This window comes from Granulicella sp. dw_53, assembly GCF_018449545.1.
GTDB lineage: Bacteria > Acidobacteriota > Terriglobia > Terriglobales > Acidobacteriaceae > Edaphobacter.
Window position 1 is genome coordinate 1 of record NZ_JAAVUR010000007.1, and the last position, 115,343, is coordinate 115,343.

The window sequence follows — 115,343 nt, forward strand, 5'->3', positions numbered from 1 at the left end:
GGGGTGCGCCGCCGGAGAGGGGGGTGGGGCTGATCCGGGGGGTTGCGGGGCGCGGGTCGTCGGTGATGGGGGGGAGGGGGGGGGGGGCGGAGGGGTGTTGGAGTTTGTGGAGGGCGACGGTGGGGATGTTGTTGCCGAGGATGACGAGTTGGGGGGCGAACCAGAGGTCGGCGACGTGGTCGGTGGAGAGGGTGAGGGGGTTGGGGAGGGGAGCCTGCGCGGCAGGGAGGAGGGTGCGTATCCAGACGCCGGTGACGGCGACGTAGCTCTCCATGTCCATGCCGTAGGAGCGGTCGTAGGGGCCGGAGATGTTGCGGAGGGTGGGGGAGTAGAAGTCGGCGATGTCGGTCCAGAGGGCGGACTCCATGCGGGAGGCGAGGGTGCGGAGGCGGGGGGTGGAGGCGTAGTCGCGGAGGAGGGCGAGGCCGTAGAGGTCGACTCCGTAGTAGGTGGGGGAGTTGTACTCGTTGAAGGCGTCGTGGAGCTGGAAGAGCTGGTAGACGGACTCGTTCCATTGGGCGGAGCGGGATTGCCAGTCGGGATGCTGGGTGGGGTTGTGTTGGGCGGCGAAGTCCCAGAGGGCTCCGTACATGAGGGCGATGTTGGAGTAGGAGGGGGCGAGGCGGTGGTGGTGGAGCTCGCCGAGGAGGGCGGTGTCGATGGACTGGTAGAGGCGGTCGGCGAGGGGTGCGGGGATGCGGTCGGGGTACTCGATGAGGATGATCTGGAAGATGGTGCCGATGAAGACGCGCCAGTTGGGGTCGAACTCGGACCAGGGGGTGCCGTGGGCAGGGATGGGCTCTTCGGGGGAGCGTTTGAAGGTGCCGTACCAGGTGGGGTCTTCCTGGGGGGCGAGGGAGGTGTATTGCCGCTTGAGGACGGCGTCGAGGATGGTGGCGGCGGTCTTTCTGTCGTCTGCGTGGTCGCGGAGGAGGAGGCCGAGGGCGTACCAGCTCGACTCGCGGACCATGTAGAGTCCGCCTTCGTGGGAGTCTCCGGGGCGGTGGAGGAGTTGGGTGGCGGGGTCGAAGGAGGCGTCGGCTAGGCGCATGGAGTCGTTGAAGAGTTGGCGGGCGTTGGGGGAGAGGGTGTTAAGGGTGACGTGGCGGGGGGGGGGGGCTGCTTGGGTGGCAGTGGTCAGGGTGATGAGGGAGGCGAGGACGGTGAGGCGGAGGACGGTATTTCGCATGGGTCTCCTGAAGGGACCGTGATAGCAGATTGGTGGGAGGTTATCAAATGGGTGGGGTTTCTTGCCGGTGCGGGCGGTTGTGGTTCCCACCCTTCGCGAGAGACAGAGGCGCGAAGGATGGGACACCCGGCTATGGTTCCTAGGATAGGAGGGCGGTCGGGCTTTGCCCGATACCCCACCCTATTTGCGATGAGACTGCAAAAAGGATGGGGCACCCGAGTTGTGCTGGTTCGTTGGGGGTGCGGCTACACTTGTCTTACTTATGGCTACGCGTGTGCTTTCTTACTCGAAGATCAACCTGGGGCTGGCGATTGGGCCGGTGCGGGAGGATGGGTTTCATGGTCTGGTGACGCTGTACCAGACGCTGGCGCTGCATGATGTGGTGACGGTGAAGGCGAGGCGGGCGGCGGAGACGCGGATTGTGATTACGACGAATCATCCGTATGTGCCGACGACTGAGCGGAACACCGCCTGGAAGATGGTGGAGAAGGCGCTGGGGCGGTTGGGGGTGACGGCGGAGGTGGAGATTCACCTGGAGAAGAATCTGCCGGTGCAGGGGGGGATGGGGGCGGGGAGCGCGAATGCGGCGGCGGCGCTGATTGGACTGGAGAAGGAGTTAGGGGTGGCGTTGGGCGAGGCGGAGCGTCTGGAGGTGGCGGCGGAGGTGGGGTCGGATGTGCCGCTGTTTTTGCTGGGCGGGGCAGTGCTGGGGACGGGGCGTGGTGAGGTGGTGGAGGCTATGCCGGATCTGCCGGCGACGGTTTGCCTGGTGGCGGTTCCTGCGGTGGGGGTTTCGACGCCGGCAGCTTTTCGGGAGTGGGATAAGAGGCAGGGGTTAGGGGTTAGGGATCAGGGGTTAGTGAGCCTGGGTGTGGGGATTGGGGAGCAGGTGGGGGAGGCTGAGGTTGGGGCGGTTGTTTTGGGAGCAGCGGGGTTGGAGGCGTCAGGGCTGGGTTCTGGGGGGCTGGTTTCTGTTGGGCCTGGGGTGGAGGAGGCTGGGTCGGTGATTGGCGTAGGTTTGACTTCCGCGTCGCTTCCCGATACGCTTAGAAAGTTGAGTCACGCTTATGCGTCCGTGTTCGGGCGAAGAGAGCCTGGCACTTCCGGTATCGTTCCCAGCGATAGTCCTGAGAAAAAACAGGGTGGTTCTGGTTCTGATGTAATTCAGGACCGGACGGGTCTGGAGAATGATCTCGCGGAGAATACCCTTCTCTCGCTTGTCCGCACCGGGGTTGAAAACGACTTTGAAGAGGTCGTCTTTTCTGAATATCCCTCCCTGCGTGAGATCAAGCGTTTACTGATGGGTGTTGATACGGGAGCTCCTGCGTTGTATGCGGCGCTCTCGGGGTCGGGCTCGGCACTGTTTGGACTGTACGGGTCCATTTCGGATGCAGAGGCCGCTCAACAACGAGTCCGGACTGCCGGTTTGGAGTTTGGGGTCAAGACGTTCCTGACGGAGACCTTGCCCCGGCCGGAGTACTGGGCGAGAATGTTCGCAGGGTAGGCGAAGTTTGTTGTTGCTGCGAAGAGATGGAAGCGATGTAGATTGTTTCGTTTCGCGGCATGACAGATGACGTTACTGGGCGATCGACTAATGGTAGGTCAAGTGCCTTTGAAGCACTTTGTCTAGGTTCGAATCCTAGTCGCCCAACCAAAATGTCGACGCCATACAGGCGATGCAGCAAAGATTTAGGGTTTCCTGAGCGGCACAATCGCCGCCAGAGATTGAGATTCGAGAGCCGCAGGCCGCGGAAGCACAAAGCAGGATTCGGCCGCGGGGGTAGAAGAAGTTTGAAGTTTTGAAGTTGAAGTTGGCGACAAACGGTTTCCGATTTGATTCAAGGTTCAGGTTTCGTATTGAAAGCACCAGTGGTCTTATTTTTCTGAGATTCGAACGAGATTTTTTTGCAAGGTTCTAAACAGGATTTGTAGAGAAGGTTTCAAGGATTGTAGAGAAGTACGAAGCCGCAACAAGGCTTCGGCAGACAAAAGCAGCAGGAACTACCAAGGTCAACCAACCTGGAGGGTTTCAACGTGAGTGAACAAGACACGACTGCGGTTCTTTCCCCTATTTCGGGGCGGGCTGAGGAGAATGAACCAGACTCCCAGTCTGCACCAGCAAACAGCGCTTCGGGTGGCTCAAGCCTACCTAGCGTGCAAGCTAAAGCCTCTCTCATCACCCCGGAGCGGAAACGACCGGGGAAGCTGAGTGAGGCAAAACGTTTCAAGATCTTTTGCGGATCTGCCAATCCCGCGTTGAGCGAAGAGATCTGCAAGTTCGTCGGTGTGCCGCTGGGCGAGACCCGGTTGCAGAGATTCTCCGACGGCGAGGTGCACTTTCAGTTGCTGGAGAATGTTCGCGGAGCGGATGTTTTTCTGGTGCAGCCTACGTGCTTTCCGGTGGATCAGCATCTTGTTGAGTTGCTGATCATGATGGACGCGCTGAAGCGCGCCTCGGCTGGAAGGATCACGGTTGTGATTCCGTACTACGGCTATGCGAGGCAGGATCGAAAAGACCGGCCGCGTGTGGCGATTACATCGAAGCTGGTCGCTGATTTGTTGACCACCGCGGGCGCGAACCGAGCGCTGCTGGTCGATCTTCATGCGGCGCAGATTCAGGGCTTCTTCAATATTCCGGTCGACCATCTGTTTGCCAGCCCGGTGCTGGTGGGGTACTTCCGGGATTTGAACCTGCCGAACCTTACGGTGGTTTCACCGGATGCGGGAGGCGTGGAGCGGGCGAGATTCTTCGCCAAGAAATTGGAAGTTCCTTTGGCCATCGTTGATAAGCGGCGAACCGATATCAACGTGACCGAGGTGATGAATGTGATCGGGGATGTGAAGGGCCGGACGTGCCTGATCCTCGACGACATTATCGATACTGCCGGGACGTTGGTAAAGACGGCAGAGGCGCTGCTGGAGCAGGGCGCGGAAAAGGTTTATGCGTGCGCTTCGCATGCGGTGCTGTCGGGCCCCGCGGTGGAGCGGATTGCAAGTTCACGGCTGGAGCAGGTGGTCGTGACGAATACGATTCCGTTGCGTGAAGATGCGCAGCGGGTGAAGAAGATCAAGGTGCTCTCGATTGCGGGCCTGCTGGGCCGGGCGATCGAGAGTATTCATATGGAGACCAGCGTAAGTACGCTGTTCAACTAAAGGCAGGGGCTAGGGATTAGGGACTAGCGAGCCAAGGCGAAGGATCAACAGCGGCTTATGTCGCAAAGGGAGCGGATAGACTCCGTGCCCGAAAGGAAGATGGAATAATGGCTTCAACGACTTTTGACGCAGTAGTAGCGACACCTCGTACGGGCAAGTTCAACAAGAACCATGCACGGCGCGTTCGCGTGGCTGGCAAGATTCCCGCTGTGGTGTATGGCGCGGGGCAGGACGCGGTTGCCGTGACGGTTGACCCGAAGGTGATCACGAAGATTCTGCACTCGGACTCCGGGCACAATACGATTTTTGATTTGAACGTTGAAGGCGCTTCGCTGGTGAAGGCGATGATCGTGGACTGGCAGAACGAGCCGATCAAGGGCCATCTGCTGCACATCGACCTGAAGCGGATTGCGATGGACAAGATGATGCGCGTGTCGGTGCCGATCCAACTGGTTGGCGTACCGGTGGGCGTGAAGGCGCAGGGCGGAATCCTGGAGCATGTGCTGCGTGAGGTCGAGATCGAGTGCTTGCCGAACGACATTCCGAGCCACCTTGATGTCGATGTTTCCAATTTGGAGTTGAACAGCGCGATCCACGTCTCGGACCTGCCGCACTCGGGCAGCATCAAGTTCCTGGGCGAAGAGGGCGCGACGGTTGCGCACGTCACTTCCGTGAAGGAAGAGGCTCCTGCCGAGGTGGTTGCCGCCGCGGTTGAACCAGAGGTCGCGAAGAAGGGCAAGACGGACGCACCTGCTGCAGCACCTGCGGCCGATGCCAAGGATGCCAAGAAGAAGTAATTTTGCGTGGCCTGCGGATGTCCTGATGGATGTCCGCAGGCTGCGTCAGTTTGTGGAGTGGTTTGCAGGATGTTGGTTGGGAAGGAAAGAGCGGCGTGAAGCTGATTGTCGGGCTCGGTAACCCCGGTATCGAATATCAGTTCACCCCACACAACGCCGGGTTTCTGGCGTTGGACCGGATCGCGGAGGAGTGCGGTGTGGTGCTTACCAATCGACGGGGCCGGGCATTGACGGCGAGGGCGAGGCTGGCGGGAGAAGATGTTCTGCTGGCGAAGCCGGAGACGTTTATGAATTTGAGCGGGCTTTCGGTAGCCGCGCTGATTCAAGAGTTTGAGATCGCCGATGCGTCGCGGGACATGATTGTTCTGTATGACGAGCTGGCGATTCCGCTGGGCACGATTCGGATACGCGAGCGTGGATCGGCGGGCGGGCATAACGGGGTGAAGTCGATCTCGGGAACGCTTGGTACAGAGGAGTGGATTCGAGTCCGCATTGGCGTTGGGAAGCCGGCGCTGGCGGATGGAAGAGAAGTGAAGGCGGGTGGCAAGGATTATCTGCTGTCGCCGATGCGCAAGCAGGAGCTTGCGGTGCTGGATGAGGTGCTCGACCGGGCGCGAAGTGCGGTCGAGGTGGTGCTGACGAAGGGTGTCGGCGCTGCGATGAACGAGTTCAACCGTCTTGTAAAAGACGGGGATAGTAAAGATGACGCAGTTTGAGCGGTAGTTTTATCAACGGATTTTTCCAAACCGGACTGACATAAGACACGTCAGGACGGTGCGAAGCAGAACTTCGCAGAAAGAAGTAAACGAATGAATCGTACCTACGAAATCATGTTCATCGTCCGCCCGGATGTTGAAGAAGCAGACCTCGACAAGCTGATTGAAGGCTTCTCCGCGCACGTCGTCACCGGTGGTGGCGAGGTGAAGAATGTTGAGAAGATGGGCCGCCGCCGGCTCGCGTACACCGTGCGGAAGTTCAATGACGGCTTCTACGTGCTACTAAATGTCGCTCTGCCGGGCTCGCAGATCGCCGAGATCGAGCGCCGTCTGCGCGTCTCCGAGCCGGTCATCAAGTTCATCACGGTTCGCATGGACGAAGAAGAGAAGCGTCTGGCGAAGGTGAAGGCTCTGCGCGACTCGAAGGTAAAGCGTAGCGCACAGCCGAGCGCCGCTCCTGTGCAGCAAGCTGCACCGGCTGCTGCTTCTGTCGCCGAAGCTGCTGCTGAGTCGCCGGTTGCCGAGACGTCCGATGCCGCTGAAGCTTCTGAGCCGGTTGCGACGGAAGCGCCTGCCGAGACTGTCTCCGCAGCGGTCTAACTTTCGACCTGCTAAAGATTGCGATGGCGGGGTTGATATCCGTATCGCGTAACGCACGATGAATTGCCGCAACCTGCTTCCGATTGGCTGTAAGTTTGGCCGGTCGTTTCAGAGACACCAGAGCGTGTCTGGAGCAGGGGAAGGCGTAACGCATTCGAAAGGAAATTGAACATGGCTGATGAAACGAATAGCACTTCTTCTGAGCAGCAGGCTCCTCCCGCGCACACCCCCCGTCCGGCGTATGCCGGTCCTGGCGGCGGTGGCGCACGTCCTCCGCGTCCCGCGGGCCCTGGTGGTCCTGGCGGCCGCAAGTTCTTCCGACGCAAGAAGGTCTGCAAGTTCTGCACGGAGAAGATCGACGCGATCTCGTACCGCGACGTTCGCCTGCTGCAGGGCTTTGTGGCGGAGCGCGGCAAGATCGTTCCTCGCCGTCTGTCGGGCGTATGCACACGGCACCAGCGCAGGCTGAGCCTGGCGATCAAGCAGTCGCGCAATATCGCGCTGCTGGCGTTCGCTGCACGCTTCTAACTTTGGCGGAGCACGGCGCTGAAGCAGCGCCGTACTCTTGCCCACGAGATTGGTAAGAACGGCCCGCGAAGGGCGCGATTCGGAAATCTGGAGAAACTGCAATGGAAGTCATCCTGAAAGAAGATGTAAACAAGCTTGGACATCGTGGCGATGTCGTGAAGGTCGCCGACGGTTACGGGCGCAACTATCTGCTGCCAGGTAAGCTGGCGATTGAAGCGACTACGGCGAACAAGGCCGTGATCGAGCAGATGAAGGCCTCCGCTGTACGCAAGACGGCGAAGGAGAAGACTGCCGCCGAGGCTCTGGCGACGCAGTTGAACGAGGTTGAGCTGGTATTCGAGCGCAAGGTCGGCGAGAACGAGCATCTGTTCGGCTCGGTGACTTCGGGCGATATCGCACAGCAGCTCGAGGCGAAGGGCTTCACGATCGACCGGCGGAAGATCTCGCTGGAAGAGCCGTTGAAGACCATCGGCGAGTACCATGTTCCGGTGAAGCTGCATCGCGAGGTCACCAGCCACGTCAAGGTGACGGTGAAGGGCGATCAGCCGGAGGAGGCTGCTCCGGCCGCTTAGTTTTTGGTTTTTGTTGGATGAAGACGCGTTGCCCTGCCTGGGGTTTTTGGGTGGGGTGGCGCGTTTTTGTTTCGGCCGAGCTATGAGGTTGTTTTGCTGCAACTCAATCTCAGGGAAGCGGATGAAATTTTAGATCTGGGAGCGGAAAGTCCTTACGGTTGTCGGTCATTAATGTCAATTCATGTTCGAGGGCTGTCGCTGCCACGATCATGTCCGCCAAGGAGAGAGTTTGACCCTTCCGAGCCCATGCGTTCTTGAGGGAGCCTGCCCGGCGCGCAATCTTTGCGGTTATGGGATAACAATCGAGGCTGGACAGGAAGGCCTCGGTTTTTGTTTCTTCAGCTGGACGCATACCTGCATAGACCTCTGCGATGTTGATCGTCGCCGTCGCCAGGGTATGGCCACCTGAAATCAATTCTGTTAGCAATGGACGCCGATTTTGGCGTGCGCGAAGTGCGTCGATCAGAACGTTAGTATCCAACAAAAGAATCATCTTGCCTATTTTTTCGACGTTGCTTGAGGGGTGCGTACTTCGCTTTCAGCTCGAATGCTCTTTACCCATGCCTTGGTCCCGGCCACTAGTTCAGGATGGTCCCGTTCGTTCCAAGCAGGCTGATCGTCCTGCAAAAATGAGAGCAGTCGGCGGCGTCGCAGCTCGGCCCGCGCCGTTTCTACCAAAAAAGCGCTACGGCCACGAGGACCGACGGCTTGATCGATTTCTTCGACCAGATCCTGAGGTAAAACGATATGTGCTCTTTGTGATCCCATAGAAAAGTCCCATACCTAGTGTGCCATAGATCAACGCTCTCGGAAAACGGTCGGGCTTTGCCCGATACCCCACCCTATTTGCGATGAAGCTGCAAAAAGGATGGGGCACCCGGATTTGTGGTTAGTCCATTAGTTTGCGGGTTAGGTAGGTGAATTGGGTGGCGAAGGTGTTTGCGGTTTGTTTGAGGTCGGCTCCGGCGCCGTGGCCACCTTCGATGATTTCCTGGTAGAAGAAGGGCTTGTGGAGCTCTTCGAGGCGGGCGGCGAATTTTCGGGCGTGGACGGGGCCGACGCGGTCGTCCTTGGTGGTGGTGAAGATGAGGGGCTCGGGGTAGTGGGCGTCAGGTTTGAGCTGGTGGTAGGGGGAGATGGAGGCGAGGAAGGTGCGTTCGTCGGGGTTGGAGACGGAGCCGTATTCGCCGACCCAGGAGGCACCGGCGGCGATGTGTTCGAAGCGGAGCATGTCCAGCAGGGGGACTTGGATGACGATGGCGTTGTAGAGCTCGGGGTGCTGGGTCATCTGGACGCCCATGAGGAGTCCGCCGTTGGAGCCGCCGACGATGCCGAGACGGCGGGGCGAGGTGATCTTACGGGTGATGAGGTCCTGGGAGACGGCGGTGAAGTCGTCGTAGATGCGCTGGCGGTGGGTCTTGAGGCCGGCCTCGTGCCAGGCGGGGCCGAACTCGCCGCCGCCGCGGATGTTGGCGAGGACGTAGACGCCGCCGCGCTCGAGCCAGAGCTTGCCGGTGGTGCCGGAGTAGGTTGGGGTTCGGGAGACCTGGAAGCCGCCGTATGCGGAGATGAGGGTGGGGTTGGAGCCGTCGTAGACGATGTTCTTGCGGTGGACGACGAAGTAGGGAACCCGGGTGCCGTCCTTGGAGGTGGCGAAGAGCTGTTCGACGATGTCTTTGGAGGCGTCGAACTGGGGTGGGGTGGACTTGGCTTCTTTGAGGGACTGGGTGGCGGCGTCGCCGAGAAGGAGCGAGGAGGGCGTGAGGAAGCTGGTGACGCCGAGGAAGAACTGGTCGTTGACGGTGTCGGTGGAGACGATGCCGACGGTCTGGTTGTCGGGGACTGTGAGCTTGTGAGGCGACCAGGATCCGTCGGCGGCGCGGCTGTAGGTGTAGGCGCGGCCCTGGACGTTTTCGAGGGTGACGAGGAGGAGATGGTTGCGGGTGACTCCGACCTCCTGGACGAACTCGGTGGGAGTGGGGGTGAAGATGGTGGTGGGCTTGAGGTGTTGAGGGTCTTTGGTTACGGCGGCGAGGTCGAGGGAGACGACGGCGCCCTGAGCGAAGGTGGTGGTGTGGCCTTCGGGTGTCCAGGCCTCATTCAGGGAGACGATGAGGTGACCGTGGAGGAGGCCCTCGATGTCGGATTTGCCGGGGAGAGCCAGTTGGACGGGGCCGGTGGGGGTGAGGAGGGAGAGCTCGCTATTGAAGAAGTCGAGGCCGCGGCTGAGGATGGTGGCGGTGTGGCCCTGGGCGTCGTGGAGGGTCTGGATACGGACGCTGACGTCGTTCTCGGTGCCGCGATAGATCTCCTTGGCGGAGTCGAGGGGCTGGCCGCGTTTGAGGAGCTTGACGATGAAGGGGTAGCCGGACTTGGTCATTGAGCCGGCGCCCCAGTCACGGGCTACGAGGAGGGTGTCCTGGTCGAGCCAGTCGACGTTCTGTTTGGAGCGGGGGAGGTTGAAGCCGTTGGGGACGAAGGCGCCGGTCTTGAGGTCGAACTCGCGGAGTGTGTCGGCGTCTTCGCCTCCGGCGGAGAGGGAGACGAGGCAGAGGCGGTCGTAGGGATAGAGGCAGGTGAGTCCGTGCTGGACCCAGCTCTGGTTGTCGGCTTTGGCGAGGGCGTCGTAGTCGAGGACGGTGTGCCATTTGGGGGTGGGCGTGAGGTAGTCGGAGAGCGTGGTGCGGCGGAGGATGCCGCGGACGTGGTGGGCGTCCTGCCAGGAGTTGTAAACGAGGCCCTCATGGAGGTCGGGCGAGGGGAGACGGTCGGGGGATTCTAGGACTTTGAGGGCGCTGGCGGCGAGGGAGGCGAAGCGGGGGTCGGCTTCGAGGATCTTGGCGGAGCGCTCGTTTTCGGACCTGACCCAAGCCATGGAGCGCTCGCCGGAGACGTCTTCGAGCCATTGATATTTATCTGCCGGGATGGGGGCGGCATGAGCGGAGGTTTGCTGCGAGGACATGAGAACTCCTGTGGTTCCTAGGCTTGAGGAGAGGAATAGGACGACGGTGCTCAGGTGAAGAGGACGCATGGTGGGTCTCCTATAGGGTGAGAACCGCTGCATGGGAGCGAGCTACTCGTATTTGAGGGTCTGCACGGGATCGAAACGGGCGGCGCGGTTTGCGGGGATGGTGCCGAAGACGACTCCAACAACGACGGCAGTTCCGAGCGCGATGACCGCGGACCAATAATCGATTGGGATTGCAAAGGGGGTAAAGATGCGGATGGAGAGGGGAATGGCGAGGCCAAGGATCGTTCCAACGAGGCCTCCGCTCAGGGAGAGGAAGACGGCTTCGGTGAGGAACTGGAGGCGAATCTCGAGGGTGGTGGCGCCGAGGGCCTTGCGAATGCCGATCTCGCGGGTGCGGGACTGGACGTTGGCGAGCATGGAGTTCATGATGCCGACGCCGGAGACGATGAGGGTGATGAAGGCGGCGAGGATGAGGACGAGGGTAAGCATGTCGGCGATGCGGGCCATGACGCTCAAGATCCCGGACATGATGAAGGCGTTGTAGACGGAGGTGGGGTGGTGGCGGCTCTTAATCAGAGCGAGAATCCTCTTGGAGGCGGGGAGGACATCCTTGGCGTCCTTGGTGGAGAAGAAGATCTCTTTGACGGTGTCGGTGCCGGTGAAGTAGCGTGCGACGGAGTAGGGGATAAGGATGGTCTGGTCGCTTAGCTCGGATTGACCGAAGGTATCGATGCGCATCTCGGCGACGCCGATGATCTCGAAGGGAATGCCTTTGACGCTGATGGTGTGGCCTATGGCGGCGGCGGGAGTGCCGAAGATGACCTTGGCGAAGGGAGTCACGATGACTCCTACCTTCGCGTGGGAGGAGGCGTCCTGGTCATCGAAGAAGCGGCCGGCGACGACCTTTAGGTTACGAATGTCTTTGTATTCGGGGGAGACGCCGAGCAGCATGGTGTCTTTGGTGACGCCGTTGGGGATGCTGATGCTGTCGTGGGTCTCGAGCATGGGCGAGGAGGCGGTGATGCTGGGAACCTGCTCCAGGACGGCTGTCATGTCCTCGCGGGTCATGTAGTCGGGGCTGGTGGTGTTGTCGGGCCCGGCGACGCTGCCGCCGGAGAACTGCATCTCGATCATGTTCGGTGCGATGGAGGAGAGCAGATCCAAGGCAAACTGCTTGCCGGTGAGACCGACGGTGACGACGAGAACGATGGAGGCGGAGCCGATGACCATGCCGAGCATGGTAAGAAGAAAGCGGACCTTGCTGGCGCGGAAGCTGTCGATGGCAAGCTTGACGACCTCGCTGTAGACCATGGTGGAGCGAGCACTGGCGAGGGTGCGATCGAAGGAGGTGGCTTTCGCGTCTTTCTGGAGTTCGGTAACAGCCATAACTTGTTAGATTAGACGCCTTTTCCGCGCGGAATGGTGCGATTTTTGCCGCCAGCGGCTCCTAAAGGGCGGTGGGGAGGCTTTTGGTGTCTTTATGCCTTCTTTATTCCGTGGGTGGCAGGCTAAGTGTATGAGAAGTAAGAGAAGGCAGATAGCGACCTGGGGTGCGGATCAGGGCGACCGCATCGAGGGGGATGCGGTGGCGTCGCCGGAGGGCGGGAGCTCGTTCGTCGCGGGACTGCTTTATGCTTTGCTCTTTCCGGTGCTAGTGGGGGCGCTGATTGTGGGCTGTCTGGTTCCGCAGCGAGGCGGGTCTTCAATTACGGGCAGGTTTGGGTTGCCGGAGGTGGTTCTGGCTGCTCTTGCGGTGGGAGCCGTGGTGGTGCTGGTTGGGGTTCTGGTGATGATTGTGGTCTTTCATCTTCGATCCGGCGAGAAGGCGGAGGCTACGTGCGGTTGTGGCGATCGTGATTCGGTGGAGAGCCAATGAGGGAGCGTGGAGGTCAGCAGGCGAGCCGGTTGGGGAGGGGCAAGAGGTTCTTCTTGCTGTTCGTTGGGAAGAGGCTGCCGCCGTCACATGCCGCGATGCCGGAGAAGAGCGAGCCGGAGGCGGAGACGTTTCTGCTTGCGGTGATGGGTGCTACGGTTTTGGTTTTGGTGGTGGTCTTGTATGCGTGGTTGCGGGGAAGAGTCTAGGCAGCTTGCTTGAGGCGGATTTTTTAGACCTGGGCGAGGCCGCCGTCGATGGCGATGTCGGAGCCGGACATGTAGCTGCTGTCGTCGGAGGCTAGAAAGACTACGGCCTTGGCGATCTCTTCCGAGGTGCCCAGGCGGTGCATCGGCATGGTGGTAGCGAGCCTCTTGTTTACCTGCTCGATCTGCTCGTCGGTGAGGTTGTGGGTCTTGAGGATTGGCGTATCGATGTACCCGCCGCTGACGACGTTGACACGGATTCCGCGATCGGAGAGTTCGGTTGTCCATGTGCGCGCGAAGGAGCGGACCGCGGCTTTGCTCGCGGCGTTCACGGTCATTCCGGAAACGCCTTTGACCGCGGCGACCGAGGAATTCAATATGATCGAACTCCCTGGACCCATGAGGGGAAGGGCTTTCTGGACGGTGAAGAGGACTCCGCGCACGTTGGTGTCGAAGGCCAGATCGTAGTTCTGCTCGGTGAGCTTGTCGAGAGTTGCGTGCTGATTGGTGATGCCCGCGTTGGCGAAGAGAATGTCGATGCGCCCTTTCTCTGCGGAGATCTGCGCGTAGAGACGATCCAAGTTGGCTAAGTTGGTTACGTCTCCCTGTACTGCTGTTACGTTTTTTCCGATCAGCGCTACCGCCGCATCGAGCTCTCTCTGCCGGCGTCCGGTGATGTAGACGTAGGCCCCTTCGGCGACGAAGTATGCGGCTGTTGTAAGCCCGATGCCGCTGTTGCCGCCGGTGATGACTGCTATTTTTCCTGCCAGTTTGCTCAAGCGACTCTCCTCACAGTTTTGGAAGATGAGCTTTCATAGCAAACATGATTGCTATCATGTTTGCCATATGCCAAGCATGATCTATAACATGAATAATGTCAAGGACTGAGAGAACGGAGGAAGATCATGCGATATCCAGCGTCAGAGACTGCTGAAAAACACACACGCATTTTGCAGGAGGCGTCGCGGCTGTTCCGTGAGCGGGGCTTCTCGGGTGTCAGCCTGAGCGAGATTATGAAGGCAACGGGATTGACGCATGGGCCGTTCTACAATCACTTCTCTTCCAAAGAGGCTCTGATGGCAGAGAGCACCGAGTACGCTATGCGCGTGTCGCTCGAAGGCCTAGAGAAGGTTGGTAACTCTCCTGAGATAGATGCCGTTCATTTGGATCGGTATCTCAGTACGTATCACCGTGACAATCCGGGCAAGGGTTGCAGCATGGCGGCACTAGCCGCTGAGATTTGCAGGGAGCCTGCGGTTCAGGGCCCGTTCACGACACAGGTGAAGGCCGTGATCGAAAAGATGGCGACCTATCTTCCCTGGCGCTCCAAGCGGACGGCGCGCGCGGATTCGATTCGGCGGCTCTCTGCGGTTGTGGGTGCGGTGATTTTGTCCCGGGCGGTGAATGATGATGCACTGTCCGATGAGATTCTGCGAGAGGTGCGGAAGGGGTTTGTGTAGAGGTTTTGTTATTGATTGAGGTGTTGTTCGGTGAGCGCTTCCAGCCCTTCTATGGCTGGAAGCGGTAGCCTACGTAGTTTTCGGTGAGGAGATAGCGGGGGGTTGCGGGGTCGGCTTCTAGCTTGCGGCGGAGTTGGCTGATGTAGGTTCGCAGGTACTCGCGTTCGTCGCCGTACTCGGCTCCCCAGATGGTGGAGAGGAGACGATGGTGGGTGAGGGGCTTGCCAGCGTTCTGCATGAGTAGATGGAGGAGACCGAACTCCTTGGGGGTGAGGTGGATGTCCTTCGAGTGCTTCATGACGCGATATCCGACGGGGTCGAGAGTGATCTCTCCTACCTGCAGGGTGCGGTCGGCATCCTCGTTGAGGACGCGGGTTCTGCGAAGCGCGGCTCGGATGCGGGCGGCGAGCTCGGATAGCTGGAAGGGCTTGGTGACGTAGTCGTCGGCGCCTGCGTCCAAGGCGGCTACCTTATCTTCTTCGCTGTCGCGAACGGTGAGCACGATGATGGGAAGCGAGGGGTGGGCTTCGCGAATCTTTCTGCAGGCGGCCATGCCGCCCATACCGGGCATGTTGAGATCGAGGAGAACGACGTCGTAGTGGCCGTTGCGAAGTTCGGCGATGCCGTACTCGCCGGTAGAGGCCTCCTGGATGGTGAGGCCGACGGCTTGAAGGGTGCTGCGCAGACTGTGACGGAGGGCGGAGTCGTCCTCGATGATGAGTACTGAGCCTGGAGTCTGAGTCATGGAGTATCTCCTGTGAGGGGAAGTGCGATGTGGAAGGTGGTGCCGGTTGCGGGATCGCTTTCGGCCCAGATACGGCCGCCATGGGCTTCTACGGCGCGCAGGGAGGCGGAGAGTCCTACGCCGGTGCCGGAGGCGCGGTGTTCGACGGCGCGGCTGCGGTAGAAGCGACGAAAGATCAGCTCGCGCTCTTCGGCTGGGATGTATGAGCCTTGGTTGTGAATGGAGACGGTGACGGTCTCCGGAGTGAAGGCGGTGGAGACCAGCACCTCGGTGCTGGATGGGCTGTATTTCAGTGCGTTTTCGAGGACCTGCAAGAATGCCATGCTGAGGAGCTCGGGGTCGGCTTGGATGCGTTGGCTTTGGTGGGTGAGGTTGGTGCGAAGGCGCGTGGGATCGAGTTCGGGGCCTATCTCGCTGGATGTGGTGTTCAAAAGTTCGGTGAGGTTGATGGGAGCGCGGTGGAGTTTTAGCTCGTGGAGTTCGAGGCGGTTGGTGCGGAGCAGTTTGTCGGTGAGGGCGGAGAGGCGGGAGGTTTGGCCGTCGATGAGGTCGACGAGCTCGCGCTGGATGGGGGTGAGGCCGCCGATCTCGATGAGGCCAGCGCTGGAGATGGCGATGGTGGTGAGAGGTGTCTTGGCGGCGTGGGCCAGGCCGTCGAGTACGGCAGAGCGTAGCTGCTCGGAGAACTTGTCGGACTCTGCGAGGACTTCGGCTTTGAGGGCGCGGGCGCGTTCCAATGTGGAGGCTACCAGGTTGGCGATGGCGCTGACGGCGAGGGGATCGAGTTGGTGACCGCATAGAACGATCGCGCCGATGGGGCGGGCGGCGAAGTGGAGGATGCGGACGGAGTCGGGTCTGTGGTCGAGATCGAAGTTGCTTCGGGCCATGAAGGCGGCGCGCAGGGTCTCCCGGGTGTCTCCTGCGTTGCCGCTGAAGGAGAAGGTTTCGGTGGATGCGTTCCAGATGCCGACTCCACTGAGGTGGAAGGCCTGTTCGACGAGCATGCAGAGTGGGAGGCCGATTGGGGCTCGCCAGTCGAGGAGATGGGCGTCGCAGGAGAGTTGATAGAGCAGGCGTTGTTGCTGCTCTTGCTGTTTGAGGGCGCGGCCGGTGCGCTGGACCTTATTGGAGAGGTGGCTGGCGAGGAGCGAGACGCAGGCGAAGCTGGAGAGCGCGGTGATGTCCTGCATGGAGGTGACGCGCAGAGCGTACATGGGCTCGGTGCAGAAGAAGTCCAGGCATACGGTTGCGCAGAGGGAGGCTATGACGGCAGCGGCAAATCCGAGGCGCCATGCGACGACGAGCGCACAGAGAAGGTAGATGGGGATAGTCGTCGCGAGGCCGAGGGGGTGATGGATGCCGGTTGCGCCAAAGGCGATCATCGCCGCACAGGCGAGGGCGGTTCCGAGGACGGATTTGGTTCGGGAGTAGATCGCGTTCCCTCTTGGCTCTGAGGTCAGGATAGAGGGCGCGACATAAAGAAACTGTAATGATGCGTAGGCCAGGAGTACTACGATCTTTAGGCCTTCTTGAGGGGTTTCATCGTGAAATCGAAGTTACCGGCCAGCCCGGAATGGAGATAGTATGAACACCTTTGGAGGGTTTTTCCCAGTAGATGCCTGTAGGAGAAGCAAGGGGTCGTTGCAACGGCTCGTTGGACATCTTCTCTATGGATTTTGTTTTGTCCTGTTGGCGCATGCTTGCTTTGCGCAGTCCACCTTTGGAACGGTTCGAGGCACTGTACAGGATTCGAGTGGAGCCGCGATTCCAGGCGCCACGGTGACCGTGCACTCGATCACCGAGAGCACAGACCGCTCGGTTACGACGGACGATGCGGGGCAGTTCGATGTCGAGAATCTGAAGCCAGGCAGCTACAGTGTCATGGTGCAGCGGGATGGATTCGGCAAGGCACTGGTTCCGTCGGTTTTGCTTGCGGCTCGGCAGGAGCTGCGTCTCCCGATGACGCTTAAAGTAGCGACGGATAACACCACGGTCGAGGTGGTGGCGCAGTCGACAGGGATCAACACAGAGAATGGCGTGATCGCCGATGAGAAGAGCAATATACAGATCACGCAGTTGCCGCTGAATAATCGCGCGACGACGACTAGTCCGCTGGGTGCGCTGACGCTTTCGCCGAATGTGCAGCAGGATAGCCAAGGCAATCTTTCTATAGGCGGCGCGAGCTCCTCGATGGTGAACTTCTCGGTGGATGGTATATCCACTGCAAACGTGAGGCAGAATGGAGCGCTGCAGGATGCCTATCCTTCACAGGAGGGAATCTCAGCGGTCAAGGTCACGGCGTTCAACAACAGCGCAGAGTTTTCGCAGGTTGGCGATGTGACGTTTGTTACGAAGGGCGGAGGGAATCAGTTTCACGGGAGCGTATTTGAGTATCTGCAGAACGATGCTCTGGATGCTTCGCCGTATGGATTTAGCGGCAAGGCTCCGAAGCGCTTCAACACGTTTGGCGGTTCGCTGGGTGGTCCTGTGGTGTTGCCGAAGTTATATAACGGCCACGACCATACTTTCTTCTTTGCTACTTATGAGGCGAACCGGCGCACCACGTCCGTGGCACAGCAGTTTCTGGTGCCGACGGTGGCGGAGCGCAATGGCGATCTGACTGCATTGGGTGGAGGGATTATTCCTGCTTCGCAGATCAATCCTACGGCGAAGGCGCTGCTGGCGTTCTATCCGCTGCCTAACGTGGCGGGGCAATCGAATATCAACTATGAGAACTTCCAGAGCACGCCAGCCTCGACGGATGGTGCGGATGTGCGCATCGACCAAACGGTCAATGCCAAGCAATCGGTATATGCGCGTTTCAGCAGGAAGAACATTACGTCGGATGTGGCGAATCCCTTTCTGCCTAACGATGAAGATAGCATTCACAATCGCAGCTTTCTGGTCTCTTATACGTACAGCATTACCCCGAGGCTGTTGAATGAGTTTCGTTTCGGCTTCACGAATGTGATCACCAATGTGAACTTCCCGATCGAAGGCGCGGATGCACTTACGCAGCTCGGATTGACCGGGGTGGATATTAGTCAGCACCCGACCACCCATGCCTTCCCCACGTTCAACTTCAGCAGTGGTACGGGCTTTACGCCGATCGGGCGGGACAAGACGGGAGTTACAAAGTCCAAGACACTACAGCTCACCGACAATGTTACGTTTTCGTGGGGCAAGCACACGATCAAAGGTGGAATTGATGTGCGTCGGGTTAGGTACCAGGATACTGAACTGTTCCTGCCGTCGGATGACTTCGGTCAGTTTACGTTTGGGCCTACTGTGACGGGCAATACGTTTGGCGACTTTTTGAACGGTACTCCGACGACGTTGTTCTTTGCTGTATCGAGCCCTGATGTTGCCGGGACCGCGTGGCAGTACAGCTTGTTTGCTCAGGATGAGTACCAGGTTAGCCGCAGGCTGACGTTGAGCTACGGGCTGCGCTGGCAGGTGTTGCCGGGCTTTACGGGTGACGGAGGAAACTTCGCGAACTTCGATCAGCGGACGAACTCGATCGTGGTTCCGGATGCGTTGTCGGGCTATCTGCAGCAGAATAATCTGCAGGGTTCGAACCTGGCGTTTCAGCAGTCCTTCAATGCCTGCAATCTGGGGAATAACTCGCTGCCATGCACGAACTATGTGACGGCCAGCCAGGATAAACTTCCACAGTCTTTGCGTAAGACTTATAAAGGTAATTTCCAGCCGCGTGTGTCGCTGGCGTACCGTCCGTTCAGCGATACGAAGACAGTGGTGCGGGCGGGCTTCGGTATATTCACGATGACCAACCTGGGGCCGTTGTCGTTCAACAATAGCGGCAACCCTACTTCGAATCTGCATACGTATACGAACTGCACTCCGGGCGCTCAAGGATGCACGCAACCACTGATCCAGTTTCCGAATACTGCGCCGGCTAGTACGACGACGCAGATTGGAGGTGGCAGCCTGGATCAGGGAGTGGATCCAAACTATCGCGATCCTCAGTCGAACCAGTGGAATCTGACGGTTGAGCGGCAGCTTACGAGGAACGATACGTTCCGCGCGAGTTACGTCGGAATGCATACTTACAGGCTGAATATTACGGAGGATCTGAATCAGATTCCTGCGAGCACGACGCCGTTCCAGACGACTGCGGCTAGTCCTTTTGTTGATCCGCGGGCGCCGTATCCGAACTGGTTTGAGTTATTCAGCACCTTCAATGCGGGCACGCAGAACTATAGTGCGCTCGAGCTTGAAGTTACGCATGCGCCTTCGCATGGGCTCTACTTTGACGCGGCTTATACGCTGGCGAAGAATTTGGCGGACAACCAGGGAGATACACCGACGGTCTTTGCCGGTGAGGTGAACTATGGTGTGCCAATTACGGACCGCTTCAATGTTTCGCGGAACTATGGCAATGTCTCGGGGACGCGTCACAATCGCGCATTGATCTCAGGGGCCTATCAGCTACCGTTCGGACCGGGGAGGCACTATCTGACGTCGGGATGGATGAGCCAGGTGTTGGGAGGATGGGAGTTGAATACTGTCTCGCTGCTGGAGACCGGACCTTGGCTGACTCCGAGTATCAGCCCGGGCGGCAGCCATATCGATACGCCCGGTGGACCCGCCATTGCGAACGACCAATCGAACACTAACGTCACGAATCGTGGTGCTACGTTGCGGCCGGATGTCGTCTCGCAGAATTTTTCCAAAGGGCAGACACGAGATCATTTCTTCAACCTGGCGGCGTTTACTCCGACTCCGCAAGGGGCGGGGAGGTTCGGCAATGCGGGGGTCGGTATCCTGCAAGGGCCGGGAACGGTTGCGGTGAGCCTAGGTACGGCGAAGGTCTTTCGCGTGAATGAGCGGGTTCGAGTGCGATTCGAGTCCAGCTTCTCGAACGTGTTGAATCATACGAACTTTGCACCGCCTCCCACGCAGATCGACAGTCCTACGACGTTCGGTGTTTTGAGCGCTCCGCAGACTGCTGAAAATGCAGGGAATCGAACGGGGCAAGCTGCACTGCGGGTAGATTTCTAGGCTTCGCAGGCTACATGTATTCCTTGAACAACATCTAAGCGGGCGGGGCTTCGGCTCCGCCCTCTCTTTTTCGAACTCGTTATAGGTTCTTTACTACTTACTTATACGGCGGAGAATAGGCTCTCGATTGGCGCATTGCGGTTTGGAATTGAACTGCAGTTCGTTACGGAGAATCTATGAAACGAATCAATTACAACTTACTTAATCCACTTACCTTTGTCGCAATCTTCTTACTATTGAGTTCTCTGGCCTACAGCCAGTCGCAAGATATTCCTTCCGAGCAGATCTCCGCGACTGTAAATACTCCCTACCTTTTTGGTACTTCGACGTTTCGTTCTTCTGCTCTGCCAGTCGATCCAATACAGAGACAGGGAGCTGGCGCTCCTTCCGAGCAGCCTACGCCTGATCTTCAGGGTGGCAACTTCTTTCAGAGACTGGGCCGCTTTTATGGGCAGGACTGGAAGGGAACTTTGCCATCTGCCCCTACCCCTGTACGCCGCAGCCTGGAAGCTCCATTAGATTCTCCTCCGTTTCCTAATGCGGACTGGGGCTATGGCGGATCGCCTGCGATCGGTACTCCGGATGGCAATGTTTATCCGCTGATGACCGCGCTGAAGCTGCAGAATCATCGGACGAAGATCTATGGCTGGATCGCTCCTAGCTTCAATGTAAGCACCTCGGATAAGAACAATTTTCCGGTGTCTTATGACATCTTTCCTAATAGCGTTGTTCTGAACCAGGCGGTGGTGTATCTAGAGCGGCTCCCGGATACGGTGCAGAAGAGCCACTTCGATTTTGGATATCATCTGACTGCGTTTTATGGGAATGACTATCGCTTTACGACGGCGAAGGACTACTTTAGCCAGCAACTGCTGCAGAAGAATCGCCGCTATGGGTTCGATCCTGTGCTGGAGTATGTAGACTTCTATTTCCCGGTGAAAGAAGGCCTGAATATTAGGGTTGGACGCTTTCTTTCCGTGCCGGGAATTGAGGCGCAGCTCGCTCCGAATAACTACAATATGACTCACTCATTGCTTTATACGATTGATCCATTTACAGATACGGGAGTTATCGGAACGCTGAAGCTCAGCAAGCAGTGGATCGTGCAATTAGGACTATCCGCCGGGCATGATGTGGCGCCGTGGTCGGATGATCGCAAGCCTTCACTTATTGCTTGCCTGAGCTATTCGACGAAGAGCAACCACGATAACTTCTATGCGTGCGCGAATGGCATCAACGACGGTAAGTACGCCTATAACAATCTGCAGCACTACGATGGGACTTGGTATCACAAGTTCAATTCGAAGTGGCACATGGCGACCGAGGCCTGGTACATGTACGAGCGAGAGGTTCCGAACGTGGCGGGCAATGTTGCGAATCCGATCGCTACAGAGACGGGTGCGAATGGAGCCTTTTGCAAGGCGGGAGTTCAGACCTGCACGGCACCGGAGTATGCGATTGTGAACTACATCAATCGAGAGGTGAACTCGAAGTTTGCTGTGGGTTTTCGTTCGGACTTTCTGGATGATAAGAAAGGACAACGGACGGGCATCGCGACGAAGTATACGGAGAACACCTTGTATGCGACGAAGTACTTCGGCAGCACAGTGATTCTGCGGCCGGAGATTCGCTTCGACCACTCGTGGGATCAACGGGCGTACAACAACGGGAAGGCCAGGAATCAGTTCTTTGCAGGGATGGATCTGATCTATAAGTTTTAGCCGTCTGTAGGAGGCTATTTTGTAAATTATTCAATGCCTGCGCTTTAGAACTCGTGTCGCCGCATCGTACAATGGTGGAACCACATGAGTTCGCAGGCGCGGAGGGATGTGTGAGTGGTTGAAACAGGCGGTCTTGAAAACCGCTTTACCCTAGCGGGTAACGGGGGTTCGAATCCCTCTCCCTCCGCCATTGATTGAAAGCCCTGCCCTGGAACAAATCAATATTTCCCAAATCCCAGAACCTGTTAGAGATTTTGGCCTGCGCCGAGGTGAGCTGCCAACCTTTGGTTGGTCATAGGGATCCCTCATATTTGTCTCAGCGATAAGATGTCCGGTTGAATCGGCTCGAGGCTACTTAGGGCGAATCGATGCGAGGCTTTCATGGCCGTGTTCTATACTGCCCGGCATGGATACCCGTCTACTTATCGTTCCTGCAACAGAAGGCTACAGAGTTCATGTCTTGGCTCCTGGTAAACCAACCCGCAGTTGGTTGAAGGTCTACCGGACTAAGTCGTTTTGTATATGTGAGCTACTATGCGCTGAACTGATCAGCGCCGAGGAGTCCGAGGAGGCGTTATCGGAGGACTTCGATTGCAACTGCTCCATGCTGGTCTTTCAGAAGGATGTTCCCCTCGACGTATTGAGAGCGATCGGATTTGTGGAGCAGAAGATATACCTAGTGAACTAAGGCGTCTTTTCCGGGACGCCGCTATCGATTTCTTTCCTTGTTTGACTGCAATCTTATGCAGCTGTTTGAAGAGCTATTCTGAAACCATTGTGAGAGTATGTAATCGTTACGATGGCGACGAAATTAGCTGCGAAGTCCGGACGAAACAGAACTTTTCATCGTGATCAGCCACGGGTGGCGTTGATTGTCGAGACCTCAACGTCCTTTGGGCGAACTTTGCTTTCTGGAGTCGCGCAATACGTGCGCGAAAATGGACCCTGGTCGATGTTCTTTACCGATCGAGCCGTTAATGAACTACCGCCTTCATGGCTGAATAGCTGGACCGGACACGGCATGATATCGAGGGTTCCATCGCCTGAGATTCGGAACATCGTTGCAGCCAAGCATATTCCGGTGGTCGATCTGAATGAACAGACAGGCGACATGGGGGTGCCTCTGATCTCAAATGACCATGCGGCCATCGGGCGGATGGCTGCAGAGCACCTGATCGATCGGGGATTTCGGCAGTTTGCGTTTCTCGGACATACCGGTCATCGATGGTCGGATCGGAGGGGCGAGACGTTTGCTAAGACTGTACGAAGTGCGGGGTACGACTGCGAGATCTACGCCGGTCAGGTTAACAGGGGCTCCGACCTGCGTGAAGGTGCGTGGAATGTGGAGTTGGATCAACTTGCTCTCTGGGCGGCCTCTCTTCCAAAGCCCGTTGGAATGATGGCTTGTACCGACTTTCGGGCGTTGCAGTTGTTGACCGCCTGCCAGATGGCAGGAGTTGCTGTACCTGAACAAGCGGCGGTACTTGGAGTAGGTGCCGACGATGTGGCTTGCGCTTTATCGGATCCGCCGCTTTCAAGTATCGTGTTGAACGCCTGGCGCATGGGCTACGAGGCGGCTGCTCTTCTGGATCGGATGATGAAGGGCGAGAAGGTGCCGCGTGGATTCGAGATGCCGATGCCTCCCCTTGAGGTCTCGGTGCGTCAATCGACCGATGTGGTTGCGATATCCGATCCGATGGTAGCGAATGCGGTCCGCTTCATTCGCAAGAATGCGGATAAAGGCATCAACGTTGAAGATGTCCTTCGACAGTTGGGGGTTTCACGCACCACCTTGCAGGAACATTTCCGCAACGCTCTCGGTAGTTCTATTCACGATCTTATCGTTTCGACGCGTCTTAGCCGTGTGAAGCAACTGCTTTCGGAGACCGACCTTACTTTGGCGGAGGTCTCGATGCGCTGCGGATTTCGCCATGTGGAGTATATGAGCGGCCTTATGCGGCAGCACACCGGCTCAACGCCAGGTCAATTTCGGCGGGAACACGGGCTCGCCAACAGACCTCAACGACGTTCCTGATTCGACCGCCATCTATTCGTGCTCGTTTGACAGGGGATCCGTTGCGCGAAAAGTTTGTCCAATCTGCATCCGTTGAAAATCATATTCTCGTCGTCTAAATTCTTATTCTCATTCCAGTGGCTGGTTTCGATGAGAGTCATAATTGCCAATGAATATTGATTATGAGCGAAGACTCTGGGACCGCTAGAAGCAGAAATTTGTCTTGCGAAATTCGTAAAAAATAACCTCGTGTTCATCAAGTTGCGCGGTCCGGAGAGATAGTCTGCGCCTATACCAAGTGCCCATCGTAGTGACACTTCGCCGATGAGACGCTGCCCGTCTGTGCGGTTTTCGTGTCGTTCCGGGCTACAACTTCATACCTTCACTCCGATTAGGCTGCACAGGACCATGGCCGACATTCGCCTTCGAAGGCGATAGCAAAGACCGTAAACGATCTCACAAGAATGAGGACCGATCTCAATGAAGCAACGTTCGAAAGCACTATTGTGGCTCTTTCTCCTAGGTGTGTCTGTTGTCACTCGTTTATATGCGCAGGTGGAAGGAGGCATTATCACCGGCAATGTCTCTGACAGCAGCGGTGCGGCCATCTCGAAGGCATCGGTCGATATTGTGAATGTTGCGAGTGGGGAGCATATTCCGACGACCGCGAACAGACGTGGAGATTTTACGAGTGCGACCCTGCGTCCTGGTACTTACAGCGTTACGGTAACTGCGCCGGGATTCAAGACGGTGATACAGGATGGGTTGGTGTTGCAGGTCGGAAGCAAGTCTGCCGTCAATGTCGTTCTGCCGGTCGGTGATGCGGGCGAGACGGTGGAAGTAACTGCGCAGGCACCCGCGATGGAGACGACGCAGGGCACTGTCGGTACGGTCGTCGAAGCGCAGCCGGTTCAGGAACTGCCATTGAACGGACGCAACGCATTGGCGCTTACTTTGGAGACGCCCGCCGTGCGATCGAACTCAGCGACTAATCCTCAAGGTTTTGCGGATCGAGGAACATCGCTCGCGGCCATCGTCATCAACAATGGACCTACGGCGATGAACGCAAATTTATTGGATGGTGCTAACAATCTTAATAATTTTTCAGGAGAGCTCGCGATCAATCCCGCGGTCGATTCTGTTCAGGAGTTCAAGGTGCAGACCGGATATATGTCGGCGGAGTATGGGCTGACAGGCGGCGGTGTCATCACACTGGCTTCGAAGTCAGGTTCCAACGGGTATCACGGGGATGTGTATGAGTTCTTTCGGAACGACTACCTCGATGCGCGGGATTGGTTTCTCGACCCGACCTCGAAGAAACCTCCGCTACGTTACAACCAGTTCGGCGGGGCAGTTGGCGGGCCGGTGATGCGCGATAAGCTTTTCTTCTTTGCCAACTTTGAAGAGTTTCGTTATGTTACCAGCGCTGTATATACCGCCACAGTACCGACGCTGCGGCAGCGAACAGGAGACTTCTCCGACCTTCAGACATGCTCGCTTGATGCGAATAAGAACACCGTGGTGAAACTGGTAAAGATCTATGATCCGGCGACAACCAAGGCTTCGGGAACTACATTTTCGCGAGCCCAGTTTCCGGGCAACAAGATCAATCGTGCGCTGGATCCAGTGGCGCTCAACATACAGAACGCCATTTATCCAACGCCTAATAGAACCTCTTCGGATGCATGCGAGGCTCTTTCCAGTACAAACAATTTTCAGAGTGTAAAGCCGAATGTCCGGTCCATGTATCAGTCGCTTGGACGTCTCGACTACCGCATTTCGAGTAAGCAGAGCATGTTTGCGCGGTATGCCTACTATGTGAATAACACCGATAACGGAAGCACGAATGGTTCCTACCTGCCATCTCCCATCGTGGCTAAACGCTATGACAGCTTCGGCAGTCAAAGCGCCGTTGTGGAGCATACCTACGTCTTTTCCCCTTCGACGATCAATGAACTTCGTCTTGCAGTTACGCGCACTACCTTTCCCTTTGTGGTGGCGAACTACAACCAGGACTGGCCTTCTAAATTAGGATTTCCAACCAACGTTCCACCGTTTGTCTTTCCGACGATCACGGGCACCGGTCTGCCTGCAGTGAATGGCCAGGTGGGTCAGCGTAATACCGCCAATCCGCAGATAATCGATACCGTTACTGTGAACCATGGGCGCCACAACGTCCGTTTCGGTTTTGTTGCCGCGCATAGTCAGTCGAATAATAGCCAATTGACGACGCCTTCGGGCAATTTCAGCTTCTCCAGCGCTCTCACGAACCTACCGAGCAGTACAGCCGGCACGGGCAGCGCGTATGCTAGTTTTCTTCTTGGATCAGTTCAGAGCGCGACTCTGACGGTATATCGTGAGCCGGGTTACTGGAATTTTCTAGCATCCGGTTTTATTCAAGACGACTTCAAGGTATCGCCACGATTCACGATCAATGCCGGACTGCGATATGACTTTCAGGAGACTCCTCATGAACACCATGACGGTCTGAGTAACTTTGATCCTAACGGTGTGAGCCCCAGTGTTGGCCAGCGAGGCACGACTGCCTACGCGCAGCATGGCGGATACGGCCGCACCTTTACGGGAAACGACTATAAAGACTATGGGCCGCGGCTGGGCTTTGCCTGGGATGTCTTTGGCGATGGCAAGACCTCACTTCGCGGCGGCGCAGGTATTTATTACGTCAGTCTCAACAATCAGCTCTTCAATCAGCCTACCGCGGGATTCTCTTCTACGACGACGTCGTACACCTCGACGAACTCCGGGATCACTCCTGCCCTTCAACTCTCCAATGGATTTTCGTCGCCGCCTCTACAGCCCCTGGGCGCAGATGGTGGACCAGACTTTCTCCTTGGCCAGGCAATTGCTTATGTACAACCGAAGAGCAGTACCCCCATGTCACAGCAGTGGAATCTAAATATTCAACATGAGTTGCCGGGTCGCTTTGTTACGGAGATCGGATATTTAGGAAATTACGGCGTACATATGATCGCCGGAGACTACAACATGAATGTGCTGCCGAACCAATATCTTTCACTGGGTACGGCGCTCACACAAAACGTTCCTAATCCCTATGCCGGCAAAGTGCCGGGTTCCCTTGGCGCGGCTACGATTACAAGGAAGCAGAGCCTGCTGCCGTTCCCTTACTACGGAGCTATCACTGTTACGAGTCCAAGGGATGGGAACTTTCATGGGGATGCGATGTTCGTTGCTGTTCAGAGACACGGCAATCACGGACTTACCTTGCTTAGCAGCTACACTTTTAGCAAGCTGCTCGACAATGGCATCCAAGACGCTCTCGACGGATACATCGGCGTTTCAACCGCCGGTGGCGCCGTCACACCTCAGGACCCCAATAACCGACAAGCCGAGTACAGCCTTGATCCGACGGATATTAAGCATCGCTTTGTCGGAAGCGCGCTTTACGAGCTTCCCTTCGGACATGGGAAAAAGTTCTTCGCGAACGGTGGCGGCGTCGTAGATCGCCTTATTCGTGGGTGGCAGTTCAACACTATCGTTACAGCACAAAGTGGTCTGCCAATTCGAATCAGCGGAGCAAATAACAGTGCGGCCTCCCGTCCCAACTTCGTTGCAGGTAAAACGGCAGCGAATGTGAACAAGTCTGATCGAAGTGTGAAGTCGTGGTTCGATACGACTGTCTTTCAGAATCCCGATCCTTACACCTTCGGCAATGTGCCGCGCGTTCTGCCAAACTCGCGCGGGCCGAAGTATATTGACGTCGATGCATCTGTCTTCAAGACCACGAACATCGCCGAGAACGTCGATCTTCAGTTGCGTCTCGAATCCTTCAACATGTTCAATCATCCGAACTTTGGACTGCCAAGCGGAGCGTTTGTGCCAGCCTCAGGTAACAACGGGCTGAATACCAGTTCGAGCTTCGGTCAGATCACGACTGACTTTCAGCCACGAAATGTTCAGCTTGCTGTCAAAGTGATTTTCTAGCTTCTACTTCGCGCTATCAAACTCGCTTGCCATTACTGTTCTTGGATGGAGTTGATTCGCCAGCCATTCTGTAATGCCGCCGAGGAATACTGATTTATGTTGTGCCTCCTTATCCGGATAGTGCACGACATCGATGGTCCTTGGTGCGGCGCCGGCGATCTTTTCCTTTGCTGCCGATGGCGTGACGGGATCGTCTGTGACCTGTTGGATGCGGATCGACTTTCCCTCCAGTTGAGGAAGGTAGTTCACTGGGTCGAGGTTCGCGACCTTTTGCAGGAACTCCGGTTTGAGGTATGCGGCGCGCTCCTCTTCCGGGATCTGCTTCGAACCCTTCAGCCATTCAGGCCAATCGCCCCATGGGTCTGTCACGTCGATTGCGCTGATCCGCGAATCGGCCGCGGCGGCGAGAATCGCGATGGCCCCTCCTGAGCCTTGTCCGTACATGCCCACATGCTTCATGTCGAGATCCTTGCGTGTCTCCAGGTAGTTCAACACCATTTGCACATCGTGGGCTGATGTCGAGAGCGCTTCCTGCAGTTCGCTCACAAACCATTCCCTCATCGGTCGTGGAGTGTGGAAGCGCTGCCAGGAGAGTGCTGATCCAAAGCCGACGATCGCGAGTCCGTTCTGCTTGGACTGGCTGCACCAGTAGTCGGTTCGAAAGATGTTGGTGTCGAAGGTGTAGTTGAGAAGAAACAATCCGACCGGGGGATTTTCGACTCCAGTAGGCCGTATTACGTAGAGGTCGATGGGATCGGCTTGACGCCACTCTAGGCGAAGTAGCTCGCGCGTGCAACCCTCGGGCAATTCGCTTTTGCTCATGGGCACGCCGGCCACGGATTGTGTCGGAAGCCCACTCTTTGCGAGCGAGATCGTCGTCCAATTTTCCTTGGGTGGTTCAACTGCGGCGGACTTTGCAGCTTCCTCGAATACGAGCGGTTTCTCTGGTGTCGCCGACTGAGGAGATTGGGGGGTCGGAGTTGTAGTCTGGGCTTGTAGGCTGGGGATCGTCAGCGTGAGGAGGGTGAACGCGACGGCGAGCTTGTGACACATGGTGAAATCTCCTTGATCGAAGCCGAATGAGTCCAAGGTGCTGCAAGCTGAGCTGAAAGACTCGCTGAGGTGGCGAGTCCATCCACGATGCCGTTGGACGGACTCTGTGAAGATTATTTCCTGCCTCTACTTTGATTGACGGTATGGAGTGGTAATTCTCAACGGCTGGGCTCGGGATTTTGCGAAAACGTAATATCCGACGGTCAGAGAGGGACTCTATTCGGTTCTGGACGTTCTTTGGAGCGGGGGTTATGGAATGTTGCCCAAAAAGTGGCAGGCCCGCTGAGTTGAGCGGGCCTGCTGTTGTTGCGATCGATGTAGAGTGGTTGATGTTTAGCGGCGTGAGCCGATGGTACCGGTCTTCATGCCCGTGGGTTGGCTCCGGCAGGTGGTGGAGTCTGCGCCGAGGGTAAGTACGACACCGCCTACGTCACCGCCAACCTCTGGATTGGTGCAGTTGCTGGTGGGGACGTTTCCTACATGGCCGTTAGCAATTGCGGTGGGTTGACCGGCTGGGGCGGGCGGGAGGAAGTGCGAACGGACGACCGAGATGTTCGTTGCAGTGATGAAGTCAGGACGAGATGTGTTGGTGTTGAAGTTGACAAAGTGCTGGGCTGCGGTTGCCAAGGTCTGTGCACTCGCGGTTCCAGTGGTATCGCTGGAGAGAGTGACGAACCGAAGCAGCGACCAGATGGGGTAGTTCACGCTGGCGTTGTTGATGTTTGCCAGGGTGACGTTCGCCATATCACTGGTTCCGGAGAGCGGAATGATGCCGGTATGGCCAGCAGAGGCGGTGATCAGCGGATCGACGCCATCGACGGTCAAATACCGGGCGTTGGGGGCGGCGGCGCTGGTGAAGCCGGCGAAGTTAGCGACGCTCCAGAAGCCGTAGCCGATAACGTCGTTGTTGGCGGCAGCGATGACCTGGGAGAGCTCCTGCCCAGTGCCGATCGCCCGCTTGCGGGAGCCGGTGAGTGGGTTGACGATGGGGCAGTTTCCGGCCTCTTGCGAGGTCTGGAATCCCGAGGCGGTTCTGTTCGGTACGTTGTACTCCATGGTGTTGAAGGTTCCAGAGAGCGGCTCACGGATGAGAGTCGTTACTGGGTTTCCCGAGTCCACACCGTTGACCTGGCCGGTCAGGGTGAAGGTTCCATTGAGGAACTTCGCCAGGTTGGCGCTGGAGATGTTGGTGAACGTGCGGGTACCGAAGCCAGAGGTAGAGTTCTGACCGTTGACGACGACCAGGATCGGGGTGGCTCCAACCGGCGTCACGGCGTAGCCGCTGGGCAGGGTAAAGTCGATGACGTGGAATACAGAGGAGCTGAAGGAGCTGGTGATGTTATCGCCGTTGTTGTAGCCGAGTCCCAGATACTGGGAGCCAGTGGCGACGGGCGAACCGCAAGCAACCATCGCACGCTTGGTAGCGAACCAGGCGTCCTCGGGACGGATGTCCGTTCCGGCGGCGTTCACGGTCGCAGCGTTGAGCGCGTTCGCGATCGCGAGAGGAAGCGCAGTCTCGGACCGAGTTGCGTCGTTGGTGGGGTAGAGGAGCCCGGCTGAGGTGGGAACGCCGGTCGGGTAGGTGATGCCGCACTTGGAGGGAGAGAGGTGGGCGTTGAAGAGGCAGCGGTCGCCGACGACCGAGTCCGTCTGCAGATAGGCATAGATCGTGGTGGGGGAGGTGCTGGTGATGGCGGTGCAGCTTCCAGCTACTGGCGTCCACGCCACCCAGGCATTGCCGGTGTCAGCTAACGGTCCAACAGGGGCGCTGGTGTCGGTTGCCGAGACGACGTTGGAGAGGGCGGCAGTGTTGTTGCCGGTCCAGACGCAGGAAGCACCAATAGGCGAGGTGCCCGAGGTGTTCGATGCGGCGAGGCCAGACTCGAGAAAGAGAGCGGAGGATCCAATTCCATTGATCGCAACAGTCGGAGCTTGCGCGTTTGCCTGAACGGCCAGCGTGCAGAGAGCCGTAGCAACCGCGAACGGTAAAGTTCTGAGCAACTTCTTCATGGTGCTTCTCCTTGGTATTCCCTTGAAGCTTGTTAAAGTTGAAGACAATAGCCACGCTCGAGTGGCAGCGAGCCCACTTCCAGCGAAGGCGGTTTCTCAGCCTGAACTCAGACCAACGACGGAGAGAGACATGCCGAGTACTTCCGAACAAGATGCAGACCCGAGAATCCCGGGGAACAAAAGACTGTGCCGATTGGTTCGGAGGTGCTAGTTATTTTTGCCCTCTACTGATGATGACGACGGAGCTCAGGCTTTCCCAACGACTCAGGTCGCCGATTCATCGAATTACAACTTTCGCGTGGGAAGTAAGAACGTGGTCCGCGCAGTAAAGCTGATGCGAAGTACAGGCGCACGATGGATGGTTGCCTCTCGATGAGAGCAGCTCCGATGAATTCACATCGATGTAATACAAAGGCGGAAATCGTCTGATAAAACTTTAGTTACTCCTGCACCTCTTGTGTGCTTAGCGCGTCATCGCGCTTGAGCGAATGTGTGTTCTTCCATCTCGCCCGCACCTAGATTCCACTAGAAAATAATTCGAAATATTTTTGGATTTGCCGTTGAGAACTGACCTGCTCAAAAGTCATTTCTATTAGACGGTCTTTTAATTTTTCAACTTCTCGCTGCCGCGCTTCCTGTTTGTGCGTATCGAACGTTCATACGCTGGTTGGGAACCGCTGGGGCAAGCAGTATTTTCCAGGAGAGTTCATGCAAGTTCTGCGACGGATCGTGAGCCGGCAGGTTGTGTTGGCCATGACGCTGGTGGGTGTTTTAACGATGGTTGGATGCTCTGGCGACAGTTCGTCTTCGGGGCCAAATGTAACCGCGACACCTACGTTCAATCCTGGTGCGGGAAGCTATAACACCTCACAGACTGTAACGATCTCCGACTCGACCCCTGGAGCAGTGCTGTACTGCACTACGGATGGGACGACGCCGACGACCTCTTCTCCGCAGTGCAGCCAGCCGACCACGGTTTTTAAAACAGAGTTCCTGCAGGCGATTGCGGCCGCTCCCGGCAAGACTTCCAGCACGGTCGCATCCGCGGGCTACACCATCAACCTGAACGCCGCGGCCACGCCCACCTTCTCTCCCGCGGGTGGCAGCTATACCTCGGCGCAGACCGTGACAATTAGCGACGCCACGGCTGGCGCAAATATCTACTTCACCACTGATGGAAGCGTGCCTACGGCTACTTCGACGCTGTATACGGCTCCGCTGACTATTTCCAAGAGCATGACGTTGAGCGCGATCGCGATCGCTTCAGGCTTTGCCAACAGCGGGATCGCTAGTGCTTCGTATCTTGTCGGTACAGGGACGGCGGCGCCGGTGATCTCGCCTGCGGGTGGAACGTTTGGGGCGGCGCAGAACGTGACCATTACGGATGCGACTTCGGGCGCGAACATCTATTACACGGTCGACGGCAGTGTGCCTACGTCTTCGTCGACTCCCTACTCGGGTCCGATCAATGTCTCCGCCAACCAGACCATTAGCACGATCGCCATCGCCTCGGGCACAGCCAGCGTGGTGACCACTGCGAGCTTTACGATCACCATTCCCGCCGCCGCACCGCCGACGTTCTCTCCTGCCGGGGGCACTTATTCGACGGCGCAGAATGTCATCCTCAGCGATACGACTCCCGGTGCAACGATCTATTACGCGGTCGACGGCAGCACCCCCACTACCTCTTCGACGAAGTACGACAACACCTCCATCGCGGTCGGCGGGAGCGAGACCATCAAGGCCATCGCGACGGCCACCGGCTTCGGTAGTAGTGCGGTGGCGAGCGCGACCTATACGCTCAATCTCTCCGTCGCGACGCCGACGTTCTCTCCTGCGGCCGGTACCTTCAGCGCGGCGCAGACGGTCACGATCAACGATGCGACCGCCGGAGCGACGATCTACTACACGATCGACGGCAGCGCTCCGAGCACATCCTCGACCAAGTACACCGGTACCGCCATTGCGGTCGCGTCGACTGAGACTCTCAATGCAGTTGCGGCGGTGGGCAATACTCTCAGCTCCGTGGCCACGGCTACTTACACGATCAATATTCCATCCACCTTCAGCGGAAACGTCTTAAGCGGCACGCTGCCGGTGAACGGAGCGCAGGTGGTGCTGTATGCCGCCGGGCAGAGCGACTATGCCTCCAGCGCGGACACGCTGAGCACGACCGCCGTAACCACCGACGCCAGCGGCGCGTTTGCCTTCTCGTACAACTGCCCGGCGTCTCCGGGAGACCTGGTGTACGTGGTGGCGACGGGAGGCAGCACGGGCAGTGGAGGAGCCAACCCCAGCCTGGCGCTGATGGCGGCGCTCGGTCCTTGCGGGAGCATCCCGCCGACCACCAAGGTGGTCGTCAATGAGGTTACGACGGTGGCTTCGGCGTACGCGTTATCGCAGTTCATGACCGGTGCGGCCAATGTAGGCGCGGCCGCTACCACGGCCAGCTATCACGGACTGGCCAATGCCTTCAAGACGGTGCGAAACCTGGTGGATCTCACCACCGGGCAGGCGCTCGACCATACGCCCGCGTATCCGACGAATCTGACGGGAGATCCGAATATCCTCAACAACAGCACCGTTCCCCAGTCCCGCATCAACACATTGGCGAATACGCTGAACTCTTGCGCAACGGCTGGGGGGGCCTGCTCCACTCTCTTCCAGGCGGCGACGCCATCCTCCGGCTCTGCGCCTGCGGATACGTTGCAGGCTATCCTGAACATCGCTCAACATCCCGGCAACCAGGCAGGGATGGTCTTCAACGTCGCAGCGGGCAGCGGTCCCTTCACTCCGGCGTTGACGGCTGCACCCAATGACTGGACCCTTGCCCTTACCTATACGGGTGGTGGACTTGGGTTTGCGCCAGGCATCCAGATTCCCTTCGCGACAGGCCGAAATACTTCAGGTCAATTTCTAAATACGGCCATGGCGATCGACGCTACGGGGAACATATGGGTCACTGGATTTAATAATAATAGCGTCAACTCGACGATCGATCCCGATCAGTTCAGCGGCATGATCGCAGAGTTCAGCAATCAAGGCACCCCCTTGACGCAGCCTTCGCAGTTCGCCTCGGGTACGCCTTCGGCAGCAACCTTTGGCGGGTACATTCCGATAAAACAATTCACTGGCAACGGAATAAATAATGGAGGGACTCAGGTTCCGCAATCTATCGCCTTAGACCCGTCAGGAAATGCATGGGTTCTTGGCGGTAGCGGATCAGCTGGAGGCGGTAGCGCGACCACCTCCTCCGGTGGAGCTTTAACGGAGATCGGCCCTGGCTTGTCCGTTGTGCTTCCCTATGTGAACCTCGGCTCCGCGTCTGCATATTCTAGTATTGCGATCGACGGTGGCAGCAATGTGTGGGCCTTCGGTTCCAACGGTCTTCAAGAATTTGACAGCAGCGGAAAGCTGGCTCTTGGTCCCGATTCCGGTGTCAACAACCCTGCAAGCCCTTTTGGGTATGGAGCTCTCCCGGCACTCATCTTCGATTCCAATGGGACTAGTCTTTGGGCCTCCGATAATAGTTGCTGTGGAGATCTTTATCAGATCAATCCCAAGAACGATACGGCCATAGTCGACTATTTCGCCAATGCGCCCGGTACATACACTCCTCTAGTCGCAGGGAGCGCTGACGCGGCTACTGGCAACCCTGGCAATATCTATGGCTGTGGAGATGCAAACACAACCGGTCCGATACTTGACGTCTTCAATATCAGCAATCCAACCTCTCCCGTCGCGGCCTACCCGATCTCCGCACGAGGTTGTGGAAATCAGATGGTGATGGATGGGGCAGGCCATATCTTTACAGTCACTGGCAGCCCTGATACGACGGCTATTACTCCCGGCATTGTCGATGAGTTTGCCGTAAGCAGTTCCGGCGTGACCCAGATCTCTCCTTCCACGGGCTATACCGGCACTGGTACCGGAGAGTCGCCGACCATCAATCCCGATCGAAATGCGTCACTTATTTTGCAGAACGGTTTGTCTGTACCAGCTGCGGGTGTGACGGGAGCGGCTATCGATGGCTCGGGGAATCTGTGGGTTCTCAATGTCGATACTGGATCGACGGCCTCACCTGGCAATGCGCTGGTGGAGTTTGTCGGAATCGCCGCACCGGTTGTTACCCCGACATCGCTTGCCCTTCAGTTTGGGCAGGTTGGTGTGCGTCCCTGATGAGCTGTGAAATTATCCGAAATAAATCCGAGAAATAACTTGCGCGTCGCAGCTCCTTTCCATACTTGGTGCGCAATCTCAACTTCGCCCTCTCCTGATCTCTCCGCATCCGCGCCTTGTGTGACGGGTGCGGAGAGGCTAAGGAAACCGTCGGGGAAGGCAGGAGGCAGAGAAGGCAGAAATGGAGCGTCGAAGATGGGGCCCTATCAAGATTCGGAGCCAGCAATCGAAGAGCAGTTCGGCCTGGATGTTGTGCAGGTACAGGTTTTTGGACCAGAAGATGAAGTCGATCGAACGTTGCATTTGCTGAGGAAGGAGGGCCTTGCGGAGAAAGAAGGAGAGGAGGTTAAGCAACTGGATGGCCTGGCCGATCCACACCAGAAGATTCTCGGCCTTTACGACGAATTCCGGCCTCGTTTGCTTCGCTACATCCACAGCATGTACTTGAAGCGGGACGTAGCGGAGGAAGTGATTCAGGAGACCTTTCTACGGCTGACGACGGAGTTCATCCAGGGAAACGATATTGCGAATGTGCAGGGATGGATCGTACGGGTCGCTCACAATCTGGTAGTCGATGTCATTAAGAATAAAGAGAGAGATGCGGCTCGTACAGCCGAAATTAGTTCGATTCCGTTTGAGACTTTTGTCGATCCCAAGGAAGGACCGGAAGAAGCGTACCAAAGAAAAGAACAGATCAACCGAATGGAGAGTGCACTTTTGACCCTCAGTCTTCAGCAGCGGCAGTGCTTCAACCTGAGAGTCCAAGGGTTTCGTTACAGGGATATCGCCGATGCGCTCGGGATCAGTGAGCAGCGGGCAGCAATTGTCGTCAAGCAGGTCGCCGTGCGATTGGCGGCTCTATGTGGATGGGAGGAACAAAGGTAGAGTGATCAATCAATTTCTGCAACACCTCATCCCGAGCCTCGATGACCATCTCTCCGATGATCGAATGGCGAGCTTGTTCTGCAACGAACTGCCGCTCGGCGAACGATGGATCGCCAAACAACATCTTGCGACGTGTTGGCAGTGCCGCGTTCGGCAAGGAGACCTGGAAGGCTATCGCTCGGAATCAGTTATAGATTTTTATCGTGACGCCCTTAGTCATGAGGATTTGAAGTTGTCGCCGAAGCCGCGTGCTGAGTTTGCGCAGCGGCTGGAGCTTCATATCGAACGCTTACCCCGGCGGAGATGGTGGGCGATTCGCTTACCAAATATTTCTCTAGTTTTTTTACCTCCTATGAACCCTTCGCTCGCGATCTTTGGACTGTTTGCTTTTGCCACCGCCGTTTCCTTTCTGTTCTGGTGGCAGCAGCGCGTCCCCGATATCACCTCGAACTCACTCCTGGTACGTGCCGCGAGGTGGGACTCGCCCAATCTGGGGTCTAGTATGGGCGTTGTCTATCAAACGGTTCGAATTACAGCACCGAAGTTGACGATGGAGCGCTCCATCTATCGGGATCTTGAAGGCAAGCGTCCGTTGAAGCCGGTGAGGTTAGTCGCAACACAAGAAGAGCTCAAGGGAGACTTGGCGCGCGCCGGAGTTAATTGGGATGAGCCAATTTCCGCTTCGGACTATCAGACGTGGCATGACCATCAGCACAGCCGTGCGGACAAGGTTACTCGTACAGGAGCGCATCTCCTGAGATTGACCACAACTGTAACCGACAGCTTAGTAACAACTCAATCGCTTACGGTGCGCGACACGGATTTTCATCCGGTGCGGCGGACGGTCGCACTTCGTGACATCGGGACGGTTGAGATCGCAGAACTCGATTTTAAGATCCTGCCGTGGTCTGCTGTCGACGCGGACGTCTTTGAGACGATAGGCGGTATTTCGTCTCGAACGGTAGCAGGCCGCGCACGGGTCTTGCAGTTTCCGAAGATGCCGCAGATCGTGACGCAAGAACAACTCGATGAAGCGGAGTTGGCCGCGAGGCTCATCTTGAACTTGCTCCGCGCGGATAACGGTGAGCAGGTTGAAATTCGGCGCGGCCAGCGAGAAGTAAATGTCGAAGGAATCGTCGAAACGGATGAACGCAAGCGGCAACTGCAAATGCAACTCAGGATGGTCCCACATGTAACGGTTTCTATATTAAGCGTGGCGGATCTGAAGAGTCTCCCCGGAGACAGTAGTGCGCTAAGCGTCCAGACGGCCACTATGCCAGATCAGCCCTCGCCGCTTGAGACTCTATTGTTGGCCAAGGGCCGTAGTGTGAATGACACGAATGTCCTTGCGCAACGGCTCTTTAACGCAGCGTTGTCGATCAGCCAGGAGAGCCACGCGATTATCGACTTGCAGACGCGTTTTGCACCAGATGCACAGAGGGCAGTTGTTGCAACGGCTACGTTATCCGAACTGATCTATAGCCATCGGGAACGTCTTGAAGCGTCACTGAAGAGCGAACGCTCCTTAGTCGCGGATGTACACGATCCCATTGCCTTGACCGGGTCTTTCGGAGCAAAAAGCCCTTCGCTTATGGTCTCAGCCGACAGGAACCTGGCGCTCTCGAAAGAACTTATGCAAACCAATAACCCCGCTACGCGAAGCGCAGAGCAGATTCTCGCTGAGATGCTGGTTTCGATCGAAGAACTGACGATCGCCGCAAACGAAGTGTATGGGAAGTCTCAGAGAACATCCACTCTGAGCGGAAAGAATTAGGACACGTCCGGCCATGCAGTCAATTTTCTGTTCTCGAATTTTATTATCAAAGTCTGCTCTCCGATGGCTCATTACATCCGCTGCTGCGATGGGTTTCTTGATTGCGGGTTGTGGGAAGGGATCCACCCCCGGAGCGAAGGCTGGTCCGATCTTGATTGCGAATCCGAGTGGGGTGTCAGCACAGGCCAGCGCGCTGACAATTGGCTCTACGCTCAAGCTCAGCATGATGCCTTCAGGAGACACCATCAATGCAGGTGTCGACTGGGCCGTGACCTGTGGTGGCAATCCCATTAGCGGCAGCATCACAAATGGAGCATGCGGTACACTCGCTCCGGCACATACCGCGGATGGCGCGACGGTGTCATTTACCGCTCCGTCCGTGGCTCCGATTGGCACCACCGTCACAATTACAGCGACGGTAACAAGTAATCCATCCCAAAGCAGCAATGTTAGTCTGACGGTACTTTCCACGCCGATAGCTATCTCGTTCTTGACTCCTCCATCGACTTCAATGGAGATCAATACCATCACATCACTCACGGCCTCGGTGACGAATGATCCAAGCAACGGGGGCGTAATCTGGACGGCAACCTGCGGATCGACAGCATGCGGATCCTTCAACCCGGTGATTGCTCCATTTGGCTCTGGCACGACGTACACGTCCCCTTCCGCCGTCCCGCCTGGAGCAACGGTCACGATCACTGCAACTTCGCTGACCGATACCACTAAGTCTGTCAGTACGAAGATGACCATCACAGGTCCTCCCCCTCCACCTCCGCCGCCATTGCCAATTGCCATCACCGTCTTGCCGGCAAATGTCTACACTCAGAGAACCGGTGCGGGCCGCTCCGCCAATCTCACGGCCCTGGTTTCCAATGACTCTGCTGCCAGTGGCGTCGACTGGACGTTGAGCTGCAGTACATCGAATTGCGGGAGCATCTCAAACCATACAGCGAGTGGTTTTGCAGCTGCTTTTATCAACACCTCCAATGTTCCCATCGGAGGCACGATCACGATTACCGCGAAGTCTACTGCCGATCCGACGAAGTCGGCGTCTGCAACCGCGAATGTGGTCACTGCCGCACCGATTGTGGTGGCCATGTCTACTACATCTCCACTTCCTGCGACTCTGAAGGCTGGCTCGCAGGCGACGCTCGCGGCAACAGCCGCACCCAATACCGGCAATGCCGGGATCAACTGGACGGCTACCTGCGGCGTTGCTGGTGGGTGTGGGACGTTCAATCTATCGCCGGCACATACGGCGAGCAGCGGTCAGATTATTTATAGCGCGCCGGCGACTGTACCGACGGGCAGTGTTGTAACGATCACGGCCTCCTCTGGAGCAACGACGCCTTCGAATTCGGCCATCGCCACAACCACAATCGTTGCAACTCCCCCACCTCCTCCGTCGCTCTCGTTTACACAAACACCGCCTACATCGCTGGTGAGCGCAACGCAGACTCCTATCGGAGTCGCGGTCGCGAATGATATCGCGCCGGGAGGCGTCATCTGGACGGTTCAATGCGGTAATACAGCTCCTGGAGGGTGCGGCTGGTTCGCACCCGCTCAGACGACAAGCGGTATGACGAGTGTGTATACGGCTCCCCCTGTTATGGCTTCTCCCGTTACGGCTCCCGCAACTTCCGTAACGCTCACCGCGACGTCGATCGCTGACCCAACTGTGAGTATTAGCTCCGACCCTATAGCAATCAATCCTGACACAACGCTAAAAGTCAGCTTCGTTCCATCGCTGCCATCGCAGATGCAGATTAATACGAAAGTTAATCTCAATGCGGCGGTTGCAAATGATGCATCGCATGCCGGTGTGGATTGGCAGGTCTGCGCAAGCGGTTGTGGTTTCTTCACTATTAAGCCTGAGATCCCCGCAATTCTGGAAACACCAACAACGCCTTATATGCCAACTGTTCCTGCGATCACTGCAACAACAGTCTCTGCATGGCCCAATGGCTTGCCGATTCCCTATACCGCTCCTCTCCAGGTGCCCTCTACCGGACCTGTAGCTGTCATTGCTTCGGCACATGCGGATACGTCAAAGGCTAATTCGAGCACGATCACAATCAGTCCAGCACCGACTGGCCCGGGATTGAACGGTGTCGTGCAAGCAGGGTCAGAGCCGGTTGTTGGGGCCGCGGTCTCTTTGTATGCCGCTGGCATCAGTGGCTATGGATCGTTGGCCACGCTAGTTGCTTCTGCGCCTATTACCGATAGCAAAGGTGGTTTTACGATCGCCGGCAACTACACCTGTCCGAGTCCGGAAAGCCAGATGTATTTGGTGGCAACTGGCGGCAAAGTTGGGTCGAACGATGCAAACTCAAACCTCGCCCTGATGACTGCCCTTGGAAGCTGCGGCAATCTTAATTCGAGTTTGGTCGTGTTGAACGAGGTCACGACAGTCGCATCCGCATTCGCGACTGCGCCTTTTGCTTCCGATGATGCGCTTACAGGAAACAGCAGCTATCTCTATCTAGGAACGAGCAGCAGTAATTCCGTTGGTTTAGCCAGTGCCTTCTCGGCGGTCAATAACCTGGTCGACATTTCTACCGGCCAGGTAAGGTTTCTGGTCCCCGCAGAGAACGCAGCAGTCCCGTATGTGGAGATCAATACTCTGGCCGACATCTTGAACGGCTGTGCGTCGACGTCGGGTGGTGTGAAAGGTGACGGAGGCGGATGCAGTACGTTGTTTACGGCGACAGATCTGTTGGGTACTGGAACCTATGCCGCTTCGATTACGCCCGCTGACACGTTGCAGGCCATCTTCAATATCGCGCAGCATCCAGTGACAAATTACGGATATAGCTTAGATGCAGCTAATCTGATGATTGGGCTGGCGTCCTCCGCTTCCCCCTTTCAGCCGATTCTGACAACGCAGCCTAGCGACTGGTCGATCTCACTCAACTACACAAGTGGAGGAGGCCTCTCCGCCGCGAGCGCAGTGGACTCCTTAGCGGTAGACGCCGCCGGCAATCTCTGGATTACAGATGTAAAGTCGCACAGTGTTATCGAGTGGAATCCTTTCGGCGCAGCGCTCTCTCCTTCCACTGGTTTCCCCGCGGGCGGTGGTCCCATCGCTATCGATGCGACTGGCAATGTGTGGATCTCCGGAGAGGGCGGTCTCAACGAGCTGACCAGTCTAGGTGCTCCTCTACCGTGGAGCCCCTTCGGCGGGGTATCTGGCGGTGGAGGCGATATCGCAATCGATGCCCTGGACAATCTCTGGATCACCAATTCGAGCGGTGTCAATGAGTTCAACAACCTTGGATTGCAGCTCTCGCCGGTCGCGGGCTATACCACAGATGGCATATCGAACGTTGCTGCTGTAGGTATTGATAGCTTCAATAATGTATGGCTCGGGACAGGTTCCGATGACCAACATAGTACCGGCCAATTGATTGAGCTGACGAATCCGGGTGGTCAACTCATCATCAGCGGAGGACCCGGTTCTCCCAAGCCGCAAATGGCGGCGGACAACGCGGGCGATATTTGGTACGTCAGTGGCAGTGCAGTTTGCGAGGCCACCCCATACCTGGGCACGGGCAGCACGCTCGTACCAACTTGTTACCCACAAGGGCCAAATTCAACCTCTAGCCCCCCAGGTATCGATGTACTGAATGCAAGAGGAATCGCGTTGGACGGTGCAGGTACCGTATGGGTTGCTGGTCAAGGCGGCGGCACTCAGCCAGCAGTCCTGCCTGGAGTCCTTCCCATCAAAGCGGGTTTCTCGCCTGCAAGTACAAAACCTTATGTGTCCCCTAGCCTCGAAGCCGGACCTCTGAGCGTTGCTGTCGATGGCTCCGGGAACGTTTGGGTTCTGTTGAAAGACAACACAGTCACCGAGTACGTCGGCGCCGCAGTACCGGTGGTGACGCCAATCGCGCTGGCGGTGAAGACAAAGCGGCTGGCGGCCAAGCCGTGAGAAGCGCCATATTCTCTGCTAACTCATATCGATGCTGTGAAGAAAAGGAAGCAATGAGGATCCCAATCTGTATGTTTCTGTCTATGAGGAATCGCGTTTCAAGCACTTTCCGCTCCGCGGGTTCCGCATTACTTGTGTTGTTGACGATAGGAGTGTTCTCCGTATCTGGATGTTCGTCGGGAAGTACGTCTTCGAAGCCGCAGTTGGACCCCATCACATTCACAGATGCGAACGGCACTTCCCTGTCCCAGAAAGACTCTCCTACTTCGCTTACAGTCGGTCAAAGTGCGCACGTCGATGTAACGTTGACGAACGACTCTCAGTTGCTTGGTGCAGACTGGAATGTTGTGTGTGGTAGTGCGCTTCCCCCGGGTACGCCGCTACCTCCCGGGCTGACCCAAGATCAGTCGTGCGGCACCTTTACCCCTGCTCACACCATGAGCGGTCCAATTCCGCCTTACCTGGTAAATGGCACAGGATACGTTGCGCTTTATACTGCGCCAGCTGCCCCTCCGAAACAAGGTGTCGTCACACTTTATGCCTCCGCAACCAGCGACCATAGCCGCTTTACAACTGTGACGCTCACCATCGTAGGAAACGCGATCTCCGTTGGATTTGCACCCGTTCCGCCATCCGCGGTGGGAACCAATGGAAGTGTTCAGCTCAGGGCGGCGCTGAACAACGATGTCACAAACGCCGGAGTCAATTGGAGCGTGGTCTGCGGATCGAGTAATTGCGGATACTTCGGCCCTACACAGACGGTAAGCGGAGTGGCGACGACCTACACAGCGCCCGGTGGTGTGCCGACTGGCGGTTCTGTGCAAGTGACCGCGACTTCAATTGCAGATCCAACCAAAGCAGCCACCGCTACGATTCAGATCGCACCGGTTAGCGTCAGTGTGACTCCAACAACCCTGTCGGTGCCAACAGCCGGTACGGGCTCACTCACAGCGACGGTTGCAAACGATGGAGGGGGCAAGGGGGTGGACTGGAGCGTGACGTGTGCTAACACTTTGAGCCCAGGGAAGTGTGGTTCCATCACCTCTCATACCGCCAGCGGAGTTGCAGCCACTTATACCGCGCCGAGTGTCGCAGACATCGCGGTCGGTTCTACGGTTGTCATCACTGCGACATCTACTGCCGATCCAGCGCAGAGCGTAGCTGCCACAGTCACGGCAGTCAAAGGTGATCTTGTGGCAGGAAACGTGCGAGCAGCCCAGCAACCGGTGAGCAACGCTCAGGTAACTCTTTACGCAGCGGAGACCACTGACACAGCATTAAACAGCGCTACAAATTCGAACAATGCATCTGCGATTGTCACAGCGTTTACGGACCGGCAGGGCAGCTTCTTCATTCCCTATGGATACGAGTGTCCTAGACCGGATACACAGATGTATCTCATCGCGACCGGTGGAAATGCCGGGGGTGGCACAAACCCAAATCTCGCTCTCATTTCGGCGCTTGGCTCTTGTTCCAATCTTGATGCTTCACGCATTGTGATCAACGAAGCCACAACAGTAGCAGCAACTTATGCTTTGAGCAGCTTTATGGCCGACGCGCAGCATATCGGCTCGAACAACACATCGCCTTCCGGAGTAGCTAGCGCCTTTGCTACGGCAAGGGATCTCGTCGATGTCGCGACGGGTCTGGCTCGCATATATACGGTATCCGGCAAAGGGTCAGTTCCACAGACGAAGATCAATACGTTGGCGAATCTCTTGAACTCCTGCGCGCGGACTGCGGGTTCTGTTCAAGGCGATGGAAGCACTTGCGATCAATTGTTCCGCGCTACAACCTCCGAAAAAACCCCGGCCCCGCAGGTGACTGATACTGCACAGGCATTGCTTCAACTTGTCCGCAACGCGACGAGTCTTTCAAATCGTCCGGATTCTCTTGACAAACTTTACCAACTGGCTGAGTCGAGTAGTTCTTTTGGGCCAACTGTCAGCGCAGAGCCGAATGACTGGACGCTTGCCGTTCAGTTTCTTGACGGCCAGATAAGCTCTGATGTCGTTTTGGCAAAGATTCTATCAGCAGACGAGACCAAGCAGACTGTGGATTCGGCAGGGAATGTGTGGGTTATGGGGAGCGGCAATATCTCAACGGAGTTTATTGGTGGAGCCTCTTATGGAATGTCTCCGAACATACCGATCCCGATTGAGATCAGTGGCGGAGACGCTCCGTGAGCGTTTTGAGCGACCAACAGAGAACTTATTCATTCATTGCGACGACTCAAGACCGAAGGAGAAGACTGATGCAGATTTTCAGAAAGACAGTAGCCGTAGCGCTTCTGGCAACATGCGTGAGCATGCAGGCTCAGAGTGGTACGAACCAGCAAACACCGAAGGCCGCACGACCCAGGTCTAGCAAGGTGAAGCCTAAGAGCCAAGAGGAGATTCTTCTAGAACAGCTCAATGAGAAGTTCCAGAAGCTCGATCAACTCAACCAGAAGTATGACGATCTGCAACAGAAGTTCAATGCTCTCGAAAAGCGACTGGCTACGCGTGATATGGATCTGGAGCAGGCTCGCAAGGACGCAACTGCTGCGAAGGTGACTGCTGATGACGCGACGCAGAAATTAGAAGTAACACAGCAAGCTATCGGTCCTGAAGGTTCCGTTGTAACTAAATTGCAGACTGAGGTCTCAGACCTGAAGACAACTTCAACCTCGCTATCAACAAGGGTTGAGACTACGCAGCAAGAGACCAAGAAGCTGGAGCATCCGGAGACGATTCACTTCAAGGGAATAGAGCTAACTCCTGGAGGATTCCTCGCTGCCGAAACGGTTAACCGTCAACGAGCTATTGGTGGCGACGTAAATACGCAGTTCAATGGAATTCCATTTGCCGGCCAGACGGCGGGAGTGCTGTCGGAGTTCAACGCCAGCGGTCGCCAGTCACGTATCTCGCTCCTGGCGGAAGGGAAACTCCCATCGGCTACACTGCGAGGCTACTTCGAATCGGATTTTCTATCTGCAGGAACGACCTCGAACGATAACCAAAGTAATAGCTATACACTGCGCTTGCGCCAGGCGTGGGCCCAGGCTGAACTGAACAGCGGATGGACACTGACTGGCGGACAGATGTGGTCGCTTGCAACGGAGTACAGGCGTGGTCTGTCGAACCTCTCCGAAGCTATCCCGATGACGATCGACGCGCAATACAACGTCGGCTTTACCTGGGAGCGGCAGTATGGCTTCCGTGTCGTCAAGCGGATTGGCAATCGGTTCTGGCTTGGGGGCTCGGTCGAAGAGGCGCAGACGCTTAACATTGGGGGCCGAAACCTCCCCACTATCGCCTATCAACAAGTTGGGAATGCTGCCGGTCTCTACAGCCCAACTTCAAACTACAGCATGAACTATGCTCCCGACCTAATTGCCAAAGCCGCCTATGAGACCAACTGGGGGCACTTCGAACTCTTTGGTATCGGCCGCTTCTTCCGCGATCGCGTATTTCCGAACGGTTCTGTACCTCCAGGAGCGACTCCGCCGCCGACCACTTCCGCCCTTGGGGCTTTTACATCGAAGACCGAAGGCGGTGGTGTGGGCGTCAATGGGCGCGTATCGCTCTTTGCGAAGAAGTTGGATGTCGGCGCACATATCCTCGTTGGAAATGGGTTAGGACGCTATGGAACCAGCTCCCTGCCGGATGCGACCTCTCATCCCGATGGCTCGCTGGAGTTGCTCACGGGGGGCTCAGGTCTTGGATCGGTTGAATGGCATGCGACGCCGCGTCTCGATCTTTATGGTTACTACGGTGGGGAGTATGCCAAACGCGCCTGGTACGCAACCAAATTTGTGAATACGGTGGCCGGACCTACACAGGGTCAGCCGATTCTTGCCGGCTATGGTGCTCCGACCAATATCGTTTTTGGCTGCTATACAGAGGTGCTGCCGGTCAGTTCGCCGAACGGCGGAGGCAATGTGACAGGGACTGCGTCGAACTGTAACGCCGACACACGCAATATTCAGGAAGGCACGTTCGGGTATTGGTTCCGCTTCTACAGGGGTGTTCATGGCACGCTGCAACAGGGCCTTCAGTACTCCTATGCCGTACGCCACACATGGCAAGGGATCGGGGATCCGAATAATAATCTGCCGGGTTCGCCGAAGGGAATCGACAACATGTGGTTTACCTCGTTCCGCTACTACCTCCCGCAGTAGAGAGCAGATAGAGAGAAATGCAAATCGAAAACCAAACAAAGAGTCAGGACGTAAGGCTGAGCATGTTTCGATCCTTCTTCCAGTTATTGTGTGTCGCAGTTCTTATGATTGCGTCCGGTGGTCTGCCAGCCTTCTCACAGATGGCGATGGGCCGCTTTTCGGGTGTGGTCGCTGATTCAGATGGAGGCGCCATTCCTGGCGCCTCTGTTCAGATCGTCAACCAGGAGACCTTGGTCAAACGCACTGCGAAGACGGATGGGGTAGGGGCGTATATCGTTCCCTCTCTGCCTGCTGGACGGTATCAGATCATCGTTGAGGCGGATGGCTTCAGCCGGAGACAGAGTGGAGTCGTCACTCTTGCCCAAGGACAGGTCTTCGTCTACAACGCAACGATGTCGATTGGTGGAATACAGCAACAGATTGAGGTCACTGGAGGGGCAGGAGCTACGACGGTCGAGACTGACAATGCGTCGATCTCGACATCGCTGGGACAGCAGGAGATTGCGGGCTACGGACTTAACGGCCGTAACTTTTCGCAACTCATCACCATGGCACCTGGCGTCAGCAACCAGACCGGACAAGACGAGGCGAAGGTTGGTGTCGCTGGCAGTGCAAAGTTCAGCGTGAACGGCGGCCGAGTGGAGTACAACACCTTCGCTGTCGATGGTAGCGATGTGCTCAATACCAGCATCAACGCCAGTCGCGGGCAAGGTCTGCCGTTGATGGTATATCCCAGCATCGACGCGATCCAGGATATGAAGGTTCTTACCGCCGATTACAGCGCCCTCTATGGTAAGAGCGCCTCGGGCAGCGTGTTGGTTACGACAAAATCTGGCACAAATAAGTTCCATGGCAACGCCTATGGATTCATCCGCAATGAGATGTTCAATGCGCGAAATTATTTCGACCAACCAAATCCAGTTTCTCTCGGTTTTACCGGGAAGCCGACCTACCGGACACCGCTTTATCGAAGACTTGATTTTGGCGCGACCATCGGCGGACCGCTCTTTATTCCGCATGTCTATAACACGAACCAGTCGAAGACATTTTTCTTCTTCTCCGAAGAGATACGGCGCGAGAAGACGCCAGTGGACTACAACCAGGCGGTACCGACCGTGGCAGAGCGGGCGGGCAATTTCTCGGATGTTTGCCCCATAAACTTGCCGGGATCCCCCAATACATTCGATCCATCCGCTTACCCGGATTGTCCGCAGGGGCCGATCCAGGACGCGAACCCCATCATTGGTAGAACGGTTGCGGTGAATCAAACGAGCGCAGCGCTTCTGAGCTCCGGTCTCATCCCGCTGCCCAATTCGTCTACCGGTTGCAATTCGACCAATCCATCGCCGTTGCCGCACTGTTACGTCAGCTCAGTTTCGCCTCCGACACATTGGCGGGAAGAGCTCTTCCGTATTGACCACAATCTTACGGACCATGAGCGATTGTCCTTCCGTTATATTCACGACTCCTGGGACACCGTGACACTCGTCCCGCAATGGGGTGTTGTGCAAAACAGCTTTCCTACGGTCCAGAATCGGCTTAACGGTCCCGGATTAAATATGTTAGTTAGTCTCGCACAGACCCTGCCGGCCGGTTTTAGCAATCTGATTACTGCCAGCTATGAGGTGGAACACATCTCTCTCGCTCCACAGCCTGGGCCGGGCGTGACATCGCTCGACAGGACGATCCTCGACGATCCGGCTGCGGTGGGCGGAACACCGATGGGTTATATCTTCAACAACGGCTTCGGCGGAAATAAACTGCCCGGCCTCGTCTTTCAGGGTAACAACGGAGCCTATGGCGGGCATGGCTTTGCCGCTGATACCGGCTATGCCCCATGGACTCAGTCCAATCCGACCTTCAATCTACGAGACGATGCCAGCAAAACGATCGGCAAACATACGCTGCAGTTCGGGTTTGAAGGAACGTTCACGCAGCAGAACGAGTTGAGTGCTGTGAGCGGCGCGAACTCCGGCGATTTGCAGGGGTTGATCACCTTCAGTAATCAACAATCCACCCACACAGTCGGGAATGCCTTTGCGGACTTTCTTACCGGTGGAGCCATCAAGAGCTACACACAAGATAGCGGCCAGAGCAGGTACTATAACCGCAACAAGATCGCCGAATTCTATCTCGAGGACGACTGGCGCGCACTTCCGCGGCTCACGATCAACGCCGGTTTTCGTGCGAGTCTCTTTGGCGCTTGGTACAACCCAAAAAACACAGCCTACAACTGGAGGAGTGAGTCATTTAGCCAGTCTGTGGGTGCGTCCATCTATATCGACCCTAACAACGGTTACCTTGTGCAGAAGAGCGGAGCTACGCCCGTCCAACTCAGCACTACCATGCCGTACACCCTTGGTTCACTTGGCCCGATCATTACCAATGGATTGGTGCAGTGTGGAACGAATGGCGTACCCGATAGCTGCATGAAAAATTCGCTCTTTTATCCCTCGCCACGTCTGGGATTATCGTGGGACCCACGGGGTAACGGCAAGACCGCCATCCGTGCCGGGTATGGACTCTTCTGGGAGCATGGCACGGGCAATGAAGCCAATGTCGGATCTCTGATCGGCAGCGCGCCTTCGGTGCTGAGCGAGACACAGTCAAATATTGCGGCAAACACAAATATTGCAGGAAACAGCGCCTACAACCAAATCGGCTTCTCCTCTTTGAAAGCGACTTTTCCTCTGAACGTAACCTCGGTTCCAACAAAGACGACCTACTCCTACACACAGCAATGGAGTCTGAGTGTACAGCATGAAGTCCGTAAGGCCATGGTGGCGCAACTCGCCTACGTCGGCACCAAAGGCACGCATCTCACCGCGGTCCGCGATCTCAACCAGCTACAGCCGTTAGGAAATAATCTAAACCCCTTTGGTCCCGGGCAGCCTATTACCGCAAACGTCTGCCAAAGTGGAGCGAACAACGGCGGGTTCTTCGTGGCCGGGCTGAACAGTGGGGCAAACGGCGCACCGATCACGGTTCCCAATTCTCCGGTTATTGGACCTGCGGATCCGGGATACATCAATATGTTCATCGCCTGCACCGGCAATCCAGGGTTTGCGAGAATTCACATCGATAAACCGCAGAAGCTCGGGGTAAGCGCAGATGCGGTACGCGCTTATCCGGGGTTCAGTAACATCATCTCCGTCGAAAATGTAGCTGACTCGGCGTATAACGCGCTTCAAGCGACCGTTCGCCAGACAACAGGCCCGCTGACCATCGGGGTTGCCTACACCTATAGTCATTCGTTCGACGATTCTTCGGACCGTTCTTCGGCCAACTTCGCCAACTCGCTCGATATTCATTCAAACCGTGCCAGCTCGGACTTCGATCAACGTCACATGCTGAACGTCAACTACATCTACGATCTTCCCTTGTTGCGAATGCTTGCGGGATTCGACCATCTGGTCGGAAGCGGCAGCGATCCTGCCGATGATGACGCTCCATCTCCAAGCGATAAGACACCATGGCAGCCAGGAGCAGTCTTGAGGACTCTGCTTGGTGGATGGCAGCTTAGCGGCATCACTACGTACCAGACTGGAGCTCCTTTCAGTGTGATCAACGGCGGTGGCTCCAATGGAACCGGCGCGGCAGATAATGCAGGCGTTGGAGACGGACTCGGCATCGGTTCCTATGCAGATGTGATCGGCAGTGCGAAGGTCGGTAAACCTTATGTGGCACCAGGTGGGAACAATGTGGGTCCCCTGCTCCTCAATCCCGATGCCTTCGCCGCGCCGCGCGGCCTGACCTTCGGAAATTCCGGACGCAACTACTTGAACAATCCTTCCCGGATCAATTTCAACATGTCGCTTCTCAAACATTTCAAGCCGTTCACTGAGCGTCTGGATATCGAGTTCCGCGCCGAAGCATACAACGTCTTCAACCACACACAGTTTCGTATTACCGATCCTGCGAATCCGGGTAACACTGGCAATAATGTCATCAACTGCTATGGCACACAGACCGAGCTCTACTCCGCGGGAGGCTCGGGTTGTCTCGCGGGCAACTCTTTCCTGCATCCCGTGGATGCACATGACCCACGCATTCTGCAGCTTGGCCTGAAGGGGAGTTTCTGATGAGCGAGAGGTTTATGCAGTACCTACGACCGCGTAAGAAAATCGTGGGAAGCACCTGTTTCGGTATGAGCCTGCTGCTCTTCAGTGCTATCGGGTGTAGCACGGGTAGCGCCTCAGACCCAACACCTTCCACGCCGCAGCCGGGTCCTCAGACCTATTTTTCTCCCTATGTTGCTGGCACGACTAATGGGGGTACTCCACTCACGGGCGCAAAGATCTACGCGATCGACGACTCTGCGACTAAATTTTCGCAGTCCACGTTCCAGCTTCAGTTGCCGCAACAACAGGGGCCGCAAGTTATTAATACCGGAGGCTTCAACTCTGGGCAGCGTGGTCTGCTCAGTCTGGACATAACGACGAACTATATAGCCAACAGCAGCACCGGTGTCTTTGATGCCGTTCCTCGAGACTCAAAGACGGGAAGCTTTGCGATGGAGCTTGCGGGCCAAGCCGGAGGTTTGGTACAGCTTGTGGGACAGCCTGTTTCCCCACTGGTTGCCGCCGTCCAATGCCCCAGTTTGAAGACAGCGCAGCCCTATCTGTTCATGACGATTCCGGCCGGATTGACCAACTCCCCCTCCCCTCCAGGAAAATTGGCAGCTGCCTGGAATCCGAAGACCGATACAGCCTACGGAAGTGTGGACATTAGTACTGACGGAAGCAAGGTCACCTTCGACAACATCCACCAGTACACTCTGCCTTCGGCTTCTGGTGGACAAGCGGGAGTACCAAGTCAGCAACCCTCATCTCCTGCGGCTGGAGCATGTGGACCGACAGTCTTTGGAAATACGATCACAGTGGGCCAGTTAGCAGTCTCAAACCCAAACCCAGGCTCCGGCGACTCGACGCCTCCGCAAGCCTCGGTGGGGATTGGACCGACTGGCCTGCTCGTGGAATATAACGGAGCAGGGAGCGCGTCTGTCCCGTTCCCCGGGACACCGCAAAGTCTCCCAAGTCTTTTTTATGACAATACTCTTGGCGCTGGTGTAGGGGCTATAGGCCTGCCGAAGCCGTCGAGCGCGCTCGATTCCAGTGGTCTCGTCGGCTCACAGTATCTTGGCTTTGTTTATGGCGCGGGGGTCTATTCTGGAAATCCTAGTGTTCCGCCTACTGGCTGGTCCTCTCATCTTGCGTCCTTCGGCTTCTCCGGCACACCATCTAGCTGCGCCTCGGTCACTACCGCCACTAGCACGTTGATCTACGGTGGGGACTTTTCGAACGACGATCCTACGACCTCGTCGAACGGATTTGGCAACTGCGACCTCGCCATTGATCTGGGACCGCAAGATCCTTCGAACAACGGTCTGTTTCCCAAAGCGAAGGTCTGGCTTGGAACTGGTTATTCAGCGAACACGACAAAAGATACCGATTGCTTTCATGCGGTGGCCATCGCCGGACAGCTCAAAGGAAAATACGTCATCTTTCTTCTCGGGGTCGACACTACGCAGCCATGGGCGATCTATCTAATGCAATCGAATTGAGGTAGAGCGTGTTCTGGAAAGGGCTCCTCTTCGCATTGGGCTTCATCGCGGGTTGTCTTGTCTTCTCCTTCCTGTTGCTGGCGGTCGCTGTCGTGCTGGAGACCTCTCTCCGTCTTTTTCGGAAGAAGAAGCAAACGGATGAGACCATTGATATTCGGCAGTGGCAGCAACGACGCTCTATAAGAAAATCTATTCCCTCCGGATTTCGCCCTGCGAGTTAGGCAGTATTGGTACCAAATTCGTTGCATTTCAAACTGTGTTCGAGAGGGAGATCCATCGAATCGGGAGGGCCACACGCGCTCTTCGACGGACACAATCAGGCATTCTCAATGCCCGAAATGCCGCGTGATGCTATCGCAGTTGACCTGATATCGCATCGCCCAGAGAGATGTTGTTCTTTTCGAGGAGATTGCCGAGAGCACGGTCGAGGGCGATTCTTGCCTTCATCCAGTCAGATCGGGCAGCCACTTCGGTGGAGCGGGCCTGTGCGAGAAAGGCCTGGTCCTGAATGATGAGGAAGTTCGTGCTGGCACCGACGGCGAACTTATCCATTTCGGCTTGGAGGAGTTGTTGCTGGTAGTTGCGGCTTTCAACCGCGGCGGCGTATGCCTGGTGGGCGGTGTCGAGAGCGATTGACGCGTTTTCGATCTGCTGACGGATCTCGTTCTCGAGTTGGACTGTGCGGCTTTGGGTCTGACGGAGTTGAATGGCGTCGCGTGCGGAGTCGGCTTGAGCGATGCGGTTGCGAAGGGGCATGTTGAGTTGCACTCCTCCCTGGTAGACAGTGGATAGGCGAATGCCGCCCTGGGTGAGGGCGGGAGGTTGCATGACCTCTCCCGTGCCGGGCGATCCGAGGGTCTCATATGGAACGATTGCAGAGCCGCGGGTCTGGACGTTTGCATATAGGTTGAGCATCGGCTTGACGTTGTTACGGGAGGCCTTCACTGAGATCTCGCCAGCTTGCACCTGCAGGGCCGCCTGAGCAAGGTCGGGCCGGTTGGTCAGAGCGTCCTGAGTAAGAGCTGGGATGTCGAGGTCGGGTGGAGTATCAGGGATGATGATGCGGTCCGTGGGGATGATGGAGATGAGATTGGCGCTGGGATCGCCGAGTTTGCGGAGGAGTTGCTGGCGGAGAATGACCTCCTGTTGGCGATACTCCCCGCGAGCCTGGATGAGATCAAGACGGCTCGAAGATAGCAGGGCTTGAGCGCGGGTGAGTTCGATGGGAGCGAGGGTGCCTTCGGTGACCTGATCGCGGTCGTCGCGAAAGAGCTGATCAGCGGAGGCAAGCGCTTGCTCTTTTACGCCGATGTTTTCCCCGAGGGAGACGAGGTCGTAGTAGAGGCGGGAGATGCCGTAGATGGTTTCGAGCAACTGCTGCTCGAAGACGAGACGGGATGCCTTCTGGTCGAGACGAGCGATGCGGATGAAGCGGAGGTTGACCTCTCGTCCGCGGCCGCGCAGGAGCGGCTGGGTGAAGGTGACGGAGGTGCTCGGAGCGTGACCCGGATTGTATTGAGAGGAGTTGGCGTAGGTGACCTGAGAGGCGTTGTTGGCATAGGCTTCGAGTTGCGCGCCAGTGGAGAAGCCCTGCTGATAGTCGATACCGGCACTGACGAAGGCGAGGGGAGCTGTGGTCGTTCCGGAGCTGGTGGATCCTGTGCCTCCGGTATCGATGAGAGATGTCTGGTCGGAGCGGCGAAGGTAGCCCGCCTGGGCGATGATGGTCGGATCGTAAAGGGGAAGGGATGGCCCGGCCGAGTAGGGAGCGATTCCGCTGAAGGAGAGGTTTTGTTGGGTGCCGGTACCGCTTTGGGTTACTTGCGAGAGATCCGTTATGGAGATGTTCGTTGGAGAGGCGGTGCCATTGGTGGCGGTGTTGAGCAGGGGGCTGGTGATGGACCCGATGCCGGGAGGTGGTTGCAGGACGGTGAAGTCTACGCCACGGAGGTTGCCTCCGCCTTGAGCGCGGGTGACATCGGTGTTGGAGAGCAGGAGGTTATAGCGGCTGACTTCAACGTCGAGGTTGTTTTCAATGGCGAGCGCGATAGCGTCGTTCAACGAGAGATAAAGTTTGCCATCACGAACGAGGTTCCCGAGACGCGGGCTAGAGGCGAGGGGAAGCTCGGGGACGCGGGGGGATCGATAAGGACCGATGAGACCGTAAGGACGGGTATCCAATGCGGAAGGTGATTCCGTTTTGGGTAGCGTCGTGGTGTTGGCGATGCGTTGAGTATCTCCGGAAGGCTGGGGAACAGAGGACGGTTGGGTGCTGAGAGGTTTGAGGTCTCGCAGATCAACGGTAGTCTGATCGGGTTGGGGGAGAGGAGCGTCGGGTGCAATGTTTGGCCGCTGTTGGGTGGGAAGCGTCTCCTGACCCGGCGCTTGGGTTGCGTTGGGCATGGGCGGTTGCGGCGCTGTGAAGGGTGGGGGCTGCTGTCCTTGCTGAGCCGCCACTAGCGCGGGGGCAAATAATAAGGCCACCGAGATAGAGATCGTGTGGAACTTGAGAGCACGGGTAGGAGCGATCCGGTGGGGGGAGCTCAATGTCCGCCTCCCTTCTTGTCAGTGCTGTCTCCATTGCCCTGCTTTTTCTGCTGACCAGACTGACCACCCGATTGGCCCGGCTTGCCGCGTTGATTGGTGCTTTCGGTACTGGAGTTGACGACAGACTGATCCCCGTATTGGTTGGGACCGGAGTCAGGAGATTTATCGGTTTGGGCTCCGCCCTGACCGGTTGCATCTTGCCCTGCTTCCTGACTTTGCTTGGGACGTACTTTTATCCCTTGCTGAACCGAGTCGGTGACGGTTGTTACGACCCAGTCTCCCTCGTTGAGGCCGTTGAGAATTTCCACGGAGGGGCCGTAGTCGCGGCCGATCTCTACAGGCACCAACTTAATCTTTTGATCGCGAACGATGGCTACGCTCGTGCGGTCCTGGCGAACGACGACAGCGTCTCCTGGAATGGTGAGGGGCGGCGTTCCGCGGACCTGCACGAAGCTTACGACGGCATACATGCCGGGAACGAGAGGCTGGTTGCGGTTGTCGATGTCTACTTCGACGAGCATGGTGCGCGAGTTCTGATCGATGGAGCCGGCGAGACGAGTGACGGTTCCTATGATTGGTTTGTTGGCGCGCTCCTGCACGAAGACACGCGCTCCCATACCGGGCACGATGCTGCTGACGTACCCCTCGGGGACTGAGACCAGGATGCGAAGCTTTTCGGTCTGGGCCATGCCGAAGAGGGCTCCACCCTGGGCCTGTCCGGTAGAGGGCGTGGCTGACTGGTTCGGATTGCCGGACATGCCGCTGGTGTTCGTGCTGGCAGTGCTGACGGTTCCGCTGGTAGGTGTCTGGGGAGAAGGCATCGGTGGCGCAGAGGCCGCACCGGCTGCACCTACAAGGGCGCCGACGTCGGTGTTGCGCTGGGTGATGATGCCGTCGAAGGGTGCAGTGACACGCTCGTAGCTTTGCAGCGCGATGACGTGGCCGAGATTTGCACGAAAGCTCTCAACGTTGCGTTGAGCTGAGGCGACGATGGCGACCTGGGTCTGGAAGTCGGCCTCGCGCTGGTCGCCATCCTGGCGCGAAAATACGCCCTTCGCGACGAGGATTCGCCAGCGCTCCCAGGTGACACGGTTCAACCTTAGTTGGGCCTCCTGCTGTACTTGTTGGGCTTCGGCCTGACGAAGCTGCTCGCGGGCCTGGTCGACCTGTTGATCGAGGTCGGGGGCGTCGATGATTGCCAGGAGTTGGCCTTGTTTAACGTGGTCGCCGATGTCAACAAAGCGGCGACGAAGATACCCGTTGGCACGGGCGTAGATGTAGGCCTCTGTGAGTGCCGCTGTGGTTCCAGGCACAGTGAGTTCACCAGGCTTGCTGGAGCGCTTGACCTGAATGACCTCTACTTCGGGTTCTTCCTGCTCGCGTTGCTTTGCGAGTGCAGCGGCTCTCTTCTCGCGCGAATGGCGGGGAAGATAGCCGAGCACGAAGATGAGAAGCAGGACGAGCAGGCCACCGCCGACCCAAAGGAAGATCTTCTTCCAGTTGCGATGCTGGCTGCGATGCTTCTTGTCGTATTCCTGCTGGACCTCGCGGTCGTGTTGAACCTGCTGGTGACGCTGGTGCGCGGCCTGACGGGCGAGAGACTCTTCGTGCTCCCATTGGGCACGGGTCATGCGACGGTCGGGGTCTTCGGCTATCTCGCGAAGCCGTTCGTCCTCGGGGTAGGTCCTCTGCGATAACTCTTCCGGCTTGTGGTCTTGCGGTTCGTCGCTCATGTTTTTTCGTTTAAGCCGGTTGCGGCTCTCCCCCCTGCGGGTTTTGGGTCTGGTTCTCGCCCTCGTGGTACGCCTTGTCAATCTCTTCGTCGAAGTTGCGTGGCGCGTCGATGCGGAGCCACGAGTACATGATGGGGACGACAAAGAGCGTGCCGAGGGTAGCTAACAGAAGTCCGCCGATGACAGCGCGGCCGAGAGGAGCGTTTTGCTCGCCGCCTTCTCCCAGCGCGAGAGCCATGGGGAGCATACCAATGATCATGGCGAGCGCTGTCATGCAGACGGGCCGTAGGCGTGTGTAGCCGGCGTTGATGGCTGCCTCGATACTGTCCTTGCCGGTTGCACGTTCATCGTTGGCGAAGACGATCATGAGGATACTGTTAGCGGTGGCTACACCGATAGTCATGATGGCGCCCATGAGCGATGGCACGTTGAAGGTCGTACCGGTCAGGAAGAGCATCCACAGGACTCCGGCAAAGGCTACGGGAAGCGCCATGAGGATGAGGAGGGGATCGAGCCAGCTCTGGAAGTTGACGGCCATGAGGAGGTAGACAAGGATGATGGCGAAGACGATGCCGATACCGAGCCGCTGGAAGGAGTCACTCATAGTTTTAACTTCACCGCGGAGTGCGAGCGTGGTGCCGACGGGGAGGTTCGGTTGAGTGTCCTTCATGATCTTGCGGATTTCGCTGGCGACGCCGCCGAGGTCGCGTTGGTCGGTGTCCGCGTAGATGTCGTAGACCGGCTGGATGTTGTAGTGGTCGATGACGACGGGTGTGACGTCGCGTTCGAAGTTGGCGACGTTGCCCAGTAACTGGCTGGCGTTGCCGGCGGGCGAGGTGACAGGAGTGCGGCCGAGGGCTTGCAGGGAATCAACGCGGTATTGCGGGGTTTGGACGACGACCTGATAGTTGACCCCGTTCTGGAGGTTTAGCCACTCATTGGGCGCGGTCTGGCCAGTGCCGGTGAGGGAGATGAGCATACTCTGAGCGACGTCCTGTTGGGTGAGACCGATCTGACGCGATTTGAGACGGTCAACGTTGACGTTGATGGTCGGCAGAGCGATCTGCTGGTGAATGTGGGCGTCTGCAGCGCCGGGTATAGCTTTTACCTGCTTCAAAAGCTGTTGGGCGAGCTGGTAGTTATTCTTGCCGCGGCCTGTGACCTGAAGGTCGATCGGGGCGGGTAGTCCGAAGTCGAGGATCTGGTTGGTGATGTTTGCGGGGGTGAAAAAGAACTCTGCGTCGGGAAACTTAGCGTGAAGATTGGTGCGGAGTTGACGCATATACATCTGGGTATGACGTTTGCCGGGTTCAAGCGAGATGAGGATGTCTCCATCGGAGTCCGAGATGACAGAGCTATCCGAGAAGGCGAGATTAATGCCGCCGTTGGGCAGACCAATGTTGTCAAGGATGAGCTTGATCTCTTCCACGGGTATGGTGCGGCGAATCTCCTTTTCAATGGCGGCGAAGAACTGCTCGGCGTCTTCGGGCCTCATCCCTTGAGGCGGGTAGACGTGGAGACGCATCTGGCCGGAGTCGACGTAAGGAAAGAAGTCCTCGCCGATCATGAGAACGAGTGGAAGCGAGAGGAGAATAAAGAGCCCGAAGACCGCGAGGGTGAGACCGCGGTTGTCGAGAGTCCATTCCAGCGCGTGTTTGTAGTTTTCACGGCGGCGCTCGAACCATTCGTCAAATCTGGTGTGCAAGCGCCAGATCCAATTTTCCTCTTCTTCCTTTTTCGCTGCCTCGGGGTCCTGATAGAGCGCGATCTCGCTGTCCAGCAGGAAGTGCATCATGGTGGGCACGAGAGTTCGGGAGAGAAAGTAAGAGGCCATCATGGCGAAGACGACGGCCATGGCGAGAGGCGTGAAGAGGTAGCGGGCAGGGCCGCTTAGCAATACGACCGGAGTGAAGACGAGGCAGATGGATAGGGTTGAGACGAAGGCTGGTGCCGCGACCTGTTGGGCGCTATCGAGAATGGCGCGGACGAGCGGCTTCTTCTCGCTCATATTGCGGTGGGTGTTCTCAATTTCGACCGTAGCGTCGTCCACGAGAATTCCAACGGCAAGGGCGAGGCCCCCGAGTGTCATCACGTTGATGGTCTGTTGCAAGGCGTACAGGATGACGAGCGAGGTAGCGATGGAGAGAGGGATCGAGACGCAGACGATAAGGGTCGAGCGCCAGGAGCCGAGGAAGAGAAGAATCATCAGAGCGGTGAGAGCGGCGGCGATGGTTGCCTCACGGACGACCTCGCTGATGGACTCCGAGACGAAGATAGACTGGTCGAAGAGAGGTGTAATTTGCAGGGCAGGAGGTAAGCCCGCTTTGACCTGGGGCAACATTGCCTTTACATTTTTGACGATATCAAGAGTAGAGGTCTGACCGTTCTTGAGGACGGTGAGTAGGGCGGATCGCTTGCCATCCTGGCGGACGATATTGACCTGTGGAGCATAGCCGAGACGTACTTGAGCAACGTCTTTGACCAGAACAACAGCCCCATTGGCGGCGCGGATGGGCAGGTCGTTGAGGGCGGAGACTACCGTGGGAGACGAGTTAAGCTTGACGACGAACTCACGGTCGCCCATGCGGGCTACGCCTGCTGGAAGGATCAAGTTCTGTTGATTGAATGCGGTAGAGACGTCGGTCGCCGAGAGATGCTTGGCGTAGAGCAGGTTGGGATCGACGTCCACTTGAACCTGACGAACTTTGCCCCCGTAGGGGAGAGGAACGGAGGCTCCCTCAACATTGGCGAGACGGGGACGAACGAAGGACAGGCCTAGATCGTACAGATCTTCTTCGGTTAACCCTTGGCCGGAGAGGGCAAGTTGAACGATGGGTACGCTGGAGGCGTCGTATTTGATGATGTTTGGGGGAAAGGTGCCGGGCGGAAGAATTCGCAGGATGGTCTGGACGACAGCCGTGATCTGCGCCATGGCTAACTCAACCTTTACCGTGGGCTGAAAGAAGACGCGAATGACTGCGACACCTTGATAGCTTTCGGACTGGGTGTGCTCGATGTCGTTGACGGTGGTAGTCAGGGCGCGTTCGCAGACGGTGACGATGCGGCCTTCCATATCCTGCGTCGGCAAGCCGCTGTAGGTCCAGACGATAGTGACGACCGGGATGTTGATGTAGGGATAGATATCTTTGGGCGCTTCTATGCAGGTACCGATGCCGAGCAGCAGCATAAGTAGCGAGACCACAACAAAGGTATAGGGACGCCGAAGCGCCAACCTGACTATCCACATCGGTTCATGTTCTCCCAGGTCCGTAAAGTTACGATGCAGAAATTCGTAAAAGATTTGTTTGAAGGTTTGAAGCAAGGGTTTCTTGATCCCGTGAAGTGCGCCGATGGAATGATCGAGTAGAACGAGTGTTATTTATCCGCGAGTGGGTGATGGCCGATAAGGTGGAGCGTCACCAGATGAACAGAAGCCTCTGGTAGCACGTCTCAACCCTGGCCTATAGCGCTTCCAATGAGGCTGTTTGCCGTGAGTTACGCCGGTAAAACTAGGCTGAATGGGGGCTAAGTGTGTGGTTACAAACGAATGACATTTTGGAGACAGGCTGCTGACACTCCGCTCTGTGCCGACTGTTAGCTTCGAAAGTCAGAAGAGTCAGCCAACTATGCGATCCAATTTCATTCGAAAGTTCGGGTACAGATCCAACGTAACGGGAACCAGCGACGGCTATTGGATGGAAAGCGTAAGTCTCGGGCAAATTACGGACGTTGCCATACAGCGACAGCGGAAGAACGATACCCGCGAATTGTCGGGACAGTAGTACGTCACATGCGAGTGCGGGCCTCTCTGAGCGCGATATCTTACGCTTCCTTGCTTTTTAGCCATTCCGTACTCACTTTCCTTCAACCAGGCCTTTTGGCCTTCGACTTTGGGAGAAATGCTACTTATGAAATCTAAGGTTTTCGCGGTAGTGACTTTTGTTGCCCTCCTTGTGGGTATCTTTGCAGTCCATTCTTCGCGTGCTCAACAGGCCCCAGCTCCGGCTCGGATCGAGATTACTGCTCAGCGTTTTACCTACTCGCCGTCGGAGATTACGGCGAAAAAGGGTGTTCCCGTAACAATCGCGTTGATCAGTAAAGATGTCCCTCACGGCCTGAAATTTTCCGAGTTCAATTTCTCAATGACTGCGAAGAAAGACAAGGTCACCGAGGCTACGTTCACCCCAGACCAGGTCGGGACTTTTACAGGTCAGTGCTCTGTGTTCTGCGGGCCGGGGCATGGCTCTATGAAGCTAACGTTGCATGTGACGGAGTGAGGAATGCGAGTCAAGGCCCATTTGCTCGCCGCCATCTTGCTACTGCCGCTGAGCGGTTGTAAGGTGACCTCCCCCAGCGTACTCGAGACGCGTATGGTCGATGGCGCTAAGTTACACGTCACGGTGGGAAACAGGGGGGAGAAGAATCCACTGCCCGCCAGTGCGGCGAATGTTGCGGCAGGAAAGGAAGCCTTCGGTCACTACTGCGTTGCATGCCACGGGCTTGATGGACAGAACACGGGAGTTCCATTTGCAGACCGTATGTCTCCCCCGATTCCGTCGTTGGCCTCTGCAGAGGTACAGGCTTACTCGGATGGGCAGTTGAAGTGGATCATCGACAACGGCATCGCTCCCTCGGGAATGCCTGCATCGAAGGGCACGTTGAACGATGAAGAGATCTGGTCTATCGTCCAGTTTCTCCGACACCTGCCGCCTGCTGGCAGTGTCGGCGAGCCTGAGATGTATAGCCATTAGCCAAAGGACAAGATGGTGAGGATATCGCAATGAGATGGAGCACACGGGCGGAGAGAGGGGTGGTCGAAGCAGTTGTCGCGGCCTTAAGCGACTCGCCCGAGCAGGCCCAGGAGCACCTCTCCGCATTGCGATATCCAGAGTGGTCTAGAAGCTATCAGTGGCTTGATGCGAGCGGGCTGGCGTTGTACTTTCTCGATCGACTGCAGGAGATGGGGATTGAGGGAGCATTACCTGCCGCAACGCTGGGACGGCTACGACAGAATCTCACCGATAACCGCGGGCGCAGTTCGTCTATGTTTAACGAGTTCTGCACTATCAATCGAGCGTTTCTGCAGGCGAACGTTTCGTTCAGTAACCTGAAGGGTTTTACGCTGTCGCCTGACTCCTGTCCGAATCCGGCTTTGCGCAGCCAGCTTGACTTTGACTTCCTCATCGATGGCGAGCACCTGGAGCGATGCCAGGACATTCTAGTAAAGATGGGATATGTACGAAATGCCGCGAACCGAACTGTATGGGAGTTTAAGGCGGGTTCGTCGGAGTTGGCTCGTATCGAAGATCACTACAAGGCAAGACCTCAGAGATCTGTGGAGTTGCATTTTTCGTGCGCCGCGATTGCGCCGCATGCGCCGACGCGGGATGAGAGACTCGATCGGACTTCTCTTCGAAAATGGGGCGATGATTCTTACCCGGTGCTCGCAGCGGCGGATCAGTTTGTTGCGCAAGCGCTTCATCTCTTTAGCCATCTCAGGAGTGCATATACGCGGGTCTCGTGGCTGCTCGAGTTTCGGCAACATCTGACCGCTCACTACGACGATCGTCCTTTTTGGGATGAGGTAAGAGAGCGTTCCCAGTGCCAACCCGATGCGTCTGTGGCCATTGGGCTTTCGACTCTGCTTTCGACACGGTTGTTTGGTGGAAGGGCGCCAGCCCAGTTAGCTCACTGGACGCTGGATCGCTTGCCGGCTCCGATACGTTTGTGGTCGGAACGATACGGAAGAGAGGCGGTGCTGGCGAACTTCCCAGGAACAAAACTTTATTTGTTGTTGGAGGACGAACTGGCACAGAGCGATCCCGACTGGAAGAAGAGACGGCGCAGTAGTCTCCTGCCGAGGCGTCGTGCGCCTCGTATCTCCTTTCCCTCTCAGAAGGAGAGTTTGCTCGTCCGACTCCGCAGAGAGTACTACGAGCTTCGCTTTCTGTTATTTCGACTCCACTTCCATGTCGTCGAGGGTCTGCGTTATCTCGTGGAGGCTCGTCGTTGGAAGCGGCAGATATCTTCACAAAGAATTCTTACGCCCTGTGCGGTGACTGACGTCCCGCGCCGGAGCAGAGGTTGAGGTCCATGTCTACGCTATTCCGAGTTCGCCGCGTGATGAGCAGACGGTCCTTGATCATCGCCTTGTTTTTCGTGGCTTTATGCTGTGATCTGCATTCACAACAGATACCTTCTTCCTCTTCTTCCGCCGCTTCTGACGGAGGAGATGTAAATTCCTCTACTTCTACTTCGAGCCCTTCAATTGGATCCAGTTCGAGTGCACTGGGCGCCACTTCACGTTCGTCATTGAGTGCCGCGCAGATCGACCGCATCCTGGAACAAAAGCCCGAAGTCATGATCGAGCTTAAGTCCATGGTGGCCGATCAACTGACTCAGCAAGGAGTAAATACACAAGCTGATTCAATCAGCGATGAGATGTTGTATCACCTGATCGCTACAAACGCAGACCTCCGGGCGAACATCACATTGTGGCTTCGTTCTCGTGGATTTGTAACAGAAGAAGACATTCGGCGTTCGACGACGGAAATCGATAGTCGGTCTGAGGACAACGAAAGTCAGTCTACTTCGGCCTCCCCCTTCGACAGGTTGAGGGATGCATCTGATGCCGGCTTAGCGCTTGATGGGTCTTCTTCCTTGATTCCTCCGTCCTCCGATGCTGCATCCGGGGCGCTAGCCGGCAATACGCCCCAACCTGGGGGGGCTCAGAATGGTAGTCCCAATACTCCCTCCAACAGAAGGCAGCGCAATATCACGGACGAGCCCGATGTTTTGCGAGTTCCCACGCCGTACAACCTACGCTCATTGCGAGATCTTTATACGCAGATTCCGCAGGAGGGAGCTCCACTCAGACGGTTTGGTTCGGATGTATTCCTCAACCGCAACGGTGGACTCTCTGCAGGAGGTGGCTCTGGCTCGCACACGATGTCGATCGATCTGCCCGTAGGGCCGGACTACGTGCTCGGCTCTGGAGACGGACTCACGATCAATCTCTCGGGTGGCGTCTCGCAAAATCTAACTCGCGTCATCGACCGCGAGGGCAAAGTTGCGCTGCCAGAGGCAGGGACGCTGGTCGTGGCAGGTCTCACCCTTCAGCATGCGCAGGGCGTCATCGAAAGCGCCCTTAAAGGGCAGTATCGCAATGTACGGGTCGACGTGACCGTTGCGCGATTCCGAACAGTACGTGTCTATGTCGTAGGAGATGTGCAGAGACCAGGAGGATATGACCTCAGCTCGCTTTCTACCCCGCTCAATGGCCTCTACGCCGCGGGTGGCCCAACAAGCGTCGGCTCTCTTCGGATCGTGCGCCACTATCGCGGAAAAGAGTTGATTCGTGAGATCGACCTCTACGATTTTCTGCTGCATGGCGTTCGGCTGGATGACGACCGCCTGCAGTCCGGCGACACATTGCTCATACCTCCGGCTGGCCCTCAGGTCGCAGTGTCCGGAATGGTGAAGCGCCCGGCGATCTACGAACTGAAAGGGGAATCGTCGCTTACAGAGGTGCTGGATGACGCGGGTGGAACGACTGTTGCGGCTGCACTTCAACACATCACAGTCGAGCGGATTCAGCCCAACCAACAGCGTGAGTCAGTGAGTGTGGAGCTGCCCGCAGCTGCTACAGCTCAATCGACGCTTGCTGCAATCGCCGCCTTTAAGGTCAAGGATGGCGACCGCGTCCATGTCGCTCCTATTCTTCCTTACAGCGATCGCGTGGTTTATGTCGAAGGCCATGTGGTGCGTCCGGGGAGGTACCCTTACCGCGAAGGAATGCAGGTCAGCGACATCCTTCATTCGTACCAGGACCTATTGCCGGAACCAGCGGCCAGAGGCAATATCGTGCGGCTGGTGCCTCCCGATCTTCATCCCGAGACGATTCCGTTTGATGTTCCGGATATGTTGATTGGAAATGGCAACCTCGCACTTCAACCTTTCGATACGATACGCATCCTGGGTCGGTACGAGACAGATTCTCCGCAGGTTTCGATCCGCGGGGAGGTGTTGAAGCCAGGGAAGTATTCGTTGTCTCAAGGCATGACTGCGTCACAACTGGTGAAGATGGCGGGCGGGTTTAAACGCGATGCGTTGGTAGAGAGCGCAGACCTTACAAGCTATACGATTCAAGACAAAAAGAAGGTTGTTAGTGAGCGGGCGTCGATCAACATCGCGGACGCCATGAAGGGCCGCCTAGACTCTGACGTGCAGCTGAAAGCTGGTGACGTGCTAACGATCCATCAGATTTCGGGCTGGAAGGACATTGGCGCCTCGGTCGTTCTTGACGGCGAGGTGACATACCCAGGAAGCTATGGCCTGCAAGAAGGAGAGCGGCTAAGTTCGGTGTTGCGGAGGGCTGGAGGTTTTCGCACTACGGCGTATCCTGCCGGCGCCGTTCTGGTGCGTGTCCAGGTAAGAGAGTTGGAGGAAAAGAGCCGGTCGGAGCTCATCAACCAGATTGAGACGGCCTCTGCGTCGGCACGACTTTCACCTAACCTTACGGGACAGAGTCAGTCAGGAACACTGCAAGCAGTAAGTCAGCAACGCAACGAAGTGCTGCAACGTTTGAAGAGTCAGCCAGCCAGCGGGCGCTTGGTAATTCGTGTCAGTGCGGATATTGAAAGTTGGGAGAACACCGCGGCCGACATCGAAATGCGGAGTGGTGATGTGTTGACTGTGCCGAAGCGTCCTGGGTTCGTCCTGGTCAGTGGCCAGGTCTATAACCCATCCGCGATCACGTACGTCCCAGGCAAGGATGCCGCATGGTATCTGCGCCGCGCTGGTGGAACCAACGATATTGCTAATCGAAAGGAAATCTTTATTGTTCGAGCCAACGGCCTGGTCGTAGGCAGGAGATCTGGCGAATGGTATGGAGGCGGCGTGCTTTCGACCAAACTCGATCCGGGAGACGTAATCGTCATTCCGCAAAAGATCATTGGGGACTCACTGTTCTGGAGAAATCTACTTACAGTAGCCCAAATAACTTCTTCTATCGCAATTACGGCAGCCGTAGCCGGGATTATCTAACTTCACGATGTGCAGGTACATGATGGTTTTTCTCTCACTCTTCGGATTGCTGCAAGGCCAGGCGCAGACGCGCGCAAGCCAATCCGCGTCGGAGAGGAGCGATCCAGTTCCAGCGAACATGGCATCGACTTATGTACCGATTGAGAGTTGGGTATATGCGGCGATCGAACGTCTGGTTCTGGCCGGGTATGTGCAGACGGCGTTTGAAAGTCTGCGGCCGTGGACCCGCATGGATTGCGCACGTCTGATTGAAGAGGCCAAAGAGCAGGGAATGGACACCGATGTGACCGAAACCACTCTTCAATTGCTGAAAGCGTTGGAGATGGAGTTTGCTCCTGAGCTTCGGCGGCTAGATGGTGAACACAACCGGGAGTTTAAGATTCAATCGCTCGATGTTCGTAGCACTACGATTGCCGGTGCTCCTTTGACTGACGGGTATCACGGCGCACAGACGATTACGAATGACTATGGACGTCCCTATGGCAGGGGCGAAAATGTGTACACCGGAGTCTCGTTGCGAGCGACTGCAGGCCCGTTCTCAGCGTTTTTGCGCACCGAACTGCAGCGGGCAGCTTCCGCCCCGACGGCTCCAGCGTCCGTAGATGCGAGTATTGCAGCCGCAGATTTCACGCCGACTGCAGCGGCAGGGCCGGCTTCGGGGTTCAGTCGAGGTCGCATCGTCGAGGGGTATGTGTCGTTTGCCTTTCATGACAATCAGTTCTCGTTTGGAAAGCAAAGCTTATGGTGGGGACCAGGACGTGGTGGTCCGCTGTTGTTCAGCACTAACGCGGAACCTATAACCATGTTTCGTTACGATCGGATACGGCCATTCGAATTACCTGGAATTGGACGTTGGCTTGGTCCTATCCGTCTCCAGGCGTTTGCCGGGCGGCTCTCAGGACAGCAGTTTGTCCGTGTTGGCGACCGAGTGATCGGACAATCGGGCGTCGCGCTCCGGGATCAACCGTTTATCCATGGCCAGAAGCTCTCGCTCAAGCCCACTCCTAATTTTGAATTCAGCGTCTCGCGCACGGTGATCTTTGCTGGCGCCGGGGCGCCCCTTACTACACATAGCGTACTTCGCAGTCTCTTTTCCCCCGGCAACACGGACACTACCGCTGATCCGGGAGATCGTCGCTCCGCCGTAGATATTCAGTACCGTCTACCGAAGCTGCGGAACTGGCTCACCGCCTATGTCGATACGTTTACAGATGACGAACCATTTCCGTTGAACTATCCGACGGAGAGCGCCTGGTCGCCAGGATTGTATCTTTCGCATGTGCCGAAACTTCCGAACGTAGACCTTCGGGTAGAAGGATTTTTGACCCCGCATCGCGATCTATTTCCAGGTTTCTACTACTTTAATGTGCATTACCTAAGTGGTTACACCAACCAGCGTCAGTTAATAGGGAGCTGGATCGGTCGTGAAGCGAATGGGGTGCAGGCGTGGGGAACGTGGTGGCTTTCGCCGCGTTCGTCATTGCAAGCCAGCTTCCGCCATGTCAGTTCGAGCGCGGAGTTTCTTCAAGGCGGAAGCCTTCAGGATGTAAGCCTCACGGCAGATGTTGCATTACGGCCAGAGTGGCAAATGCATGTCGTTGTGCAGGACGAACGTTGGCGCTACCCACTATTTTCTGGAAGTTCGCAACAGAACTTTACAACCACCTTTCAACTTTCATACCGGCCCCGAGGAAACGCTAGTGTCCAGCCTTGAAAACATTCCGATGGTACGGAATATGCGGCCTATAACCCAAGATAACTGGGTGACAAATGCTGGGCTTTTATGGCAGCGTCGCCGGATACTGTTCCGTGTAACAGCAGCGTGCATGGTAGTAAGCGCGTTAGTGGCTTTTACCATTCCCAAGCAGTATGAGTCGACGGCCAGAATCATGCCGCCGGAGCAACCTCTCTCCGGCACTGCGATGTTGGCTGCTTTGGCGAGTCGATCTTTGGGTGGAACGAGTGGGGGAAGTGGAGCCAGTGCATTAGGCGGGTTAGGCAGTCTCGCGGGCAGTCTACTTGGAGGAAGGACCTCGGGCGCGTTGTTTATCGACCTGCTGCACAGCCGGACCGTCAACGATCACGTCATCGATCGGTTCAATCTGCAGCGGCTCTATCATAAGCGGTACCGCATCGACACTGTGAAGTATATGGTCCACCACACCAAGATTGTGGAGGACAAAAAAAGTGGTGTGATCAGTATCACCTTCACGGATACCAACGCGGAGCGCGCTCGCGCTATTACTCAGGGTTATCTCGATGAACTAAACAGCGCCTCCTTGCGTTCCAGTGTCTCCTCGGCACGACGGGAGCGAGAGTTTATAGAGAAGCGATTGGTGGACGTTCAAGCGGAACTGCAAGAAGCGGAACTGGCGTTGAGTCAGTTCTCGAGCGTGAATACGACACTTGATATCAAGGAACAGACACATGCGATGGTCGATGCAGCAGCAAGACTGCAGGCAGAGCTCATCGTCGGTCACTCTGAGGTCGACTCTCTGACACAGATCTACGGAGAGGAGAACGTGCGTGTACGAGCAGCCCGTGCTCGCATCGCTTCTCTGCAAAGTGAGCTGGCTAAATTAAGCGGCAGTAGTGCTGCACCTTCTGAGGATGCTAACAGTGGCATCTCCGACGATAAACGCCTGTATCCATCTCTCCGTCAGATTCCTCGGCTTGCGGTTCCGTATGCGAACCTCTATCGAAAGGTACGCATAGAAGAAACAGTATTTGAGCTCCTCTCTCAACAGTATGAGATAGCGAGACTGGAAGAGGCGAAGGATACTCCTGTTGTGAGCGTGGTTGATCCACCATTGGTGGCTGAGAAAAAATCATTTCCGCCACGATTGCTGGTTATGTTAATCCTGACCGCATTTTCCTTTGCAGCTACCTCAACTTACATTCTGTTGTGCCACCGGTTGAGCTTGATTGCACTGGACGATCCCCGCAGGTTGCTTGCGGAAGAAGTTGGTGCCGGCTTGCGGATGCAATTGCAGAAGGTTCTGCCTGCGAGAGCGAGAAAGAGTGTGTTATGAAGGCACATCTCTCCAATGCGGCTTATGGCGTACTCGACTACGTCGCTTACCCGCTGGGCATGTTGGTAGCGGCTCCAATACTTCTAAGGCATCTTGGATCAGCTCAGTACGGTATTTGGATTGTCGCGACAGCGATGGTGAGTATGGGAGGTATCATTGCCTCCGGCTTTGGCGACGCCAATATCCAATATGTCGCCACCGCTCGAGGTAGAGAGGACCAAAAAGTTCTGCTCGGTGCGGTTCGAAGCATGCTTGGTATCAACCTGGGGCTCGGAACATTAGTGGGCTTGATTTCATGGCTCCTCTCCCACTCGATAGCACGTCATGTGATTCCAGTGGAAAGCGATCTAAGTGCGGCATGCCTCTGGGCCCTGCGAATTGCTTGTTTGATGATGTTTGTGCGCGCAGTGGAGAGCGTCTGCATCAGCACGCAGAGAGCGTTTGAACGTTATGGCACGGCAGTAAGAATTAGCATTCTTGCACGGTTGCTGTCGCTGGTCGTAGGAGTGGCACTTACCTATCGAGGCTTTGGTGTCGTAAGCATCATGTGTGCGACCGGCGTTTTGATGTTGCTCGGAACCCTTGGGCAATTGGTACGACTTGCCCAACAGCTTAGCGTCACAGTCTTGCTTCCGAAGATCGACCGACAATCGATTCGCGCACTATGGGGATTCGGTGCTTTTAGCTGGCTGCAGGCGGTCTCGGGCGTGATCTTTAGTCAGGCTGACCGTCTCGTGCTGGGTATCTCACTAGGCGCAACGGTAGTGGCTGCCTATGCACTCTGCGTACAGATGGCGCAGCCGATCTATGGGATCATCTCTTCAGGCTTGCACTTCATGTTTCCATACCTCTCGGCTCGACACGCGACGATGACGTCTGTTGAACTTCGAGGTGTCATCCTCAAAGTATTCACCCTCAACCTGGTCGTCGTCTTAGTGGCCACCGTAGCTGTGCTCTTATTAGGCCCGTATTTTCTGCGTGCCTGGATGGGTGAAGTTATTGCAAAAAGCGCCACCGCAGTGCTTTCACCGATTGTTTGGAGCTTCTCCCTCTTGGGCCTTAGTGTGACCGGGTATTACGCGATGCTTGCATTGGGTCGAGTCCAAGTTGTCACCTTGCTGAATATCGCTGGAGGTGCGGCGATGTTGCTCTTGATGGGATTACTTCTACCTTTTATTGGGATTCGCGGAGTCGCCGCCGCACGTCTGATTTACGGAGCGATCACCCTGCTGATGTATGTTCCACTTTTCCGTCTGCTTCGTGGCAGCACGGTCCGAATGCTGGCGGTTACGGGCATCGAGCCAGTCTGTGAGGATGCATGAATACCTACGCGGACACGAGGAACACCCATAGTGAGTTAGCCAACAGGACCGCATCTCTGGGCTTATTGTCCATGATCGTGGCGTGGAGACGAAAGGCAAGAAAAGGTGGCTCCTCGTCATTTTCATTATGGGTAATCGTACCAATCAATCCAATGCTGCGATATGGAGCAGTCGGCGAAGAGGCACACGCATGACTCTATTGCAACGTAGCGCGGTAGTACACGATCATTCCCTCACTACTAACTATGAAGGTCAAGATCGATCTCACCTCAGGGTGGTGGTGGCGATTGTAAGTTCATCGGAGTTCCTCTCGGGAGTTTCGCGCCATGCTGTCAATATGGTTCGCTGTCTCCTTACGCGGACCGAGGTAATCGAAATTCATTTGATCGCCGCGGAATGGCAGTATCAATCTCTGCGAAATGCATTGCCACAGCCAGACCGCAGACTCCATTTGCACATTGTGTCTCTCGGTCGAAGTGCATTGAGCCGCAATCTCTGGTACTACCAGAAGTTGCCAATTCTCGCTGAGCAATTGAAGGCAGACGTGGTGCATCTTGCCTACCCATCACCTTTGAACAAGCACGCCTTCCGCTGCCCTACGATTGTTACGTTGCACGATCTTTACCCCTACGACATTCCGGAGAACTTTGGTTTTCCAAAGGTATTCTTCAACCGTGCCGTGCTTAGGCAATGTCTAGGCGCTGCCGACGCCATCGCCTGTGTCTCTGAAAGCACTTTGCGGCGTCTGGACATTTACTCCCCACAGCACGCCCTGGAAAAAGCTGTGACGATCTACAACTGTGTAGAAGCTGGACCCCCGATAGCGGCTGAAAGTCCATTGCCCAATTGGAATGGGGAGCGCTTTTTGCTGTGCGTGGCGCAACACCGGCGCAACAAGAACATCCCCTTAGTAATTGAGGTCTTTCGACGGCTATTGGCGAAGGGGGATATTGGGCCAACCACGCTGTTGGCAATCATTGGAATTGAGGGGCCAGAGACGGCCCGCATCCACCAAGCGATCGACGATGCGGGTCTGGCGCGGCAGGTCATGCTTTTGCATGGAGTCTCCGATGCGGAACTGCAGTGGTGTTACAGGCACTGCGAACTGCTGCTGTCGGCTTCTGTAACGGAGGGGTTTGGACTTCCAATCGTCGAAGCAATGCTGCAGCACTGTCGTGTGGTGTGCTCCGATATTCCTGCGTTCCGAGAGGTTGGGGGTTCCTATTGCCACTATGTGCCGCTCCACCGTGCGGCAGAGGATGGCTTCGTCGAGGCGATACGGGTCGCGCTCCGAAGCATTAAATTTCGCGCATCGACTACAGAGCGTTTTTCTGCACCCCAAATCGCAGAAGCATATCTGCAGCTTTATTCCGAACTTCGCCTGGCGCCCTTGCGGCCAGTCTTCGCCGCCGTTGCTAGCTGGTCAGGTCTATGGAAAAGGAAAGAGAACAATCATGAGCACATGTAAAGATCATCCGCGGGCGAACGTGCTTGGCATCGGTGTCGATGCCGTTGATATGGAACAAGCTCTTGTAAGAATCGAAGAAGAGCTACAACTGAAGCGTAAGGGTTATGTCTGCCTCGTTGGAGTGCATGGCGTGATGGAGGCACAACGCGATGCCGCTATAGCCAATATCTTCAGGAACGCGGCGCTTGCGTTACCGGATGGAATGCCTACCGTCTGGGTGGGTCGTCATCAAGGACATGTCAACATGGAGCGGGTCGCTGGACCGGACTTAATGCTCGAGGTGATGCGGGGAGAGAGATTCCGTAATGCTACGCATTTCCTCTGCGGAGGTAAGGACGGAGTTGCGGAAGAACTTCGAGAGCAGCTCATGAGCCGGTATCCATTTCTAAAGATCGTTGGTACATACACTCCCCCATTTGGTCCTATGTCTCTCAAGCAAGAAAAAGAGTTCGTCACCATGATTGGCAATGCTCGGCCGAGTATTGTCTGGGTCGGGATCAGCACGCCGAAGCAGGATCGATTTATGAATCATTATCTTCCTCTCCTGGATACGACCCTGATGTTTGGTGTTGGTGCGGCATTCGACTTCCATACCGGCCGCATCTCCGATTGCCCGGAGTGGATCAAGCAGGCTGGATTGCAATGGTTTGATCGACTCCTCCAGGATCCACGACACCTCTGGAAACGCTATCTCCGCAACAATCCCGCATTTCTTTTTTACAGTCTTCTACAACTCACTGGACTAAGGTCGTATCCTCTGCAATCGGAGACGGAACGTCGTGCCATGGCGCAGCCTGCAGGATTACTACGCTAATGATCGGGGCCGCATCTCGAAGGACATTTCTGGAGAGCACGATCTTTTTGATGCTGTGCGCCTTTCTGCTCGGATACACTCTCCCTCGGGCCTGGAGAACTTTAAATACGGATTTTCCAAACTACTATCTCGCAGCAAGTATTGCGCGCGAAGGGACTGATCCTTCTCGGGCTTACGAGTGGATCTGGCTGCAACGTGAGAAGGACCACCGCGAGATCGACCAACGCATCGTAGGGCTCGTTCCGATTACTCCGTTTTCTACATTGGTCATGTGGCCTATCGCGTCCCTGAGACCTCTTGCCGCGAAGCATATATGGACTATCTTTAATCTCCTGCTCCTCCCTTTAATTGCGCTGTTATTGCGACGAATAACTCCTCTATCTTTATTGCAGATAGGAATATTGATTCTGGTGAGTTTCTCGCTGCACCGCAATCTACTTTACGGGCAGTATTACATCCTCTTACTTGCTATCTTGACCGCGGCATGTTGGGCGGCACAGCGTGGATATTCTTGGATTGCGGGTGCCCTTGTCGGTCTGGGTGCTGCTGTAAAAATTTTCCCAGTTCTTTTTGTTCTCTACTTCCTGCGGAAAAAAGACTGGAAATCACTGTGTGCCTGCCTTTTGGCGATTGTTGCTTCCTTGGTGATCTCAATTTCCGTCTTTGGGTGGAACTTACACCGCACCTACTTACTTCAGGTCCTTCCCTGGACTCTGCGCGGCGATTGTCTGGATCCTTACAACCTCGCCAGTTCTTCGATCTCAAGCTTGTTTCATCGCCTCTTCATCTATGAGCCGCAATGGAATCCACATCCGGCGATCCATGCGCCGATACTCTTTGCGATTCTGTATCCCTTAGCGCAACTGTTGATACTGGTTCCCATCTTTTGGTGCCTTGACCGCAACGACCGGTCGCCTGCGCGGATCTCGTTGGAGTGGTCCGCCCTCTTGGTCGCATCGTTGACGATCTCCCCGCTGCCAGCGTCGTACCACTTCACGGTATTCATTTTGCCCATAGCCGTTCTTTTCGGCAAGCTGCTGCAGGAGAAAAGGTCTGTTGCCGCGATGGCTGTAGCCCTGTTATATCTGGCAATCGGCTATCCCGGGTGGAACACAGCATCGAGCGATGGATGGTCTGCGCTATTACATGTTCCAAGACTTTATGTGCTAATTCTGATGACGTCTGCTTATTTCTATCTGCTAAAAGGCACACAACATGCTGCAGAGAAACGTAAATACTGGTTAGTCGGAGGCGCTGCCGTGTATGCACTCAGCGCCCTAATCGGAGTGCGTCATCAGCGCGGTCTCTTCGACGACTACGCCTATCGATTGCCGATGTCACAACAGACTCTTCTTGTGGCGCAGCCTGTAACAGAGGAAGGATCGATCCGATTCATTACCCTCTCCTCTGATGGATACCACGTAGCGAAGTTAAGCGATGTAGGGCTTCGCGGCATAGAGAGATCCAAAGATCTATCCACCGATCAACTCGCTTTTGCAGTAGGCCCTGCCGAAACCTGGACTGAGACAGTTTCGAAGAGATCCGTACTACAGTCTTCCATCGGCGGTGCCAAGGCCATCGAAGACGCAGAGTCTCCCGCAGTGACGCATGATGGCCTCACGATCGCATTTTTGCGAACGGTAGATGGACGGAAACAACTCTTTCTTCGGGACATGAAAGATGGAAACCGACCCGATCGACAGATGACTCGTTCGTCCTTTGGAAATCTTCATGAGGTGGCCTTTCATCCCAATGGGTCAATATTTTTTTCGGCAACCCCGAACCATGGACGGCCAGGGATATACACAATGGGGGACGATGGACAAATCCATCCTCTCTCTCTCGGGGAGGCCCGGTATCCTGCAATCTCCCCAGACGGCCACTGGCTCGCTTACAGTAGCTTTCAATCTGGCAATTGGAATCTTTCTCTGCAAGATCTAAGTAACGGTGCGACTCATCGCATTAGCAAGGTCCCTTGCAATCAGATCCAGCCCGGATGGGAGGCCGATTCAAAGACACTTCTCTACGGGAGCGATTGTGGTCGGGCTCTTTGGTTTACTGCAATCTCCAGGCGCCGGGTAGTGCAATAGAGATGGAATATCAAACATGACGAAACACGGACACTTCGGTGACAACCTGAAAGAGCGGCCCTACCTACACTTGGCATTGACGGGGCACTCTAGCATTTGCAACCGGGCGGGTCGTGATGTCGTCAAGATCGATGTCGTGCGAGCACTAGATGGTCAGTTTGTTCTCCTGGTGAAGAGACCGTTCTCGACAGATAGGAAAGAGAGACGCCAATGACTGACGTTTTTCAGCGCGATTCAAATGCGGGTGCTGTTAAGGAATCGATCGGCAACGTATCAATCCGACATAGCGATGACGATCCCATTTTGAGCAGGGTGGCGCTGCCACTTAGCGCAGTCTTCTATCCTTTGGGATTTGCTGTGGAGATCAGCACGAACACCCAAGTCGTCCTCGATGCAGCAGCGATGAATTGGGGCTCTCTGAGACGCATATATCCAAAGGAAATGCTTAAACTGAAAATCGTTATCGCACCGGGCGGTTCGGAGGTCTGTCCGCCCGCGCCTGTTATACGGGGGCAACGGCACTTACTTTCGATTGTCGCGGATGCCCATAACCAGGCTATCTGCGACCTTCAGGCGGGAGTCGCCTATATGTGGTTGAACGATTCCGCGCTGCACCACCTCGACTATCTCCAACATCACTTTCTTGAAGCTGCCACCCTTGTTCTTATCTCCGGACTTTATGCGACCCCCCTCCACGCAGCTTGTGTGAGCCTCAACGGTCATGGAATGCTTCTATGCGGAGAGTCCGGTGCCGGTAAATCGTCGTTGGCCTATGCCTGCGCGCGAACAGGATGGACCTTTACCTCGGATGACGCGAGCTATCTCTTGCGTAATGGTCTTCGGCCGAAGGCGATCGGAAACTCGCGCCAGGTACGTTTTCGTCCTTCTGCGAAAGATTTGTTTCCTGAGCTTCAGGGACGCGGCATTACGCCCCGCCTCGAAGGAAAGCCATCGATTGAAGTCCCGACCGCTGAATTGCCCCCACTTGTCACAGCGGATGAAGCTACGATCCATTCCATCATCTTCCTCAATCGGCAACAATTTGCCGATGCCGAGTTAATCCCGCTCGACAGAAACACCATCTCAGAGCGCTTTCGGAAAGATCTTTATCCAACGGACTATATCCAGACCCTGCAGGTCGAAGCGCTAGAACAGCTAGCCTCTGCGGCGGCGTTTGAACTCCGTTATTGTGTCCTTGAGGATGCGGTCGAATGTCTTCAAACGTTGGTCAGGAGTACGAGTGACTCCGCCTATATTACTGCAAGCAATGCTACTTAGTGTGAGGGTAGAACTTCGTTAACAGATAAGGTAGTAGCCGAACAAAGAGCCAAATGTTATGCAGAACACGTCCTCCGACGAAATCGGGAGTTTTATTTCGATAGGATTCTCCCGATCCCCCTCTATCCGATCCAGATAGGGAGTTGTCACTTGTTTGTCATTTTGGGGCTTCGGTTGAAAACAGGCTCCATCCTGAGAGAAACTAGAAGGGACGAAGTCCCCTGGGAAGATTTCCCATAACCGTACCCTCGCTGGAGAGATGTCCATGAGCCTGATTCTTGTTATTGAAGATGACCCACGCATCCAGCGTGCGTTACGCCGACAGTTCACCGCAGAAGGCTACGACGTTCATATTGAGGGTGCAGGACCATCAGGTCTTGCCGCCTGCAAGAGTATGCGGCCCGCTGCAACCGTGTTGGATCTTATGTTGCCTGGTCTCTCGGGCCGGAGTGTGTGCAAAGAGATCAAGAGCTGGTGCGCCGATGCTCCGGTAATCGTCTTAAGTGCCGTGACTGAAGTTGCAGACAAGGTGCTGCTTCTTGAGACCGGAGCCGACGATTACATGACGAAGCCCTTCAGTCCGCGGGAGCTTCTCGCGCGCGTGCAGGCTGCGATTCGTCGTACTCGTAAGAAGGTCGGAGATATTCCGCTCGGCTTCGGGGATGTCGCTGTCGACTTCCTTAAAATGGAAATCCATAAAGGTGGCGAGCTAGTGCCCCTTACTGCCCACGAATTCAAACTGCTGCGTTTCTTTTTGGACAATCCGGGGCGCGCCATCGCTCGCGAAGAGTTGCTCAATGACGTATGGGGATTGAACTTTCATCTGACGACGCGTACGGTGGACAATCAGATCTTGAAGCTCCGCCAGAAGCTGGAAGCCGATCCGGCAAATCCGGTGCACTTCCGTACGATCCACGGAGTGGGCTATAAGTTCGTGCCGCAGGTTTGAGGGGCAGGACCCTCCGGAAGAGATTGTGAAGCAATGAAACATTGGCGCGTGCGTACGACCTTAATGGTCTCGCTTCTGGTGGCATCGCTCGGGCTCACAGCCACCTGCCTGTTGATCATTCGTGTGAGTGTCCAGCAGGCGATTCAGACAGATCTTAATTCTGACCTCGAGCATTCGTTAGACACATTTCGAAATATCGCTCGCCAGCGCAACCAGATGTTGGCGCGCGAGGCGGCCTTGCTCGCCGATCTGCCCAGTCTTAAGGCGCTGATGGCAACACAGGACGCGCAGACGATCGAGGACGGAAGCCGGGAGTTCTGGAAGACCAGCGGAAGCGACGTGTTTGCCTTGGTAAGTGCCTCTGGCAAGCTCATGACCTATTCCAATCGAGGGGCAATTCTCGACGATGTTCAGGTGACCCGTGGTCTTCAGGACTGCATGATTGAGCCCGAAACGTCATGCATGGTCGCCTTCGGACGAAGTCTCTATGAGATCTCCATCCAGCCGCTGTACTTCGGCCCTCCGGCGAACGGCACCAGGCTGGGTTATGTCGTCATTGGCTACGCGATCGACCATCAGGTTGCACTCCAAGTGAGTGAAGCGGCTGCCGCCGACGTATCCTTCTTGGTCGATGGCGATGTGTCTGCTTCTACCCTCACTGCAGACCGGTTTGCTGCGTTGAAGGAGCAAAGTCAGTCCCTCGACGCGACGACTGCAGCGCCCCGCAAGATTCAGCTCAATGGAGAGGTCTACATTGCGGCGGCCTCCTCGCTGCCGCCAGCAGGCCAGGGAACGACGAAGCTCGTAGTGCTCAAATCTTACGATCAAGCCAGCGAATATTTGCGTCGCGTGAACCGTTGGGTCGTGGCATTAGGGATCGCCGCGTTGCTCATAGGGCTGTTACTAGCCGCCGCGCTCTCTCGCGCTGTAACACGCCCGTTGGAGATGCTCGTCGCGGGTGCACGGGCGTTGGGCCAAGGGGACTTCAACTATCGCCTGAATATTGAGGGCGCTGCGGAGGTTCGAGAGCTGGCACTGGCCTTCGACCGCATGCGAGGCGAGTTGAAGCGAACGCAGAAAGAGCTCCTTGAGTCCGACCGCCTCGCCACGATCGGCAGAATGGCCAGCTCGGTATCCCACGACCTTCGGCATCACCTCTCCGCGATCTACGCGAACGCCGAGTTCATGAGTCTCGCTCAGACCGGCAAGGATGAACGCGTAGAGCTTCATCTCGAGATTAAGGAAGCTGTACAGAGCATGACGGACCTGATCGAGTCCCTGCTTCTCTTCAGCCAGACCGGTCAGGTACTCAACTTACGTTTCGAGTCGGTCCGGCAGCTTCTGGAACGGGGAATTCATAGCGTCTCTCAACATCCTGATTGTAGGGATGTTGAGATTCAAGCTCCATATCTGGAGTCTGTCGATGCATGGATTGACGGAAAAAAATTAGGTCGCGCTTTCTACAATCTGCTGTTGAACGCTTGCCAGGCAGCCAAGAGTGGAACGGAGCCGCCGAGTGTCACCGTCACCCTCTCCGAGGATGAAGACAAGGTGAGGATCAGCATTCGAGACTCTGGACCAGGAGTTCCGAACTCGATTCGCCGTACCTTATTTCAACCCTTTGTGAGCGCGGGCAAGGAGAACGGTGTCGGGCTAGGGCTGACGCTGGCTCAGCATGTGGCTCAGGAGCATGGCGGTGAGGTAAAGCTGGAAGAGTCGATTCCGGGCCGAACGGTATTCACCATTTTGTTGTATAAACAGGCCTTACAGACATTCGGTGCCCGCCAGGCATCGGCGATCAATGTTATTCAAGAGCAGATAGGCGCTGCCGGCGTTACCGGATATGATCAGCTATGAGCGAATTGGCAGATGGCAACCCATTCCATTTGACGAAATTCACTAGCAGACTTCCTTTTATCCTCAACGTTGCAAGACCCCTTTTAGTTCTGCTCAGCTTTACCACATTGCAGCTTCGACACTGCCTCGCGCAGGCGCCGGTTGATCCTTCCAGCGGAAGCCTCGTGAAGCCGGCGAACGCTGACGACGGACGCGCCGCTGATATCGAGAACCGTCTCAACGCCGTTACCAATACCTTGAATCAAACCCAACAGTTACTGGAACAGTCGATGCAGGAGATCCGGAGACTGCGAGGCGAGCTTGAGACATTGCGTTCGCAGGCGTCGACCAAACCTTCGTTCTCCGGAGTCGCGAACCCGGGGACGCTGGGCGCTGAGCCTGCTTCCGCAGCCAGTAGCAGCGTGTCGACCAAGGAAGACATGGAAGCACTCCATGAAGAGCAGGACGCGCTCCAAGCCGAAATTAAACAGCACGAACAGACGAAGGTAGAGACCACCTCGAAGTACCCTGTCCGCATCAGTGGGCTTGTGTTATTCAATGCCTTCTCCAATGCGGGGGTGGTGGACGATGCGGAACTACCGGTTCTCGCCTTGCCGCGGAATCCTGGCTCTTCCCACGGAAGTTCGGGCGCCAGCTTGCGACAGACTTTACTGGCTTTAGAAGCGACCGGTCCAAGGATCGGTGGGGCCCGGAGTGCAGCGGAGGTAAGCATCGATTTCTTTGGCGGAGTTTCGTCCAATACCTATGGCTACAGCAACTCCCAGGGTTCGGTGCGTATGCGTCAGTCGAAGGTCAGTTTGGATTGGGACAAGACCACCGCGGAGGCAGGCTACACCGTCCCTCTCTTCTCTCCGTTGTCGCCGACTTCCTACACTACAGTGGCGCAACCTGCACTCAGCGGCTCCGGAAATCTGTGGATGTGGTCTCCACAGATCCGGGTGGAACAGCGTATTCCGTTGTCCGACAGGAGCAGGGTTGGACTTGAGGCCGGATTGATCTCACCTCCGTCGCCAAACTACGTCTCGACTCAACTGGATACCCCAGTTGAAGCTTCGCGTCGTCCCGGTTACGAGGGACGAGTCTCTTATCGTGTAGACAGTAAGGCAGGCACAGTATCCAGGCCGTTTGTCTTGGGCATTGGAGCTTACTCAGCCAGCCAGTTTTACCATAGCTCCACGCAGATTCACTCGTGGGCCGTTACTGCCGATTGGCAGATACCTCTTAGCCAACACCTGGAGCTTAGCGGCGAAGCCTATCGCGGACGCGCTCTCGGCGGCTTCGGAGGCAGCACCTACAAAGACGTCTTAACTGGGACCGATCCAGTGAGCGGAGCTAACCGTACTGTAGGGCTCGACAGTGTAGGAGGTTGGAGCCAACTAAAGGTGCGTTTCACCCCGAGCCTGGAAGCCAACGGAATGTTCGGAATGGATAACGCCTTCGCCAGCAACTTCGACAGTCTGGTTTTATCGACGACCGACAATCCATTACAGCTTTATGCAAGAAACCAATCTGTGGTTGGTAACCTTATTTTTCGTCCCAAGACTTATCTGATCTTTTCGCCCGAGTATCGACGGATCAAGAGTTGGCGCTACACTGGCCCAGCCAATGTAGCCGACATCTTCAGTCTCTCCGCGGGCTTTCAGTTTTGATTCGGGCCGAACTTTCGCCGTTGAGCGCTCAACGAAGAGCGCGCCGAAGGGAATGATGAAGCTAGTTAGAAACAGTATCGGCTTTGGGCTTATCGCTTTGGCGATGACTGCTCCGGCTTGGTCGCAGACGGTTGACGTTACTGCCCAGGTCGAGATCAACGGTCAATCGAATCATGCCTCTGCGAAGTCCGCTGCAGCCGGAGACGTCGTCATCTGGCTGACTCCGACCAAAAGAAATGTCGCTGCAGTGGCCGTCAAGAGTAGCCAGGGATATACCTTGGTCCAAAAGAATAAGATGTTTACACCTCATCTGCTGGTCGTTCCGACTGGCAGCAGCATAGACTTCCCCAACCTCGATCCTTTCTTCCACAATGTTTTCTCTCTCTTCAATGGAAAGAGATTTGATCTAGGTCTCTACGAGGCCCATAGCCATCGGGCCGTCGAGTTCGACCGGGACGGCATCTCGTATATCTTCTGCAACATTCATCCCGAGATGGGTGCAGTCGTCATTACGTTGAGCACGCCTTACTACGGAGTCTCCAAGGCCGACGGGGCTGTGGTGATCCATAACGTTCCCGCCGGCAACTATCAGCTGAATGTGTGGGCGGAGAACGCGTCGAACGATACGCTCAACGCGCTTGGCCGATCGATTGACATTGGCCCACAAAATACTCAGCTTGGAGTCCTTTACGTAAAGACGACTCGCGATCTGATGAAGCAACATAAAAACAAGTTTGGCGAGGAGTATCCGCCAACCGCCAAAGATCCTTACTAGGCTTTCAAGAGTCTGACCTATTTTGCCTCCAGGGGTTTTCTGGCGAAGTAGTAGAGGCTATAGGCCAATAGGGCGAACATGACGATGCTGATCCAGTCGTGATGGAAGGGGTTGTGATCGCTGAAGCGGGGAAAGTCTCTTTCGGTGGCGGCTTCGTAGAGCTTGATGCAGACACCAAGGAGCCCGACGATTCCTCCAGCGGCGATGAGGCCGGAGGCGTAGAGGCTTCCCGGAGAGATCTCTTCCGATTCGAGGGCCAGGACTTCCTCGGGCCGTGTTTCGCCCTCGGGCAAGAGCTGTAAATCTCTCGCTTCACTTAGGGCTATGGCTTCTTTGGCGCGTTGGTGAAGCATGGCGCGGTCGACCATCCAGCGCATCACTCCGCCGACGAAGATGGCCAGGGTGGTGGCGATGGAGAGGTAGGCCCCTACGGCGAAGGTGAGGGAGCGTACGCCGAGGAGCTCGACGACGATGACCAACGCGACTCCAAGAAGAACCAGGGCCCAGGGAAGCTTCTGGGTGAGGATGCCATTGATGACGGTAGCCATGAGCTTGCCCTGGGGTGCGGCGGCCTTCTCGGAGCCGATGCCCTGAATCCATTGAATCTCGATCTTGCCGGTAGCGGGGTTGAGGAGGTACTTGCCGTCAGGAAGCGTAGTGGAGCCGATAGCGTTGAGCAGGGTGTAGTCGTGGCCGTTGGTGATCTGTTCTTTGCTGGTACTGGCTTCTGTGGATCCCACCCTTGCCGGTAGCGCTGGCAAGGATGGGGCACCCGGGCTTTGGCTGTTTGTATTTTCGGTGGGTAGGTTTTTTGAGGTGAGGGCGAAGTGGTCGCGGGAGAAGGGGCCTTTGTTCTGGACGCCGTCGGCGTAGATGTTGGAGGAGATGGCGATGGGGGTGGGGAGACGCTCGAAGGATTCGAGGCCGCTGTTCATGGCGTTGAGGGTGGCTCCGATGGAGAAGACAGAGATGATGACTCCGGCCATGACTGCGGCTTGCTGCTTCCAGGGAGTGGCTCCAATGATGTAGCCGGTCTTGAGGTCTTGCGAGGTGTCTCCGGCGTTGGAGGCGGCGATGCAGACGATACCGCCGACGGTGATGGCGAGGGCTCCGAAGGCGGGTGCGGTCCAGCCGCGGACGAGGAAGATGGCGGCGGTGGCCATGAGGGTGGCGATGGTCATTCCGGAGACGGGGCTGGCAGAGCTGCCGACGATGCCGACGATGCGTGCGGAGACGGTGACGAAGAGGAATCCGAAGACGACGACGAGAAGCGCGGCGGCGATATTGGCGAACAGGCCGACCTGAGCTCCGGGGACGGGGTGGAACTGGAGGAAGGCGACCATCAGCACGACGAGGAGGACGGAGCCGCCAGCGACTACGGACATGGGAAGGTCGTGGGCGGTGCGAAGGACACCGGTCTCCGCGATGGCGGCTTTGGATTTCTTGCCCATCTGCTTGAAGCCCTGGGTGAGGGCTCCGACGATGGTGGGGGCGGTGCGGAGGAGGGTGATGAGGCCGCTGCAGGCGACGGCTCCGGCTCCCATGGGGCGGACGTAAGTCTTCCAGAGGTCGGAGGGGCTCATGTTGGCGATGAGGGTGGTGCCAGGGTAGAGCGGGGCGGAGAGGTGCGATCCAAAGAAGTAGATGGCGGGCATGAGGACCAGCCAGGAGAAGACTCCGCCGGCGAACATGATGGCGGCGACGCGGACGCCGATGATGTAGCCGACGCCGAGGTACTCAGGGGTGCAGTCGGCGCGGACGGCTCCGCCTTTGAGGAGGTGCTGGGCTCCGATGGAGGGTTGCCAGTTGGGGGTGGAGGGCCAGAGGCCGAAGATGTTGTCGTTCTGGAAGAGGGTGTAGAGGCCGCCGAGTCCGAGGCCGAGGAAGACGCGGGAGGCGAAGGAGCCGCCGCGCTCGCCAGCTTCTAGGACGTCGGCGCAGGCGGTGCCTTCGGGGTAGATGAGGGTGCCGTGCTCCTCGACGATGAGCTGGCGGCGAAGGGGGATCATGAAGAGGACGCCGATCCAGCCGCCGAAGAGTGCGAGAGCGAAGATGCGGGTGGACTCGAGATCGAAGCCGAGGAAGATGAGCGCCGGAAGGGTGAAGATGACTCCGGCAGCGACGGACTGGCCGGCGTTGCCGACGGTCTGGACGATGTTGTTCTCGAGGATGGAGGCTTTGCCGAAGGCCCGGAGGATGGATATGGAGAGGACGGAGATGGGAATGGAGGCAGCGACGGTGAGTCCGGCGCGGAGGCCGACGTAGACGGTGACGGCTCCGAAGAGGACGGCGAAGAGGCCGCCGAGGATGAGGGCGCGAAGGGTGAATTCGGGGCGGGAGTCGGAGGCGGGAACGAAGGGGGTGAAGTGGGCTGGGGCTGGCATGTCTTGGCGCGTCTCCGCTGGTTCTCTGGTGGTGTAGGTGATGCGGCTGTACTGAGCTTGGGGGGAAGTGTAACAGCGGATGTGGAGTTAGAGGCGCCGCGTGCGTTGGATGTTGGTTCTGTGGCTGGGTAGGGGCTCGGCGCAGCTACGTTTTGTAACACTCTATTCATAATCTGTAATACTCTGGGTCTGTCCCCCGGCGACCTCCTGGGGTGGTACCCCCCTGGGGGTATTTGGGCGTAAGCGGTTTGGAATGAGCGGCTTGAAGGGCGTGACTCCTTGCAAGCGAAAGATTCTAAAACACTTGTGTCCAAATATGTCAGCCAGCGTGACTTACGAGTTTCGAGTTTTTTTGACTCCTTTCGGGCTTTTCGCCATGAAAAACCCCTTGCCGCATAGGCAAAGGGCTTTTGTTTCGATCTCTACTTCCATTCTAGGGAATTGGCAAAAACTAAAGTGCCACTTGTATGTTGTTGATTTGATTTTAGTTGGTTGATTTTGGGGCTTGACATGCGATTTTGCTGAGGTTTTTGCGGATTTTTTTAACGTCCCCTCGATCCTGCGCCGTGTCGATGGAAGTAGGTCGTAGATGCGTTTGGTTCGGAGTGAGATAACGGGTCGCGGTTCGGGGGATGCTGCCGGCGTGGGGCGGCGGCGCGATTTGGTGGACCTTGGTGTGGGGTATGGACTGATTCTGGGGATGGTATGGACTCCTCATCCGTGGCAGGAGATCTTGTACTTTACGGCGCTGGCGTGGGTCGTGGCATCGACGTGGGTCTCGTTTGCGGGCTGGAAGGTGCTGGGGCTGGGGAGCTCTGGGCGGGTGGGTTCGGAGGGGCTGCGTTCGCTCTGGGTGATTGGTGGGGCGCTAGTGGTGGCGCTGGGTGCTGTGTTGGTGGCCGCGCGGATGGATACTTTGAACCGGCCGCATGGGACCTGGCTGTTTGTGAAGACCTTCTGGGGCTATACGGTGTGGTCTTTTCTGCAGCAATTTTTGTTGCAGGATTTTGTGCTGCTGCGTCTGCTACGTCTGCTGCCGAGCAAGCGGATGGCGGTGCTGGTGGCGGCGGGGATGTTCGCGATGGCGCATCTGCCGAGTCCTATCCTGACGGCGTTGACGCTGGTGTGGGGCGGGGTAGCTTGCTGGCTCTTTCTGCGGCAGCGGAATGTGTATGCGTTGGGAATGGCGCATGCAATTCTAGGGGTTTGTCTGGCTATGGTGGTGCCGGGGCATGTCGATCGGGATATGAGGGTTGGGTTGGGGTATCTGCGGTCTTATCCGGGAGGGCAGGGGCCTTTGATTCGGAGTGCTCCGGCGGATGTTTGGGTGATGGCGGATGAGCCGCTGGGGCGGCGTTGAGGGGGCGAAAATCGCTCATCCGTTGCCAAATGGCTACTTTCTCGGTACGGAGATATCGTCTACTACTCTGTATCCGGGACTTTAGGCCGAACTGAGGGCCAGCGATGGATTCGATCGAGGAGTTGGCAGATGACTTCGTGACGAGCGATCCTTTGCTACCTTAACTTCCTGCATGGGGAACAGCATTTGCAGCTTCGTTTGGGGCTGGATTGGGTTTTTTCGTCCCACCCTTCGCGAGAGACAGAGGCGCGAAGGATGGGGCACCCGAGCCTTTGTTCCTTGGGGAGGAAGGCGGTCGGGCTTTGCCCGATACCCCACCCTCTTTGCGATGAGACTGCAAAAAGGATGGGGCACCCGCTTTTGTGCTGCTTCGTTTGGTGCTGGGGAGGGTATGGGAGAGAAGGTCTGTTCAGGCTTTCTATTTGACCCGTTGAAGCATTGTGACGGGGATGGAGCCGTCTGGCCTTGCGGTCACTTTCCAACTCAGTTCGTCGCCTTCCAACTTATAAGGGCGTACCTGCGTGGTTTCGTCCAAGTTGGGAAAGGAGGCGCGGTCGACGTGGAAGATGATGGTTCCTTTGGCAGGGTCGACCGTATAGCGGCCGAAGTGGACGCTCATGCTCAGTGAGGCTTCTCTGTATTCTTCCGGAGTTCCTTTGGCCCTGTCGCCAGAGGCGAAGGGGTGGCGATCTGCGCGGTAGATTTCTACTATGTAGTGGCCGTCGGCGGTGAAGACGGCGAGTCCGTGGGGGCTGACGCCGTAATCGGGTACACGGGTGCCGTTGGGGAGGATCTTGTCGGCAGCAGTGAGCGTCCATGTGCCGATGATGGACGGGGTCTGCGCGGAGGCTGAGAGCGCGCTGGCGAACAGAGAGGCCAGAAGAAAGATACGTTTGATCATGCTGCCAAAGGTAGCAACGTTACTGCTTCGGCACAATTTGATTGTTCTCACCTGATTGGTGAGTGTGGCTTATGCTTTCTGACTGTGTTCAGTGAGTTGAGCAGCGGCTTGTCTGGGTGTTTTGCGAGGAGCCTTTGATTTCTGACTGGCTACTTTCTGACCGGCTACTTTCTTGCTTACTAATGGCAAGGATGCGAGGGCCGTTGTGAGAAGGGATGCCATGCGCTCTGTGGCGACGCCACTGGATTGGGCGTTGCGATGGAGTGTAACGGGCAGGAATCCTAGCGAAGGAAGATTGTGCAGCGATCCGGCAGAGACCAGGCCGTCGGGCAGGTTCATGACGGTGCGCGCCGTTATGCCGAGGCCGCCGAGCAGAGCGGCCCACAGGCCGTCCAGGCTGGGGCTGTTGGCCGCGATGCGGTGCGGTTTGTTTGTAGCTTCAAGGTGATGGATGGCGCATTTGCGGAAGGCGCACTGAGGACCGAGCACGGCGAGGGGCAAGGGCTCATCGGGCGATGGCGTGAAGGTGGAGGAGGCGATCCAAACGAGTTCCAGTTCGCCTACCTTCTGCGCTGAGCTGCGGTCTTCGTGGCCGATGACGACGGCGAGGTCGATCTGAGATTTCTCGACCGCGTCGGCGAGGGCAGCGTTGCCTTCGATGCGGAGCTCAATCTGCATGCGCGGGTAGAGCAAGGCGAAGTGTGAGAGGACCGAAGGCAGGATGGGGGCGAAGTCCTGCGGGCAGCCGATCCGGATATGTCCTGCGAGGTTTGCGCCCTGCATGGTGTCGAGAAGTTCATCGTTGAGTGCGAGCATGCGGCGGGCGTAGGTGAGGGCGACCTCGCCGGCTTCGGTCAGTGCAAGGCCGCGGCCATGTTTGCGAAAGAGGGGAGTCGCGAGGTCGTCTTGTAGACGCTTCATCTGCAGGCTGATGGCGGAGGGAGTGCGGCCCAGGCGCTCGGCGGCCTGGGCGAGGCCTCCGAGATCGTGGGCGACGGAGAGGGTGCGGAGGGTGTCGAGATCGAGGTTGGTTAGAGGTGACATGAAGTGTGGGTAGGGTGGTGGAACGATTCTATGCTCTTGGGTCTGCGGGTCTGTCTTGAGTGACAGATGCGGAACTAATTTTTTGTGGTGAGTAACGAGCTTATGGTTCGAGCGAATGGTTGGTGTACGTGGGAGGTTTGGGGTTTTGTGGGACTGTGGGTTTGGGAGAGGAGTGCGGTTGGGCTTTCGCACGATGCCTTACCCTATTGCGGTGAAACTGCAATAGGGTAAGGCACCCGGATTGTGCTGCTTCGTTTTGTGGCCGGGTAAGGGTTGTGGTTCCCACCTTTCGCTAGAGGCAAAGCCGCGAAGGATGGGGCACCGGGGCTTTGGTGATTGGGAAAGGAAGGCGGTCGTGCTTCGCACGATACCCCACCCTATTTGCGATGAAGCTGCAAAAAGGATGGGGCACCCGCGGTTGTGGCTCGATGGGTGGTTATTCGGATCTTAGGGCTTCGACTGGATCTACTCCGGCGGCGCGGCGGGCGGGCAGGTAGCTTGCCAGTGTGGCTGCGGTTGCGAGGATGAGTGGTACGGCGACGAAGGTCAGGGGGTCGAGGGGGCTGATGCCGAAGAGTAGTTTCTTCATGAGTTGCGTGAGGGTTGCGGCTGCTCCGAGGCCGATGGCTACGCCGACTGCGGTCAGGATGAGGGCGGAGCGAACGAACATCCATCGGAGGACGCTTTTTTGTGCGCCTAGTGCGAGGCGGATTCCTATTTCGCGGGTGCGCTGCGAGACGGTGTAGGAGATGACTCCGTAGATGCCGATGAGGCTTAGGGCGAGCGCCATGGTTCCGGCGATGGCCAGCATGACGAGGGTGAATGAGGTGCGTGCGAGCGACTGGCTGTAGAGCTCCTGCATGGTGTTCACGGAGGCGAGCGGCAGGCTTCCGTTGACTGACCAGACGGCCTGTTGCACCTGGCTGAGGAAGCTCTCGGTTCCGGCGCGGCTGCTGCGAATGGCAAATGTGACGAAGCGTGGGGCGCTGATGGTGGGCTTCTGCGCGTATGGATCGTTGAGCATCGCGGGCCAGTAGACGATGGCGGGGGCGTTCTCGTCGACGCCGTGCATGCGTACGTCTTCGACTACGCCGATGACCTCCTGCCAAGGCATGCTTGAGAACTGGCGGAGGCGCTTGCCGACGGCGGCGGAGGCCGAGCCCCAGGACTCGCGCGCAAAGTTCTCCGAGACGATTACCCTGGGCCGCAGGCCGTAGAGGTCTGTCCAGGTGAAGTCGCGGCCGGCGACGAGGCGCGTGCCCATGGAGGTGAAGTATGACGGCGAGACGTAGTTGAAGAGTCTGAGGGGCGGCTCTCCGGCTTCGTAGTTTTTTCCTTCTATGCGAATCTCGTCCCAGTTGGGATCGATGTTCTGCATGGGGACGGTGCCGGCGAAGCCGACGGAGGTGACTCCTGGAATGGCGGCGAGTTTGTCGGCGATGTTGTTCTGGAGGTGCGTGACCATTTGCGGATCGGAGACCAGCAGGTCTGGAATCCAGATGCGCATGGTTTGCAGGTGTTGGGGATCTGCGAAGCCGGGCTGGACGTTGCGGAGCGCGGCGAAGGTGCGAATCATAAGCAGGGCGCTTACCAGGAGAACGAGCGCCATAGCCACTTGCGCTACGACCAGCACGTTGCGCGAGCGAAGCCTGGCGTGGCCTGCGCTGGCGGTTCTGTTGGCACCTCCCATCATGGGGGCGTGCTGGGTTCGGGCGTATCTCAGGGCCGGTATGGATCCGAAGAGCAGACCGGAGAGGACCGAGAGAGCGAAGGTGAAGCCGAGGGCGCGTGCGTCGAGTGAGACTTCACTGAGGCGCGGCAGATTGGTGGGGCCTATGGCGACGAGAAGACGCAGGCTGGCGAAGGCTATTCCTATGGCGATGATGCCGCCCATGAGTCCGAGGGAGACGCTTTCGATGAGCAACTCGCGGGCGATGCGCATGCGGCCAGCGCCTAATGCGGATCGGATGGAGAGCTCCTGGTGGCGCGACTCGGCGCGGACGAGCAGGAGGTTGGCGACGTTTGTGCACGCGATCAGCATGACGAGTCCGACGGTCGCCATCACGACCCAGAGGACGCTATCGACTCCTCCGATGACCTTCTGCTTCAGGGAGCGAAAGCCGGGGGTGATTCGCCATCTCTCGTAGAAATGCGAGTTGCTGCCGGGGCCGTTCGACCAGGAGTCCATCCAGGCAGGGATCAGGCGCGCGATGTCGGCGTCGGCCTGGGAGAGTGGGATGCCGGGCTTGAGACGGCCGATTCCATCGTAGCCGAAGCCGGCGAGCTTTTGATTGCTGCGATCCAATGCCAACGGGATGAGGAGATCGAAGTCGCGATCGACAAGCCGGAAGCCGCGGGGCATGACGCCGACGATCTCTCTGGACTGCGCGTCGACCTGGATGGTGCGCCCGAGGACGCGGCGATCTCCGCCGAAGCGGTGCTGCCAGTAGCCGTAGCTGAGTACGACGCTCTTTCTGCCGTGGGGATCCTGATCGACTTGAGAGAGCCAACGGCCGGCGACGGGAGGCACTTGCAGGGTTTCGAGGATGCCGTCGCTGATCATCGCGGTTCGCACCTCTTCCGGTTCCGCTACACCGGTTACGCTGGCGGTGCTTGGGGTCCATATCCCCATCGACTGGAAGGTTCGATTGTGCTGAGAGAAGGTGAGGTACATCGAGGATGAGAGTTGGAGGCCGCTGGTAAAGTTGGCGAGACCTCCGGCGCCGGGGGCGTTGAGCCACAAGGCGACGAGCTGTTCTGAATCGGGGTAGGGCAGCGGCTTAAGAAGGACGCTGTTGACCACGCTGAAGACCGCGGTGTTAGCACCGATGCCGATGGCCAGCGTGAGAAGAACGGTTACGGCAAAGCCTGGTGATTTTCGCAGGCGGCGAAGGGTGAACTTCAGGTCGGCCAAGATGGATTCGAGTGCGGGCCACTGCCATACTTCGCGGCTGCGCTGCTCGAGGAGAGCGACGTTGCCGAATTCGCGCCGTGCGGTCCGCTCGGCTTGTGTGCGGGAGCTGCCGTCGGCCATTAGTTCGTCGACTCGGTGTTCGATGTGCTCCTGGATCGAGACGGAGATGTCGTCGTAGCGGCGGCCCCGTGAGAGTAGCTGAGCGAACCATGGCATGGTGGGTCTCCTATGTTTTGGCGACGGTGAGGACGCGGGTGATGCCGTCGAACATCTTTTCGAAGCTGATGACTTCTTTTTCGAGGTGACGGATGCCCGCGTCGGTAAGCCGGTAGATCCGGGTGGGGCGGCCCTTGGTGGAGGTTCCGGCCTCCGCTTCGAGCCAGCCTTCCTTGAGCATCCGCTGGAGCGCAGGGTAGAGAGAGCCTTCTTCCACCTGCAGCAGATCTTCGGAGACTTGCTTGATGTGTTTTACGAGTGCGTATCCGTGCATGGGTTTTAACCGCAGGGATTGGAGGATCATGACCTCGAGTGCTCCGGGGAAGAGATCGCGATGTTCGGGATTCTTTGCCATGTGGGGATTGTAAGCCTGGAATACCTATTTTAGGAATAGGTATTTTTAGTTTTTGGGGAGACGAGCTTTGGGCTGGGGAGAGCGTAGATCCCACCCTTCGCGAGAGACAAAGACGCGAAGGATGGGGCACCCGGGCTTTGGTGGTTGGGAGGGGGAAACGGTCGGGCTTTGTGAGGCTGAGATAAGGAGTGCGGTCGTGCTTCGCACGATACCCCACCCTATTATTTGCGATGAAGCTGCAAAAAGGATGGGGCACCCGCAGTGTGCTGCTCCGTAATTTGGTTGGGCTTTAGGGGCTAGGGGTGGGGTGGAGTTTGCCGATGCGGCCGTTGGGGCCTACGACGAAGGGGAGGGAGAGGGCGTTCCAGTTTTTGTCGGCGTCGGGTGGGTCGGAGGCGGTGGGGGTGAGGGGTTTCCAGTTGTGGCCGGCGTCGGTGGAGATGTCCGTGCCGTTGGGGCCTACGGTGATCCAGGCTTTGGAGGCGGAGTCGTAGGCGACGGAGGAGCGGTAGCCGTGGGGCGGGGTTTCGGATGGCTGCCACTTCTGATGGTCTCCAAGGAACCATGCTGTGTCCTGGGGGTCGTCGGGAAGCTTGTAGTTGCCTCCGACGATGACGGTCTGTTGGTGTTGGCTATCCGGGGTGTCGTGGGCTATTGAGAAGGCTCCGGCGCTCTCGCCGGTCTTGTGGATGGGGAGTGGATCGACCTGCCAGCCCCGAGGGGTGTGGTGGAGGGAGCCTGCTCCGTTGAGGACGTAGAGAGGGCCGGGGGTGTTGGTATCGTTTGGGGCGACCCAGAAGGTGTAAATGTGGGGTCCGGTTGGTCCTCCGGTGACGAAGATCCGGTCGATGAGACCGTTGAGTGTGAGGGAGGAGTTGCTGGCGGCGAAGATGGACTCGCCCTGGGGTATATCGCCCGATCGGCCGAGTTGGCGCTCCCAGTGTTCGCCGCAGTCGTAGGTGAGGAGGATGACGAACTGACGGTGGACTGGATCGCCGAGGAGGACTCCGAAGCAGGGGTTGTGGGGTGGGTAGTCTGCTTTTGTAACTGAGGCGGAGTCGAATCGGATCGCGTCCCAGAAGCCGTCTTTGTCGGGGTTGGACAGGACCAGCCGCCAGGTCTTGCAGGCGTCGGTGGTCTTGTAGAGGCGGGAGAGGTTTCCTTTGCCGGAGGACATGACGATGGCGGTGTTCCGGTCGAAGGCGTGGATGCCGCGGAGGTCGAGTTGTTCGGCCTCGGGTGGTTTGGTGCAGGCTTGCCATGTGGCTCCGTCGTCGGTGGTGCGGAGGACGGTGCCGTTGGTTCCGCTGGCCCAGGCTACGCCTGCTCCGAGGGAGTGGATGCCGCGGAGGCTGGCGGTGGTGTGGGAGTCCTGTATCTTCCACTGGGCGCTCGCACGTAGGGAGGGCGCGAGGGTCGCGGTGAGGAGGAGGAGGATGGTGGCGGGGGTGCTCATTGGGAGCAGTGTATTTGGTTCTGGACGGGAAGCGTAACGGCGTAACGGTGATTCTTGGGATAAAGGCTGATAAGAGCTGATTCTTCTTTTCTTTTGGGTTTCCTTGTTTTCTTGCTTTGCGATCTCTGTCTTCTGTGGTGCTGTTGGTTAAGGGGTTGGTGAGTTTGGGGTGGGGTTGGAGGCTTGTTGGCCCAGGTTGGCGTCGGCGGTGCCGATGCGGCCGGAGGCGGTGACTCGGACGACGAAGCGGGCGCGGGTGGCTTTGGGGTCGTGATCGAGGTTGAAGACGAGATTGACGGCACGTTCGAGGCGGCCGGTGGGTGGGACGTCGGTGGAGGCGTTGACCTTGATGGATCTGGCGATGCGCTTGAGCTCTTTGCCCTTCTTGTCGAAGGTTGTGGCCATGACGATGACGTCTGCGTGGCGAGGCTCGGTGTCGGTGGCGAAGCTCCAGACCAGGCCGCGGGCGTCGACGTGGATGGTGAAGGAGTCGGGGTTGGTGGGAGAGGCGGTGAGGGTGAGGGGGACGCCGTCGTAGGTCATGGTGCTGGACTCGGCGTTCATGAGGTCGAAGGCGAGGCGGCGGGAGGGTTTGGTGGGATCGACGAAGGCTGGGGGCGTCTGGACGTAGTAGCCCTCGCGGGTGGTGGCGGTGAGGCCGGGCCGGTTGAGGGTGACCTGGATTCTGCGGAACTTCTTCGGGTCGAGGTTGGTGTTGGTGGGCCGGTAGGTGAGGGTGTAGAAGCTTGATCCGTCGCGGACGCCGGTGGCGATCTCGGCGTCGACGTCGTTGCGGCCGTAGAGGGCTTTGCCTCCGGTGGCTTTGGCAAGGCGGCTGAACTGATAGTTGCCGCCGAAGGGATCGATGAACTCAGCGTCGCTGCCGTAGGTGTTGTTGACCTGGAGGCCTGCGGGATCGACGGAGTAGAGGGTGACGCGGGCGTCACGGAGCGCGTTGACGCACTGCTGGACGGCGTTTTCCACGCGAGAGGCGGCGTCGACCTGCAGGTTGACGAAGTTGAGCGAAGGAAAGCCACGGCCGATCCAGATCATGTTCTTGTGGCCGGGATGGCCTACGGTGGCCTGGGCGACGCGCATGAGGGTTGCAAAGGCGGTGGTGAAGCGCTCGGCGAGCCAGGCTCCCTGGTGGGTCTGCCAGGGGAAGGCGGCGAAGTGGTGGTCGAGGGCGTCGATGACGGCCTTCTTGTCCTGGGTGTAGTCGTGGAGGACGGTGAACTTCTGCAGGTCGACCGCGATGAGCATGGTGGGGGTGGAGAGCTTGTCGGGCTGCTTCTCCAGGAACTTCTTGAGGGAGTAGCGGGCGAAGGCCATGTCCTCGAAGCGGGTGTTGAACTCGTCGAGCAGGATGATGTTGACGGGCGCGCGAGGGACGAGGCGGTCGAGCTCGGCGGTGGAGTTGATGTTGATCTCAGGCGAGAGGGTGCGGCCGCCGGCGGCCTCGAAGTTGAGGACGGTCTGGGGTTCTTTGGCCTCGGTGACGGTGAAGTCGTCCTTCTTCAGGTCAGTCACGATGTTGCCCTTGGCGTCGGTGACGACGACGTCGAGGACGACGAGGCGGGCGGTGCGCTGCAGGGTCAGGGTGCCGTCGGGGCCGCGGGCCGGCTGTGCGGCGGGCGACGGTTGAGTGCCCTGTGCCACAGGTGCGGGTTGCGCCTGCGGCTCAGGCGCTTGAGAGAACGAGAAGCAGGGTGATGGGGCAAGGAAAGCCAGAAGCAGTGCGCAGGCGAGATCTTTTCTCATAGTTGTGGGAGAGTCTACAGCTACCAACCCTGGGGTCGAGGTGGTGTTGCTGCGGGAGTGGAAATATTTTTTGGGGGAGGTGGGGGTGGCCCGTTTTGGGCAGGATTGTTTTGGGGTTGGGAGAATTACGGCAGGTGCGGGTGCGGGTTCTTCGCTCAGGATGGCAATTGGGGTGTTAAAGAGTTTTGGCTGTGGGATGGTTGTGGTTCCCCAACCATCGGGCGATCAGGCGCCCTCAGGATGGGGCACGGCGGATTCAAGGAACAAGCGCAACGTGGGATATCTGTGACCAGTGTTTCACGAAGTCGAAGGCTCCTTGTGGGAGGAAGAGTTCTGCTGGGGCTTTCCATGCGAGGGTTTTTCTTGGTCTGGTGTTGAGTTTCCATGCGATGTCGTCGAGTTGCTCCTGGGAGAACAGGGACAGGTCGGTACCCTTGGGCAGGTATTGTCGGAGCAGGCCGTTGGTGTTTTCGCAGATGCCTCGCTCCCACGGGGCGTGGGGGTGGGCGAAGTAGACATCGACTCCTGTTTCTCTGGTCAGGGTCTTGTGATGTCTCATCTCCGAGCCCTGGTCATAGGTCATGGAGCGGCGCAGCTGACTGTCGAAGCGGTTGAGGATTTTGGTGAAGGCTTCGGCGGTCACATCGGCCCGGCTACTGTCCAGCTTGACCAGGGCGACGAACAGGGTGGTGCGTTCGACCAGAGTGCCGACCTGGGAGAGGCCACCGTCGAACGCGACCGCATCAGACCCGCAGCAATCGCTGCCGGTCTCATCCCCAACCCCAACTGCGTCTCAATCAACGCACGCTCAGACAACTCCAGATGAATATAACTTCCACGCATACGCAACCATCTCCTTTTTTGGAAATGTTGCACTTGTTCTTTGAATCCGCCCACCCGGGTTTTTGTGCTTGGGTTGGGGAGAACAACTGCAAGAACAGGCAACTGCAAGTGCAACCGCAGGTCTTTCGACTGCGCCCCTCGCGATGAGACTGCGAGGGGCTTCGCTCAAGATGACAAATTTGTGGGGTGCCCGGGTTTTGTGTGTGTCGCCAGGGCTGTGTGTGTGGCACTCGGAGATTGTGTGTGGTGCCCGGGTGATTGTGTGGGCTACACGGGTGATTGTGCGTTAGGGAAGGAAGGCGGTCGCGCTGCGCACGATACCCCACCCTATTGCGGTGAGACTGCAAAAGGGTGGGGCACCCGCGGTTGTGGCTCAATGATGGTTATTCGTGGTTGTGGCTCGATGGTGGTTATTCGCGGGTGACGGCTTTGACCAGGTTGCGGGGGCGGTCTACGTCGATGTTGCGGTTGATGGCGGTGAAGTAGGCGAGCATCTGGAGGGGGATGACCTCGAAGATGGGGGCGAGGTGTTCGAGGCAGGCGGGGATGAAGATGGTGTTGCGGGCGAGGGTGGGGATAGTGGTGTCGCCTTCGGTGGCGATGGCGAGGATCTCCGCGCCCTGTGCCTTCATGTCGCGGAGGAGGTTGACGGTCTTTTCGTAGCGGAAGAGGGAGTCGGGCGAGTGGGGGTCGCGGGTGGCGAGGGCGACGAGGGGGACGTTCTCGCTGAGGAGGGCGGCGGGGCCGTGTTTGAGCTCGCCGGTGGGGTAGGCCTCGGCCTGCATGTAGGCGGACTCTTTGAGCTTGAGGGCTCCCTCGCGGGCGATGGGGAAGTGGATGCTGCGGCCGAGGTAGAGGCAGGTCTCGGCGTTGGACATGGAGGCGGCGACGCGCTCGACCTCGCTCTCCCAGGTTGGGAGCCAGGTGGAGACGAGGTCAGGGAGGGTGAGTAGGTGTTGCAGGCGGGCGTTGACGGCGGCGTTGGTGAGACGGCCACGAGCGCGGGCGGCGAAGAGGGCGAGGAGATGCAGGACGAGGAGCTGGGTGGTGAAGCTCTTGGTGGCGGGGACGGCTTTTTCTATGCCCGCGCGGGTGGTGAGGGAGCAGTTGGCGAGCTGGGCCATGGTGGAGGTGGCGTGGTTGGTGATGGCGATGGTGGCGGCGTCGCGGAGGCGAGCTTCGCGGAGGGCCTCGAGGGTGTCGGCGGTCTCGCCGGACTGCGAGATGACGAGGACGCAGCGGGCGGAGGGTGTGTGGGTGGTGCGGTAGATGTACTCGCTGGCGTATTCGACGTCGACGGGGAGGCCGGCGAGCTCTTCAAAGAGGAACTTGCCGACGATTCCGGCGTGGCGGCTGGAGCCGCTGGCGGAGATGAGCATGGAGTGCTGACCGGCGAGGGAGTGGCGGGCGGCGAGGAAGGCGTCGTCGCGGAGGCCGGCGGAGTCGGTGAAGGCGGTGAGGGTCTCGGCGAGGGCGTTGGGTTGCTCGTAGATCTCGCGGAGCATGGCATGGGGGAAGATGCGGGGAGTAGTCATGGGCTTCTCTTCTTCTTTTTTCTATTAAGAGTCTCTGCAAACGGATGGGGCGAAGCGATACTTCGCTTCGCCCCAGTTTAGCTGTTTGCGTGGAGGAGTTATTTGGCAGCGACCGTGTGCAAGGCAGGATTTTTGCCGATGCTGAGGAGGTTGGCCATGATGCGGAAGGAGCCGGGGACTCCGTCGGGCATCTGGCGGAAGAAGGCGTAGGAGAGGTAGACGTAGGTTCCCTTGCCGTAGGAGGCGTAGAGCAGGCCACCGCGCTGTGGGTCCTGGTCGACATCGTGCATCTCGGTGGGGGCCTTGTACTCGGGCGCCCAGGTGCGGGCGAAGCCGTGGCCGCGCTCTTCGACCCAGCCGTTGAAGTCGGCTTCGGTGATCTTGTTGGGGAAGTTGAGGACGGGATCGTTGGGGATGAGGGTGACCTTGTTGTCCTCTTCTACGACTTTTTCGGGGTCGCCGGAGATGGAGATGGGATAGGGGCCGTAGTTGTGATCGTACTCGGGGGTCTGGTACTGGACGATGACGGTGCCGCCGTTGTGGACGTACTCGAGGATGCGATTGTTGGAGCTCTTGAGCTCGGTGCGCGCGGCGTAGGAGCGGATGCCGAGGATGATGGCGTCGTAGGCGGAGAGATCTCCGTTGGCGATGTCCTGCGGAGAGAGGAAGGTGACGTTGATGCCGAGGTCCTGCAGGGAGCGGGCGACCTCATCGCCGGTTCCATTGACGTAGGCGACCTTGAGGCCGGGGGCGATCTTAATGTCGACGCCGGTGGTCCGGTAGACGGAGTTGCGATAGGAGGGGTAGGGACGGATGCCGGGGTAGCCGGTGGTGACGAAGCCCTGGCTGTACTGGCGACCGTCGTAGTCCGCGACGGCGGTGATGGTGTAGGGCTGAGCCTTGACGTCGGTGGGCGTGATGTCGAAGTTGACGACCTCTTCGTCGCCGCTGCTGGCCATGGAGAAGGGAGCGGACTGGGGCTTGGAGTGCCAGCCCAGAGGAAGGTTCAGGAGGAGGGTTCCTTTGGCAGGGCCGTCGACGCTGCTGCGGACGGTGACCTGCAGGTGCAGGGAGGTGTTGGTGACGGGGACGACGCCGGCGTGGGGCGAGACGGTGACGGAGATGGCGGGCGCTACGAGGAGCGGCTCGGGCAGGGGACCGGGGCCGACGTAGCGGTGCATGGTCTGAACGACTCCCTCGAGCTGGGCGGGCACGCCGTGGAAGGTGTAGTGGAGCTCGGCGGTGAGAGGGTAGAGGGTGGTGGGAAGGCCGAGGTAGCGGGGGTCCTGGATGTCGTAGTACGGCTGCTCCAGGTTGGGGCGGATGAAGTAGGGACGGGTGATCTCGGCGTCTTTAGGGACGGTCGCGGAGATGAGCTGATCCTTCGCGTCGCCGGCGGCGAGGGTCCCCTTTGCGGGGACGGCGGGTGTAAAGATCCAGCCTTCGCCGGCGTGGGAGACGAGTTGCGTCGAGGTGATCTCGATGGGTTGGGTGCTCTGGTCGGAGATGTGGAGGTTGATGGCGAACTTCTCACCGGGGACGACGGTCTGAGCGCCGGGCTGCGGATTGTTTTCGCCGAAGAAGCCGCCGCGTCCTGGCGTGCCGTTGGAGATGGTGGCGAGGATGCTGAGGCTGAGGGACTGGCCGAGGGCGTCGTTGAACTGCTTCTGCTTGATGAGCAGTTCGTGGGTCATGTTGTACTTGGCATCGGCGGGAAGCTTGCTGGCGGCGAGGTCGGTGAGGAGGGTGTTGGTCTGGGCGAGACCCTGGGCGAGGATGGGGGCGATCGCTTCGGGCTTGCTGGCGTCGAATGCGGTGGATGCGGTCTCGACGAGGGCGTTGAGCTGGGTGAGGCGGGTCTTCCAGGCGGGCTGCTGGGCCTTGGGCGCGTAGTCGGCGATGGCGGGGAGCGAGGTGTCGATGCCGTCGAAGTAGGACTCCTCATGCTGCGGGAGCGTGGGGTTCACGCGCGACGCATAGAGGTGGTAGGGCGAGGCGAAGGGGCGTGGGGCGGGGATGCTGATGCCGCCGTTCTGGGACTTTTGCTCGGCGAGGCCTTCGCGGGCGAGGGTGAGGTAGGAGCGGGCGAGCAGGGCGTTGTACTTGCCTTCGGGGATAGAGAGGGTGGCGGAGGGAACGCCTTCGATCCAGGTGTTGTTGGTGTAGTTCTTGAAGCGGACTGGGGTCTCCCAGTGGCCGGTGGCGTAGTCGTAGATGCCTTTGTCTGTGACGCGGGCGAAGGGCACGCGAGCGTAGACCTTGAGCGGAGCCCAGGGGAGCAGTCCGGCTTTGATCTGGTCGGGGAAGACCTTGGGATCGGCGGCAGCGTTGAAGACCTCTTGAGCCATGACGCCCGCGGTCTGGTGGTGGCCGTGGCCGTCAGAGACGTTGCCGGCGAAGACGGAGGTGACGACAAGGGGGCGGGTGATGCGGACCTGGCGGACGACGTCGTAGAGGACGCGGTCGTGGCCCCAGGTCTTGAGGGCTTCGTCGAGAGATTTGGAGAAGCCGAAGTCGGCGACGCGGGTGAAGGCCTGATGGACGCCGAAGTAGTTGCCGGCGGCGAGGAGTTCCTGAGTGCGGAGGAGGCCTAGCTGATCCCAGTAGTCGGAGGACATGACGTTCTGGCCGCCTTCGCCGCGATTGAGCGTGAGGAGCGTGGTATCGACGCCCTGGTCGCGGCTCTCGTAGGCGAGCATGCCGCTGTCTTCGTCGTCGGGATGGGCCACGATGAGGATGAGGCTGCTGCGGGTGTGGAGCTTCTGGAGGCTCTGCCAGACGGCGGTAGCGCCACGGTCGACCGGAAGGGGAGTGGCGAAGGTTGAAGGATAGGAGACCGGAGCCTGAGCCTGCGATGCGACGGGGTTGCAGAGGAGCGAGGCAGAGAGCGCGAGGCAGAGCGCCAAGCGGGGGGAAGAGCTGAGAGTGCGGGGAGCTGCATCCAGTCGCATCGAAGGGACTCCTAAATCTTTCAAATCAAGATGGGAATAATTAGAAACAGAAAGTGTACAAGTGGGAATCGATGATCATGGATACCATGCTGCTCTGCCTTTGTAAAGGTTCCTACGATACTTGGGTTACTATTGAGCACGGACGACCGTAGAGGAGCAGTAACGCAGCCAGCATGCCCAAGACCTTTTCCTTCCCGCCTTTACCGTCGCCACGGACCATCCCCTCGCGGCCATCGCACCTGCGGCAGACCAATGCTCGCGGGCTGCTGCAGTTGTTGCAGGAGCACGACCCATGTTCGAAGGCGGACCTGGTTCGATACTCGGGATTAAGCGCTCCGACGGTGTCGAGCGGGATCGCTCATCTGGAGGCTTTGGGGCTGGTGGAGCAGCTTGGGGATGGCGAATCGAGCGGCGGACGGCCACCGGGATTGCTGCGCTTCAATGTGCGGCATGGCTATGTGGCTGCGGCAGATATCGGTGGAACGCGCGTACGGATGCTGCTGTCGGATATGGGTGGGAACGTCATTACGCAGTGGTCGGTGATGTTGAGTGCGAAGCAGAAGACCCCGGAGGGGGTCTGTAGTCTGGTGGTCGAAGGGCTGAAGACGATGTGCCGCCAGAGCGGGACGCCGGTGCGGAAGGTGCTCCATCTGACCGCGGGTGCGCCGGGTATCACCAATGTGGATACGGGTTTGGTGCTCTCCGCCCCGAATCTGGAAGGTTGGGACGATGTGCCACTTCGCGCCCTGCTGGAGCGTGAGGCGGGCATTCCCTGCATGGTGGAGAACGATACAAACCTTGCTGCTGTGGGGGAGTTCTGGCGTGGCGCTGCGAGCGGTGTGAACAACTTTGTCTTTATCGCCATGGGAACGGGCGTGGGCGCGGGCATCTTTATCAATGGGCAGCTGCATCGTGGCGCGAAGTGGAACGCGGGCGAGATCGGGTACTTCGGCGTGGGCGGGAAGAAGCGTCCGCCGATGAAGGTGCACGAGTTAGGTCAGTTGGAGCAGGCGATCGGCGGCCTGGGGATCGAAGGGGAGTGGCGGAAGATCCTGCAGCGAAACGACCCTGCGCGGGCTGGCGAATTGATTGACCAGCTGAATGCTTTGAAGGCGACGCAGATCTTCGATCTGGCGGCGGAGGGCGACCGTGCAGCCGGTGAGTTGGTGCGCTACACGGCGGGGATCCTGGCCGATACGATCGCGGACATCTCTTTGCTACTTAATCCCGATGTGGTGGTTTTGGGCGGTGGAGTGGGCTCCCATCCGGAGCTCTGCCGGGGGACGGAGAAGCTGGTGCAACGTCATGAGTTTGCTCAGCCGATGCTGCGTTCCAGCAGCCTCGGAACACAGGCGCAACTCTTTGGAGCAGTGTCGATAAGCCTCGCAGCCGTGGAAGAGCAGATTCTCGATTAGCTTCGTTTAACCATGGCTTGGCCGGGTGGGTCATTCTCCTGAAATTCTTTTTCTGTTGACATCCCTGTAGCGAAGCCATACGCTCAAAGCCACTCCGAACTTAATAAATATGTTTTAGTAAGTGGCATCATTTTCGCGAATCTGAAGGTTCCATCGCAGTCGCATCTCTCCAGGAGGCCGTACCGTGCTCTCATCTCTTCGCAACTCCGCTCTCTCCGTGCTGCTGGGCGCAACACTGGCCGCGACGGGCAGTGTCTCCGCCTATGCTCAATCGCAGTCGATCAATGGAACGATTCGTGGCCGCGCAGCCGACACGACCGGAGCTTCCCTGCCGGATACGACGATCGCAATCGTAAACACAGACGTCGGCTACACCAAGACGGTGACGACGGACGCAGAGGGCTACTTCGTTCTGCTGAACCTTCCGCTGGGAACGTACAAGATCTCGGTGAAGAAGACGGGCTTCTCGTCGGTGGACTATCAGTCGATCGTGCTGAACGCTGGTAAGGAGCTGACTCTGGACCCTGTGTTGACGGTGGGAGCGAATACTACGGAGATAGAAGTCACGGCGAATACCGCGGGCATCGACCCTTCGACGCTCAACCTGCAGCGTACGCTGGATGCACGAGAGATCCAGAATCTTCCGCTGACTTCGCGGAACCCTTACAACTTCATTCTGTTTCAGCCGGGAGTTAGTGGCCACCCTAATCAAGAGTTGGGGATCCCGCGCACGATTAATACGAACGGGTTGCTGGATCGCATTAATTACCAGATGGATGGCATGGTGAACACGGAGAGCGACCGCATCGGGCTACGGTTGTTCCCGATTGGCGAGATCTTTGTGAAGGAAGTGCAGACGGTCTCGAACAGCTTCGCCCCAGAGTTCGGCTGGACCTCAGGAAATGTTTATAACGTGATTTCGAATAACGGTACGAACAGCCTGCATGGCAAGTTCCAGTACATCCAGCGTTGGCAGGATGCGACTGCGTATCCCTTCTTTGCGAATAAAGCACTGCCAAAGACGAATATCGAGATGGAAGACGTTGAAGCGAACCTGGGTGGAAGGATCATCAAGGATAAGCTGTTCTTCTTTGGATCCTATGAGAAGATCACGCGCGGTTCGCCGGCCTCGGTGACGATTACGCCTGCGAACATCGCTGCTCTCGGACTGACTCCCGATCAAGTGGCTGCGGCTCCAGGATTGCTGCACGGAACGTTTGTGCTCGGACGCGGCGACTGGAACATCAATCGGAAGAACTCACTTTTTGTACGGTACAACTACTTCAAGAATGACTTTCCCTTCAACACGCAGGTGGGCGGACTGAACACCCGCAGCACGGGCACGGACTTCCTGGACCGCGCTCATGTGATCGGCGCGCAACTGATTACGACGGTGAACGACCACGCCATCAACGAACTGCGCTTCTCGTGGCCCTTCCGCAGCAACAGCCATTTTTCGCCGGCTGGCAGAGCGTCGGGTCCAGCGATCATCATCACCGGTGCTGCGAACATCGGGGCGTCGAGCATGGGTGGCGACCAATATAACGACAAGGTTCCCAGTGGTAGCGAGAACTTCAGCTATGTTCGTGGAGCGCACACCATGAAGTTCGGATTCAACATCTCCAAAATTATGAACCGACAACGGATAATGAGCTTTAACAACTACACGTTTAGTTCGGTGGCAAACTATCTTGCTGCGAAGAACGGTACGAATCCATACGCCTATACCCAGTTCCAGAGCCAGCAGGATACGCAGGGTCTCGGCTATGCCTCGCAGTTCATCGGCTTTTACGGGCAGGACACATGGCAGGCGACCAGGGACCTTACCGTGATCTACGGAATGCGGTATGACCGCTTCAAGAGCCCGAACGCCAATCCAAATGCGCCGTTCGTCAACTCCCGCAGCTTCAATACGCCGAATACGAACTTTTCGCCACGCATTGGTGTGTCGTACCGGGTGGGTGATAAGACAGTGATCAAGAGCTCAGTCGGCATGTTCTATCAAGCTCCCCCGACCAACACATGGTTCAATGCTCTGAATCTGGACGGCTCGAATCGCACCAGTTCTTATACTTACACGATGGCAACGCCAGTTCCAGCAGGCGCTCCGGCCTTCCCTGCTATTCCTTCAACGACGGGTGCTGCGCAGGCCCAGAATGTGACCACGGTCTCGCCGAAGTTCAAGAATGAATACACATGGAATGCGACCATGCAGTTGCAACAAGAGTTGGGGCGGCATGATGCGATGACGCTGGGCTATGTCATGGCGAGCGGACGGAACCTTCAGTTCCTCCGCAATATCAATCCCATCAACCCAATCGCCACGCTGTCAGACGGACGCCCGGTTTACAACTCGACGGTGAACTCGACGACCCGGTTGGATCCACGGTTCAACCAGATCAACCAGTTAGAGTCGGGTGCGAACTCGAGTTTCAATGCGCTGGTATTCAACTACACGCACTCCCTGGCGCGAGGCCTTCAGTGGAATGCGAACTACACCTACTCGCATTCGATTTCTGATGCGCCTGATGTGAATTCGTTCGAGCAAAGTATCGCCATCGAGGACACCTCGAACCGCCAGCGCGACCGAGGCAACAGCATCGTCAACCATCCGCATTCGTTCAACATGACTGCTGTGATTGAGCCGACATTCTCGTTGCAAAATCACGTAGTGAACGAGGTCGTCAATCACAATATGGTGGCGCTCCTGGCGAATGTAATGTCGGGCGATCAAGCCAGCATTTTGACCGGAGTATCGGTCAATGGCGATTCGTCTGTTGCGGCTGTTACACGTCCTATCGGCGTAGGACGCGATACGGTTCGCTCTCCGAGTGTCTATCAGATCGATGGCCGGTTCACCCGTACATTCCCCAAACTGTTCGATCGCCTCTCGACATCGTTCTTTCTGGAAGCGAATAACATCTTCAACCACACCAATGTCACAGGTATCGCAACGACACAATCTGTGGTTCCTCTGGTTATTACAAACGGTGTGGTCACCAATGCCAGCACCGCCGGTACCCCAAACAGTGCTCCCGTGGTCGTGCGCAGTTCGGTATTGGAAGCGCGTATCGTTCAGTGGGGTGTCGCAGCGCGCTGGTAGGAGTAGCCTCAATAGCAAGTTTGTCTTTGGCCTGAGCGGGGCGTGGATCGATTTGATTCACGCCCCTTTGGGTGAGTTTGGTAGCGATTCAACAGGAATGATTTAGGACGGTCCATGACGTTGCCAGTACAACCCAAGTCCAGTTTTCCGGCGCCGATCTACCGGGATACGGTTCTGGCGCAGATCTTTACCGATGCGAAGAAGTACTTTCTGGAGCCGCTGCTGGCGATCCAGTATGCTCACACCTTGATGCTAGGACGGCAGGGAATCATGGCGCGGCGTGAGGTCGCGGCTTGTCTGCGGGCTTTGGATGGACTCGACCTGGAGAAGATCCGGGGAGCTGTCTATGATGGCAGCTTTGAGGACCTCTTCTTCTTCATGGAGCGGGAGTTGGCCGCGCAGTGCGGCGTAGAGACCGCCGGCAAGATGCATACGGCGCGGAGCCGCAACGATATCGACCTGACGATGTATCGCATGGTGATGCGGGAGCGGCTGGCGGAGACGATGGCTAGTCTGCTGGAGGTTCGGAGGCAGTTGGTGGAGCTGGCCTGGACGCATCGGGCGAGCCTGATGCCTGCGTATACGCACAATCAGCCCGCGCAGCCTACGACGCTGGGACATTACCTAATGGCGATTCTCGAGTGCTTCGAGCGGGACTTCGAGCGGCTGAGGGAGGCTTCGGTGCGGGTGAATCGGTCTCCGATGGGAGCTTGCGCGATTACGACGACGGGCTTTCCGATCGACCGCTATTATGTGGCTTCGATGCTGGGCTTCGAGGGGCTGCAGATGAACTCTTACGGTGCGATTGCGGCGGTGGATTATCTGACGGAGAGCTGCTCGATGCTGGCGGTTTGTATGCTGAATCTGGGGCGTTTGGCGCAGGACTTCCTACAGTGGAGCAGTGTGGAGTTCGGTTACATTCGGCTGAGCGATGGGTATGTGCAGATCAGCAGCATCATGCCGCAGAAGCGGAATCCTGTCCCGCTGGAGCATGTGCGCGTGCTGTCGAGCAAGGCCATGACGCAGGCTCAGGCGGTTGTGGGAAGCGTTCACAACACGCCATTCACGGACATCAACGATAGCGAGGACGATCTGCAGCCAATGGTCTATAACGCGTTCGAGGATGCGGAGCGAGGCCTGAAGCTATTGGCTGGCGTTCTGGCGGAGATCGAGTTCCTGACGGATCATATGGCAGCTTGCGCCGATGCGAACTTCCTTACAGTGACAGAGTTGGCAGATACGCTGGTGCGCGAGACGGGAATGAGCTTCCGGACTGCGCATGAGATTGTGTCGGAGGCGGTGAAGGATCTCGATGGCGGATATGATGCGGAGAAGATGGCTGCTTCGGTCGAATATATTATGGCTGCGGATCATCGTGAGTTCGAGATGCCGGAGTTGGATCTATTGAGAAGGTCTTTGAATGCTGCGCACTTTGTAGCGGTACGGAAGGTTCCGGGAGGACCGGCGCTGGAGGCGTTGGAACCGGAGATTCTCCGGTCGCGCGCTTTGCTGGATGCCGATGCGTTGTGGCTGAAGAAGCAGACGGATGGATTTGAAGACGCCAGAGAGCGGGTTCGCAGCGCGGCGCGGGAGCTGCTGGCTGAATCTGAAGACGATGTTGCAGGCTAGTCCGGTTGAGGCTGGAGGGGCGGAGCTGGAGCGAGGGCTTTCGGCGCGGGCGGCGCTGGGGCTGAACATCATCGATATGGTGGGCGTTGGTCCGTTCGTCACGCTGCCTTTGATCGTGATTGCGATGGGTGGTCCGCAGGCGATGCTGGGTTGGTTGTTGGGGGCTTTGCTGTCGTTGTGCGATGGGTTGGTGTGGAGTGAGTTGGGGACGACGTATCCGGAGGCGGGCGGATCGTATGTCTATCTGCGAAAGCTGTATGGGGAGAAGGGGCTGGGACAGGCGGTTTCGTTTCTGTATGCCTGGCAGTTGCTGTTTAGCGCTCCGCTCTCGATCGCTTCGGGGTGCCTGGGGTTCTCGCAGTACATGTCTTACTTCTTCCCTCGTTCGGGGGAGCGGCTTTGGTCGTTTACGGTGCTGCACGTTCCGGTCGTGTTCAGCGGGCAGACGCTGATGGCGATGGCGCTTTGCTGCACTGCGTTGGTGATTCTCTATCGCAAGATCCGGTCGCTGGACCGGCTGATGCGCTGGTTGGGCGGTGCGGTGGTGCTGGCGCTGCTGGCTATTATCGTTACGGGTCTTACGCACTTCCATGCGAAGCTGGCGTTCGACTTTCCTGCAGGATCGTTTCATCTTGGTCCCGCGTTCTTTGCGGGGCTTGGTGCTGGGATGCTGATCTCGGCGTATGACTACTGGGGTTATTACAACGTCTGCTTCCTGGGTGCGGAGGTGCGCGATCCGCGGCGGACGATTCCGCTGGCTGTGCTTGGGTCGATTGCGATTGTGGGCACGCTGTATCTGCTGATGAACATCAGCGTGCTGGGCGTTTTGCCCTGGCACGATCTGACGGGAAATCTGAACGGCGATGCGCGGATGTTCACGATGGCGGTGTTCATGCAGCGGGCCTATGGCGCTGGTGCGGGCGCTCATGGTGCGGCGGTGGCGATCGTGGTGCTGATTGCGCTGGCGGCTTCGGCCTCGGTGCTGGCGCTGCTGCTGGGCTACTCGCGGATTCCGTATGCCGCGGCCAAGAGCGGGAACTTTCCAGCGGTGTTTGCGAAGGTGCATCCGAAGCACCATATTCCGCATGTGTCGCTGCTGACGCTGGGCGGAATGACGCTGTTCTGCTGCCTGTTCCGGCTGCAGGAGGTGATTACGACGCTGGTGGTGATTCGGATTCTGTTCCAGTTCCTGGCGCAGGGGATCGCGGTGTTGCTGCCTCGGCATCGCAGGGCTCGGCGGGAGCGGGGAGCGAAGAGTTTCAGAATGCCGCTTTATCCTTTGCCGGTGGTGTTGGCGCTCTGCGGCTTCCTGTTTATCCTCGTGTCGCGGCCGAACTTTCTACGGGAGATGCGGACGGCTGGGGTGATCCTCGCGGCAGGGGCGCTGGTGTATGGGGTGCGGATGTGGCGTGGTGTGGCTGAGGCTCGAGGCTAAGGCTACGGCTTAACGGTGATCCTTGGGATAACTGCTGATAAGAGTGGTTCTTGATGCTTGTGCTCCTCTTGTCTGCGTTTCCTTCGCTGAGGCCCCCTCCCCCCTTGCCTGGGAGTAAGTGGCTTTGTTTCTTCGGGATGCGGAGGGTCTTGCCTGCCAGATTCTTCGAAACAAAGGGGTTGTGGCCAAATGCGTCTTATTGCTGGGGTTACGGATGTTTCGATTGTTAAAGAGCTAAGCCCCGGATGGCCGGGGCTTTCTTTTTTGTTGCTGGTTTTATTTTATCAATCGGCACGGAACTAACGTGCCACTTCTGTTTCTTTTTTATCTTTTTTGTTTTTATTGGTTTATGGGGCTTGGGGCGGTTTTTGGGGCTTGACAGGCTTGCGAGGCAGTCGGAGGCGAGGCGATGTGGCTGGGGAGAGTTTGTGGTTCCCACCCTTCGCTAAAGACAAAGGCGCGAAGGATGGGGCACCCGGGCGTTTGGGCTTGGTTGGAGAGCAGGAGGAGGGGCGACCGCGGGTTCCGCTCTCCCTTACGTTTCAGTTAAAGAGAAGAGGCACGGTTTTCTACCGTGCCTCTTATTCAGCCATCCGGCTGATGGGTCTCGTTCTGCAATTATCTTTTCTTCAAATCATGGGGTGAAACATCGTCAGGACCGAGACAAAGAGCAGCCCAAACAGGATCAGCAATAACGGCCACCAACGATCCAACCACGGCCCCGACTCACTTGACGAACTCATCTTCTATGTTCTCCTTTCACCTCTTGTAGATCCTAATTGAGAACCGAAGGGCTGCTCAATCCGCCGGTTGGAATGGCGGGTGTTTTGTTTGCAATTTCGCCGACAATTTCACTGACATTGGGACGCGATCATGATGGAATATCCCTGTGCGAGATCGTGGATGGAGTGTGCTCTTTTTGGCGGTGTGGGTGTTCGTGGGGACGTGTTCCGCGATCGCGCAGTTGAGCGTGGCGGCTGATAAGTCTCCTGTGTTTGAGGTCGCCACCATCAAGCCTGCTGCTCCCTCTCCTGATGGTCATACTCATATCAACTATCCTGCGGATGGCGGGTTCAGCGCGTCGAACGTTACGCTTCTTGCGCTGATGGGGTGGGCCTATGGGATGCCCGAGAGGCAGATCCTCGATGGGCCTTCGTGGCTTGCTTCTGCCCGGTTTGACCTTAAGGCCAAGTCCGATGCGGAGACGGACAGCCAGCTTCGGAGCATCTCTTCAGAGCAGGGCCGTGAGTTGAAACGGCGCATGGTCGGGGCGCTGCTGGCTGAACGCTGCAGCGTCAAGCTCCACCAGGAGACTCGTGTACTGCCGGCGTACGATCTTGTGCTTGCTAAAGGCGGCTCGAAGCTGATGCCGACTCGATCCAATGGCAAGAACGTTAACGCTGGCCGTACCTATTTCAATGGACAAGGTCTGACTGCCGCCGTCATTGCCGAACAACTCTCGCATATCACGGGCCGTGTCGTTGTCGATAAGACGAATCTCTCCGATCGATACGACCTTAAGCTTCAGTGGACTCCGGATGATGTGGCTGTTGGCGATGATTCTGCACCTTCGCTTTTTACCGCGATTCAGGAGCAGCTTGGGCTTAAGCTTGAGTCGGCGAAAGAGCCTGTGCCTGTTATGGTCATTGATCATGTTGAGCTTCCTTCGGCTAATTAGTTGGTACACACTCTTTGTAATAGGAGAGGGGCCGGGGCTGCTTTTGTTGTGGTTCTTTTTCGTAGGGCTAAAGCCCTACGCTAATCCGAAGAGCAAGAGCAAGAGCAAGAGCAACAAGAACAACTACGAAATACAGAGGTCCTTCACTCCGTTCAGGATGACGGCGTAAAACAAACAACTGCAAACGCAACTACAACAGCAACGGAAACAACAACAACAACGGCAAGTGCAACCGCAGGTCGTTCGACTGCGTAACTCGCGATGAAGCTGCGAGTTACTTCGCTCAGGATGACAATTTCGTGGTGTGTTGAGTAATTTGTGATGTAGTTGATTAAGGCGGTGCGTTGGGGAGGTTGTGATCGCAGGAATTAGGAATTGTTGGTTGCCTGGATTGAGGCGCCTCTTCAACTGCTCCTGATTTTAGGCGGCTGCTCTGCCGATGACTTTGAGTACGGTGCCATCGATCTTTTGCAGGTACGCGACGATCTCGAACAGGTTTTTGGCCTGGGGATTTCCTGTCGCGCTGAGCATGCGCATGAGCACCTTGGGGGACTTTCCGAGATCGGCTCCGAGTTGGATGAAGCCTATCGTGCCGTTGATGTACTGCCGGAGAACGGATTTGCCGGTCTCGACATCCCCGGACACCATGCATCCGACGGCTTCACGCAGGAGCGCCCTGCGGAATCGCCGACTCTTCTGAAGGTCGGCTTTGACGGTCTCGTTGAAGCTTTTGGTTAATGGCATTATGGCTCCCGTTTGCGTTACTTGTACTCGCGCCAGAGTTGTTGCGCGGTTTCGATATCGGCTTGTTGCCGTTTCTTGGTGCCACCGCCGAGCAGTATGACGAGGGTATCTCCATCCTTGCCGAAGTAGACCCTGTAGCCGGGTCCGAAGTCCATTCGCAACTCCATGACCCCGGCTCCTACGCCCTTCGCGGCTAGACTTCCCCGGCTGAGCCGGTCCAGCGTGACGACGATCCGCGCCCTGGTGGTGTCATCGAGCTTCTCGTACCATCGCTCGAACGGATTGCGGCCGAGCCGGTCGATGTATTCCTGAAGCTCGATCACGGTAATTATGGTAGCACAAAAGATACTATCGTTGACTTGGTTCGTGACCTCGATGTGGGGTTCGTCCAGCTTGGAGGATCTTGATGTGGTTTGTAGCTCATCTTTGCGGAGATGGGAAAGATGGGGCGGCCTGGGTGGTGTTGGTGAGCCAGAGAGGGCCCGGGGCTGAAGCCCGCTTTTTTGTGGTTCTTTTTTTCGTAGGGCTAAAGCCCTACGCTAATCCGAACAGCAACAGCAGCTATGAGATACAGGGGACTTTCCCCCTTCGGTTCTAGGGTCAGAATGACGGCGTAAACAAGCAACTGCAACTAATGCAACCGCGATCGCGATTTATGATGGAAGCGTTCTGGTCATGGAGGTGTTGATGAACGCCGAGCAATTTACAGAGTCGCTTGTGGAGGAAGGTCCGAGGGGACTGTCGTCTCCGCTTGCGGCGTTGTGGTGGGATGCGAAGGGGGATTGGGCGAAGGCTCATGCGCTGGTGGATGCGCTGGAGACGAAGGAGGGTATGGCGGTGCATGCCTATCTGCATCGCAAGGAGGGATCTGATTGGAATGCGGATTATTGGTATGGGCGGTCAGGGAGGGATTTTCGCAGGGCTATGTTTGAGGCGGAGTGGATGGCTTTAGTTGAGGCACTATTGGCAGGGGCTGGGAAGGAGTGAGTTGAGGGCGTCTCGGGCAGAGAGACCCTTGGGCTGAAGCTTGTTTCTTGTTTGTTCTTTTCGTTTGGCTATAGTCCTGTGCAATTCGAACTGCAAAGCAACAGTAAATGCTGGGTCCTTCCCTTTCGCTTCGCTCTAGGGTCAGGATGACGGTATAAAACGAGTAACTGCAAAAGCAAGTGCGACAGCAACTGCAAAGGCAACCGCAGGTCCTTCGACTGCGTAACTCGCGATGAAGCTGCGAGTTACTTCGCTCAGGATGACAGATTTTTTTGGTTCTAGTTTAAGTTCTGGTTCTAGTTAGTTGGTTCTAGCGGAAGTTAGTTCATTCTAGTTTAGTTATGAAGTTAGTTAGCTCTAGTTGGTTCTGGTTCTGGTTCTGGTTTTAGTTTTAGTTTTAGTTCTGGAGTTCAACTTAGTTTGTGATGTTTGGTGGAATGGGTTACTGGGTGGAGAGGACTGAGACTCCGTAGGTGGGGAGGGTTAGGGTGGTTTTGGTGCCTCCGTTTAGGATGTCTTGCATAGGGGTGGGGAGGGTGATGGTCTGGGGGGATTTGTTGAAGTTGACCAGGATGTAGACCTTGCCGTTGGGGCCTTCGCGGGGGTAGACGTCGATGCCTTCGGGGAGTTTGCCTAGTTTGGGTTGGACGTGGCTGATGTCTAGCATCCATTTGGCGGCTTTGGTCATGGTGGTGGGGTCGAGGTAGGCGCCGATGTAGGTGATGCTGCCTTTGCCTACTTTGCGGGTGATGGCGGCGGGCTGGTCGTCGAGCCAGCCGTTGGATTTGCCGAAGCGGAGGAGGACTTTCGTGTCGGGGGATTGGGTGGAGAGGAGCTCGGCCCAGTCGGAGCTAGTTGCGGCGGTTTTGGTTGCGACGGTCTTGTTGCCTGTGGGCTTGCTTCCTTCGGTCCATGCACCGTAGACGGGGATGGGGTCGGTGAGGGCGTAGTACTGCTCTACTCTGCCGCCGAGGATGGAGGCGAGGGGGCCGGGTTGGCGTTGGGTTTGGAGGGTGTTGTCGGCGTCCTTCATGGCGGTGCGCTGGCCGAGGACGAGGTTGCCGCCCTGCTCGACGTAGGCGATGAGGTTTTTGGCCTCGGCGTCGGAGAGGACGTTGAGGCCGGGGGCTACGACGAGCTTGTACTGGGTGAGGGAGACGGAGGGGCTGACGATGTCGACGGACTGGCTGAGGTCGCGGAGGGGCTTGTAGTAGCTGACGATCTCGGAGACGGGATCGTAGTTGGTGTTGTGGCGTTGCCAGTTGATGGCCCAGCGCGAGTCGTAGGAGTGGAGGATGGCGACGTCGGATTTGACGGAGGTTCCGGCGAGGGCGGGGGCGGCTTTGGCGAACTCGGCTCCTAGCTGGGCGACTTCGGTGTAGAGGGGGACGGGGGTGCCGTCGGGTCCGACGAGGGTGCCGTGGTACTGCTCCTGGCCGTTGAGGGCGGAGCGCCACTGCCAGTAGCTGACGGCGTCGGCTCCGTGGCCGATGGCGTGCCAGGCCATGGCGCGGACCTCGCCCTTGTCGAGGGAGTTGTTGATCTTCTGCCAGTTGACGAAGCCGGGCTGGGTCTCCATGACCCAGAAGTTTTTGCGGAGGAAGCCGCGGGTGAGGTCGTGGGCGGCTCCGTTGCGGTAGGGGTCGAGCTGGCCCTGGCCGACGTAGTCGTCCCAGGAGGCGAGGTCGAGGTCCTGCGAGACGGTGTAGTGGTCGTAGCCATCGAACCAGCCCATCATGTTGGTGGTGATGAACTGGCGAGGCTCGGAGTTGGCGCGAATGACCTCGGTCTGGTTCTTCTGGTAGCTGCGCCAGGTGTCGGAGACGAAGCGCATCCAGCTCAGGAGGAGGCCGGGGTTGCCGTATTTGGTCTCGATGGGGACCTGGTTCCAGTTGGAGTAGGTCTCGCTCCAGTAAGAGGTGGTCCAGCGGGCGTTGAGGTTGTCGAGGGTGGAGTAGCGGGCTTTGAGCCAGTCCTGGAACTGGGCTTTGGTGGCGTCGTCGAAGGAGACGTTGGCGTACTCGTTGTCGATCTGCCAGCCGATGACCCAGGGGTTGTGGCCGAAGCGTTTGGCGAGCTGCTCGGCCATGCCGCGGGAGAGCTGGCGATATTTGGGGTTGGCCCAGTTGAACTGCTGGCGGTTGCCGTGCTGATCCTTGCGGCCGTCTTCGAGGGTGCGGAGGGTCTCGGGGTACTTCTGGGTGAGCCATGCGGGTGGGGCGGCGCTGGGGGTGCCGATGACGGTGTAGATGCCGTGGCGTCCGGCGGCGGTGACGGCGTTGTCGAGCCAGTCGAGGTCGTAGTGGCCGTCGGAGGGCTCCATGCGGGACCAGGCGAACTCACCGACGCGGACCATGGTGATGCCGGCCTTCTGCATGAGGTCGAGGTCGGCGTCCCAGCGGGACTCGGGCCACTGCTCGGGGTACCAGGCGGCTCCGAGGACGAGGGCGGGCGGGGCGGAGGGAGTGACGGCCTGGGTGTTGGCGGTGGAGCAAGTGAGGGAGACGGCGCAGAGGATGAGGGTGGCGAGGCGGGAGTTCAAGCAGGTCTCTCCTTGGATGGCATGTTGCGGCGAAGGGGGAAGGGGTTGGGGAGGAGGGCTGGCGGCGAGCGGATGTAACGCTTTACACAAGCGGGATTTTGTCGTTTAGTGGGTACGGCTGTCAAGGGCTCTTCGCTGGGCCGCTGGTGACTTCACATAAGTTTGGCGATGGAGAAGAAGTTCATGTTGCGACGCGAGTTTATCAAGACTACGGGTGCGGTTCTTGCGAGTACAGCTTTGCCGGGTGTGGCTTTGGCTGCCGAGCCTGTGGCGCAGGGGCGGATGATTCTGCCGATCAATCGCGGGTGGCGGTTTGCGCCATTGAAGGTGGCGGGAGCGGAGACGGTGAAGTTCGATGACTCGAAGTTCGAGCGGGTGGTGATTCCGCATACGAATGTTAAGCTGCCGTGGCATAACTTCGATGACCGGTCGTATGAGTTTGTCTCGACGTACCGCCGGCGGTTCAAGTATCCGGCGGGAGCGAAGGGCAAGCGGGTGTTTGTGGACTTCGAGGGCGCGATGACGGCGTCGACGGTGTGGATCAACGGGGTGGCGCTGGGCGAGTACAAGGGCGGGTTTACGCCGTTCTCGTTTGAGCTGACGCCGCACCTGCGGACGGATGGAGAAAATATTCTGGTGGTGCAGGTGGACTCGACGGAGCGTGAGGATATTCCGCCGTTCGGCCATGAGATCGACTATCTGACGTTTGGAGGGATCTATCGCGAGGTGTCGCTGCGGGTGGTGCCGCAGGTTTATCTGGATAATATTTTTGCGCGGCCCAAGGATGTGTTGAGTGGTGCGCCTTCGCTGGAGGTGGATTGCTTTCTGGCGGGCAAGGCGGAGGGTTCTGCTGCGTTGTCGCTGGAGGTGGAGCTGCGCGATGGGGAGCGGGTGGTGGCGAAGGGCACGAGAGCTGTGACGCTGGTTCCAGGTGAGGACCCGGGAGCTGCGGCGAATCCGGTGACGAGCGCTCCGGTGTATGCGAGCACGCAGACGGTGACCGATCCGGCGCGGCATACCGTGGCGGTGACGGGATTGGGAACGGTGCAGCTTTGGGATCTGGAGAAGCCGCATCTTTATAGCGTCCATGTGAGACTGCTGGCGGGCGGGCAGGCGGTGGATGAGGACTCGCGGCGGATCGGGTTTCGCGAGGCGGTGTTTACGGACAAGGGATTCTCACTGAACGGCAAGGTGATCAAGCTGCGCGGGCTGGACCGGCACCAGACGTTTCCGTTTGTGGGGCAGGCGATGCCGCGGCGGGTGCAGCGCAAGGACGCGGAGATTCTGAGGAAGAATCTGCACTGCAACATCGTGCGGACGTCACACTATCCGCAGTCGCGGCACTTTCTGGATGCCTGCGATGAGTATGGCCTGCTGGTGCTGGAGGAGATTCCGGGGTGGCAGCATATTGGGCCGGAGCCGTGGAAGCAGGTCTCGATCGATAATGTGGGGCGGATGATTCGGCGGGATTGGAATCATCCTTCGGTGATTCTGTGGGGCGTGCGGATCAATGAGTCGCCGGACGACCATAGCTTCTATACGCGGACGAATGCGCTGGCGCATGCGCTGGACACTACGCGGCAGACGGGCGGGATTCGGACGTTCCAGACCTCGGAGTTTTTAGAAGATGTCTATACATGGAACGACTTCGACTTTCCGTTGAAGAAGCCGAATCATCCGCGGTATCTGAATACGGAGTTTGTGGGGCATACGTATCCGACGAAGGTGACGGACGACGACGAGCGGCAGCGGGAGCATACGCTGCGTCATGCGCGGATTCATAACCAGCTGGCGAGCGATCCGCAGTATGCGGGTGGGATCGGGTGGTGTGCGTTCGACTACAACACGCACTCGAACTTCGGGGCGGGAGACAGGATCTGCTACCACGGGGTGACGGATATCTTTCGTGAGCCGAAGCCGGCGGCGGGCTTTTATAAGTCGCAGTGCGATCCGGCGGAGGAGATTGTGCTGGAGCCGGCGTTCCACTGGGCGCGGAGCGATGAGTCGAGAGATTTTACGAAGGCGGTGGTGTGCTCGAACTGCGACCACCTTAAATTTTCGATGCGAGAGCATAGCCTGGAGGGAAATCCGTGGGTGCTGATGGCGGAGCTCGATCCGGAGAGGGTGGAGTTCAACCATCTGAAATATGCGCCGTTTGTGCTGGACATGAGTAAGCTGGATCGCAGCAAGCTGAAGTTTCCGTGGGGCGACCTGAAGATCGATGGGTATATCGATGGGAAGCTGGTGATCTCGAAGTCGCTCTCGGGGCTGGGGGCGGACCAGAAGTTTGCCTTGGTTGCGGACGACCGAACGCTGGAGGCGGACGGAGCGGACGCGACCCGGGTGGTGATGCGGGTGACGGACGAGTTTGGCGCACTGCGGACGTATGCGGACGATCCGGTGGTGCTGACGATGGAGGGACCGGCGGATTTGATCGGGGATAGCCCGTTTTCTTTGATCGGCGGGACCGGCGCGGTGTGGGTTCGGGCGAAGGAGAGCGCGGGAACGGTTCGACTGACGGCGAAGCATCCACGATTGGGGTCGCAGACAGTGGAGATTACTTTGACTGCAGTGGCGGCGGAGAACGTTTTGGAGATGCATCTCTACAAATAAAGTGTGCTCCAAACGCAGCACGAGCCGCCCGGTTGGGCGGCTCGTGCAATGGCCAGTCACTGGCCTCCTGAATATGCTCCCCTCCGGGAGCTGCATCCTATCCGACGACCGCACCATCCATGGGCGTTGGTTCTTTCGGGGAAGGGCATCGAACAGCACGGAGGCTTACTTTGGTAAATTTCCGTGTTTCCGCTTTGCAGCGACGCAATTGATTAGAGCAATCTGCGTGCCAAAGCTGAAGTATGGATTTGCTGGGCTTTTGAGAAACGCCAGAGGGCTGAACTCTAAAAATTGAAGACTGGCGGCGGATGGCATCCGTAATTCTGGAGATTGAGGGGTGTTTGGGAAGGATGGCTCCGTTGTGACTGGCTTGGGGCGCGGCTGGTTTGACCGTGTTCCGGGGCGGCTCTATAATTCAGGGAGTTCTGCCAACCCCCTCCGATCTTCCAGCCAAATTGGTTTGTCGGGTGGCTGCTGTTGATTGGGGTCTTTGGGGTTCATGGTGTCCGCCTCGTTCTTCGGGAATCGGGAATCGGAACGATGCGGCCCACAGTACTCGGGTGGAGTAGATGCAGAGCATGGCAGGAGCACCTAGCGGTGCGTTCGCGCCCACGAGATATCCGGAGTACGCAGTTCAGACTGATGATCGCCTAAGGAGTACCAAAGACCGCATGAATCGTAACCTAGTACTTGTCTCCGCCCTTGGCGCGGGATTGATGACCGCCGCCGGGGTAGCTCAGACTGCTCCCCAGGCACCTGCTGCTCCCGCAACCCAGGCCGCTCCCGCGGCTGCTCCGGTCGCCCCACAGGCTATTCCCGCGAAGATTGCGCTGGTAGCGTTCGAGCAGGCGGTGTTTGCGACGAACGAAGGCCAGAAGGCTGTGCAGGATGTCCAGAAGAAGTATGAGCCGAAGAAGGCCCAGATCGATACGCTGGCTCAAGAGGTCGAGTCTCTGAAGAAGCAGCTGCAGAGCGCTCCGGCTACGCTGAGCGACGAAGAGCGTGCCTCGCGCCTGAAGGCGATCGATACGAAGGAAAAGCAGCTGAACCGCGATGCGGAAGATGCGCAGACGGCCTATAACGCTGATTTGCAAGAGGCTTATGCCAAGGTCGCACAGAAGGTTTCGGTTACGTTGAAAACTTATGTAGCCAACAACGGCTTCACGCTGCTGCTGGATGTGAGCAATCAGCAGAGTGCTGTGATGTGGGCGGTACAGAATACCGATGTGACGCAGGCGGTTGTGGATGCTTACAACACCTCTTCGGGTGTGGCTGCTCCGGCTCCTTCGGCACCTTCGGCGGGACGCCCGGCGCGTCCGAGCGGAACGACTACGACGCCCCGGTCCACAACGCCCCGGCCTGCCACTCCTCCAAAATAGTCGGGAATTTGTTCCAGAGAGGAGCCCTTTCGAGGGCTCCTTTTTGCGTGTGGTTTTCCGTTCAATTCTGCACAGGTTTGTGGAAAAAACTGTGGATCCCGAAAAGGGACACGTCCGCCAGGGATAGTCAATGTCGGGCAAGATACATTAATGGCGAAAGATGGAGTCTCCGTAAAGGGTTGCTTTACAAGGATTTACAAGTCGAAATTCAGGCGGGCAAAATTCCCGATTTGAAACTGAGGCAACGTTTGGACTTCCGTCGGCTTTCCACAGCTCGAGGTTACGATAGGGTTACAAAATGGATTTAGGTGTAGCCGATTATCGCCGGACCTTCGCCTGGCACTGTGTTCCATTTGACCTTTTCCTAGTGCTTGATCGGCAGATGTGCTGAGGAACTTTAGATTTAATTCGCGGTGGGTCAATGATTTCCCGGAGATTCGCCGTCAACG

At 57.4% G+C, this 115,343-nt stretch carries 73 protein-coding genes and 2 tRNA genes; 48 read left to right on the forward strand and 27 right to left on the reverse strand.

Annotation, left to right across the window (positions count from 1 at the left end; all coding sequences use genetic code 11):
• A partial coding sequence (locus tag HB393_RS12080; RefSeq protein WP_213805445.1) for a hypothetical protein occupies nt 1-1,189 on the reverse strand: 1,189 nt, incomplete at its 3' end.
• 262 nt (nt 1,190-1,451) lie between these two features.
• Between HB393_RS12080 and HB393_RS25200 the strand changes: the two genes are divergently transcribed.
• The 8 genes from HB393_RS25200 to rplI all read left to right on the forward strand — a co-directional run bounded on the left by HB393_RS25200 (nt 1,452) and on the right by rplI (nt 7,555).
• Nucleotides 1,452-2,693 (forward strand): 4-(cytidine 5'-diphospho)-2-C-methyl-D-erythritol kinase, encoded by a 1,242-nt coding sequence (locus HB393_RS25200; RefSeq protein WP_255551022.1) that lies wholly within the window; start codon nt 1,452-1,454, stop codon nt 2,691-2,693.
• 76 nt (nt 2,694-2,769) lie between these two features.
• Nucleotides 2,770-2,843: transfer RNA gene (locus HB393_RS12090), tRNA-Gln, on the forward strand.
• A gap of 521 nt (nt 2,844-3,364) precedes the next feature.
• Nucleotides 3,365-4,342: a ribose-phosphate pyrophosphokinase gene (locus HB393_RS12095; RefSeq protein ID WP_345945189.1), complete on the forward strand. Its 978-nt coding sequence runs from the start codon at nt 3,365-3,367 to the stop codon at nt 4,340-4,342.
• Nucleotides 4,343-4,449: 107 nt separating this feature from the next.
• On the forward strand, nt 4,450-5,139 hold the full coding sequence (locus HB393_RS12100; protein ID WP_213805446.1) for a 50S ribosomal protein L25: 690 nt from the start codon (nt 4,450-4,452) through the stop codon (nt 5,137-5,139).
• A gap of 95 nt (nt 5,140-5,234) precedes the next feature.
• Nucleotides 5,235-5,855 (forward strand): aminoacyl-tRNA hydrolase, encoded by a 621-nt coding sequence (pth, locus tag HB393_RS12105; protein ID WP_213805447.1) that lies wholly within the window; start codon nt 5,235-5,237, stop codon nt 5,853-5,855.
• A gap of 93 nt (nt 5,856-5,948) precedes the next feature.
• Nucleotides 5,949-6,455 (forward strand): 30S ribosomal protein S6, encoded by a 507-nt coding sequence (gene rpsF, locus HB393_RS12110; RefSeq protein ID WP_213805448.1) that lies wholly within the window; start codon nt 5,949-5,951, stop codon nt 6,453-6,455.
• Nucleotides 6,456-6,626: 171 nt separating this feature from the next.
• Nucleotides 6,627-6,983 (forward strand): 30S ribosomal protein S18, encoded by a 357-nt coding sequence (gene rpsR / locus HB393_RS12115; RefSeq protein ID WP_213805449.1) that lies wholly within the window; start codon nt 6,627-6,629, stop codon nt 6,981-6,983.
• A 101-nt stretch (nt 6,984-7,084) separates the two neighbouring features.
• On the forward strand, nt 7,085-7,555 hold the full coding sequence (rplI, locus tag HB393_RS12120; protein ID WP_213805450.1) for a 50S ribosomal protein L9: 471 nt from the start codon (nt 7,085-7,087) through the stop codon (nt 7,553-7,555).
• Nucleotides 7,556-7,664: 109 nt separating this feature from the next.
• Here rplI and HB393_RS12125 read toward each other — a convergent pair whose 3' ends face one another.
• The 4 genes from HB393_RS12125 to HB393_RS12140 all read right to left on the reverse strand — a co-directional run bounded on the left by HB393_RS12125 (nt 7,665) and on the right by HB393_RS12140 (nt 11,912).
• Nucleotides 7,665-8,048, reverse strand: coding sequence for a type II toxin-antitoxin system VapC family toxin (locus tag HB393_RS12125; protein WP_213805451.1), 384 nt, complete (start codon nt 8,046-8,048; stop codon nt 7,665-7,667).
• 5 nt (nt 8,049-8,053) lie between these two features.
• Nucleotides 8,054-8,323 (reverse strand): hypothetical protein, encoded by a 270-nt coding sequence (locus HB393_RS12130; protein WP_213805452.1) that lies wholly within the window; start codon nt 8,321-8,323, stop codon nt 8,054-8,056.
• 121 nt (nt 8,324-8,444) lie between these two features.
• Entirely contained in the window at nt 8,445-10,586 is a 2,142-nt protein-coding gene (locus HB393_RS12135) for a prolyl oligopeptidase family serine peptidase (protein ID WP_213805453.1), read from the reverse strand.
• 42 nt (nt 10,587-10,628) lie between these two features.
• Nucleotides 10,629-11,912 carry an ABC transporter permease gene (locus HB393_RS12140; RefSeq protein ID WP_213805454.1) on the reverse strand — a complete coding sequence of 428 codons (1,284 nt, stop codon included), beginning with the start codon at nt 11,910-11,912 and terminating at the stop codon, nt 10,629-10,631.
• Between the two features lie 130 nt (nt 11,913-12,042).
• Here HB393_RS12140 and HB393_RS12145 point away from each other — a divergent pair, with 130 nt between their 5' ends.
• Together HB393_RS12145 and HB393_RS12150 are read left to right on the forward strand one after the other, a co-directional pair.
• Nucleotides 12,043-12,402, forward strand: a complete 360-nt coding sequence (locus HB393_RS12145) for a hypothetical protein (RefSeq protein ID WP_213805455.1) — start codon at nt 12,043-12,045, stop codon at nt 12,400-12,402.
• Complete coding sequence (locus tag HB393_RS12150; RefSeq protein ID WP_213805456.1) at nt 12,399-12,608, forward strand: hypothetical protein; 210 nt, start codon at nt 12,399-12,401, stop codon at nt 12,606-12,608. The genes HB393_RS12145 and HB393_RS12150 overlap by 4 nt, the downstream gene beginning before the upstream one ends.
• Nucleotides 12,609-12,631: 23 nt before the next feature.
• Here HB393_RS12150 and HB393_RS12155 read toward each other — a convergent pair whose 3' ends face one another.
• Complete coding sequence (locus tag HB393_RS12155; protein ID WP_213805457.1) at nt 12,632-13,384, reverse strand: SDR family oxidoreductase; 753 nt, start codon at nt 13,382-13,384, stop codon at nt 12,632-12,634.
• A gap of 126 nt (nt 13,385-13,510) precedes the next feature.
• Between HB393_RS12155 and HB393_RS12160 the strand changes: the two genes are divergently transcribed.
• The gene (locus tag HB393_RS12160) at nt 13,511-14,065 is read left to right on the forward strand and encodes a TetR/AcrR family transcriptional regulator (RefSeq protein WP_213805458.1); all 555 of its coding nucleotides are present in this window, start codon (nt 13,511-13,513) and stop codon (nt 14,063-14,065) included.
• A gap of 49 nt (nt 14,066-14,114) precedes the next feature.
• Here the strand turns inward: HB393_RS12160 and HB393_RS12165 are convergent, their stop codons facing one another.
• Both HB393_RS12165 and HB393_RS12170 read right to left on the reverse strand, forming a co-directional pair.
• Complete coding sequence (locus HB393_RS12165) at nt 14,115-14,810, reverse strand: response regulator transcription factor (protein WP_213805459.1); 696 nt, start codon at nt 14,808-14,810, stop codon at nt 14,115-14,117.
• The gene (locus HB393_RS12170) at nt 14,807-16,327 is read right to left on the reverse strand and encodes an ATP-binding protein (protein ID WP_345945190.1); all 1,521 of its coding nucleotides are present in this window, start codon (nt 16,325-16,327) and stop codon (nt 14,807-14,809) included. The genes HB393_RS12165 and HB393_RS12170 overlap by 4 nt, the downstream gene beginning before the upstream one ends.
• A 124-nt stretch (nt 16,328-16,451) precedes the next feature.
• Here HB393_RS12170 and HB393_RS12175 point away from each other — a divergent pair, with 124 nt between their 5' ends.
• The 5 genes from HB393_RS12175 (at nt 16,452) to HB393_RS12195 (ending at nt 27,530) form a co-directional block, all read left to right on the forward strand.
• On the forward strand, nt 16,452-19,832 hold the full coding sequence (locus HB393_RS12175; RefSeq protein ID WP_255551025.1) for a carboxypeptidase-like regulatory domain-containing protein: 3,381 nt from the start codon (nt 16,452-16,454) through the stop codon (nt 19,830-19,832).
• A gap of 176 nt (nt 19,833-20,008) precedes the next feature.
• Nucleotides 20,009-21,553, forward strand: a complete 1,545-nt coding sequence (locus tag HB393_RS12180) for an outer membrane beta-barrel protein (protein WP_255551026.1) — start codon at nt 20,009-20,011, stop codon at nt 21,551-21,553.
• Between the two features lie 100 nt (nt 21,554-21,653).
• Nucleotides 21,654-21,743, forward strand: a tRNA-Ser gene (locus tag HB393_RS12185).
• Between the two features lie 738 nt (nt 21,744-22,481).
• Nucleotides 22,482-23,588 (forward strand): DNA-binding transcriptional regulator, encoded by a 1,107-nt coding sequence (locus tag HB393_RS12190; RefSeq protein ID WP_213805462.1) that lies wholly within the window; start codon nt 22,482-22,484, stop codon nt 23,586-23,588.
• A gap of 459 nt (nt 23,589-24,047) precedes the next feature.
• Complete coding sequence (locus tag HB393_RS12195; protein WP_213805463.1) at nt 24,048-27,530, forward strand: carboxypeptidase-like regulatory domain-containing protein; 3,483 nt, start codon at nt 24,048-24,050, stop codon at nt 27,528-27,530.
• Nucleotides 27,531-27,533: 3 nt separating this feature from the next.
• On the opposite strand, the gene HB393_RS12200 is transcribed toward HB393_RS12195, so the two are convergent.
• Nucleotides 27,534-28,583, reverse strand: coding sequence for an alpha/beta hydrolase (locus tag HB393_RS12200; RefSeq protein WP_213805464.1), 1,050 nt, complete (start codon nt 28,581-28,583; stop codon nt 27,534-27,536).
• A 333-nt stretch (nt 28,584-28,916) separates the two neighbouring features.
• Nucleotides 28,917-30,593: a hypothetical protein gene (locus HB393_RS12205; protein ID WP_213805465.1), complete on the reverse strand. Its 1,677-nt coding sequence runs from the start codon at nt 30,591-30,593 to the stop codon at nt 28,917-28,919.
• A 708-nt stretch (nt 30,594-31,301) separates the two neighbouring features.
• Here HB393_RS12205 and HB393_RS12210 point away from each other — a divergent pair.
• The 8 genes from HB393_RS12210 (at nt 31,302) to HB393_RS12245 (ending at nt 51,090) form a co-directional block, all read left to right on the forward strand.
• Nucleotides 31,302-34,772 carry a chitobiase/beta-hexosaminidase C-terminal domain-containing protein gene (locus HB393_RS12210; protein ID WP_213805466.1) on the forward strand — a complete coding sequence of 1,157 codons (3,471 nt, stop codon included), beginning with the start codon at nt 31,302-31,304 and terminating at the stop codon, nt 34,770-34,772.
• Between the two features lie 195 nt (nt 34,773-34,967).
• Nucleotides 34,968-35,657 (forward strand): sigma-70 family RNA polymerase sigma factor, encoded by a 690-nt coding sequence (locus tag HB393_RS12215; protein ID WP_213805467.1) that lies wholly within the window; start codon nt 34,968-34,970, stop codon nt 35,655-35,657.
• Between the two features lies 1 nt (nt 35,658).
• On the forward strand, nt 35,659-37,431 hold the full coding sequence (locus HB393_RS12220; RefSeq protein ID WP_213805468.1) for a hypothetical protein: 1,773 nt from the start codon (nt 35,659-35,661) through the stop codon (nt 37,429-37,431).
• Nucleotides 37,432-37,519: 88 nt separating this feature from the next.
• Nucleotides 37,520-41,365: a hypothetical protein gene (locus HB393_RS12225; protein WP_213805469.1), complete on the forward strand. Its 3,846-nt coding sequence runs from the start codon at nt 37,520-37,522 to the stop codon at nt 41,363-41,365.
• 203 nt (nt 41,366-41,568) lie between these two features.
• Nucleotides 41,569-43,551, forward strand: coding sequence for a hypothetical protein (locus HB393_RS12230; RefSeq protein ID WP_213805470.1), 1,983 nt, complete (start codon nt 41,569-41,571; stop codon nt 43,549-43,551).
• 68 nt (nt 43,552-43,619) lie between these two features.
• Nucleotides 43,620-45,527: a hypothetical protein gene (locus HB393_RS12235; protein WP_213805471.1), complete on the forward strand. Its 1,908-nt coding sequence runs from the start codon at nt 43,620-43,622 to the stop codon at nt 45,525-45,527.
• Nucleotides 45,528-45,631: 104 nt separating this feature from the next.
• Nucleotides 45,632-49,609 carry a carboxypeptidase regulatory-like domain-containing protein gene (locus HB393_RS12240; protein ID WP_255551027.1) on the forward strand — a complete coding sequence of 1,326 codons (3,978 nt, stop codon included), beginning with the start codon at nt 45,632-45,634 and terminating at the stop codon, nt 49,607-49,609.
• 44 nt (nt 49,610-49,653) lie between these two features.
• On the forward strand, nt 49,654-51,090 hold the full coding sequence (locus HB393_RS12245) for a hypothetical protein (protein ID WP_213805473.1): 1,437 nt from the start codon (nt 49,654-49,656) through the stop codon (nt 51,088-51,090).
• Between the two features lie 351 nt (nt 51,091-51,441).
• Here HB393_RS12245 and HB393_RS12250 read toward each other — a convergent pair whose 3' ends face one another.
• From HB393_RS12250 to HB393_RS12260, 3 genes are read right to left on the reverse strand one after another with little or no spacing between them, the layout of a single operon-like run.
• The gene (locus HB393_RS12250) at nt 51,442-53,637 is read right to left on the reverse strand and encodes a TolC family protein (RefSeq protein ID WP_255551028.1); all 2,196 of its coding nucleotides are present in this window, start codon (nt 53,635-53,637) and stop codon (nt 51,442-51,444) included.
• A complete protein-coding gene (locus HB393_RS12255) occupies nt 53,634-55,370 on the reverse strand; it encodes an efflux RND transporter periplasmic adaptor subunit (RefSeq protein WP_213805474.1) in 1,737 nt (578 codons plus the stop codon). The genes HB393_RS12250 and HB393_RS12255 overlap by 4 nt, the downstream gene beginning before the upstream one ends.
• A 10-nt stretch (nt 55,371-55,380) precedes the next feature.
• Nucleotides 55,381-58,617, reverse strand: coding sequence for an efflux RND transporter permease subunit (locus HB393_RS12260; RefSeq protein WP_213805475.1), 3,237 nt, complete (start codon nt 58,615-58,617; stop codon nt 55,381-55,383).
• 661 nt (nt 58,618-59,278) lie between these two features.
• On the opposite strand from HB393_RS12260, the gene HB393_RS12265 reads away from it, so the two are divergent.
• The 15 genes from HB393_RS12265 to HB393_RS12335 all read left to right on the forward strand — a co-directional run bounded on the left by HB393_RS12265 (nt 59,279) and on the right by HB393_RS12335 (nt 79,649).
• Complete coding sequence (locus HB393_RS12265; protein WP_213805476.1) at nt 59,279-59,647, forward strand: cupredoxin domain-containing protein; 369 nt, start codon at nt 59,279-59,281, stop codon at nt 59,645-59,647.
• Between the two features lie 3 nt (nt 59,648-59,650).
• Nucleotides 59,651-60,121 (forward strand): cytochrome c, encoded by a 471-nt coding sequence (locus HB393_RS12270; RefSeq protein ID WP_213805477.1) that lies wholly within the window; start codon nt 59,651-59,653, stop codon nt 60,119-60,121.
• Between the two features lie 29 nt (nt 60,122-60,150).
• Nucleotides 60,151-61,458, forward strand: coding sequence for a nucleotidyltransferase family protein (locus tag HB393_RS12275; RefSeq protein ID WP_213805478.1), 1,308 nt, complete (start codon nt 60,151-60,153; stop codon nt 61,456-61,458).
• 224 nt (nt 61,459-61,682) lie between these two features.
• Complete coding sequence (locus HB393_RS12280) at nt 61,683-64,415, forward strand: SLBB domain-containing protein (protein WP_255551030.1); 2,733 nt, start codon at nt 61,683-61,685, stop codon at nt 64,413-64,415.
• A 19-nt stretch (nt 64,416-64,434) separates the two neighbouring features.
• Complete coding sequence (locus tag HB393_RS12285; protein WP_255551031.1) at nt 64,435-66,129, forward strand: capsule assembly Wzi family protein; 1,695 nt, start codon at nt 64,435-64,437, stop codon at nt 66,127-66,129.
• Entirely contained in the window at nt 66,116-67,447 is a 1,332-nt protein-coding gene (locus HB393_RS12290) for a Wzz/FepE/Etk N-terminal domain-containing protein (protein ID WP_345945169.1), read from the forward strand. The genes HB393_RS12285 and HB393_RS12290 overlap by 14 nt, the downstream gene beginning before the upstream one ends.
• Complete coding sequence (locus HB393_RS12295) at nt 67,444-68,769, forward strand: oligosaccharide flippase family protein (protein ID WP_213805480.1); 1,326 nt, start codon at nt 67,444-67,446, stop codon at nt 68,767-68,769. The genes HB393_RS12290 and HB393_RS12295 overlap by 4 nt, the downstream gene beginning before the upstream one ends.
• Nucleotides 68,770-68,959: 190 nt before the next feature.
• Nucleotides 68,960-70,237: a glycosyltransferase family 1 protein gene (locus HB393_RS12300; RefSeq protein ID WP_213805481.1), complete on the forward strand. Its 1,278-nt coding sequence runs from the start codon at nt 68,960-68,962 to the stop codon at nt 70,235-70,237.
• Nucleotides 70,224-71,051 (forward strand): WecB/TagA/CpsF family glycosyltransferase, encoded by an 828-nt coding sequence (locus HB393_RS12305; RefSeq protein WP_213805482.1) that lies wholly within the window; start codon nt 70,224-70,226, stop codon nt 71,049-71,051. The genes HB393_RS12300 and HB393_RS12305 overlap by 14 nt, the downstream gene beginning before the upstream one ends.
• On the forward strand, nt 71,051-73,141 hold the full coding sequence (locus tag HB393_RS12310) for a glycosyltransferase 87 family protein (protein ID WP_213805483.1): 2,091 nt from the start codon (nt 71,051-71,053) through the stop codon (nt 73,139-73,141). Before HB393_RS12305 ends, HB393_RS12310 begins: the two co-directional genes overlap by 1 nt.
• A 210-nt stretch (nt 73,142-73,351) precedes the next feature.
• The gene (locus HB393_RS12315) at nt 73,352-74,419 is read left to right on the forward strand and encodes an aldolase (RefSeq protein WP_213805484.1); all 1,068 of its coding nucleotides are present in this window, start codon (nt 73,352-73,354) and stop codon (nt 74,417-74,419) included.
• A 265-nt stretch (nt 74,420-74,684) separates the two neighbouring features.
• The gene (locus tag HB393_RS12320; RefSeq protein WP_213805485.1) at nt 74,685-75,368 is read left to right on the forward strand and encodes a response regulator transcription factor; all 684 of its coding nucleotides are present in this window, start codon (nt 74,685-74,687) and stop codon (nt 75,366-75,368) included.
• A 33-nt stretch (nt 75,369-75,401) separates the two neighbouring features.
• A complete protein-coding gene (locus HB393_RS12325; RefSeq protein ID WP_218623958.1) occupies nt 75,402-77,225 on the forward strand; it encodes an ATP-binding protein in 1,824 nt (607 codons plus the stop codon).
• 164 nt (nt 77,226-77,389) lie between these two features.
• Nucleotides 77,390-78,874, forward strand: coding sequence for a hypothetical protein (locus tag HB393_RS12330; RefSeq protein WP_213805486.1), 1,485 nt, complete (start codon nt 77,390-77,392; stop codon nt 78,872-78,874).
• 52 nt (nt 78,875-78,926) lie between these two features.
• Nucleotides 78,927-79,649: a hypothetical protein gene (locus HB393_RS12335; protein ID WP_255551032.1), complete on the forward strand. Its 723-nt coding sequence runs from the start codon at nt 78,927-78,929 to the stop codon at nt 79,647-79,649.
• Between the two features lie 17 nt (nt 79,650-79,666).
• Here the strand turns inward: HB393_RS12335 and HB393_RS12340 are convergent, their stop codons facing one another.
• On the reverse strand, nt 79,667-82,033 hold the full coding sequence (locus tag HB393_RS12340) for an oligopeptide transporter, OPT family (RefSeq protein WP_213805487.1): 2,367 nt from the start codon (nt 82,031-82,033) through the stop codon (nt 79,667-79,669).
• Nucleotides 82,034-82,622: 589 nt separating this feature from the next.
• Here HB393_RS12340 and HB393_RS12345 point away from each other — a divergent pair.
• Nucleotides 82,623-83,393: a CPBP family intramembrane glutamic endopeptidase gene (locus HB393_RS12345; protein WP_213805488.1), complete on the forward strand. Its 771-nt coding sequence runs from the start codon at nt 82,623-82,625 to the stop codon at nt 83,391-83,393.
• Nucleotides 83,394-83,811: 418 nt separating this feature from the next.
• Here the strand turns inward: HB393_RS12345 and HB393_RS12350 are convergent, their stop codons facing one another.
• The 10 genes from HB393_RS12350 to HB393_RS12395 all read right to left on the reverse strand — a co-directional run bounded on the left by HB393_RS12350 (nt 83,812) and on the right by HB393_RS12395 (nt 97,369).
• Complete coding sequence (locus HB393_RS12350) at nt 83,812-84,294, reverse strand: lipocalin-like domain-containing protein (RefSeq protein WP_213805489.1); 483 nt, start codon at nt 84,292-84,294, stop codon at nt 83,812-83,814.
• Between the two features lie 69 nt (nt 84,295-84,363).
• Nucleotides 84,364-85,338: a LysR substrate-binding domain-containing protein gene (locus tag HB393_RS12355; RefSeq protein ID WP_213805490.1), complete on the reverse strand. Its 975-nt coding sequence runs from the start codon at nt 85,336-85,338 to the stop codon at nt 84,364-84,366.
• Between the two features lie 436 nt (nt 85,339-85,774).
• Nucleotides 85,775-88,468 (reverse strand): ABC transporter permease, encoded by a 2,694-nt coding sequence (locus tag HB393_RS12360; protein ID WP_213805491.1) that lies wholly within the window; start codon nt 88,466-88,468, stop codon nt 85,775-85,777.
• A gap of 10 nt (nt 88,469-88,478) precedes the next feature.
• Nucleotides 88,479-88,823 carry a PadR family transcriptional regulator gene (locus tag HB393_RS12365; RefSeq protein ID WP_213805492.1) on the reverse strand — a complete coding sequence of 115 codons (345 nt, stop codon included), beginning with the start codon at nt 88,821-88,823 and terminating at the stop codon, nt 88,479-88,481.
• Between the two features lie 289 nt (nt 88,824-89,112).
• A complete protein-coding gene (locus tag HB393_RS12370) occupies nt 89,113-90,279 on the reverse strand; it encodes a hypothetical protein (protein WP_213805493.1) in 1,167 nt (388 codons plus the stop codon).
• A 147-nt stretch (nt 90,280-90,426) separates the two neighbouring features.
• Nucleotides 90,427-92,040: a VWA domain-containing protein gene (locus HB393_RS12375; RefSeq protein WP_213805494.1), complete on the reverse strand. Its 1,614-nt coding sequence runs from the start codon at nt 92,038-92,040 to the stop codon at nt 90,427-90,429.
• A gap of 256 nt (nt 92,041-92,296) precedes the next feature.
• Entirely contained in the window at nt 92,297-92,743 is a 447-nt protein-coding gene (locus HB393_RS12380) for an IS30 family transposase (protein ID WP_345945191.1), read from the reverse strand.
• Nucleotides 92,680-92,883 carry a helix-turn-helix domain-containing protein gene (locus tag HB393_RS12385; RefSeq protein ID WP_213805495.1) on the reverse strand — a complete coding sequence of 68 codons (204 nt, stop codon included), beginning with the start codon at nt 92,881-92,883 and terminating at the stop codon, nt 92,680-92,682. Before HB393_RS12385 ends, HB393_RS12380 begins: the two co-directional genes overlap by 64 nt.
• A gap of 410 nt (nt 92,884-93,293) precedes the next feature.
• Nucleotides 93,294-94,418, reverse strand: coding sequence for an SIS domain-containing protein (locus HB393_RS12390; RefSeq protein ID WP_213805496.1), 1,125 nt, complete (start codon nt 94,416-94,418; stop codon nt 93,294-93,296).
• 98 nt (nt 94,419-94,516) lie between these two features.
• Complete coding sequence (locus HB393_RS12395; protein ID WP_213805497.1) at nt 94,517-97,369, reverse strand: PIG-L family deacetylase; 2,853 nt, start codon at nt 97,367-97,369, stop codon at nt 94,517-94,519.
• A 173-nt stretch (nt 97,370-97,542) separates the two neighbouring features.
• Here HB393_RS12395 and HB393_RS12400 point away from each other — a divergent pair, with 173 nt between their 5' ends.
• From HB393_RS12400 to HB393_RS12420, 5 genes are all read left to right on the forward strand, one after another.
• Nucleotides 97,543-98,784 carry an ROK family transcriptional regulator gene (locus tag HB393_RS12400; RefSeq protein WP_213805498.1) on the forward strand — a complete coding sequence of 414 codons (1,242 nt, stop codon included), beginning with the start codon at nt 97,543-97,545 and terminating at the stop codon, nt 98,782-98,784.
• A gap of 184 nt (nt 98,785-98,968) precedes the next feature.
• On the forward strand, nt 98,969-101,887 hold the full coding sequence (locus tag HB393_RS12405) for a TonB-dependent receptor (RefSeq protein WP_213805499.1): 2,919 nt from the start codon (nt 98,969-98,971) through the stop codon (nt 101,885-101,887).
• A 114-nt stretch (nt 101,888-102,001) separates the two neighbouring features.
• Nucleotides 102,002-103,516 (forward strand): argininosuccinate lyase, encoded by a 1,515-nt coding sequence (gene argH / locus HB393_RS12410; RefSeq protein WP_213805500.1) that lies wholly within the window; start codon nt 102,002-102,004, stop codon nt 103,514-103,516.
• Nucleotides 103,434-104,951, forward strand: coding sequence for an APC family permease (locus HB393_RS12415; RefSeq protein ID WP_255551037.1), 1,518 nt, complete (start codon nt 103,434-103,436; stop codon nt 104,949-104,951). The genes argH and HB393_RS12415 overlap by 83 nt, the downstream gene beginning before the upstream one ends.
• 889 nt (nt 104,952-105,840) lie before the next feature.
• Nucleotides 105,841-106,629 carry a TIGR03435 family protein gene (locus tag HB393_RS12420; protein WP_213805501.1) on the forward strand — a complete coding sequence of 263 codons (789 nt, stop codon included), beginning with the start codon at nt 105,841-105,843 and terminating at the stop codon, nt 106,627-106,629.
• 420 nt (nt 106,630-107,049) lie between these two features.
• On the opposite strand, the gene HB393_RS12425 is transcribed toward HB393_RS12420, so the two are convergent.
• Nucleotides 107,050-107,373 (reverse strand): transcriptional regulator, encoded by a 324-nt coding sequence (locus HB393_RS12425; protein WP_213805502.1) that lies wholly within the window; start codon nt 107,371-107,373, stop codon nt 107,050-107,052.
• A 17-nt stretch (nt 107,374-107,390) separates the two neighbouring features.
• The gene (locus tag HB393_RS12430) at nt 107,391-107,696 is read right to left on the reverse strand and encodes a type II toxin-antitoxin system RelE/ParE family toxin (RefSeq protein WP_345945173.1); all 306 of its coding nucleotides are present in this window, start codon (nt 107,694-107,696) and stop codon (nt 107,391-107,393) included.
• 364 nt (nt 107,697-108,060) lie between these two features.
• Here HB393_RS12430 and HB393_RS12435 point away from each other — a divergent pair, with 364 nt between their 5' ends.
• Entirely contained in the window at nt 108,061-108,360 is a 300-nt protein-coding gene (locus tag HB393_RS12435; protein WP_213805503.1) for a hypothetical protein, read from the forward strand.
• A gap of 442 nt (nt 108,361-108,802) precedes the next feature.
• On the opposite strand, the gene HB393_RS12440 is transcribed toward HB393_RS12435, so the two are convergent.
• Nucleotides 108,803-110,902 (reverse strand): beta-galactosidase, encoded by a 2,100-nt coding sequence (locus HB393_RS12440; RefSeq protein ID WP_218623959.1) that lies wholly within the window; start codon nt 110,900-110,902, stop codon nt 108,803-108,805.
• Nucleotides 110,903-111,085: 183 nt separating this feature from the next.
• On the opposite strand from HB393_RS12440, the gene HB393_RS12445 reads away from it, so the two are divergent.
• Both HB393_RS12445 and HB393_RS12450 read left to right on the forward strand, forming a co-directional pair.
• A complete protein-coding gene (locus HB393_RS12445) occupies nt 111,086-113,515 on the forward strand; it encodes a glycoside hydrolase family 2 TIM barrel-domain containing protein (RefSeq protein WP_213805504.1) in 2,430 nt (809 codons plus the stop codon).
• Nucleotides 113,516-114,186: 671 nt separating this feature from the next.
• Nucleotides 114,187-114,894 (forward strand): OmpH family outer membrane protein, encoded by a 708-nt coding sequence (locus HB393_RS12450; RefSeq protein WP_213805505.1) that lies wholly within the window; start codon nt 114,187-114,189, stop codon nt 114,892-114,894.
• The last annotated feature ends 449 nt before the right edge of the window (nt 114,895-115,343 follow it).

Coding starts and splice junctions, on each gene's coding strand:
- HB393_RS25200 (WP_255551022.1), top strand. CDS start 1,452: ATGGCTACGCGTGTGCTTTCTTACTCGAAGATCAACCTGGGGCTGGCG.
- HB393_RS12100 (WP_213805446.1), top strand. CDS start 4,450: ATGGCTTCAACGACTTTTGACGCAGTAGTAGCGACACCTCGTACGGGC.
- rpsF (WP_213805448.1), top strand. CDS start 5,949: ATGAATCGTACCTACGAAATCATGTTCATCGTCCGCCCGGATGTTGAA.
- rpsR (WP_213805449.1), top strand. CDS start 6,627: ATGGCTGATGAAACGAATAGCACTTCTTCTGAGCAGCAGGCTCCTCCC.
- rplI (WP_213805450.1), top strand. CDS start 7,085: ATGGAAGTCATCCTGAAAGAAGATGTAAACAAGCTTGGACATCGTGGC.
- HB393_RS12125 (WP_213805451.1), bottom strand. CDS start 8,048: ATGATTCTTTTGTTGGATACTAACGTTCTGATCGACGCACTTCGCGCA.
- HB393_RS12130 (WP_213805452.1), bottom strand. CDS start 8,323: ATGGGATCACAAAGAGCACATATCGTTTTACCTCAGGATCTGGTCGAA.
- HB393_RS12135 (WP_213805453.1), bottom strand. CDS start 10,586: ATGCGTCCTCTTCACCTGAGCACCGTCGTCCTATTCCTCTCCTCAAGC.
- HB393_RS12140 (WP_213805454.1), bottom strand. CDS start 11,912: ATGGCTGTTACCGAACTCCAGAAAGACGCGAAAGCCACCTCCTTCGAT.
- HB393_RS12145 (WP_213805455.1), top strand. CDS start 12,043: ATGAGAAGTAAGAGAAGGCAGATAGCGACCTGGGGTGCGGATCAGGGC.
- HB393_RS12150 (WP_213805456.1), top strand. CDS start 12,399: ATGAGGGAGCGTGGAGGTCAGCAGGCGAGCCGGTTGGGGAGGGGCAAG.
- HB393_RS12160 (WP_213805458.1), top strand. CDS start 13,511: ATGCGATATCCAGCGTCAGAGACTGCTGAAAAACACACACGCATTTTG.
- HB393_RS12165 (WP_213805459.1), bottom strand. CDS start 14,810: ATGACTCAGACTCCAGGCTCAGTACTCATCATCGAGGACGACTCCGCC.
- HB393_RS12180 (WP_255551026.1), top strand. CDS start 20,009: ATGAAACGAATCAATTACAACTTACTTAATCCACTTACCTTTGTCGCA.
- HB393_RS12195 (WP_213805463.1), top strand. CDS start 24,048: ATGAAGCAACGTTCGAAAGCACTATTGTGGCTCTTTCTCCTAGGTGTG.
- HB393_RS12200 (WP_213805464.1), bottom strand. CDS start 28,583: ATGTGTCACAAGCTCGCCGTCGCGTTCACCCTCCTCACGCTGACGATC.
- HB393_RS12205 (WP_213805465.1), bottom strand. CDS start 30,593: ATGAAGAAGTTGCTCAGAACTTTACCGTTCGCGGTTGCTACGGCTCTC.
- HB393_RS12210 (WP_213805466.1), top strand. CDS start 31,302: ATGCAAGTTCTGCGACGGATCGTGAGCCGGCAGGTTGTGTTGGCCATG.
- HB393_RS12215 (WP_213805467.1), top strand. CDS start 34,968: ATGGGGCCCTATCAAGATTCGGAGCCAGCAATCGAAGAGCAGTTCGGC.
- HB393_RS12225 (WP_213805469.1), top strand. CDS start 37,520: ATGGGTTTCTTGATTGCGGGTTGTGGGAAGGGATCCACCCCCGGAGCG.
- HB393_RS12235 (WP_213805471.1), top strand. CDS start 43,620: ATGCAGATTTTCAGAAAGACAGTAGCCGTAGCGCTTCTGGCAACATGC.
- HB393_RS12240 (WP_255551027.1), top strand. CDS start 45,632: ATGATTGCGTCCGGTGGTCTGCCAGCCTTCTCACAGATGGCGATGGGC.
- HB393_RS12255 (WP_213805474.1), bottom strand. CDS start 55,370: ATGAGCGACGAACCGCAAGACCACAAGCCGGAAGAGTTATCGCAGAGG.
- HB393_RS12260 (WP_213805475.1), bottom strand. CDS start 58,617: ATGTGGATAGTCAGGTTGGCGCTTCGGCGTCCCTATACCTTTGTTGTG.
- HB393_RS12265 (WP_213805476.1), top strand. CDS start 59,279: ATGAAATCTAAGGTTTTCGCGGTAGTGACTTTTGTTGCCCTCCTTGTG.
- HB393_RS12270 (WP_213805477.1), top strand. CDS start 59,651: ATGCGAGTCAAGGCCCATTTGCTCGCCGCCATCTTGCTACTGCCGCTG.
- HB393_RS12275 (WP_213805478.1), top strand. CDS start 60,151: ATGAGATGGAGCACACGGGCGGAGAGAGGGGTGGTCGAAGCAGTTGTC.
- HB393_RS12285 (WP_255551031.1), top strand. CDS start 64,435: ATGATGGTTTTTCTCTCACTCTTCGGATTGCTGCAAGGCCAGGCGCAG.
- HB393_RS12295 (WP_213805480.1), top strand. CDS start 67,444: ATGAAGGCACATCTCTCCAATGCGGCTTATGGCGTACTCGACTACGTC.
- HB393_RS12300 (WP_213805481.1), top strand. CDS start 68,960: ATGACTCTATTGCAACGTAGCGCGGTAGTACACGATCATTCCCTCACT.
- HB393_RS12305 (WP_213805482.1), top strand. CDS start 70,224: ATGAGCACATGTAAAGATCATCCGCGGGCGAACGTGCTTGGCATCGGT.
- HB393_RS12310 (WP_213805483.1), top strand. CDS start 71,051: ATGATCGGGGCCGCATCTCGAAGGACATTTCTGGAGAGCACGATCTTT.
- HB393_RS12315 (WP_213805484.1), top strand. CDS start 73,352: ATGACTGACGTTTTTCAGCGCGATTCAAATGCGGGTGCTGTTAAGGAA.
- HB393_RS12320 (WP_213805485.1), top strand. CDS start 74,685: ATGAGCCTGATTCTTGTTATTGAAGATGACCCACGCATCCAGCGTGCG.
- HB393_RS12325 (WP_218623958.1), top strand. CDS start 75,402: ATGAAACATTGGCGCGTGCGTACGACCTTAATGGTCTCGCTTCTGGTG.
- HB393_RS12335 (WP_255551032.1), top strand. CDS start 78,927: ATGATGAAGCTAGTTAGAAACAGTATCGGCTTTGGGCTTATCGCTTTG.
- HB393_RS12340 (WP_213805487.1), bottom strand. CDS start 82,033: ATGCCAGCCCCAGCCCACTTCACCCCCTTCGTTCCCGCCTCCGACTCC.
- HB393_RS12345 (WP_213805488.1), top strand. CDS start 82,623: ATGCGTTTGGTTCGGAGTGAGATAACGGGTCGCGGTTCGGGGGATGCT.
- HB393_RS12350 (WP_213805489.1), bottom strand. CDS start 84,294: ATGATCAAACGTATCTTTCTTCTGGCCTCTCTGTTCGCCAGCGCGCTC.
- HB393_RS12355 (WP_213805490.1), bottom strand. CDS start 85,338: ATGTCACCTCTAACCAACCTCGATCTCGACACCCTCCGCACCCTCTCC.
- HB393_RS12360 (WP_213805491.1), bottom strand. CDS start 88,468: ATGCCATGGTTCGCTCAGCTACTCTCACGGGGCCGCCGCTACGACGAC.
- HB393_RS12365 (WP_213805492.1), bottom strand. CDS start 88,823: ATGGCAAAGAATCCCGAACATCGCGATCTCTTCCCCGGAGCACTCGAG.
- HB393_RS12370 (WP_213805493.1), bottom strand. CDS start 90,279: ATGAGCACCCCCGCCACCATCCTCCTCCTCCTCACCGCGACCCTCGCG.
- HB393_RS12375 (WP_213805494.1), bottom strand. CDS start 92,040: ATGAGAAAAGATCTCGCCTGCGCACTGCTTCTGGCTTTCCTTGCCCCA.
- HB393_RS12385 (WP_213805495.1), bottom strand. CDS start 92,883: ATGCGTGGAAGTTATATTCATCTGGAGTTGTCTGAGCGTGCGTTGATT.
- HB393_RS12390 (WP_213805496.1), bottom strand. CDS start 94,418: ATGACTACTCCCCGCATCTTCCCCCATGCCATGCTCCGCGAGATCTAC.
- HB393_RS12395 (WP_213805497.1), bottom strand. CDS start 97,369: ATGCGACTGGATGCAGCTCCCCGCACTCTCAGCTCTTCCCCCCGCTTG.
- HB393_RS12400 (WP_213805498.1), top strand. CDS start 97,543: ATGCCCAAGACCTTTTCCTTCCCGCCTTTACCGTCGCCACGGACCATC.
- argH (WP_213805500.1), top strand. CDS start 102,002: ATGACGTTGCCAGTACAACCCAAGTCCAGTTTTCCGGCGCCGATCTAC.
- HB393_RS12415 (WP_255551037.1), top strand. CDS start 103,434: ATGGATTTGAAGACGCCAGAGAGCGGGTTCGCAGCGCGGCGCGGGAGC.
- HB393_RS12425 (WP_213805502.1), bottom strand. CDS start 107,373: ATGCCATTAACCAAAAGCTTCAACGAGACCGTCAAAGCCGACCTTCAG.
- HB393_RS12435 (WP_213805503.1), top strand. CDS start 108,061: ATGAACGCCGAGCAATTTACAGAGTCGCTTGTGGAGGAAGGTCCGAGG.
- HB393_RS12445 (WP_213805504.1), top strand. CDS start 111,086: ATGTTGCGACGCGAGTTTATCAAGACTACGGGTGCGGTTCTTGCGAGT.
- HB393_RS12450 (WP_213805505.1), top strand. CDS start 114,187: ATGAATCGTAACCTAGTACTTGTCTCCGCCCTTGGCGCGGGATTGATG.